This window comes from Nocardioides sp. (assembly GCF_044226765.1).
Taxonomy (GTDB): Bacteria; Actinomycetota; Actinomycetes; order Propionibacteriales; family Nocardioidaceae; genus Nocardioides.
This window is the reverse complement of sequence record NZ_JBGAGJ010000003.1, coordinates 282,606-394,606: the sequence shown is the minus strand read 5'-3', so window position 1 is coordinate 394,606 and position 112,001 is coordinate 282,606. Positions and strand designations below refer to the sequence as shown.

Here is a 112,001-nt window from a genome sequence, read left to right as displayed (position 1 = left end):
GCTGACGTCGAAGGCGACGATCTGCTGGGCGAGCTTGTCCGACGCGGCGCGCGCGGCGGCGCGCACCAGCTCCAGGGCGTGCTCGGTGGCGGTCATGCGGAGGTGTCCTTCGGGTAGAGGTCGTGCTTGGCGATGTACTGGACCACCCCGTCGGGCACGAGGTACCAGACCGGCTCGCCGCGGCGGGAGCGCTCGCGGCAGTCGGTGGAGGAGATCGCCAGGGCCGGGATCTCGACCATGGTGACCCGCTCGGCCGGGATGCTGCCCAGGGTGTCCACGTCCATGGTGTACCCCGGACGGGTGCACCCCACGAACCGGGCGAGCTCGAACAGCTCGGCCGCGTCACGCCAGGTGAAGATCTCCCCCAGCGCGTCGGCCCCGGTGATGAAGTACAGCTCGGCGTCCGGGAGCGCCGTGCGCAGGTCGCGCAGCGTGTCGATCGTGTACGTCGGACCCTGCCGGTCGATGTCGACGCGCGACACCGTGAACCGGGGGTTGGCCGCCGTCGCGATGACGGTCATCAGGTAGCGGTGCTCCGCGGGGGTGACCACCCGGTCGGACTTCTGCCACGGGTCGCCGGTGGGGACGAACACGACCTCGTCGAGGTCGAACCAGGACTGCACCTCGGACGCGGCCACGAGGTGGCCGTGGTGGATGGGGTCGAACGTGCCGCCCATCACCCCGATCCGGCGGGCTCCGGGCACGTGCTCGTCGGTGGCGCTCAGCTGTGCTCGCGTCCCTTGCCGAAGGCCAGCAGCGCTCCGATGAGCGCCAGGAAGATGACGAGCACGATCCCGCCGATCAGGAACGGGTCCGGGGTGTCGATCACGACGTCCTCGGTGGCGAAGGCGACGACGAACGGGGTCAGCATGGGCGACAGCCTAGCGGGCCTACTCGCGGACGTGACCGTCGCCGGTCACCACGTACTTCGTCGAGGTCATCTCGGGCAGCCCCATCGGCCCGCGGGCGTGCAGCTTCTGGGTGCTGATGCCGATCTCGGCACCGAACCCGAGCTCGCCGCCGTCGGTGAACCTGGTCGAGGCGTTGACGAGGACGGCTGCCGAGTCGACGGCCGCCGTGAAGCGGCGCGCGGCGCCGAGGTCCTCGGTCATGATGGCCTCGGTGTGCTGGCTGGACCAGCGGCGGATGTGACGGACGGCCGCGTCCAGGTCGGGTACGACGGCCGCGGCGATGTCGAGCGAGAGGTACTCGGTGCCCCAGTCGTCGTCGGTGGCGGCCACGACGCCGTCGTACCGGCAGAACGCGTCGTCGCCGTGCACGGTCACCCCGGCGTCCTGCAGGGCGAGGACGACCCGGGGCAGGAACTCGTCGGCCACCGCGGCGTGCACCAGCAGCGACTCGGCGGCGTTGCACACGCTGGTGCGCTGGGTCTTGGCGTTGAGCACGATCGCGAGCGCCTTGTCGAGGTCGGCAGCGCGGTCGACGTAGACGTGGCAGTTGCCCACGCCGGTCTCGATGACCGGCACAGTGGACTCCTCGACCACCGAGCGGATCAGGCCGGCCCCACCGCGCGGGATGAGCACGTCGACGTGGCCGCGTGCCCGCATCAGCTCCTTGACGCTGTCATGGGTGTCGCCCGGCACCAGCTGCACGGCGTCGGCGTCCAGCCCGGAGGCGGCCACGGCGTCGCGCAGGGCGGCGACGATCGCCTCGTTGCTCGACCGCGCGCTCGAGCTGCCGCGCAGGAGCACCGCGTTGCCCGACTTCAGGCAGATGCCGGCGGCGTCCGCGGTGACGTTGGGGCGGGCCTCGTAGATCATCCCGACGACCCCGAAGGGCACGCGGACCTGCCGCATCTCCAGGCCGTTGGCGAGCGTCGAGCCCCGCACGACCTCGCCGACCGGGTCGGGCAGCCCGGCGACCTCCCTCAGCCCCTGCGCCATGCCGGCGAGCCGCTCGGGGGTGAGCCGGAGGCGGTCCACGATGTTGGCCGGCGTGCCGCCCTCCTCGGCGCGGGCGACGTCCTCGGCGTTGGCGGCCAGGACCTCGGCCTCGCGGGCCAGCAGCGCGTCGGCCATCGCGTGCAGCGCCGCGTCCTTGGTCGCGCGGGTCGCCAGCGCGAGCTGATGGCTCGCCTCACGCGCCCGCTGGGCGGCGATCACGGGACTGGTCATGGCAACGAGCCTAGAGCGAGGCAACCGATCGCGGGTCGGCCGCGTCGTACCGTGGTCAGGCTCACCACCGGAAGGGTCCCACTGTGCCTCGAACGCTTCGTCTCGCCGCCGGCCTCGCGCTGGCTGCTCCGCTCCTTGCGCTCCCGCCGGCCGGCTCCCCGGCCACGGCGGCGGAGCCGGCCGCACCCGCGGCGCCGGCGTTCCGCCTGTGGGCGCCCGGGACCGTCACCGCCTACGCCTACCGCCAGCGGACCTGGACCGACCTCGGCCTCCGGGTCGTCGCGGGCGCCGCGCCGGTCGAGCTGTGGTCCAACCGTGGGTCCTACGCGGACCCGATCAGCACGGTGTGGCGGTCGCCCGACGGCGACGTGCCGCTGCCGCGCGGGTCGATGACCGACTTCTCCGGGCTCCGCGGCTTCCTCCACCTCACCATCGACCCCGCTCGCGCGGGCGAGAAGACCGTCGAGCTGGTCCGCAAGGGCTGCCTCAACGGCGCCGCCGAGCGGGTGCGCCCGACAGCCTCCGCCCGGTCGCCCTACCCGATGGGGTGCTGGTACAACCCCTACAGCCTCGGCTCGGTCCAGGGCGTGCAGGCCGGCTGGGCGACCCCGGTGCTCGGCCAGGACCGGCCCCTGCGGATCGGTCCGGGCCGCTACACCGTCACCGCGACGGTCCGGCCGGCGTACGCCCGCACGTTCGGCCTCTCCCCCGACCAGGCGACCCGGACGATCCGGCTGCGGGTGGTGAAGCCGGACCAGGGTGAGGTCGACAGCGCGACCACCGCGCGCCGCCCGTCCTCCCTGCGGCCCGCGACCCGGCCGCCGACGGGTCCGGTCGGTCGCACCGACGAGGCGGGGCCCGAGCCGGACCTGCGCTCGCTGCCTGCCTGGGGCCTGTCTCTGTCGAAGAGCGGCGCCTACCTCCGCTTCTCCGCCACCGTCTGGAACGCCGGCGACAGCCCGCTGGTCGTGGACGGCTTCCGGCACCGCGGCCGCGACGAGATGGATGCCTACCAGTACTTCTTCGACGCGCAGGGCGAGCAGACCGGCTACCAGCCGGTGGGCCAGATGGAGTGGGACGCACGCCCGTCCCACCAGCACTGGCACTTCGAGGACTTCGCCCGCTACTCGCTGCTGAACGCCGACAAGTCCGAGGTGACCCGGTCGAAGAAGGAGGCGTTCTGCCTGGCCAACACGGACTCGGTCGACGGCACCGTCCCCGGTGCCGACTGGCGGCCGGAGAACACCGACCTGGCGACGTCCTGCGGCGACCACTCCTCGCTGTCGATCCGCGAGGTGCTGGTGTCGGGCTGGGGCGACACCTACACCCAGTCGCGGGCGGGGCAGTCCTTCCCGGTCGCCGACCTGCCCAACGGCACCTACTACGTCGCGGTCGTCGCGAACCCCGAGCACCGGCTCGTGGAGTCCTCGACGAGCAACAACGTGGCGCTGCGCCGGATCCGCCTCGGCGGCACCCCCGCGCACCGCACCCTCACCGTCCCCCAGGTCGGGCTGGTCTCCGAGGAGGGGTACGGCGGCGTCGGCTGACCGTCCCCCACAGGTCGGCCCCCGTCCGGTTCGGTGCTCACGTCCGTCGCTCACGTCCGTCGCTCACGTCCGTCGCTCACGTCCGTCGCAGTTTCATCAAGGTCTGTGGTCGAACCTGCACATCCCACGGCTTGCCCACCGTGGGAAGTGCAGGTTCACCTGCATACCTTGATGAAGCAGCACCGAGGCCGAGCAGCACAGAGGCCGGTGGGGTGCTCCCCCGCCGGCCTCCGCGTGACCTGCTGGTCAGCCCTTGCGCTTGTTGATCTCCTCGGTGGCCTTCGGGAGGACCGTGGTGAGGTCGCCCACGACGCCGAAGTCGACGAGCTCGAAGATCGGCGCCTCCTCGTCCTTGTTGACCGCGACGATGGTCTTGGAGGTCTGCATGCCGGCGCGGTGCTGGATCGCGCCGGAGATGCCGGAGGCGACGTAGAGCTGCGGCGACACGGTCTTGCCGGTCTGGCCGATCTGGAAGGTGTGCGCGATCCAGCCGGAGTCGACCGCGGCACGCGAGGCGCCCACGGCGCCGCCGAGGGCGTCGGCGAGGCCCTCGATCGGGGCGAAGTCGCCGCCGGTGCCACGACCGCCGGAGACGACGATGGCGGCCTCGGTCAGCTCGGGGCGGCCGGTCGCCTGGCGCGGCTGGGAGGCCACGATCTGCGCGGTCTTGGCGGCGTCGGAGATGGTCGGGGTGACCTGCTCCACCGCCCCGGCGCCCGCACCCTCCTCGGGAGCGGCGGCGTTGGGCTTGACCGTGATGATCGGGGTGCCGTGGGTGACCTTGCCCGTCAGCGTGTAGTTGCCGGCGAACACGGACTGGGTGGCGACCGGGCCGCCGTCGCCGGCCTGCACGTCCACCGCGTCGGTGATCAGGCCCGACTCGATCTTGATCGACAGGCGGGCACCGATCTCCTTGCCCTCCGAGGTCGACGGGATCAGGATCGCAGCGGGGGACGACTTCTCGGCCAGCTGGGCGAGCACCTCGGCCTTGGGAGCCACGAGGTAGCCCTTCACCTGGGAGTCGTCGACGACGTACACCTTCTCCGCGCCGTAGGCCTTCACCTTCTCGGTCGCGGCGGCGGCCTGGTCGGCCGGGCCGATGTAGACCGCGGACGGCTCGCCGAGGCGCTTGGCGATCGCGAGCAGCTCGTAGGTGGGCTTGCGGACCGCGCCGTCGACGTGGTCGATGAGAACCAGAACTTCAGACATCAGCGCAACGCTCCTCAGATGAACTTCTTCGAGGCGAGGAACTCGGTCAGCGCCGTGGCGCCCGAGCCGTCCTCGTCCTTGACGATCTCGCCGGCGGTGCGCGGCGGGCGGGCGGCGGTCTCCTCGACCGCGGTCCACGCGGCGCCCAGGCCGACCTGGCCGGCGTCGACGCCGAGGTCGGCCAGCGACCAGGTCTCCAGCGGCTTCTTCTTCGCGGCCATGATCCCCTTGAACGACGGGTAGCGGGCCTCGCCGGACTGGTCGGTGACCGAGAGCACCAGCGGCATGGTGCCGCCGATGACCTCGGTGGCGGTGTCGCCGTCACGCTTGATGCGCACCTGGTCGCCCTGGGTCTCGATGACCGAGGCGAGCGTGACCTGCGGGAGGCCGAGCCGCTCGGCGACCATGGCCGGCAGCACGCCGCCCACGCCGTCGGTCGAGGCCATGCCGCAGACGACGAGATCGACCTTCTTCTCCGCGCCGGCCTTCTCGACCGCCTTGGCCAGCACCAGCGAGGTGGCGGCGTAGTCGGAGCCCGCGATCGCCTCGTCGGAGACGTGGATGCCCTGGTCGGCGCCCATCTGCAGCGCCTTGCGCACCGCGTCGACGGCCTTCTCCGGGCCCACGCACAGCGCCGTGACGACGGTGTCGTCGCCGGCCTTCTCCTTCAGCTGGAGGGCCTGCTCCACGGCGTACTCGTCGAGCTCGGACAGCAGCCCGTCGACGCCGACGCGGTCCACGGTGTTGTCCGACTCGAAGTGCCGGTCGGCAGTCGCGTCGGGGACGTACTTCACACAGACGACAATGTTCATGGTGGTGTGGCCGGTCGGCCCCTCCTGTGCACTCGGGTTCGAGGCGAGGTTACCGTCGCGTCACGAGGGTCGAAACACGGCCGAGGGTCGGATGCGTCACAGCGACGCTGTCACGGTCACGGCCGGATGATGCGCTCGAGGACCCGCCCCACGACCAGGTAGGCGATCGCCGCGATGCCCCAGTTCGCCAGGGCGTTCTTGGTCGCCGCGTCCGCGCCGTCGAAGGTGAAGACGCCGTTGCTGCGCGAGAAGACGTCGAGGTCGAGGGCGTCGGCGACGTCGAGCACGAACCGCACCAGCGCGTTGTCCCGGTTCGCGTCCAGCGCGATCAGCAGCGCGCCGACCGCGAGGAACAGCGCGCACACCACCGCCGCCAGCCAGACCAGCTGTGCCACCCGGAGCCGCACCGACCCCGCCGGGGTCGTCGTCACCGCTTTGCGGTCCGCCACCTCGTGTCCACCCATCTCGTCGTCCTCCCCGCTGGGAGGATCGCACAACGGCGGCCGGCCCAAACCTCGGGTGACCGGCGCCACGACGGCCGACGCGGTCAGCGACCCTCGAACTGCGCCTTGCCCGGGCCGTTCTCGACGAATGACCGCATGCCGATGCTGCGGTCCTCGGTCGCGAAGAGGGCGGCGAACTGCTGGCGCTCGATTTCCAGGCCGGTCTCGAGATCGACCTCGAGACCGCGGTCGATGCTCTCCTTCGCGGCACGCACGGCGTACGACGCGGCGCCGGCGAACTGACGGGCCCACGCCACCGCCTCGGCGTACACCTGGTCGGCGGGCAGCACCCGGTCGACGAGTCCGATGGCGAGCGCCTCGTCGGCCTTGACGAAACGACCCGTGAAGACCAGGTCCTTGGCCTTGCTCGGCCCGACCAGGCGGGTCAGCCGCTGGGTGCCGCCGGCGCCGGGGATGATGCCGAGGAGGATCTCGGGCTGGCCGAGCACGGCGTCCTCCGCGGCGAACCGCACGTCGGCACACAGGGCGAGCTCGCAGCCGCCGCCCAGGGCGTAGCCGGTCACGGCCGCGACCACCGGCTTCGGGATCCGGGCGACCGCGCCGAGCGAGGACTGGAGGGGGCCCGACCGCTTCACCATGTCGGTGTACGACATGTCGGCCATCTCCTTGATGTCCGCGCCGGCGGCGAAGACCCGCTCACCGCCGTAGAGGACGACCGCCTTCACGTCGTCACGGTCGGTCGCCTCCGTGGCCGCGGCGCGGATCTCCTCCTGGACCTGCACGTTGAGGGCGTTCATCTTCGGCCGGTCCAGCCGGATCGTGCCGACCCCGTCGGCGACCTCCAGCCGCACGAACTCACCCATCGGTCCTGCCTCTCCACGTCGTCGCTCCCTGGCTGGGATTCCTCCCCGCATTGTGCCCGCATCGGGAATGATGGGCCGGTGACCCCCGGACTCTGGCGAACGCGTGGTGAGCGCGCGTCCGTGTGGCCGGGCCGGAACTGGCCGCTGGGCTCCACGTGGTCGGAGGAGTCGACGAACTTCGCGGTGCACGCACCGCGGGCCACGGCGGCGTGGGTGTGCCTGTTCGACGACGAGGGCGGCGAGCAGCGCCACCGGCTCACCGAGCAGGCGCTCGGCATCTGGCACGGCGCCATCCCCGGCGTGCGGCCCGGGACGCGCTACGGCTACCGGGTGGCCGGTCCGTGGGACCCCACCCAGGGGCTGCGGTTCAACCCCAACAAGCTGCTGCTGGACCCCTACGCCCGGGCGGTCTCCGGCGACCTGACCACGGACCCGGCGATCTACGGCTACGACGAGCACGACCACGCCCGGATGAGCGACGCGGACTCCGCGCCGTACGTCCCGCGGAGCGTGGTCGTCGACGAGACCTTCGACTGGGGCGACGATCCTCCGCTGCGGTACCGCTGGCGCGACACGGTCGTCTACGAGCTCCACGTCAAGGGGATGACCGCGCTGCACGACCGGGTGCCCGAGGAGCTGCGCGGGACGTACGCCGGGCTGGCGACGCCGGCGGTCATCGACTACCTCAAGGACCTCGGCGTGACCGCCGTGGAGCTGCTGCCGGTGCACCAGTTCGTCTCCGAGCGGAGCCTGGTGGAGCGGGGGCTCTGCAACTACTGGGGCTACAACTCGATCGGGTTCTTCGCGCCGCACCACGCCTACTCCGCCTCCGGCGACGGTGGGCAGCAGGTGACCGAGTTCAAGCAGATGGTCAAGGCGTTCCACGCGGCCGGCCTCGAGGTCATCCTCGACGTCGTCTACAACCACACCGCCGAGGCCGGCGCCGACGGGCCGACGCTGTCCTTCCGCGGACTCGACGACCGCGGCTTCTACTGCCGCGTCGGGGACGGCGTGCCGTCGGCGCCCTACCAGGACAGCTACTGGGACGTCACCGGCTGCGGCAACACCGTCAACGCCTCCAACCCCGGCGCGCTGCGGCTGATCCTCGACTCGCTGCGCTACTGGGCCACCGAGATGCACGTCGACGGCTTCCGGTTCGACCTGATGTCGGCGCTGACCCGGGTCAACCACCACGTCGACATGAGCAGCCACCTCGTCACGGCGATCGGGCAGGACCCGGTGCTGCGGCACGTCAAGCTGATCGCGGAGCCGTGGGACGCCTCGATGGACGGCTACCGAGTGGGCGAGTTCCCGCCGCCGTGGGTGGAGTGGAACGACCAGTACCGCGACGAGATCCGCGACTTCTGGCGCAACCACACCAGCGGCATCCGCACCGTCGCCACCCGGCTCGCCGGCTCGTCCGACCTCTACCTCGACGACGGGCGGTCGCCGTACGCGTCGATCAACTTCCTCACCGCGCACGACGGGTTCACGCTGCGCGACCTGGTCTCCTACGAGCAGAAGCACAACGAGGCCAACGGGGAGGACAACCGCGACGGCACCGACAACAACCGCTCGTGGAACCACGGCACGGAGGGCGAGTCGGACGACCCGGCACTGCAGGTGGTGCGGCGGCGCCAGGCGGCCAACATGATGGCGACCCTGTGCCTGTCCAACGGGGTCCCGATGATCACCGCCGGCGACGAGCGGGGCCGCACCCAGCGCGGCAACAACAACGCGTACGCGCAGGACAACGAGATCTCCTGGGTCGACTGGCGGCCCGACGACGCCTGGCTCGACGTCTACGAGGTCACCAAGACCGCGCTGCGGCTGCGGCGCGAGCACCCGGCCCTGCGGCAGCGGCACTGGTTCGAGGGCCGGCCGACGATCCGGGGCGGGCCCAAGGACCTGGCCTGGCTGCACCCGACGGGCCGCGAGATGACCGGTGACGACTGGAACGACCCGACGCTGCGCGCGATCGGGATGTTCGTCTCGGGCTCACCGCTGCGCGCCCCCGGGCCGCGCGGCGAGCAGCAGGTCGACCGGTCGTTCATGATCTGGTTCAACTCCGACTGGCTCCCCCAGCGCATCGAGCTGCCCGAGAACGACTGGGTGCAGACCGGGGAGATCGTGCTCTCGACCGACAGCCGCCTTCCCGTCGGCACCCACGTCAAGGCCGGTGACCGGCTCTCGATCGGCCGCCGCACCGTCGTCGTCTTCCGCGAGACGTAACCGCGAGTCGGCGCCACTGCAGGCAAGTAGCGCCGACTCGGCACCTCAGAGGCCGGCAGTAGCGCCGACTCGGCGTTACGGCAGGGCGACGACGCCGAGCTCGGCCGGGGAGACCAGCAGGTCGTTGTGCGGGACGACGCGGACGGTGTAGCCGAAGGCGCCGGCGTGGTCGAGGACGTGCTCGACGTCGAACCGGTGCCGCCCGCCCTCGTAGCTCTCCGCGACCGCGAGCGACTCGATGCCGGTGTCGAGCAGGTCGTCCTCGGCGTTGCTGCGCCCGTAGACCAGCTGGACGTCGACGTCCTCCGGGGAGAGGTCCCCCAGCGCCACGAAGGCGCGCACGTTCATGCGGTCGCCGACCTCGGGAGCGTCACCGACGCCGCTGCTCTCGACGTGCTCGACCCGGACGTGCTCCCACCCGGCCTTGATCCGCTTCTTCCAGGCGGCGAGGCCGGCGGCACCGGCGTAGTCGGTGTTGAGCCGGTGCGCGGTGATCGCGGCAGGGGCGTAGAGCTTGCGCACGTAGTCGCTCACCATCCGGGTGGCGAGCACCTTGGGGCCCAGCGACTTCAGCGTGTGCCGGGTCATCTCCAGCCAGCGGGTCGGCACACCCTCGGCGTCGACGTCGTAGAAGCGGGGCGCGACCTCCTTCTCGATCAGGTCGTAGAGGGCCTCCGCCTCGAGGTCGTCGCGGTGGTCGACGTCCTCGACGCCGTCGGCGGTCGGGATCGCCCAGCCGTTGTCGCCGTCGTACCACTCGTCCCACCAGCCGTCGAGCACCGACAGGTTCAGCCCGCCGTTGAGGGCGGCCTTCATGCCGGACGTCCCGCAGGCCTCGTACGGCCGCAGCGGGTTGTTGAGCCACACGTCGCAGCCGGGGTAGAGCGGCTGGGCCATCGCGATGTCGTAGTTGGGCAGGAAGACGATCCGGTGCCGGATCTGCGGGTCGTCGGAGAGCCGGACGATGTCCTGGATCAGCTTCTTGCCGCCGTCGTCGGCGGGGTGCGCCTTGCCGGCGATCACGAGCTGGATCGGCCGCTCGGGGTGCAGCAGCAGCGACTTGAGGCGCTCGGGGTCGCGCATCATCAGCGTGAGCCGCTTGTACGACGCGGCGCGCCGCGCGAACCCGATCGTCAGGACCTCGGGGTCCAGGGCGTTGTCGATCCACTTCAGCTCGGCGCGGGCCGCCCCGCGCTTCTCCCACGACTTGCGCAGCCGCCGCCGGGCGTCCTGCACCAGCTTCTCGCGCAGCACGCGCTTGGTCGCCCAGACCTCCCCGCCGGGGACCTTGTCGACCGCGGCCCAGAAGGCGTCGGCGTCGTCGGAGTCGCGGTCCGCGCCGTGGCCCGCGGCCATGTCGAACATCTCGCGGGCGACCCAGGTCGGCGCGTGCACGCCGTTGGTGATCGAGCCGATCGGCACGTCGGTGACGTCGAAGGCGGGCCAGAGCCCGCTGAACATGCTGCGGCTGACCTCACCGTGCAGCTGCGAGACGCCGTTGGCGCGCTGCGCCAGCCGGAAGCCCATGACAGCCATGTTGAAGACCGACGGGTCGCCGCCCTCGTAGTCCTCGGTGCCGAGGGCGAGGATCCGCTCCACGGGTACGCCGGGCACCGGCCCCGCCTCGCTGAAGTACTGCTCCACCAGGGTCTGGGGGAAGCGGTCGATGCCCGCCGGCACCGGCGTGTGGGTCGTGAAGACGGTGGACGACCGGCTCACCTCGATCGCGGTGTCGAGGTCGAGCTGGGGCCCGCCGGCGGCCACCGTGAGCTCGCGGATCCGCTCGAGCCCGAGGAAGCCCGCGTGGCCCTCGTTGGTGTGGAAGACCTCGGGCGCGGGGTGGCCGGTGATGCGGCAGTAGGCGCGGATCGCCCGGACCCCGCCGATGCCGAGGAGCAGCTCCTGGCGCAGCCGGTGCTCGCTGTTGCCGCCGTACAACCGGTCCGTGACGTCGCGGTAGTGGTCGGGGTTGGCCTCCACCTCCGTGTCGAGCATGAGCAGCGGGACCCGGCCGACGCTGGCGACCCAGACGCGCGCCAGCAGGTCGGGGCCGTCCGGCAGGGCGATCGAGATGCTCACCCGGGCGCCGTTCTCCTCGTGCAGGAGCGACAGGGGCAGGCCGTCGGGGTCCAGGACCGGGTAGGTCTCCTGCTGCCAGCCCTCGCGGGACAGCGACTGCTTGAAGTAGCCGTGCTTGTAGAGCAGGCCGACGCCGATGATCGGGACGCCGAGGTCGCTGGCCGCCTTGAGGTGGTCGCCGGCGAGGATGCCGAGGCCGCCGGAGTACTGCGGCAGCACGGAGGTGATCCCGAACTCCGGGGAGAAGTAGGCGATCGCCTCCGGGAGCTGCTCCCCCGCCGCGGTCCGCCGCTGGTACCAGCGGTCACCGGTCAGGTAGCGCTCGAGGTCGTCCCGGACACCGTGGAGCTGCTCGAGGAACGCGGCGTCGCCGGCGAGCTCGGCCAGCCGGGGCCGGCCGACGGCGCCGAGCAGCTTGACCGGGTCGCGACCGGTGCGCGCCCACAGCTCGGCATCGACCTGCTCGAAGACGTCCTGGCTCTCGGGGTGCCAGGACCAGCGCAGGTTGCCGGCGAGCTCCCCCAGGCCGGCGAGCTCCGGCGGGAGGACGGGGCGGACGGTGAATCGACGGATAGCACGCACACGCGGACGATACGCCGAGGTCGTTTGAACGATCAAAGGATCGGCCGAAAACGTTTGCGCGAATTCGTCCGGAGCCCGGCCCGCCGGATCGACGCGGGCGCCCACGACGTGGACCTGGCTGGTTTCCCCCGCACCACGGCGGGTACGGCGTGGGACGTCGGCGCAGCACGGCTGGACAGCACTTGCCGACCCCCTCTGCACGCTCGCTAGGTTGGAGATCATGGTCGGACGCATCCCCGTCATGAACGTCACGCCACTGGTCGACCTGGGCCGCCAACCGGCCAAGGCAACGGTCGGCGAGCCGCTCCCGGTCACGGCGACGGTCTTCCGCGAGGGCCACGACCAGCTCGGCGCCGAGGTGGTCCTCATCGGTCCCGACGGCCGCCGCCGGCCACCGGTGCGGATGACGCCCCACGCCGAGGAGCCGGACCGCTACGAGGCGTGGGTCGTGCCCGACGCCACCGGCCCGTGGAGCTTCGAGGTCGTGGCCTGGTCCGACCCGCTCGCGACGTGGCAGCACGACGCCGGCATCAAGGTGCCCGCCGGGGTGGACGTCGAGCTGATGTTCACCGAGGGTGCGCTCCTGCTCGACCGCGTGCTGGCCTCCCTCGACCCCCGGGCGTCCGCGGGCGCCGCGCAGGTCGTCAAGGCGGCGGCCGACGCGGCCCGCGACACCAGCCGACCGGCCGAGGCCCGCCTCGCGGTGCTCGAGGCTCCCGAGCTGGTCGCCCTCCTGCGCGAGCACCCGATCCGCGAGCTGCTCAGCGTCGAGGGTCCCTACCCGGCGTACGCCGACCGCGGCCGCGCGCTGTTCAGCAGCTGGTACGAGTTCTTCCCCCGCTCCGAGGGCGCCACTGTCGACGCCAAGACGGGCAAGATCACCAGCGGCAGCTTCCGGACCGCCGCCAAGCGCCTCGACGCGGTGGCGGCGATGGGGTTCGACATCGTCTACCTGCCGCCGATCCACCCGATCGGCGAGGTCAACCGCAAGGGTCGCAACAACACCCTCGACCCCGGACCCGAGGACACCGGCTCTCCCTGGGCGATCGGCTCCCGCCACGGCGGGCACGACGCCATCCATCCCGACCTCGGCACGTTCGACGACTTCGACGCGTTCGTCGCCCGGGCGCGCGACCTCGGCCTCGAGGTCGCGCTCGACCTCGCCCTGCAGGCCGCGCCGGACCACCCCTGGGTCACCTCGCACCCGGAGTGGTTCACCACCCGCGCCGACGGGTCCATCGCCTACGCGGAGAACCCGCCGAAGAAGTACCAGGACATCTACCCGATCAACTTCGACAACGACCCGTCCGGGATCTGCCAGGAGGTCCTGCGCATCGTGCGGCTGTGGATGTCGCACGGCGTCCGGGTGTTCCGGGTCGACAACCCGCACACGAAGCCGCTGGCGTTCTGGGAGTGGCTGCTGCGGGAGGTCCGCCGCACCGACCCCGACGTCCTGTTCCTCGCCGAGGCCTTCACCCGCCCGGCGATGATGCACGCGCTGGGCGCGGTCGGCTTCCACCAGAGCTACACGTACTTCACCTGGCGCAACGCGAAGTGGGAGCTGGAGGAGTACCTCCGCGAGGTGTCGCACGAGTCGTCGCACCTGATGCGGCCGAACTTCTTCGTCAACACCCCGGACATCCTCCACGCGTTCCTGCAGTACGGCGGCCCGGCGGCGTTCAAGATCCGGGCGGTCGTGGCCGCGTGCGGGTCGCCGAGCTGGGGGGTCTACTCCGGCTTCGAGCTCTTCGAGCACGTCGCGGTCAAGCCCGGGAGCGAGGAGTACCTCGACTCCGAGAAGTTCCAGATCCGCATCCGCGACTGGGACGCCGCCGAGCGCGAGGGACGCACCCTCGCGCCGTACCTGACCCGCCTCAACGAGATCCGCCGGGCCCACCCGGCGCTGCAGCAGCTGCGCGACCTGACCGTGCACTGGAGCGACGACGAGAACATCCTGGTCTTCTCCAAGACCGCCCGCGACGCCGGCGGCGCGCCGGGCGACACGGTGATCGTCGTGGTGAACGTCGACCCGCACGCTGCTCGTGAGACCACGGTCCACCTCGACGTCCGGGCACTGGGGCTGACCGAGCACGACACCTTCGTCGTGCACGACGAGATCACCGGCGAGGACTGGACCTGGTCCGCGCACAACTACGTCCGGCTCGACCCGTTCCGCGAACCCGCTCACGTGCTGAGCGTCAGGAGGACCCGGTGACCCCTGACCCCGTCTCGGACCCCGGTCCCGGGTCGCTCGGCGCGAGCACGCCCGAGTGGTTCAAGACCGCGGTCTTCTACGAGGTGCTGGTCCGGTCCTTCCGCGACTCCAACGCCGACGGCACCGGCGACTTCCGCGGCCTGGTCGAGAAGCTCGACTACCTCGAGTGGCTGGGCGTCGACTGCCTCTGGATCCCGCCGTTCTTCCCGAGCCCGCTGCGCGACGGTGGCTACGACGTCGCCGACTACACCGGCGTGCTGCCCGAGATCGGGACGATCGACGACTTCCGCTACTTCCTCGGCGAGGCCCACCGGCGCGGCATCCGCGTGATCATCGACTTCGTCATGAACCACACCAGCGACCAGCACCCGTGGTTCCAGGCCTCGCGCTCGGACCCCGACGGCCCGTACGGCGACTTCTACGTGTGGAGCGACAGCGACGAGCTCTACCAGGAGGCGCGGATCATCTTCGTCGACACCGAGCCGTCGAACTGGACCTGGGACCCGGTGCGCCAGCAGTACTTCTGGCACCGGTTCTTCTCCCACCAGCCCGACCTCAACTTCGACAACCCCGCCGTGCACGACGCGATCCTGGACGCGCTGCGGTTCTGGCTGGAGATGGGGCTGGACGGGTTCCGGCTGGACGCGGTGCCCTACCTCTACGAGCGGCCCGGCACCAACGGCGAGAACCTCCCCGAGACCCACGACTTCCTCAAGAAGATCCGCAAGGTCGTCGACGACGAGTACCCCGGCCGGGTCCTGCTCTGCGAGGCCAACCAGTGGCCCGAGGACGTGGTCGAGTACTTCGGTGACTTCGACGCCGGCGGCGACGAGTGCCACATGGCGTTCCACTTCCCGGTGATGCCGCGCATCTTCATGGCGGTGCGCCGCGAGTCCCGGTTCCCCGTCTCCGAGATCCTCGAGCAGACCCCGCCGATCCCGGAGAGCTGCCAGTGGGGGATCTTCCTGCGCAACCACGACGAGCTGACGCTCGAGATGGTCACCGACGAGGACCGCGACTACATGTGGGGCGAGTACGCCAAGGACCCCCGCATGAAGGCGAACATCGGCATCCGCCGCCGGCTGGCCCCGCTGCTCGACAACGACATGAACCAGATGGAGCTGTTCAACGCGCTCCTGCTGTCGCTGCCCGGGTCGCCGGTCCTCTACTACGGCGACGAGATCGGGATGGGCGACAACATCTGGCTCGGCGACCGGGACGGGGTGCGCACCCCCATGCAGTGGACCTCGGACCGCAACGCCGGGTTCTCCGCCGCGAACCCGGGCAAGCTCGACCTGCCGCTGATCCAGGACCCGGTGTTCGGCTACCAGTCGGTGAACGTCGAGGCCCAGCTGGAGAACTCGTCGTCCCTGCTGCAGTGGATGCGGCGGATGATCCACGTCCGGCGCGGCCACCCGGCGTTCGGGCTCGGGACCTTCCACGACCTCGGCGGCTCCAACCCGTCGGTGCTGTCCTACGTGCGCGAGCACGTGGCGGAGGACGGCTCCGGGGACCTGATCCTCTGCGTCAACAACCTCTCGCGGTTCCCCCAGCCCGTCGAGCTCGACCTGCGCCGCTACGAGGGCCGCCGCCCGGTGGAGCTGCTCGGCGGCGTGCCGTTCCCGGAGATCGGCGAGCTCCCCTACCTGCTCACCCTGTCCGGCTACGGCTTCTACTGGTTCCGGCTGACCGCCCCCGAGACGAGCGAGGAGGGGCTGCTGCTGTGACCCCCGATCCCGATGTTTTCCTGCGCTACCTCGAGCGGACCCGCTGGTTCGGCGGCAAGGGCCGACCCTTCGAGATCGCCTCCGCGCGCCGGGTCGGCGAGCTGCCCACCGCCCGCGAGGGCAACCCGGTGGTCGTGATCGAGCTCGTCGAGGTGGCGTACGGCGACGAGGTCGGCGGCACGGAGGTCTACCAGGTGCCGATGGCGCTCTACACCGACGCCGAGACCCGCCTCGACCACGCGTTCATCGGGTGGTGGGAGGACCCCGACCACGGTTGGGTGCACGCCTACGACGCCCTGCACGACCGTGAGGCGATGGCCTGCTGGCTGGTCGCGTTCGACAAGGCAGCGCGCGAGCCCGGCGGCAACCTCAACGACCCCAGCGGGCTGCGCTTCCACCGGCTGCCCGGGCACGATCTCGACCTCGACACGCACTCGACGCTCTTCTCGGGCGAGCAGTCGAACTCGTCGGTGGCCTTCGGCGACGACTCGCTGATGAAGGTGTTCCGCAAGATCACGCCGGGCGTCAACCCCGACATCCGGGTCCACGAGGTCCTCACCCGCTGTCAGAACGAGCACGTCGCGTCCCTGTACGGCTGGCTGGACTGGGTCGACGGCGACCCGACCAGCGACACCGGCGAGGGCACCGGCACGACGATGCAGCTGGCGATGCTGCAGCAGTTCCTCCGCACCGCCAGCGACGGCTGGGACCTCGCACTCGCCAGCGCGCGCAACCTGTTCGCCGAGGGCGACCTGCACGCCTACGAGGCCGGCGGCGACTTCGCCTCCGAGAGCGAGCGGCTCGGGGTCGCGCTGCGCGAGGTGCACGACGTGCTCGCCGAGCACTTCCCGGTCGAGCGGCTCGACGCCGCCGCCGTCACCGAGCTGGCCGACGCGATGGACGCCCGGCTCGACGCCGCGCTCGCCGTCGTACCCGAGCTGGCGGACCACGCGGACGCGCTGCGCGAGGCCTACGCCAGGATGCGCGACCTCGGCGGCATCGAGGTCCAGCAGATCCACGGCGACCTCCACCTGGGGCAGACGCTGCGCACCAGCCTGGGCTGGAAGATCGTCGACTTCGAGGGCGAGCCCGCCAAGCCGCTGGCCGAGCGGCTCCGGCCCGACTCCCGGTGGCGCGACGTCGCCGGCATGCTCCGGTCCTTCGACTACGTGCCGCACGTCGTCGAGCGCCAGGTCGCCGAGGACCACCCCGAGGGCGTCGAGCAGCGCGCCTACCGGGCCGGCGAGTGGGCGCACCGCAACCGCAACCACTTCCTCACGGCGTACGCCGGCGGCGAGCTCACCGAGGAGCAGCGCACGCTCCTGGACGCCTACGTCGCCGACAAGGCCGTGTACGAGACCGTCTACGAGACCCGCAACCGTCCGACCTGGGTGGCCATCCCGCTCGAGGCCGTGGCGAGGATCGGAGCAGCATGAGCACCAAGAAGGCCCCCCAGCAGGCCACGGCACCCACGCCGTCGCCGGTCGCACCCGAGGTGCTGTCCCAGCTCGTCCGCGGCGAGCACGGCGACCCGCACGCGATCCTGGGCCCCCACACCCATGACGGCGGGGTGACCGTGCGGACCTTCAAGCCGCTCGCGTCACGCGTGGTGGTGCGCTGGGGCACCGGCTCCGACGCCGGGGAGACCGAGCTGACCCACGAGCACGAGGGCGTCTGGGTCGGCGTGCTCCCGCTCCTCGACGTCCCCGACTACCGGGTCGCGGTCAGCTACGGCCCGGACGAGCACGTCGTCGACGACCCCTACCGGTTCCTGCCGACGCTCGGCGAGATGGACCTCCACCTGATCAACGAGGGCCGCCACGAGCAACTGTGGGACGTCCTCGGCGCCCGCGTGCACCACTACCCCGGTGCCCTCGGGCCGGTGACCGGCACGTCGTTCGCGGTGTGGGCGCCGTCGGCGCGCGCGGTGCGGATCAAGGGCGACTTCAACAGCTGGGACGGACGCGAGCACCCGATGCGTCAGCTCGGCACCTCGGGCGTGTGGGAGCTGTTCGTGCCCGGCGTCGGCACGGGGACCGCCTACAAGTACGTCATCCTCGGCTCCGACGGCCAGTGGCGGGAGAAGGCCGACCCGATGGCCTGCTGGGCCGAGAAGCCGGCCGACACCGCCTCGAAGGTGTTCGAGTCGTCCTACGCCTGGCGCGACGACGAGTGGATGGGCGCCCGCGCCTCGCGGCAGCCGGTCTCGGGCCCCATGAGCATCTACGAGATGCACCTGGGGTCGTGGAAGAAGCACCTCGACGGGCGCTACTGGTCGTGGACCGAGCTCGCGGACGAGCTGCCGTCGTACCTCTCGGGACTGGGGTTCACCCACGTCGAGCTGATGCCGGTCATGCAGCACCCGTTCGGCGGCTCCTGGGGATACCACGTGACGTCGTACTTCGCGCCGGACTCGCGCTTCGGCGACCCGGACGGCTTCCGGCTGCTGGTGGACCGGCTCCACCAGGCCGGGATCGGGGTGATCCTGGACTGGGTGCCCGGGCACTTCGCCACCGACGAGTGGGCGCTGGCCCGCTTCGACGGGACGCCGCTCTACGAGGACCCGAACCCGCAGCGCGGCTGGCACAAGGAGTGGGGCTCCCACATCTTCAACTTCGGCCGGCGCGAGGTGCGCAACTTCCTCTACGCGAACGCGCTCTACTGGCTCGAGGAGTTCCACGCCGACGGGCTCCGCGTCGACGGGGTGGCCTCGATGCTCTACCTCGACTACGCGCGCGACGAGGGCGAGTGGTCCCCCAACGTCCACGGCGGCCGGGAGAACCTGGAGGCGGTGCAGTTCCTCCAGGAGATGAACGCGACGGTCTACAAGCGGGTCCCAGGAGTCACCACCATCGCGGAGGAGTCCACGTCGTGGCCGGGCGTGACGCGGCCGACCTCCTCCGACGGCCTCGGCTTCGGCTTCAAGTGGAACATGGGCTGGATGCACGACTCGCTGGACTACATGGCCCGGCAGCCGGTGCACCGCGCCTACCACCATGGCGAGATGACCTTCGCGCTCGTCTACGCCTGGGCCGAGAACTACGTGCTGCCGCTGAGCCACGACGAGGTCGTGCACGGCAAGGGGTCGCTGCTGCGCAAGATGCCCGGCGACCGCTGGCAGCAGCTGGCGAACCTGCGCGCCTACCTGGCCTTCATGTGGGCACACCCGGGCAAGCAGCTGCTGTTCATGGGCGCCGAGCTCGGCCAGGAGTCGGAGTGGGCGGAGTCCCGCGAGCTGGACTGGTGGCTGCTCGACCACCCGGAGCACCGGGGCGTGTCCGACCTGGTGCGCGACCTCAACGCGGCGTACGTCGCCTCCCCGGCCCTGTGGTCGCGCGACTCCGACCCCGGCGGCTTCTCGTGGATCGACGCCGACGACGCCGGCCGCAACCTCTACTCCTGGATCCGACGCTCGGGTGACGGGTCCCCCGACGTCGTGTGCGTGGCGAACTTCGCCGCGGTCCCGCACGACGACTACCGGCTGGGGCTGCCGTCGGCCGGTGAGTGGGAGGAGGTCCTCAACACCGACGCCGAGGCGTACGCCGGCTCCGGGGTGGGCAACTTCGGCTCCGTCACCGCGGTCGAGGGCGACTGGTCGGGCCAGCCCGCCCACGCCACCATCGTGGTGCCGCCGCTGGCCACGGTCTGGTTCCGTCGACGCGGTTGATGACGGCGGTCTGATCGGTAGGGTCGGAGCGTGACCGAGCAGACCGTCGTGACCACCGTCGCGGAGGGGACCGCCCGGATCTCCTGGGGTCCCGGCCAGCCGGTCGACGTGGTGCGCCACGAGGTCGCGGCTGCCCTGGTCGAGCACGCTCGCGTGGAGGCGCTCGTGGACCCCGGCGACGAGGCGGCCCAGCGGGTCGCGACCTGGTCCGGGCTGCGCCGCGAGGGCGTGATGCGCGGCGTCACCGTGGACGGCACCCAGGTGGACCGGATCGTCTATGCCCGCCTGGCCACCGACGTGCCGGTGCACGAGCCCGAGGGCTTCCGGGCGCTGCTGAACTCCTTCCTCCCCCGCAAGCGGGCGATCAGCCAGATGCTGGTGCGCTCCGACGACGAGCGGGTGCTGCTGTGCCAGCTCACCTACAAGCAGGACTGGGACCTCCCCGGCGGCGTGGTCGAGGTCGGCGAGTCGCCGCAGGTGGCCGTGGTCCGCGAGGTCGAGGAGGAGCTCGGCCTCACCATCGACGCCGGCCGGCTGCTGGTGACCGACTGGCTGCCGCCCTGGGGCGGCTGGGACGACGCGCTGTGCCTGGTCTTCGACGGCGGCGTGCACGGCGCCGAGGTGCTCGACCGGGTGGTCCGGCAGACCCGTGAGATCCGCTCCGCGGAGTTCTGCACGCCCGAGCAGGTGGAGGAGCGGTGCGCCGACTTCACCGCCCGCCGGGTCCGCTCGGCGCTCGAGAACGTCGCCGGCCCGGGCCCGGCGTACACCGAGTCCGGCCGCGGCTGATCCGCGGGCTGCGGGACAGGCTGCTGCTGTGGTGGCTGAGCTTTCTGCAGCCGATGGTGCGCGAGTGGGCGCGGCTGCGCGGGATGGCGACGCTGGGGGCCAGGCCGAGCCGGCACCCGCTGCCAACACTGATTACATGATTACAAATGAACTGCAGGAGCGGGTGTCCGGCTGGTTCGCCGGCCGGCTCCCCGCCGAGTGGCAGCCCGCCACCGTCACGATCGACCGCGAGGAGATCACGGTTGTCCTCACCATCCCCGACGTCGAGGTCGAGGGCACCGACGCAGCCCGGGCCGAGGCGCGCGCCGGCCGGGCGTCGGCGTTCCGCGAGGAGACCCGCGAACGACGCATGGAGATCGCCCAGGAGGCCCAGCACCGGTTCGAGCGCACCGTGTCCTGGGGTGTCGCCGTGGGCGAGCGGCACGAGCTCTGGACCCACGTCGCAGCGCCGGTGATGACCCGGCTGCGCCAGCCGCAGCGGCTGGTGCTCGACACCCTGGTCGACGCCGGGGTCGCGCGCTCGCGCGCGGACGCGGTCGCCTGGTGCGTGCGCCTGGTCGGCCAGCACGAGGGCGACTGGCTCGCCGAGCTGCGCCAGGCCATGGACAGCGTCGCGGAGGTCCGCGCGAAAGGCCCCGCGGCCTGATCCGGCGCCGCTAGGTTGAGGGCCGTGAAGGTCCTCCTGAACATCATCTGGCTGGTGCTCTGCGGGTTCTGGATGGCGATCGGCTACGCGCTCGCGGGCGTCATCTGCTGCATCCTGATCATCACGATCCCCTTCGGGATCGCCTCGTTCCGGATCGCGGCCTACGCGCTGTGGCCGTTCGGGAGGACCACCGTGCGGAAGCCGACCGCCGGGGTGGGCTCGGCCATCGGCAACGTCATCTGGGTGGTCGTGGCCGGCATCTGGCTCGCAATCGGCCACATCACGGCCGGCATCGCGATGTGCCTGACGATCATCGGCATCCCCCTGGGGATCGCGAGCTTCAAGATGGTGCCGATCTCCCTGCTACCGCTGGGCCGCGACATCGTCCCGGTCGAGCAGGTCGGCTACGCCCCCATCGTCTGAGGGCCGCCGCGCGGGCCGCACGGCCACGAGGACGCCCGCCACCAGGACCAGCCCACCGCCGATCTCGGCGGCGTTGGGCCGCTCACCCAGCAGCAGCCACGCCGACGTCATGGCCACGACCGGGGCGAGGAGCACCCAGGGCACCACGGCCGAGGGCGAGTTGCGCGACAGCAGCGTGTTGAACACGGCGTACCCCACCAGCGAGGCGAGCCCCGCGGTGTAGAGCGTCGACACCACCGCCTGCCAGGAGAACGACGCGAGGGCCTCCCCCACCACGGTCGGCCCGTCCAGCACCAGGGACAGCGCGACCAGCGGCACCGGGACGACCAGCGCGGACCACACCGTCAGCGACAGCCCGCCGCGTACGCCGGACGCGCGGCTGACGACGTTGCCGATCCCCCACGAGAGTGCGCCGAGCAGGCACAGGGCCATGGCCGCGAGCGGCACGTGACCGCCCCGGCCGACCGCGACGACCGCCAGGCCGACGCTCCCGAGCACCACGCCGGCGACCTGACCCGCGGTGGGCAGCTCGCGGAGCACGCCCGCAGCGATCAGCACGGTGAACACCACCTGCGCCTGCAGGACCAGGGCCGCCAGGCCCGGCGGCATGCCGGCCGCCATCGAGACGTAGAGGAACCCGAACTGGCCCAGTGACATGAACAGCCCCACCGCCGCCACCACGCGCCACGGGGCATCGGGCCGCCGCACGACGAGGACGGCGGGGAACACCACGACGGTGAACCGGACCGCCGCGAACAGCAACGGCGGAATGGCGTGATCTCCGTGGCGCGCCATCCCCCAGTCGATCACCACGAAGTTGAAGCCCCAGATGGTCGCCACGGCGGCGGCGAGGAGCGAGTCGCGGACGGTCACCCGGCCCAGCCAACCGCAGGTGACTGTGAAACAACAGCAAACAGTCACACATGGATCCATGTAGCATCCCTGCATGATCGAGCTCGGCGCCCTGAGCAGCCTCCGCGCGGTCGACACCTACGGCTCGGTGGTGGCCGCGGCCGACGCCCTCGGCTTCACGCCGAGCGCGGTGTCGCAGCAGGTCAAGCGGCTGGAGCGGCAGACCGGGGTGCCGCTGCTCGAGCGCGTCGGGCGAGGGGTGATCCTCACCGACCACGGCCGGCACCTCGTCGACGCCGGGAGCCGCCTGCTCGCCGAGCTGGAGGAGGTCGAGTCCACGCTGCACCGGCGAGCCGGGACGGTGGGCGGCCACCTCCGCCTGGCCGCGTTCTCCACCGCGGTGCGCGGACTGGTCGCACCGGTCGTCCGCGAGCTCCGCGAGGCGCACCCCGACCTCACGGTCAGCCTCACCGAGCGGGAGCCGTGGGACACCGTCGACCTGGTCGCCCGCGGCCAGGCGGACCTCGGCGTGGTGCACCGCTGGGGCGACCTGCCCATCGAGGTCCCGGACCACCTCGAGGCCGTCGTGGTCGCCCACGACCTCGCCGAGGTCGTGGTGCGCACCGATCACCGGCTGGCCACCCGCGATCACGTCACGCCTGCCGACCTCGTCGACGAGCAGTGGGTCGCCACGCCCGAGGGCACCATCTGCCGACAGTGGCTCACCCGGATGTACGCCGGCACCGGGCAGCTGCCCCGGATCGCCCACACGTCGATGGAGTTCGACTCCCACCTGGCGCTGGTGCGCGCCGGCCTCGGCATCGCACTGGTCCCCCGGCTCGGCCGGCAGCCGCTCGGCGACGAGCTGGTCGGCGTACCGGCGCGCGACCCCGAGCCGACCCGCGACGTGATCGCCGTGCACCGGCGCAGCATGGCGGACTCGCCGGCGGTGCGTGTGGTGCTGGCGGGGCTCACTCGTTAGCGCCCTCCGACCCGGTCTCGATACGCCGGTCGCGAGCTCGTTCCTCGCTCGCGCGGCTACTCGACCTGGCTGCTGGCTCGTTGCCTTCCGAGCTTCGCTCGGAAGGCAACGGCAGCTCAGAACAATGCGGAGGCCAGGTTCTGCCGGCCCCGGAGCACCCGCGAGTCGTCGTTGCCGACGGCACCGAACAGGTCGACCAGGTGCTCGCGAGCGCGATCCCGCTCGTCCCCCGAGGTACGCCGGACCAGGTCGACGAGCCGGTTGAACGCGTCGTCCACGTGGCCGCCGAGCAGGTCGAGGTCGGCGACCAGGGTCTGGGCCTCGACGTCGTCGGGGCTGGCGGCTGCCGCCGCACGGGCGGCAGCGAGGTCCACCCCGGCGGTGCGCTGCAGGATCCTGGCCATCGCGAGGCCGGCCGCCGCCTCGGCGTCCGCGGGGTTGGCGTCGACGAGCTTCTGGTACTCCGCGATCGCCCGGTCGATGTCGCCCTCGCCCAGGGCGTCCTGCGCGGCGGCGTACCGCGGGTCGGCACCCGGTCCGGCGTCCTCGCCCTCGGCACCACCGAGGTGGCGCGGCTGGTGCCGGCCGGCGATGCCGTTGGCGGTCAGCTGTTGGGCGACCTGGGTCAGCTGGGTGCGGAGCTGGTCGATCGGCAGCACGTCCTGCAGCAGGGGCGCCGGCCGGCCGTCGATGACGGCCACGACCAGCGGGACCGACGGGATCTGCATCGCCTGGGCGATCGCAGGCACCGCGTCGATGTCGACGAGGCCGACGAGGAAGCGACCCTCGAACTCCCCGGACAGGGTCTCCATGTCCCGCGCGAGCGCCTCGCTCTCGGGCATCCGGGAGGGCGAGTAGAAGACGAGGAGGACCGGGGCGGTCATCGACGCCTCGATGGTCTCCTGGAAGTTCTGCTCGGTCAGCCGGACGGCGTACGACGACCCGGTCGGTGCTGCCGCGGCACCACCTGCGGCGGGCGTGCCGGCGAGGCCGGAGAGGTCGACGGCGCCGGGGCGGGAGAACGGCTGCTGGCTCATGGCGCCATCCTAGGGAGGCGGGCGCGACCGCCTACAGCAGACCCAGCGCGTGCGCCTCCTCGCGCAGCTCCTCGCGCACGCTGGGGTGGGCCGCGTTCTCGATGAGCTGCCGCGCCTGCTCGCACTGGTCCTGACCGTAGATCTCGGCGATCCCCTGCTCGGTGACGACGAAGCTCATCTGGAACGACGTCACCGGCTCGTCGACGAGCGGCACGATGGTCGAGCAGTCGGCCTTCGGGTGCCACGAGCGCAGCGCGATGAACGCCTGGCCGCCGGCGCTGTGCATCGCGCCGACGATGAAGTCGGTCTGTCCTCCGAAGCCGGAGTGGATGCGGGCGTTGATGCGTGAGGCGTTCGCCTGGCCGAAGAGGTCGACCTGCAGCGCGGTGTTGACCGACACCATCTTGGGGTTGCGGGCGATCCGCGCCGGGCTGTTGGTCGTCTCGGTGCGCACCATCTCCACGCGCTCGTTGTCGCCCACCCAGTCCAGCAGCTCCTCGGAGCCGAAGAGGAACGACGCCGAGATCGGGATGTTGCGGTCCAGCGCGCCGACCCGCTCCAGCGCGAGCACGCTGTCGGAGAACATCTCGGTCCAGATCCGCAGCCCGCTGCGCCCGGTCAGCCCGTGCATCGTGGCGTCGGGCACGGCGCCGATGCCGGCCTGCAGGGTCGACCCGTCGGCAACGTGCTGGGCGACCAGCGCGCCGATCCGCGCGGAGTGCTCGTCGATGGCGCCGGCCGGGGCCGAGGGCAGCGGGGCGTCGGCCTCGACGTACACGTCCACCAGGTCGGCGTAGACCAGGGCGTCACCGTTGGTCCACGGCATCGAGTCGTTGACCTGGGCGATGACGATGCCCCCGGCCCGCTTGGTCGCCTCGATGGCGGCCGGGAGGACGTTGACCTCGACGCCGAGGGACACCTGGCCGTTGCGCGGCCGGGTCGTGTGCAGCAGGACGGCGTCGGGCGGCAGCTGGCGGTTGAAGAGGGTGGGCACCATGGACAGCCGCGACGGCACGTAGCTCAGCCGCGGGCTGCGCCGCTGGCCCGGGCCGACGAACGACGTCTCGAGCGTCACTCCCTCGCGGTCGGGCAGGCCGCGCTGCCCGTTGAGCACCCACAGCCGGTACTCGTCGAGCGCCTCGTCGACCAGCGCCAGCGTGTGCCACGGGGTGGCGTGGTTGCCGGTCGCGACGATGCGCGGGTTGGGTGGGAGGGACGCGAGGGCATGAGCGAGGTCCACGACTCGATTCCACCAGACTGCGGCCGACCGGTCCTGGGTCCGAAGTCCCTGGGGGTGGCACCTAGGTCCCTCCGGCGCACGGCTGCTGCTCGCTCGCGGTCCAAGGCCGCTTCTCGGCTCACCGGGCTCAAGGCCGCTTCTCGGCTCACCGGGCTCAAGGCTGCTTCTCGTCTCGCCGGGTCTCGAGACGCTGGTCGCGACCTCCTTCGTCGGTCGCGCGGCTCCTCGACCTGGCACCGGGATCCGCGGCTTCGCAAGCTCAGCCGCGGCGGTGCTCAGAACCTGGCGGGCTCGCGGTACTCGCCCCACTCGGCGCGCAGGGCGTCGCAGATCTCCCCCAGCGTCGCCTCGGCCCGGCACGCCTCGAGCATCGGGCCGATCATGTTCTCCTCCGACCGGGCCGCCGCGACCATCCGGTCCAGCGCCGAGCGGACGGCCGCGTCGTCGCGCGCCTCCCGCCGCGCTTGCAGGGCACGCACCTGCTCGACCTCGACCTCGTGGGAGACCCGCAGGATCTCCAGGTCGTGGGTGACCGACTCCTCGTGGCAGTTGACGCCGACGATCCGCTTCTCGCCCTTCTCCAGGGCCACCTGGTACTGGAAGGCCGCCTCGGCGATCTCCGACATGAACCAGCCCTCCTCGATCCCGCGCAGGAGGCCGCGGGTCACCAGCCACTCGCCGGACCGGACGGCCTCGGCGAGCTGCTCGGGCTGTGCGGAGGTCAGGGTCGAGCCGCCCATCGCGAGGATCTGGTCGAAGATCGCGGTCGCCTCGGCCTCGATCCGGTCGGTCAGCGCCTCGACGTACCAGGACCCACCGAGCGGGTCGGCGACGTTGACGACGCCGGTCTCCTCCATGATCACCTGCTGGGTCCGCAGCGCGATCTCCGCGGCCTGCTCCGAGGGCAGCGCGAGCGTCTCGTCGAGGGCGTTGGTGTGCAGCGAGTTCGTGCCGCCGAGCACGGCCGCGAGCGCCTCGACGCCGGTGCGCACGACGTTGTTGTAGGGCTGCTGCGCCGTCAGCGAGACACCGGCGGTCTGAGTGTGGAACCGCAGCCACTGCGCCTTCTCCGACGTGGCGCCGTAGACATCGCGCATCCAGCGCGCCCAGATCCGGCGGGCGGCGCGGAACTTCGCGATCTCCTCGAAGAAGTCCACGTGGGCGTCGAAGAAGAAGGACAGGCCGGGGGCGAAGACGTCGACGTCGAGCCCGCGGGAGAGGCCGAGCTCGACGTACCCGAACCCGTCGGCGAGCGTGAACGCCAGCTCCTGCGCGGCCGTCGAGCCGGCCTCGCGGATGTGGTAGCCCGAGACCGAGAGAGGCTTGTACGCCGGGATCTCGGCCGCGCAGTGCTCCATCAGGTCACCGATGAGCCGCAGGTGCGGCTCGGGCGCGAACAGCCACTCCTTCTGGGCGATGTACTCCTTGAAGATGTCGGTCTGCAGCGTGCCGTTGAGGATCCGGGTGTCGACCCCGGCCCGCTCGGCGGCGACCAGCATCATGCAGAAGACCGGGACCGCCGGGCCGCTGATCGTCATCGACGTGGTGACGTCGCCGAGGTCGATGCCGTCGAAGAGGATCTCCATGTCGGCGACCGAGTCGATCGCGACGCCGCAGTGCCCCACCTCGCCGAGCGACTTCGGGTCGTCGGAGTCACGCCCCATCAGGGTCGGCATGTCGAACGCGACGCTCAGACCGCCGCCGCCCCGGCCCAGGATCATCCGGTAGCGCTCGTTGGTCTGCTGGGCGTTGCCGAACCCGGCGAACTGGCGGATCGTCCAGGTGCGGCCGCGGTAGCCGGTCGGGTAGAGCCCGCGGGTGAACGGGAACTCGCCGGGCCACTCGGAGTCGTCGGTGCCGTACGCCGGCTCGACGGTCAGTCCGCTCAACGTGGTGAAGTCCGCGCGCCGGACGCGGGACTGCTCGTAGCGGGCCTGCCAGCGCGAGCGCGCGTTGTCGGTCATGCAGAAGATAGTAGGACGTCCAACTAGTTGCATCAACGTCGGGCACCGGCGCTCGTGGCTGTCCGGTTTCGTTCAATTGAACGACCAGGCGCCGGATACCGGCCGGTAGCCGGTCGTAGCCGAACAATTGAACGAAATCGAACCGCCGCGGGCTACCGCACCCAGCGCCAGATCCGGCCGTCACGGACCGCGACCGACGTCGGCGGTCGCGGCACGGGGTGGGAGCGGAGGTGGGCGAGCAGGGCCGGCCGACCGCGGAGCTCGAGGTCGCCGTCGACGAAGTGCAGGCGGGGATCCAGCAGGTCGACCAGCAGGTCCCGGTCGCCGGAGTCCATCGCGTTCCACGCGGCTGCGACGGGCGGCTCCATCTCGGGCAGCTCGTGCAGCATCGCGGGCGTGCACATCCGCCACGCGTCGGTGACCAGCTCCCGCATCTCCTCGTGGTCCAGCCGGCCGAGGTGGGCGCACACCCACTGGTAGCGCAGGTCCCGCGCCGGCGGGAGGAAGAACGTCCGCGGATCCGACTCGACCAGCCCGTCCCTGGCCTCCCGCGGGTAGCCGAAGCCCATGGCGGTCTCGTCCGCGGAGAACGCGACGTACACGATCTGGCGGACCTTGAGCTTCGCCCGACCGCCGGTGTGGGCCTCGTAGGTCCGCGGCAGGCCGAGACCGACGTCGCGCACCTCGTCCGCCGTGACCATCAGAAGTCGCCCGCCGCCTCGCGCACCGGTCGCAGCAGCTCCGAGAGCCGGCCCAGACCGTCGTCGTCGAGCGCACCGAGCGCGAAGTCGGCGCCGACCAGGTCACGCGTGGCGGCCTCGACCACGTCCCGTCCGGCGTCGGTGATCTCGGCGAGCACCGCACGGCCGTCCTCGGGGTGGGCGCGGCGGGAGACCAGCCCCGCCGCCTCGAGCCGCCGGACGATCGAGGTCACCGACGTGGGGTGCACCTGGAGCCGCTCCCCCATCTTCCCCAGCGGCAGCGACCCGCGCGAGGAGAAGACCAGGAGGACGAGCGCCTCGTAGCGCGCGAACGTCAGACCGTGCGGACGCAGGATCGCGTCGAGGCGGCCGATCACCAGCTGCTGCACGCGCATCAGCGAGGTGACGGCGTGCATCGCGGGCACCCCGTCCCAGCGCTGCCCCCACTGCCGGGCGGCCTCGTCGATCGGGTCGAAGGGAAGGCTCATCGACGGGGAGCCTAGACGCTGGCGCCGGCGGACGGGCAGGTCGGCGCGCACGCCGGCCCGGGGACCACGACCGTGGTCCCGGGCCGGCGTCAGGTGCTACCCGCGCTTCTTGACGATCGTGATGCTCTTCTCCGCCGACGTGCGGGAGAGGTAGTTCACGTCGCCGCCGTAGACCGCCTTGATCGTCAGCACCCGGGGCTTCTTCTTGGTGAAGCTCACCGTCACCGTGCCGTTCCGCAAGGTGCCCGTGCCAAGGACCTTGTTGGTCGGCAACGACCGGATCGTCACCGTGCCCGTGGGCGTCACCCCGGACTTGGTGGCGACGGTCGCCGTCACGGAGATCCGCTGGCGGGCCTTGACCATCGACGGCGCCTGCAGCGAGATGGACGACTGCATCTGCTTGGTCTTGAGCTTCACGACCTGCGCCTTGGCGCCCACGGCGTTGTGGAAGTGCACCATGAGCAGGCCCGTGCCGTGGTCGTCGGCGTAGCTCGAGGCGTCCCGCGTCACGGTCAGGTCGTGGTCGTCGGCGTCCACGGCCAGCACGAACGGGTCGGACTGGTCGACGACGCTCACACCGGGGGTGTAGAGGTCGGCGCTGAGCGCACCGGAGACCCCGAGCTTGCCCCAGCCGGCCTCGTCGACCAGCGCGCCACTGGAGGCCGAGTAGGTCTCGAGCGCGTAGTCGACCCTCGGGTTGTCGGCGTCCACGCCGTAGTCGGCGAGCACCCCCAGCCAGACCGGCATGACCAGCACGTCGCTGTCGTACGTCGCCGTGTCGACGCCCCCGTCCAGGATGTTGGTGTACTCCCCGTCCACGGTCTCGCCGGTCTGGAGGTCGATCAGCCAGGTGACCATCAGGTCCGTGTCCGGCACCCGGCCGTTGTAGGCCACCAGGTCCGGCTCCCCGTCCCGGTCGGTGTCCAGGTAGAGGTCGTACTCCGCCTGGCCGGCCGCCGTGCCGTGCGCTCCTCGCGACGAGACGGCGAAGTACGCCATCGCGTCGTCGGGATCCATGTACGGCGCGTCCGAGGTGTAGCCGACGTACCTCAGGTCCGCGGCCTTGTCGTTGCTGGTCAACACGCACCCCGAGACGCCTCCGCCGGAGCAGGCCGGGAGCTTGGGGCTGGTCAGCTGGAGCTCGAAGCCCGACGCCAACGAGGTGACGTTCTCCTCGTCGACGCCCTGGTCCACCCCGGTGCCGCTGAGGGTCGCCACGGCCGACGTCCGGTCGCCACGGGGCAGGGTCAGGGCCGCGTCCTGCGTCATGTCCGACGCCGGACGCGGGGCCGAGTAGACCGGCACCCGCAGGTCGATCCCGTCATCCTCCGGCGAGAGCACGAGGTTGCCGCTCGCGTCGGCCAGGAACTGCGCCGGCCCGCCTCCGTGGGTCGGGTCGACGGTCTTGGTCAGCGCCGACGGGTCCGGGACGGACATCGTGACGGTCACCGTCGCCGACCCCCGTGGGCTCAGGGTCACGCTGGAGGGCGAGTAGGCGTAGCTCACGCCGGGCACCTCGGTGATCGCGTCGTACGACACGTCGAACGTCCGCTTCGTCAGCCCGGTGTTCTGGACCTTGACGGTCTTGCTCAGCGTCGTCGGCGCCGAGATCGCCCGCGGCCCGAAGGACACGCTCACGGCACCGGGGTCGTTGGTGACGTAGGCGAGCACGTCGTTCTCCAGCGCGGCGGCCGCCTGGATCCGTCCGGCGCCGACCCGGTTCGGGGCGTACCGGTCACCGCTGTGGTCATCGCCGGTGAAGAGGTCCTGACCGGCGGTGTTCATGATGTCGGCCTTGACCTGCTCGGGCGTCCAGTCCGGGTGCTCGGACAGCACCAGGGCCGCGAGGCCGGCGACCATCGGGGCGGCCATCGAGGTGCCGCTCTCGGTCTGGCCCTCGGTGCCGGTCCCCACGGCCGTGGAGAAGACGGTGCCGCCGACGGCCGTGACGTCCGGCTTGAGGTGGCCCGCACCCCGGATGCCGCGCGAGGAGAAGTCCGTCATCTTGTCGTCGTCGGCGGGGAAGGACTGCTCGACCGCGTTGGCCTCGGTGCCGGTGACGGTGACGCCGTCCACGATCGCCGACCGGATCTGCTCACCGGCGCTCTTGTTGACCAGCACGCCCGGGATGACGTCGGAGCCGTTGATGCCGGCCGAGAACGTCTCCTTGTTGCTGGCGAAGATGAACCCGATGCCGCCGGCGTCGGCGACGTTTCCGCTGCGCGTGATCGAGCCGCACTCGAGGTCGTCGTCGGTCCACTTCAAGATCACGACCTTGCCGTCGATCGCGGCGGCCTGGTCCTCGTCGAAGGGCTCGCACCCGGTCACGTCGGGGCCGAGGTCGACCACCTCTCCGCCGAGGTCGGGCATGGTGGACCAGTCGTAGAGGGCCGACCGCTCCGCAGGCAGCGGCCCCGAGGGCGACCCGTCGATGTCCAGGTCCAGCCCGTCGACGACGCTCTGGGCGTCGATCGACGCGGCGACCGTGATCGCCTTCTGCGAGGTCCCGGGCGAGCCGCCGACGTCGTAGAGGTCATACGCGTTGCCCGAGGAGATCGCGAGCGTCACGCCCGCGGCGGCGGCGTCGTCGGCCATCACCGCGTCACCGTCCTGCGGCGAGCCGAAGTCCGAGCCGAGGGACATGTTGATCACGTCGACGTGGTCGGAGGGGTCGCCGTCGCCGTTCGGGTCCAGGGCCATGTCGATCGCGTCACCGACCACGTCGGTGCTGCCGTCGCAGCCGAAGACCCGGAACGCGTAGAGCTTGGCCTGCGGGGCCATGCCGGGGCCGATCCGCATCGAGTCGAACGGCGTGCCGGTGTCGTAGCTGCCGTCGTAGGTCGAGCCGTCGGCGTTCTCGCCGTACCCGGCTGCCGAGCCGGCGACGTGCGAGCCGTGCCCCTCGCAGTCGAGCGGGTTGGGGTCGGGGACCGGCACCGGGTCGTAGGTGTCGCTCTGGGGGTCGGCGTCGTAGGCGTCACCGACCAGGTCGTAGCCGCCGATCACCTTGTCGGTCGGGAAGATGCTGTCATCCCACAGCGTCGGGTCGTCGGCGTGCGCGTGCTCGGCGTCGTAGGCCTCCACCGTCCCGGGCCCGCCGAAGTTCGCGTGGGTGTAGTCGATGCCGGTGTCGAGGACGGCGACCGTCGTGTCCTGACCGAGGTCACCGTTGCCCTCCCAGCCCTGCGGTGCCCCCTGGAGCGGCACCGCGTAGGAGTTGTCGTAGCTCTTCGGGGTGATCGGGTAGACCGCCGCCACTCCGGGGATCCGGGCGAGCTTGCCGTAGTTGGCGGCGTCGGTCGTCACCGCCACGCCGGCCATCGCCGCGTGCGTGCGGTAGAGCACCGGCGTGTGGGCCGGCAGGCGTCCGATCACGGCCCGCTGGGCCGCGGTCACCCTGACCAGCTGCTGGCGGGCGGCCGCCTTCGGACCGGCGCCGGATCCACCACGGCGGTGGAACGCCTGGGTGGTGGAGGCGACCTGCAGCTCCAGGAGGTACGCGTGGCGACCGTGGTCGGCCCCTGCACCGAGCCGCGGTGGGACGTCGACCCCCGCCGTCGCGATGTCGGCGTGTGCGCTCGGCGGGAACCGGTGTGCGCCCTGCGGGGCCGCGGTGGCGGGCGATGTCACGGTGGCCGCGGCGCCGAGGGTCAGCGCCCCCGCGCCGAGGGCGACGAGGAGCTGCAGGCGGCGACGTGCTCCGGGACGAGCGGTGATGGACACGGGCGAGGTACCTCCACGGTCGACGGAGCGCACGCATCGGGAGGGACGCGTGCGCCCGCGCATCAGACCACGAGATCTGCCGGGCAGGACGCGCAACGGCCGGAAAGTCTGCGAGGACACCCCACCTGACCAGACCGGTTCGGGACCGCACCCGTCGGGGGGAGGTCGCGGCCCGGACCGGCCTCACAGGTCTGCGAGCAGCTCGTCCGCGGCGGCGTACGGGTCCGTCGTCCCGGCGACCACCGCGGCCGCGAGACCGTCGAGCTCCGACCGGCCGTGGACGTCTCCCCATCGGGCGCGCAGCGCGGTCACCGCGATCGCCTCGATCTCGTCGCGGGCCCGGCGGGCGCGCCGGCGCTGCAGCTCGCCGCTCTCCTCCAGCCACCGCCGGTGCCGCTCGATCTGGACCACCACCTCGTCGAGGCCCTCGCCGCGCTGGGCGACCGTCAGCACGATCGGCTGGCGCCACGAGCCCTCGGGGCGGTCGCCGAGCTGGAGCATCGACCGCAGGTCCCGGCGCACCTGCTCGGCGCCGTCGCGGTCGGCCTTGTTGACGACGTAGAGGTCACCGATCTCCAGGATGCCGGCCTTGGCGGCCTGGATGCCGTCGCCCATCCCGGGGGCGAGCAGCACCATCGTGGTGTCCGCGAGGCCCGCGATCTCGACCTCGCTCTGCCCGACGCCGACCGTCTCGACCAGGATGACGTCGCAGCCGGCGGCGTCGAGGACCCGCAGCGCCTGCGGCGTGGTCCAGGCCAGGCCACCGAGGTGGCCGCGCGAGGCCATGGAGCGGATGTAGACCTCGCGGTCGAGCGCGTGGTCCTGCATGCGCACCCGGTCGCCGAGCAGCGCGCCGCCGGAGAAGGGCGAGGACGGGTCGACGGCCAGTACGCCGACGCGCTTGTCGTGGCGGCGCAGCTCGGTGACCAGCGCGCTGGTGGAGGTGGACTTGCCGACGCCCGGCGAGCCGGTCACCCCGATGACCTGGGCGTGGCCGGTGTGCGGCGCGAGCGCCGCCATCACCTCGCGCAGGATCGGCGACTCGTCCTCGACGAGCGAGATCAGGCGCGCAACGGCCCGGGCCTCGCCGGCGCGGGCGCGCTCGACGAGGCCCGGGACGTCGGCGACGTCAGCTCTTCGGGACACGCACGATCAGGGCGTCGCCCTGGCCACCGCCGCCGCACAGCGCGGCTGCGCCGACCCCGCCGCCGCGGCGCTGGAGCTCGAGCGCGAGGTGCAGCACGATCCGGGCACCCGACATGCCGACCGGGTGGCCCAGGGCGATCGCCCCGCCGTTGACGTTGACCTTGGCCTCGTCGAGGCCGAGCTCGCGGGCCGAGGAGATGCCCACGGCGGCGAAGGCCTCGTTGAACTCGACCAGGTCGAGGTCGGTCGGCGCGATGCCCTCCTTCTCGCAGGCCTTGGCGGTCGCGGCCGCCGGCTGCAGCTGGAGGGTCGAGTCGGGGCCGGCCACCTGGCCGTGGGCACCGATCTCGGCGAGCCACGAGAGGCCCAGCTCCTCGGCCTTGGCCTTGCTCATCACGACGACCGCGGCCGCGCCGTCGGAGATCTGCGAGGAGGAGCCGGCGGTGATGGTGCCCTCCTTGGAGAAGGCCGGGCGCAGCCGGCCGAGCGACTCGGCGGTCGTGTCACCGCGGACGCCCTCGTCGGTCGCGAACTGCAGCGGGTCGCCCTTGCGCTGGGGGATCTCGACGGGCACCACCTCGTCGTCGAAGACGCCGTTCTTCCAGGCGGCCGCGGCCTTTTGGTGGGACTGCGCGGCGAACTCGTCCTGCTCCGCGCGGGTCAGGTTGGCGGCCGCGGCGTTGCACTCCTCGGTCAGCAGGCCCATCGCCTGCTGGGTGGCCTGGTCGTACAGAGCGTCGTAGGCCATCGAGTCGACGAGCTTGACGTCCCCGAACTTGATGCCCTCGCGGGACTTGGGCAGGAAGTGCGGGGCGTTGGTCATCGACTCCATGCCACCGGCCACGACCACGTCCACCTCGCCGGCCCGGATGAGCTGGTCGGCGAGCGCGATCGCGTTGATGCCGGACAGGCACACCTTGTTGATGGTGATGGAGGGGACGTTCATCGGGATCCCACCGGCGACGGCCGCCGTGCGGGCCGGGTTCTGCCCGGCGCCGGCCAGGATCACCTGGCCCATGATCACGTAGTCGACCTGGTCGCCGGAGACGCCGGCCTTCGCCAGCGCGCCCTGGATCGCCACCCCGCCGAGCTGGGCGGCCGAGAAGTCCTTGAGGCTGCCGGACAGGCGGCCGATCGGGGTGCGCGCCCCCGCGACGATGACGGACGTTCCGGACATGGGGTGCCTCCAGTGCTCGCGTTCGGTGCTCGTGGGTGGAACTCCTCCGACCCTACCGACGCCCCCGCGGCCCGGCGAGGGTGGAACACGTCACACCCCCTCGCGGGGGCTGGGCGCGCCGTACGACGATGTGCCCATGAGCTTCGACGCGACCGGCCCCCTCTTCACCGCCATCGACCACGTCGGGATCGCCGTCCCCGACCTGGACGCCGCGATCGCGTTCTACGAGGAGTCCTACGGGATGCGGCTGGCCCACCAGGAGGTCAACGAGGAGCAGGGCGTCCGCGAGGCGATGATGGCCGTGGGTGACTCGGGGTCCCACATCCAGCTGCTGGCGCCGCTCTCCGAGGCGTCGACGATCGCCAAGTTCCTCGACAGCAAGGGGCCGGGCATCCAGCAGATGGCCTACCGGGTGACCGACATCGACGCCGTGTGCGCGACCCTGCGCGAGCGCGGCCTGCGGCTGCTCTACGACGAGCCCAAGCGGGGCACCTCGGACTCCCGCGTCAACTTCATCCACCCCAAGGACGCCGGTGGCGTGCTGGTCGAGCTCGTCGAGCCGGCCACCGCCCACTGAGGCACTCCTCACACCGGGTGTCCAGCCCGGTTACCGCTGGGTAATCTCCCGCCAACCCGAGCGACTCCCCTCCCGACACCAGCACAGGAGCCGACGTGCAGCACATCCTCGACGCGATCACCGCAGGCACCGCCACCGCGGACGACTTCGCGAACCTGGAGATCCCCGACCACTACCGCGCCGCGACCGTCCACAAGGACGAGGTCGACATGTTCGCGGGCATCCCGACCCGGGAGAAGGACCCGCGCAAGTCGCTGCACGTCGAGGACGTCGCGCTGCCCGAGCTCGGCCCGGGTGAGGCGCTGGTGGCCGTGATGGCCAGCGCCATCAACTACAACACCGTGTGGACCTCGATCTTCGAGCCGGTCTCGACCTTCGGGTTCCTCGAGCGCTACGGGCGCCTCTCGCCGCTCACCAAGCGCCACGACCTGCCCTACCACGTGGTCGGGTCCGACCTGGCCGGCGTCGTGCTGCGCACCGGTCCGGGCGTGACCAAGTGGAAGCCGGGCACCGAGGTCGTCGCCCACTGCCTCTCGGTGGAGCTGGAGGAGCCCGACGGTCACGACGACACGATGCTCGACCCGCAGCAGCGGATCTGGGGCTTCGAGACGAACTTCGGCGGCCTGGCCGACGTCGCGCTGGTCAAGGCCAACCAGCTGATGCCCAAGCCCGCCCACCTGACCTGGGAGGAGGCCGCCTCCCCCGGCCTGGTCAACTGCACGGCGTACCGCCAGCTGGTCTCCAAGAACGGCGGCGACATGAAGCAGGGCGACAACGTGCTGATCTGGGGCGCGTCCGGTGGCCTGGGCGGCTTCGCGACGCAGTACGCCCTCAACGGCGGCGCGACCCCGGTCTGCGTGGTCTCCTCGGAGGACAAGGCCGAGATCTGCCGGTCGATGGGCGCCGAACTCGTCATCAACCGCAACGAGGAGGGCTACCGCTTCTGGAAGGACGAGCGGACCCAGGACCCGAAGGAGTGGAAGCGCTTCGGCGCCAAGATCCGCGAGCTGACCGGCGGTGAGGACATCGACATCGTCTTCGAGCACCCCGGCCGGGAGACCTTCGGGGCCAGCGTCTTCGTCACCCGCAAGGGCGGCACCATCACCACCTGCGCCTCCACCAGCGGCTACATGCACGAGTACGACAACCGCTACCTGTGGATGAACCTCAAGCGGATCATCTCCAGCCACTTCGCCAACTACCGCGAGTCGTGGGAGGCCAACCGCCTCATCGCCAAGGGCAAGATCCACCCGACCCTGTCCAAGTCCTACGGCCTCGACGAGGTCGGCCAGGCCGCGCTGGACGTCCACCAGAACGCCCACCAGGGCAAGGTCGGCGTGCTCTGCCTGGCGCCCGAGGAGGGGCTCGGCGTCCGCGACGAGGAGATGCGCGCGCAGCACCTCGACGCGATCAACCGCTTCCGCGGCGTCTGACCGGCGACGTAGCACCCCGGTCCGGCGAATTGGTCCCGGGCCGGGGTGGGAACGCCGGGAGTGATCGGGGAGACTGGTGGCGACCGATCACCTGCGACGAGGGGAAACGCCGTGACGAGCGACCAGGGACTGTCCATCTTCGACGACGAGCCGGACGAGGACGGGACCGAGGCCGCTGACCACGCCACCCAGGTGATGCCCGCCGTGCCGCCGCGCGGTAGCGCGCCGGCGGCTCCCCCGGCCGCCCAGTCGGGCGCTCCGGCCGCGCCGCCCGCAGACCGGCCCGCGCCGGTCCTCCCGCCCGCCGGGGCTCCGGCCGCGGGTGCGACCGGCTTCCCGGTGGTCCGCCGCGGTGGCTACGACAAGGCCTCGGTCGACGCCCGGGTGCGCCAGCTGACGACGGAGAAGGCCGGCCTCGGGTCGAGCCTGTCGGCCTCGGAGCGCCGGGTGACCGAGCTCGAGCAGCAGCTCGCCGCCGTCCAGGAGCAGCTGCGCGAGAACGAGTCCCCGTCGTACGCCGGGCTCGGCGGGCGCGCCAGCGCCCTGCTGCGGATGGCCGAGGAGGAGGCCGCGGAGGTGCGCAGCACCGCCCAGCGCGACGCCGACGAGATCCGCGAGCAGGCCGCCCGCGACGCGAAGGCGGTCCGCGCCGAGGCTGCCCGCGAGGCCGAGGACATGCGCCTGGTCCAGCTCAAGGAGCTCGACGAGCACCGCAGCCGGCTGATGGCCGACGCCGAGCAGGAGCGGGCCCTGGCCAAGAGCGAGGCCGAGGACCTGGTGGCCTCGGCGACCCGCCAGGCCGACCAGCTGCGCCTGGCCGCCGAGCAGGAGGCCAACGAGCTGCGCACCGCGGCCAAGCGCGAGGCCGAGCAGGCGCGGGCCGCCGCCGACCGCGAGGTGCAGGAGGCGCGGCGCACGCTGGCGGTGGAGAAGGAGCGGTTGGCCCGAGAGGCGACCGACCACCACACCAGCGCCACCGCGGAGACCCGGCGCCTGGTCGAGGAGGCCGAGGAGCGCGCGACGGCCGCGGAGGAGCGGGCCCGCCAGGCCACGGCTGCCGCGACCCAGCAGCGCTCGCAGGCGGCCACCGAGGCCGAGGCCACCCTCAGCCGGGCGCGCCGCGAGGCCGAGCAGATCGTCGCGTCGGCCCGGACCCAGGCCGACGCGATCGCGACCAGCGGTGCGGCGGACGCCGAGCGCGAGCTCGCGGCCATCCGGGCCGAGGTCGACCGCCTCGGCAAGCGTCGCGACGCGATCACCGCCCAGCTCGCCTCGCTGCAGGAGGTCGTCGCGGGCTTCGGCAAGGACGAGGAGTGACCGAGGGCCTCGAGCGGCCCGCGGACGAGGAGTCGTCGCCTCCGGCCGAGGACGACGAGGGCTCGGCCGACGGCGACGACCTGGGGGAACCGGGTCCGCCGCTGGACCACCGTGCCCCCTTCTACGTCGGCTTCGTCGGCGGACTGGGCGCGCTGGCCGCGATCTGGCTCGGGCTCCACGTCCAGGCGGTCGGCTCGACCCTGATGCTCGTGGTGGTCGCGCTCTTCCTGGCCGCGGGCCTCAACCCCGCGGTCGAGTTCTTCGAGCGGCACGGCATGCGCCGGTCGTACGCCGTCCTGACGGTGATCCTCGCCTTCGTGCTCGCCCTGACGCTCTTCGTCGTCGCGATCGCACCGGTGATCGCCGACCAGGTGGCCGCACTGTCGAAGAACGTCCCGCAGTGGCTCGACGAGCTCCAGCACAACCGCGACATCCAGCGGCTCGACGAGCAGTACGACGTCATCAACAAGGTCAAGGACTACGTCGCCAAGGGTGACCTGGTCGGGCGGCTCTTCGGTGGCGCGGTCGGGGTCGGTCTCGCCGTCCTCGGGGCCCTGCTCAACGCCTTCATCATCATCGTCCTGACGCTCTACTTCCTCTCGTCGCTCGACAAGGTCAAGGCGGCGCTTCTCAGCCTGGCCCCTGCCTCGCGCCGCGAGCGGGTCTCGAAGATCAGCGACCGGGTCCTGCACGGCGTGGGCGGCTACGTCTCGGGGGCGTTCATCGTCGCCGTGTGTGCCGGTCTCTCGTCGCTGGTCTTCCTCTTCATCGCGGGCCTGGGGCAGTACGCCGTGGCGCTGGCGTTCGTCGTGGCCCTGCTCGACGTGATCCCGATGATCGGTGCCACGATCGGCGCGGTCATCGTCTCGGCGATCGCGTTCGCCACGGACTGGAAGATCGGCGTCGCCTGCGTGATCTTCTACGTGGTCTACCAGCAGATCGAGAACTACGTGATCTACCCGCGGGTGATGTCGAAGTCCGTCGACGTGCCCGGCGCCGTGACCGTCATCGCCGCCCTGATCGGTGCCGCGCTGTTCGGGGTCGTCGGTGCCCTGATGGCGATCCCGACCGCGGCGGCGATCTTGATGATCGTCCGAGAGGTGTGGATCCGCCGCCAGGACGAACGCTAGGTGCCGACCGGCTCGACGACCGGAGCGGCGGTCGCCGGCGCCGCGGTCCCCCGCTCCCCCAGCTTGACGAAGACCACCCCGGCGAGGATGAGCACGCCGCCCACCAGCTGCACCGACCGGGGCAGCTCGCCGAGGAGCAGCCAGGCGAAGGCGACGCCCGCGACCACCTCGAGGAGCGCGACGAAGGATGCCAGCCGCGACCCGAGGCGCCGCCCGGCGGCGATCCCACTCGTGTAGGCGACCGCTGCGGTCACCACGCCCAGGGCGACCAGCGGGACCCACCAGGCGACGTCAGCGCCGGCGTACGTCACGGTCGCCGTGGTGGCGTGCATCGGCAGCAGCCGCACCAGGCCGAGCACGGCGAGCGCGACTGCCCCGACGAGCAGGCCGCCGGCGGCGAGCGTGATCGGCGGCAGGCCGTTGTCCTCGTCGGCGGAGATGACGAAGTACGTCGCGGCACCGAGCATGGCCACCAGCGCCCAGAGCACGCCCGGCACGCTGAGGTCGGCGCCGGAGACCAGGTCGAGCACGAGCACCAGCCCCAGCGCCGCCAGTCCCGCCCCGAAGACGGTCACCGCGCCCGGCCGCTGGCCGCGACGCAGCCACAGCCAGACCACGACGGCGGCCGGCGCGGTGTACTCGATGAGCAGCGCGGGTCCGACCTGCATGTGCTGCACCGCGGAGAAGTAGCAGAACTGGCAGGCGGCGACCGCCACGACGCCGTACACGACGATCAGGCCCGCGTTGCGGCGCAGCACGTCCCGCCGGCCGCGCAGGGCCAGGAGCCCGAACGGCAGCACGACGGTCGCGGCGATGGCGACCCGGACCAGCACGATCGCGCCGGCGCTCCACCCGGCGTCGAGCAGCTCGCGTGCCAGCGCCCCGGACATCCCGAACGACGTCGCCGAGAGGATCGCGAAGCCCAGGCCGCTCGCGAGCCGGGACCCGCTGGTGGCTCCCACGACTGCGTCATCGGTCAACGTCGTCATGACACATGACGCTAGGCGCTGTTCATGTAACCTGTCAACGTGGTTTTCACCCATGACACCGAGGTGTCGCTGCAGGCGGCCGTCACGCTCGCCAACTCCGCGCTGGAGCCGGACACCCTCCAGACGGTCGCCGAGCTCGACGCGTTCTTCGCCGAGTTCGAGTACACCGGGCGCCATGACCGGAACGACGCCGAGCTCGCCGCCGTGCGCGCCGTCCGGCCCGAGCTGCATCGGCTGCTGACCGCCGAGCGCGACGACGCCGTGGCGATCGTCAATCGGATGCTCGCTGACGCAGGGGCGGTCCCCCAGCTGGTGCGCCACGACGTCTGGGACTGGCACCTGCACGCGGTCGGGCCCGAGCGGGACCTCCCGACCCGGATCGTGGTGGAGACGGCGATGGCGATGATCGACGTGATCCGCGCCGACGAGATGTCGCGCCTGGGCACCTGCGCCGACCCCGATTGCGGCGGCGTCGTGCTGGACCTCTCCCGCAACCGCTCCAAGCGGTTCTGCTCCACCGCCTGCGGCAACCGCACGGCCGTCGCCGCCTACCGCGCTCGACAACGCCGTTGAGTTGAGGGTTGTGACCCGTTGAGTTGAGGGTTGTGACCGCGCCGCGGGTCCGAACCCCCAACTCGAGTGGTCGGAACCCTCAAGTCAACGGGCGACGAGGAAGGTGCGCAGGACCTGGAGGAAGACGTCGGGCTGCTCGGAGTGGACCCAGTGGCCGGCGCCCTTGATGGTCACCTTGCGGTAGCGGGGGAACCAGCGCGCCATCTCGTCGGCGTAGTGGGGCTCGACGTAGGCCGACTCCTCCCCCGCGATCCACAGCGTCCGACCCGGGTACGGCGGGTGGCCGGCCAGGGCGTCCTCCGGCCAGCCGCCCAGGGCCGGGAGGTCTCGGCCGAGCAGGTCGAGGTTCGGCTGCCAGGCCCAGGTCGCGGCGTCGGGCGGGCCGGAGCGGCGCAGGTTCTGCAGCAGGAAGCTGCGCACGGTGGGGCTCGGGACGGCGTCGGCGAGTGCCGCGTCGGCGTCCCGGCGCTGCTGAAGCGTCGTCAGGTCGAGCGCCTGCATGGCGGCGATGTAGCCGCCGAACTCACCGCGCGCCTCGTAGTCGACCGGGGCGATGTCGACGACGCAGAGCCGCTCGACCAGCTCGGGGTGGCGCAGGGCGAGCACCATGGCGGCCTTGCCACCCATCGAGTGGCCGACGAGGGCGACCGGGTCGTCGGCGGAGAACAGCGCCGCGACCCGGTCGGCGACCTCGACGTAGTCGAAGCGGTCGGTCCAGGCCGACCGTCCGTGGTCGGGCATGTCGACCAGCAGCACCCGGTGGTCGGCAGCGAGGCCCTTGGCGATCGTGGTCCAGTTCTTGCCCTGCCCGAAGAGCCCGTGGCAGAAGGCGACGAGCGGGCCGCTCTCCCCCAGGCTGGTGGTGTGCAGCCCGTCGGTGTCGGCGCCGTGGCTCAGCACCACTCGTGCACTCCCTTCGGGGTCAGGTCCCGGTCGCGGAGCACGACGGGGAGGTCGTCACCGTAGTGCCGGCAGGTCCACCGGAAGTCACGGGGCCGGTACTCGATCGCCAGCACCTGGTCGCCGTACGCCCGGGTGTAGGAGCCGCACTCCCGGTAGCGCCCGCACTCCTCGGCGACCGCGAAGTCGTAGCCGATCGCGGTGCCGTCGAACCCGGCGAGGTTCTTCTGGCCGGCGGCCAGGCCATCGCGGTGGGCGCGCGCGACCAGCAGTCGTGCGAAGGCGACGGCATCGGCACGGGTCAGCAGGTGGTGGCTGCGCGTGAACGAGTCGAGGTTGTCATACTCGACCGCCTCGAAACCGTCGTCCGCGCACCCGTCGGTCCACCGCCCGACGATCCGGGCGAGCGCCCGTCGCTTCCCAGGTGTGCCGATGTCGAGCAACCACTCACCCCAGGCCTCGTCGACCACCGGCCGGCCGCCGTCTCGCAGCAGCAGGCCGGGGTGCCGGCGCCAGAACGCGCGCTCGTCGGGCTGGGTCTGGAAGCCGTTGACGTAGCAGACGTCGTACTTCGCCGCGAGCGGCGGATCGGTCCGGTCGCGCACGACGATGCCGACGTGGGCGGGCACGTCGGCCGCGCCGCCGAGCTGGTAGTCGACGTCGGTGCCCGACGGGAGGGCGGCGGGCAGCGCGGACAGCAGGAGCGGCAGGAGCACCAGACGGATCATCCAGCCCATCCTCCCCCACCCGGCCGTGGGCGCGGAACGCCACGTCGACCGGAGGTCCAGCGGCCCGTGCCCGACGGGTCCGAAGTGTTGCCGATTCGTGACCTCGAAATGCTCAGAACCCTGTGGAACAAGGGGTTCTGAGCACTTCGACTGTCGGTGGTCGGTGCTTCGATAGGACCATGACAGCGATGGCCACCCCGACCCACCGGGTGTCGGCCGCGACCGCGCAGATGCGAGCGGTGGCGGACTCGGTGGCCGACGCGTCGGTGTGGTCCATGGGCGCCGACGAGTGCCGGTCGACCTTGGTGGAGCTGACCAGGCTGAAGGCCCAGGTCGCCGCGATCGAGCTGCGGGTCGCCGCGCACGCCGAGGAGGTGGACGCGAACGATCCGGTCGCGGCGTGGGCGCACGCCACCAGGCAGACCACCAAGGCGGCCCGCGGTCAGGTGAAGCTCGCCCGCGCCCTCGACGCGCACGCCCGCACCGCGGACGCGCTGGCCGCCGGCCGAGTGAACGTCGACCAGGCGCGTGCCATCGTGCAGGCGGTCGACGAGCTCCCGGCAGAGGCAGGGCCGGAGCTGGCGGTGCGGGCCGAGGAGCACCTCCTCGGCCTGGCCAAGGACCACCACGCGGTCGCACTGCGGATCCTGGGCCGCCGGCTCCTGGAGGTGGTCGACCCCGACGCCGCCGACGCCCACGAGGCCCGCAAGCTGAAGGACGAGGAGCGCGACGCCCGCGCCGCCTGCCGGTTCAACGCCCGGTTCGATGACCAGGGCCGCCTGGTCGGGTCGTTCGTGCTCCCCCACCTGCACGGCGCGATGCTCATGAAGGCCCTGCAGGCCTTCGCCGCGCCGAAGCACCACACCAACGTCGACGGGGCCGGTGCCGCCGAGCGCTCCCTCGCCCGGCCGACCCCGCAGCGGATGGGCCGCGCGCTGTGCGACCTCCTCGAACGCCTCCCCGCCAACCGGCTCCCGCAGGCCGGCGGCGTCAACGCGACCGTCGTCGTGACCATCTCGCTCGAGTCCCTGCTCGGGCAGCTCGAGCGGGCCGGGGTCGTCCTCGACACCGGCCACAAGATCAGCGCAGCGGAAGCGCGGCGGCTGGCCTGTCAGGCCGGGATCATCCCCGCCGTCCTCGGCGGTGCGTCGCAGGTGCTCGACATGGGACGCAAGCGCCGCTTCCACACCGAGCCCCAGCGCATCGCGATCATGCTCCGCGACGGCCACTGCACCCACGACGGCTGCGACGCGCCCGCCTGGATGTGCCACGTCCACCACGACGGCCCCTGGTCGGCCGGCGGGGGCACCAGCGTCGCCCGCGGTCGCCTCCTCTGCCCCCGACACCACGGGCAACACCACCGCACCACCGAAGCGGACCCCCGCTTCCACCCGCGGACGTGAGCCAACCGGGGAGGAGCGACCTGCCGCCGCCTGTCCGGGGGACTCTGTTGTTACGGCCGATGAGCGGACGGTCGGGCGGCCGCTGGTGCGGTGTCGTGGTCGCTTCCACCGCGGTCTACGTCTGCGAATGCGTCCACAGCACCGCAGGGGTTGGAGAGCGAGCCGGTCGTTCGACCATCGCCCATGCCGGAAGTCGCACGCCACGCCCTGGATGAGACCTATCGGTGTCGACCGCGTCGAACCTCGTCGCTCCACCCGACCTTGTTGGGTCCCGATGTCATCGGGTCATCGGAGAATGCGATCGGGCTCTGGCCGCGGCCCATGCTGGTGGTGACGTCGAACTCCAGCCAGTCCCCTCGCGCCACGCATGCGTGAGGGATCACCACCCGCACGGTATCGGCGCGATAGTTGACCTCACCCTTGGGGATGCAGTCGATCTCACCCGTCCCCATGGTCGTGACATCGAACCAGCCATTGCGGTAGCCGCGATCGAACTCGGCGAAGAGCACGCGCGACCTGGCGTAGTCAGAGCGGAACCAGACGGTGAGCGAGGTCTGGTCGCGGTTGGCCACGAGGTTCACGTACTCGACCCTCAGAACCACCTGGCGAATCCCGTTGCGCACCTCGAACGTGCGGATGTCCACATTGCGCGTCACCTCTGCTCGAGACCAGTGGAACAGGTCGGGGGACTTCCACACGTCGCCGACCTCGTCGTCGATGACACTCGGCTCAGCCGACGCTGGCAGTGCCGGGACGGCGCCGAGCGCCACGACCGCCAGAAGGACGACAAGCGTCAGGCGCATCACGAGCTCACCCTATTGCCGAGCCGGCCGTGGCCGGGCCCTGCTCGTCGCCACGACAACGCACCCGAGGAACAATCTGCACGGCGCTGTCGATTCGCTGCCCTCTCGTCCGTCATCGTGGTGAGGTCGCACGAGCGGCCCACCACACCCAGGGAAGAGAGCCCGATGAGTCGCTACCTCGTACTGCTGCCCGCACCCGAGGCGGAGTGGGCGCAGTTGCCCGCGTCCGAGCACGAGAAGGGGATGCGGTCGCACGGTCAGTTCCAGCAGGACCTGGCGGCAGGCGGTCACCGACTGATCGCGGTCAGTCCGCTCGAGCCGTCGGCGCAGGCGACGTCCATGCGCCCCGACGGGCAGGGCGGCGCCGCGGTCACCGACGGCCCGTTCACCGAGTCGGTCGAGCAGATCGTCGGCTTCTACCTCGTCGAGAGCGACGACGAGGCCGACCTGCGTGCGGCCTGCGAGCGCTTCGCAGCCCGCGGCGAGCACATCGAGCTCCGGCGCCTGGCCCAGTGATGACACAGTGAAGAAGGAGCACAAGATGACCGACTACGTGGTGCTGATCGTCGGCGACGACGACCGCTGGTGGACGACGATGAGCGCGCAGGAGCGCAAGGACGCCTACGCCGAGTACAACCGCTTCGCCGAGGAGCTCGGCCGGCGCGGCCACAAGATCAAGGACGGCGCCGAGCTCCACACCCGCAAGGAGGCCCGGTCGATCCAGCCGCACAGCACCGTGGTGACCGACGGACCGTTCGCGGAGACCGCCGAGCACGTCGGGGGTTTCTTCCTGGTGGAGAGCGACGACCTCGACGACCTCCTGGACTGCTGCAAGATCATCGCCGCCGTCGGCGACGGCATCGAGGTGCGGCGCACGGTCGACCCGGCCGAACGCCCGTCGTGAGGTACGTCGTCCTGGTCGCCTACGAGCCCGGCGAGTGGGAGTCGGCCTCGGAGGAGGTGCGACAGGAGTACTTCGCGGCGCACCACGCCTTCGAGGAGTACGTCGACACGCACGGCCGCCGGATCGGCTCGGCAGCCCTGGCGGGCGCCGACACGGCGACCACGATCCGGCACACCGACGGCGCGGCGACCGTCACCGACGGGCCCTTCGTCGAGTCCGTGGAGCAGGTCGGCGGCTACTACGACGTCGAGCTGCCGAGCCTGGACGCCGCGATCGAGGCGGGTCGGCTGCTGCCGACGTCCTACGCCGTCGAGATCCGGCCGACGGTGACCGTCGATGGGTACGACGGGACGTGACCGAATCCGCCGCGCTCCTCCTGGAGACGGTCGTGCGCGAGGAGTGGGGCCGACTGACGGCCCTACTCCTCGCGCAGTACCGCCGCCTCGACCTGGTCGAGGACGCCCTCGGCGACGCCGTCGAGGCCGCCGCACGCAGGTGGCGCGCGGACGGCGCCCCCGACAACCCGGCGGCGTGGCTGCTCACCACGGCTCGGCGTCGCGTCGTCGACCGGCTCCGGGCGGAGTCGATGGCACACCGGCGGGCACCGCTGCTCGTCACCGAGGCCGAGCGCCGGCAGGACCGGCAGGCAGCCATGGCCGACCCCGGAGGCCTCGTCGAGGACGACCTCCTCCGCCTGGTCCTCCTGTGCACCCATCCCGCGCTCGCACCGGAGGCGGCGAGCGCGCTGGCGCTGCGCCTCGTGCTCGGCGTCAGCACCCACGACATCGGCCGGCTCTTCCTGGTCGGCGAGCCGACCGTGGCGGCGCGGATCACCCGTGCCAAGAAGAAGATCGTCGCCGCCGGCATCCCGTTCGCGATCCCTGCCGCCGACGTGCTCCCCGACCGCCTCGACACGGTCGCCCAAACGGCGTACCTCGCCTTCACGGCCGGCTACGCCCCGGGCAGCGGTCCGGACCTGCTGCGGGCCGACCTCGCCGGCGAGGCGATCCGGCTGGCCCGGGTCGTCGCCCGACTGTGCCCGGACGAGCCTGCTCCCCGGGCGCTGCTCGCCCTGACGCTGCTGCAGCACTCGCGCCGGGACGCGCGCGTCGGCGAGGACGGGCGGCTGGTGCCGCTCGCCGAGCAGGACCGGCGCCGCTGGCGGCACGACGAGATCGACGAGGCGCTCAGCCTGCTCGCCTCCCCCGTCCTCGCGGGGCCACTCACCCCGGCGGCCGCCTCGTACGTGGTCCAGGCACGCATCGCCGCCGAGCACGCGGTCACCGCGACGCCCGACGAGACCCGGTGGGACCGCATCGTGGAGCAGTACGACGTCCTGCTCCGGGTCGCACCCTCCCCCAGCGCCCGCCTGGCGCGGGCGGTGGCCGTCGCCGAGGCGTCCGGGCCGGCGGCCGGGCTCGCGGCCCTGGACGGGGTCGAGGTCCCCGGCAGCCACCGGGTCGCCGCCGTGCGGGCGGAGCTGTTGTCGCGCCGCGGCGAGGCCGGGGCGGCATGGGAGGCCTACGACGAGGCGATCGCGGCGTGCGGCAACGAGGTGGAGCGGTCGTACCTGCTCCAGCGGCGCGAGGCGCTCGGGGTGGCCGGGCAGGGGTCCTAGAGGTCGAACCCGCCGAAGACGTCGCCGATCCCGTCACCGATCGAGCCGATGCCGTCCCCGATGCCGTCGCCCAGGCCCCCGATGCCGTCACCCAGCGCGTCGAAGCCGGACCCGAGGGCGTCGAAGCCGCCGAAGCCGCCGAAGAGCAGCCCGGCGAACATCCAGTCCATCGGGGAGAACGCGCCGAAGTAGCCCGAGGCGTACGGCGCGTACGCGCGCCCGCCCTGCCAGTAGGGCACGCGCTGGGAGCCGACCATGACCATCCGCGCGTCGGGCTCGGCCCCCGCGCGGACCCGCTCCACGTCGAGCGCACAGGCCGGCACGTCGCGGGTCGTGCCGCCCGGCGGGGTCCACGGGACGTCGGCGACCGAGAGGCCGTGACGCGGGTCGAAGAAGCACGGCGGGCGGCGCTGCGGCAGGGGCTCCCCGGCGACCCGGGCACGGACACAGGTGATCGCGTAGCGGCCGTCCTCGAGGATCTCGGTCACGTGCCGCACGTCGTCCGCGCGGGTCATGGCGTCCGCTGCCGTCTTGGCCGCCTCGTAGGCGTCCAGCGCACGCTGGTAGTCGGCCCGGGTCCCGGCGTCCAGCTCCCGCCCGGCGAGGTCGAGGTCGAGGTCCTGCAGCTCCTCGCCCAGAGCGGTGATGTCCTCCTCGGCCAGCCGCTGCACGGGCGCCAGCTCCGCGATCTGGCGGTCGAGCTCGCGCTGCTGCGCACGTCGCCGCGACACGACCACCACGACGACGATCGCCGCGAGCACGAGCAGGAGCACCAGGAGGGTTCCCATGCGGCCAGCCTACGAACGCCCACCAACCGCGACGGGCCGCTCGCGTCAGGCGTGCTGAACGGCGGCCTCGCTGTCGGAGTCCTCGGCGGTCAGCGGCTTGGCCAGGCTCTCCAGGGACTGGCCCTCGGCCTTGACCCCGAGGAACGCCTCGACGATGCCGGCGCCGATCATCAGCGCCGCGCCGATGAAGTAGCCGATCGCGATCCCGGTGATGTCACCGCTGGCCGAGGCCTTGTCGATGAGGTAGCCGAAGAGCAGCGGCCCGCTGATGCCGCCGGCCGCGGTGCCGATCGCGTAGAAGAACGCGATGCAGAGCGCCCGGGTCTCCATCGGGAAGACCTCGCTCGCGGTGAGGTACGCCGCGCTGGCCCCCGCGGAGGCGAAGAAGAAGATGATGACGCCCATCAGGGTCAGCGAGAACGCCGTGACGCTCCCGAGGAACAGGCCCGTGACCCCGAGCAGCACACCGGACAGGACGTAGGTGAAGGTGATCATCCTGACCCGGCCGATCCGGTCGAACAGCGGACCGAGCAGCAGCGCGCCGGCGAAGTTGCTGGCCGCGAAGATCGCGAGGTACCAGCCGGTCTGCTTCACCCCCAGGAACGTGGTCAGGGTGTCGCCGTAGGTGAAGAAGAAGGCGTTGTAGAGGAACGCCTGCCCGACGAAGAGCGAGAAGCACAGCACGGTGCGCTTGGGGTACATCGTGAAGACGGTCTTGGCGATGAGCGTGAGCGGGATCGTCTTGCGCTGCCGGATCGTGATCGTCTCCGACGTCTGCTCCAGGTCCCGCCCGGTCTCGTCGGCGACGGTGTGCTCGATGTCGGTGACGATCTCCTCCGCCTCGGTCTCACGACCGTGGATGAACAGCCACCGCGGGCTCTCCGGCACGTGCCGACGCACGAGCAGCACGCCGAGCGCCAGGATCGCGCCGAGCGCGAAGGCCAGCCGCCAGCCCCACTCGGGGTTGATGACGGTGGGGTCCAGGAGCGGGATGGTGAGCAGCGACCCCAGGGCGGCGCCGACCCAGAACGAGCCGTTGATCGAGACGTCGACCCGGCCCCGGTACTTCGCCGGGATCAGCTCGTCGATGGCCGAGTTGATCGCGGCGTACTCGCCGCCGATGCCCATGCCGGTCACGAAGCGGGCGGCGAAGTACCACAGCGGCGTCATGGAGAACGCCGTCAGCACGGTCGCGAACGCATAGACGCCGAGCGTGATGAGGAAGAGCTTCTTGCGGCCGAACCGGTCGGTCAGCTGCCCGAAGAACAGGGCGCCGAGGCAGGCGCCCGCGACGTAGATGGCTCCGGCCATGCCGATGTCGGAGCTGCTCATGCCCAGACCCGTCGTCGGGTCCTTCAGCGCGTCGGACATCGAGCCGACGATCGTGACCTCGAGCCCGTCGAGGATCCAGACCGTGCCGAGCCCGATGACGACCATCCAGTGCCACCGGGCCCACGGCAGGCGGTCGAGCCGGGCCGGGATGTCGGTGGTGATGCGTCCTGTCTCAACTCCCATGACGGGGCTCGTACCCCGCCGTGACGCTCGCCACTCCTCAACGAGTGGGGGCGATCGGGAGTTCCGTGGGCTGCCCCGCCGTCAGCGCGTCGACCGGGTCAGCGCACCGAGTAGTCGCGGAACCCGCGCTTGGTCTTGCGGCCGAGGTAGCCCGCGGTGACCAGGTGCTCGAGCAGCGGCGCCGGCGCGAAGCCGGGCTCGCGGAACTCCAGGTAGAGCTCGCGCTGGATGGCCAGCGACACGTCGTTGCCGACCACGTCGAGCAGCTCGAAGGGTCCCATCGGGAGCGCACAGCCCTGCTTCATCGCCGTGTCGATGTCGTCGGCCGTGGCGTAGTGCGCCTCGAGCATCTTCACCGCGTCGTTGAGGTAGGGGAACAGCAGCGCGTTGACGATGAAGCCGGCCCGGTCGCCGCAGGAGACCGCGACCTTCCCGACCCGGTCGCACAGCGCGAGCGTGGTCTCCGTGACGTCGTCGGCGGTGACCACGGTGGACACGACCTCGACCAGCTTCATGACCGGCGCCGGGTTGAAGAAGTGCATCCCGATGACGTCCTGCGGCCGGGAGGTCGCCTGCGCACACGAGATGATCGGCAGGCTCGACGTGGTGGTGGCGAGGATGGCTCCGGGCTTGCAGATGTCGTCGAGGTTCTCGAAGAGGGTGGTCTTGATCGCCAGGTCCTCCGCGATCGCCTCGACCACGAGGTCGACGTCCTTGAGGTCGTCGAGCGAGACCGAGCCGGTCATCCGCCCGAGGACCTCGGCCTTGGCCTCCTCGGTGGCGCGGCCCCGCTGGATCTGCTTGTCGAAGTTGCGGGTGACCGCCGCGACCACGCCGTCGACCTTCTCCTGGCTGCGACCGACGAAGAGCACGTCGTACCCGGCCTTGGCGAACACCTCGACGATGCCACTGGCCATGGTGCCGGTGCCCACGACGCCGACCGTGCGGATGTCGTGCTTGAGCTCCGGCTTGTCGTCGGCCGACGGGGTCTGCTCGTCGGGGACGACGACCGGGCTGTCGGGAGCCTCGTAGGTGTAGAAGCCGCGGCCGGTCTTGCGGCCCAGCCACCCCGCGGTGACCATCTGCTTGAGGATCGGTGCGGGTGCGTGGAGCCGGTCGCGGCCCTGGCGGTACATCGTCTCGAGGATCTCGTACGCCGTGTCGAGGCCGATCAGATCGAGCAGCGCGAGCGGACCCATCGGGTAGCCGCAGCCGTAGCGCATCGCGGCGTCGATGTCCTCGCGGCTGGCGTAGCGCGCCTCGTACATCGAGACCGCGTGGTTGAGGTAGCCGAAGAGCAGCGTGTTGGCGATGAAGCCGGCCTTGTCGCCGCAGACCACCGGGTTCTTGCCGATCGCGGCGACCAGCGCCTCGACGTCGGCGAGCACCTGTCCCTCGGTGACGACCGTCCGGACGATCTCGACCAGGTCCTGCACCGGCGCCGGGTTGAAGAAGTGGATGCCGATGACGCGCCCCGGCCGGGAGTTGGCCGTGGAGATCTCGGTGACCGAGAGGCTGGAGGTGTTGGTGGCCAGGACGGTCTCCGGCGAGACGATCCCGTCCAGCTCGCGGAAGATCCCCTTCTTGATGTCCAGGGACTCGACGATCGCCTCGACCACCAGGTCGCACGAGGCGAGGTCCTTCAGCTCGGTGCTGAACGAGATCCGACCGAGCAGCCCGGCCTGCTCCTCCTCGGTCATCTTGCCGCGCTTGACGGCGCGGGCCGTTGAGTGCTCGAGGTGCTGACGGCCGCGGGTGAGGCCGTCCTCGTCCTTCTCCACCCCGACGACGGCGTACCCCTCGCGGGCGAACACCTCGGCGATGCCGGCCCCCATGGTGCCGAGGCCGATGACCCCGATGGTGGAGAAGGTGCGCGCGGCAGGAGCAGGAGACGTCGTCATGGGGCGCATGCTCCCACGCCGACGGGGGGCGTGGCAGTGGCGCAGTTCACTCGCCGGTAACTTCGTGGGCGCCGACGCGAGTCTGCGGGCGCGGGCGTCCGCGCGGAGCGTGGGCCAGGGTAGATTCCTCGCCCGTGAGACTCGTCGTCGCCAGGTGCCAGGTCGACTACGCGGGGCGGCTCACCGCGCACCTGCCGATGGCCACGCGTGTCCTCATGATCAAGGCCGACGGCTCGGTGCTCGTGCACTCCGACGGCGGCTCCTACAAGCCGCTGAACTGGATGTCGCCGCCGTGCACCTTCCGGGAGGGCACGACCGACGACGGCCAGGTGGAGTGGACCGTCACCAACCCCAAGAGCGACGACACCCTGCGCATCCTCATCGAGGAGATCCTCCACGAGTCGAGCCACGACCTCGGCCTGGACCCCGGGCTGCAGAAGGACGGGGTCGAGAAGCACCTGCAGGAGCTGCTCGCCGAGCACCCCGCGACCCTCGCCCCCGGGCTCACCCTGGTGCGCCGCGAGTTCCCGACCGCGATCGGGCCGGTCGACCTCATGTGCCGTGACTCCGACGGGCAGTCCGTCGCCGTCGAGATCAAGCGGCGGGGCGAGATCGACGGCGTGGAGCAGCTCACCCGCTACCTCGAGCTGCTCAACCGCGACCCGCTGCTCTCGCCGGTGCGGGGGATCTTCGCGGCGCAGGAGATCAAGCCCCAGGCGCGCGTCCTGGCCACCGACCGCGGCATCGCCTGCGCGGTCGTCGACTATGACGCCCTGCGCGGGCTCGACGACCCGAGCCACCGGCTCTTCTGATCGGTCCTCCACAGCCCGGACCTCCGTCCTGGGCCGCAGGACCCAGCGGACGTACGGTGGTCGGTGTGAGCGACCAGGGCCTCAACCGGCGGGTGACCCGGCTGGAGAACGACACGGAGTCTCTCTACGACCTCCTCACCGAGGTCAGGAGCACTCAGGACGAGCACACCGGACGCCTCGACCAGGTCGATACCCGCCTCGAGCAGGTCGATGCCCGCCTCGACCGCATCGACACCACCCTCACCGAACACACGGCGACCCTCGGCGAGATCCTCCGCCGACTGCCCGAGCCGTCCTGAAACCAGTCGCGCGGCGGGGGTTCCGGGCAGCACCATGACCCGGGTGCGCGTGAACTACTTCGACACCGACGTCGCGGCGACGTACGACGAGGGCTCGGTCGAGATGTTCGACCCCGCCGTGCTGGGGCCGACCGTCGAGCTGCTGGCCGACCTCGCGGCCGGGCGTCCGGCCCTGGAGCTGGCCGTCGGCACCGGTCGCGTCGCGATCCCGCTGGCCGCCCACGGGGTGTCGGTGCACGGCATCGAGCTGTCGCAGGCGATGGTCGACCGGTTGCGGGCGAAGCCCGGCGGCGACGCGGTGACCGTCACCGTCGGCGACATGGTCGACACGCGGGTGCCGGGCGAGTTCGGTCTCGTCTACCTCGTCTTCAACACGATCGGCAACGTCACCACCCAGGACGACCAGGTGGCCGTGTTCGAGAATGCCGCCGCGCACCTGGTGCCCGGCGGCTGCTTCGTCGTCGAGAAGAGCCTGCCGATCCTGCGCAGGCTGCCCGGCGACGAGCGGTTCGCCGTGTTCGACCACACCGAGGAGCACGTCGGGATCGACGAGTACGACACGGCGACCCAGCTCATGTGGTCGCACCACTACTCCTCCGACGACGGCGGCGCGACGTACCACCGCACCAGCGTGCCGTTCCGCTACGCCTGGCCCGCGGAGCTCGACCTGATGGCGCGGATCGCGGGGCTGCGGCTGCGCGACCGGTGGGCCGACTGGGACCGGTCGGAGTTCACCTCCTCGTCGACCAAGCACGTGTCGGTGTGGGAGAAGATCGGCCCGTGAGGATCTTCCACATCGCCACGGCCGCCGACTGGGCGGCGGCACAGGCCTCCGGTGCCTACACGACCTCGACCCGCGGGGTCAGCCTCGAGCAGGAGGGCTACATCCACGCGAGCCGGGCCGACCAGTGGGAGACCGTCCGCGCTGCGTTCTACGCCGACGTCACCGAGCCGCTCGTGCTGCTCGAGATCGACACCGACCTGCTCGGCGTACCCGTCGTCGAGGAGCCGCCGGGACCGGACGTCACCGAGACCTTCCCGCACGTCTACGGCCCGATCCCACCGCGCGCGGTCGTGGGGGTCGTGGCTCTCTGAGGGTCGGTCCCGCCCGTCGCAGGGTCGCCGCTAGTCGCGCTCCACAAGCGACACCACCTCGTCGGCGACGCCCCAGCTCAACGTGAACCCGGCGCCGCCGTGGCCGTAGCAGTGCACGACGTCCCCGACCCGCTCGAGGCGCACGGCCGGCCGCACGGGGCGGAGCCCGACCTTCTGCCGGAGCACCCGTGCCCCGGCCAGCGCCGGGACCAGCGCGGTCGCCCGGCGCAGGATGTCCTCGGTGTGCTCGGGCGACACCGTCCGGCTCCACTCCCCCTCGACGTCGACACTGCCGAGCAGCACGTCGTGCTCGCGGGGCACCACGTAGGTCGAGCCGGCCTCGTCGAGCCACCACTGCTCGATCCCCGGCTGCTCGACGTGGACCACCTGGCCGCGCACCGGGACCACCGTGCGGTCCGCGCCCAGCAGCCGGGCGCCGAGACCGGAGCAGTTGACGACCAGGCCGTCGGGCGGGAGCCCGCCGAGGTTGAGCCGGGTGATCGTGCCACCGGACTCCTCGACACGGGCGGCGAGCCAGTCGAGGTAGACCGCCGGGTCGGCGACCGGCGTCGAGAAGCGCCACCCCTCGGTCCAGCCCGCGGGCACCTCCTGGGTGCGCTCCAGCGTCGGCGCGGCCGCCACCCACCACGGCTCGGGCGCCGTCCCGGCGAACACCTGCGTGCCGGTCACCATCCGCACCCCGGACTCCGGCGAGCCCCCGAACTCCGGCGGCGAGGCGAGCGCGTCGAGGACGGCGTACGTCGTGGCCGCCCAGGACGTGACCCGCTCCCGCGGCAGCGCGCGGTAGGGGTACCAGAAGCCGGCCGCCACGGCGGACGTCGTCTCCCGGGGCAGGTCGCGGGCCACCACGTCGACGCGGTGCCCGGCCTCGAGCAGCCGGACGGCGCAGGTCAGTCCCACGACCCCTGCGCCGACGACGATCACCCGCTGCGACATGGGTGCAGTCTGCCGGGTGGGGCGACTCCGGCGATGGACGCCGGGCTAGACGCCGGCCTGACGCGGCGCGGTCGGGTCCGCGGTGCCTGCGCCCTGCTCGCGGGCGACGTACTCCTCGATGTCCTCGATGTCGTCGCGGTTGCGGGTGGTGACGGCCAGCAGGTCGGTCATCGTGGCGACCTCCTCGACCTGCTCCTTGATGAACCACTGCATGAACTGCTCGGAGGCGAAGTCGTTCTCCTCCCGCGCGATCCGCAGCAGCCCGTTGATCTGTTCGGTCACCCGCCGCTCGTGCTCGACGGCGAGCTCCACCGGCGCCACCACGTCGGCGAAGGTGGCGACCGGGGCGGCCACCGCGGGGAGCACGACCTCGGCGTCGGTGTCGAGGAGGTACTGCACCATCATCAGCGCGTGCCCGCGCTCCTCGAGCGCCTGCTCGTAGAAGAACGCCGCCATCCGCGGCATCGTCAGCGCGTCGTAGTGGATCGCGCACGCGAGGTACTGGTTGTGCGCGGCGAGCTCGTTGCCGATCTGGACGTTGAGCTGCTGGACGAAGCGGGGTGCAGCCACGGGAGCTCTCCTCGAGGTCGTCGGGTCAGGCGGCCTTGGCGAGCCTCTTCTTGGTGACCTTCTTGCCGTCGACCCGGACCAGCTCGCGCTTCTTGACCGTATACCCCTCGGGCAGTCGCCCGTCCTTGAGCATCCGGATCGGGCACCGGCCGCACCGCGACTTGGACTCGCAGCACTTGCGCTTGGGCAGCACTACTGCCTTCGAGCGCTTGGCCTTCTTCGAGCTGCCCACACCGAGAGGGTACCAGGAAGTTAGGCAAGGCTCACCTGAACCGGTGGGACCAGCGGTCAGTCGAGGTCGTGCGCCTTCCGGATGACGTCGACGATGCCACCCATGATCTCGGTCAGCCCGAAGTCCTTGGGCGTGTAGACGGCGGCGACGCCGAGCTCGGTCAGCCGTCGCGCGTCGGCGCTCGGGATGATCCCGCCGACCACGACCGGCACGTCAGCCAGCCCGGCCTCGCGCAGGCCGTCGAGCACGGCCGGCACCAGCTCCATGTGCGACCCGGAGAGGATCGAGAGCCCGACGCAGTGCACGTCCTCGGCCACCGCGGCCGCGACGATCTGCTCGGGGGTGAGCCGGATGCCCTGGTAGACGACCTCGAAGCCGGCGTCCCGAGCCCGCACCGCGACCTGCTCCGCGCCGTTGCTGTGCCCGTCGAGCCCCGGCTTGCCGACCAGCAGCCGCAGCCGACCGCCCGGCCCGCCCAGCTCCTCCCCGGTCTGCTTCACCCGGGCCCGTACGGCGGCCAGCTCCTCGCCCGCCGGGCCCGCCTCGGTCGCCACGCCCACGGCGCCACTGACGCCGGTGGGCCCGCGGTACTCGCCGAACACCTCGCGCAGCGTGCCGGCCCACTCCCCCGTGGTCGCCCCGGCCCGCGCGGCGGCGAGCGTGGGCAGCATCAGGTTCTGGTCGGTCTTGGCGGCCTCCGCCAGGGCGCTCAGTGCCTCGGCGACCTCCGCGTCGTCGCGCTGCTGCTTCCAGGCGGCCAGGCTCTCCAGCGCCGCCTGCTCCGCCGCGGGGTCGGCGGTCTGGATCGCGGCGTCCAGGTCGGAGGTCAGGGGCGACGGCTCCGTCGTCTCGAACCTGTTGACGCCCACGACCACCTCGGCGCCCGACTCGATCCGGGCCCGGCGGGCGGCGTGGGAGGAGACCAGCTCCTGCTTCATGTACTCGACCGCGGCGATCGCGCCGCCCATCGCCTGGACCCGGTCGATCTCGGCGCGGGCGCCCTCGACCAGCTCCGCCACCTTGGCCGCGATGACGTGCGAGCCGTCGAAGATGTCGTCGTACTCCAGCAGGTCGGACTCGAAGGCGAGCACCTGCTGCAGCCGCAGCGACCACTGCTGGTCCCACGGTCGCGGCAGGCCCAGCGCCTCGTTCCAGGCGGGCAGCTGCACCGCACGGGCCCGGGCGTCCTTCGACAGCGTGACGCCGAGCATCTCCAGCACGATGCGCTGGACGTTGTTCTCCGGCTGTGCCTCGGTCAGGCCGAGCGAGTTGACCTGCACGCCGTAGCGGAAGCGGCGCATCTTCGGGTCCTGCACGCCATAGCGCTCGCGGGTGATCTCGTCCCACAGCTGCACGAAGGCCCGCATCTTGCAGGTCTCCTCGACGAACCGCACGCCGGCGTTGACGAAGAAGGAGATCCGGCCGACGACCCTCTCGAAGTCCTCGGCGTCGACCTGCCCGGCGTCGCGCACCGCGTCGAGCACGGCGATCGCGGTGCACAGCGCGTAGGCGAGCTCCTGGGTGGGCGTCGCCCCGGCCTCCTGCAGGTGGTAGCTGCAGATGTTGATCGGGTTCCACTTCGGGATCTGGTGGACCGTGTAGGAGATGACGTCGGCGATCAGCCGCATCGAGTGCTCGGGCGGGAACGCGTAGGTCCCCCGCGACAGGTACTCCTTGATGATGTCGTTCTGGGTGGTGCCGGCCAGCTGTGCGGCAACCTCCTCGGCCGAGGCGCCGGGGTTCTGCTCCTCGGCCACCACCTGGTAGAGCGCGAGCAGCCACATCGCGGTGGCGTTGATCGTCATCGAGGTGTTCATCTCCACCAGCGGGATGTCCTCGAAGAGCCGCCGCATCTCGCCCAGGTGCGGGACCGGCACGCCGACCTTGCCGACCTCGCCGCGCGCGAGCGGGGAGTCCGGGTCGTAGCCGGTCTGCGTCGGGAGGTCGAACGCCACCGAGAGGCCGGTCTGGCCCTTGGCCAGGTTGGTCCGGTAGAGCGCGTTGGAGGCGGCGGCCGTCGAGTGGCCGGCGTACGTGCGCATCACCCAGGGGCGGTCCTTCACGGGCCGGCCCGTCTCGTGCTCGGTCATGGGCACGAGGGTAGGGCGGCCGCTACCGCTTGGTAACCGGCTGTGGGCTATCCGACACGCCTCACGCCGTGGCGGCGGCGCGCTCCACCTCCACGACCCGGATCAGCCGGGACAGGTGCAGCAGCCGGCGTACGGCGGGGCCGCAGCCGCGCAGCGTGAGGTGGCGACCCTCGTGACTGGCGGTGCGGGTCGCGACCGCGAGCACCTTCAGCGCGGTCACGTCGATGCTGGACACCTCGGTGAGGTCGACCACGACGTGGTCGTAGCGGCCGAGGAGGTCGTAGATGGCGGTGCGGGCCTCGCGCGTGCTGCGCACGTCGAAGTCACCGCTGAGTCGAAGGGTCGGTCCGTCGGTGCTGATCTCCATGGTTGCTGCCCCGTCCCCGGGACCCGAGTCCCGGAAGCTCCCACACGTCGATGGCTGCTGTCACCCACTATGACGCCCGTCACCCCCGATCGGTTGCCTCCCCGCGCCGACCGCGTGTCGCGGGCGGGCGCGGCTACCCTCGCCCCATGGTCAACCTCACCCGGATCTACACCCGCACCGGCGACGGCGGGGAGACCCGGCTCGGCGACATGAGCGTCACCCGCAAGACCGACCTGCGGCTGGCGGCGTACGCCGACGTCGACGAGGCGAACGCCCACATCGGCCTGGCCCTCGCCGCGGGCGGGCTCGAGCAGGACGTCGTCGCGGTGCTGACCACCGTCCAGAACGACCTCTTCGACGTGGGTGCGGACTTCTGCACCCCGGTCGCCGAGGCTCCCGAGCATCCGCCGCTGCGCATCGAGCAGGCGTACGTCGACCGGCTCGAGGCGTGGTGCGACGACTACAACGAGGGGCTGCCCGCGCTGCGCTCCTTCATCCTCAGCGGCGGCACCCCGGGTGCCGCCCACCTCCACGTCGCCCGCACCGTCGTACGCCGCGCGGAGCGGGCGGCCTGGGCGGCGTACGACCTCCACGGCGCCTCGATGAACCTGGTCGCGATCACCTACCTCAACCGGCTCTCCGACCTGCTGTTCATCCTCGCCCGGCACGCCAACCGCGAGGCCGGCGACGTGCTCTGGGTGCCGGGCGGCGAGCGCTAGCGCGGACGGCCGGCTCAGGCCGCGACCCGCTCGCGGCGCTCGCGCGCGGCGAAGACGGTGACCCCGGCAGGCACCATCAGCGCGGCGACGACCAGCAGCATCTCCAGGGTGCCGACGTGGTCGGCGAGCAGGCCGAGGAGCGGCGGGCCGGCGAGGAACGCGGTGTAGCCGATCGTGGCGACGGTGCTGACGCGGCGGGCCGCGCGCAGGGGGTCGTCGGCGGCGGCGCTCATCCCGACGGGGAAGCCCAGCGAGGCCCCCAGACCCCACACCACGATGCCCAGCACGACCGGGACCGCCGACGCACCGAGGACGACCAGGCAGATGCCGACGAAGGTGGCGCCGGCACACCCCCACAGCACGGGCGCCCGCCCGTAGCGGTCGAGGAACACCGGCCCCACCAGGCGGCCGGTCATCATCGAGCAGACGAAGACGGTGAAGCCGGCGACGCCGACCCAGTGGGGCGTGTCGTAGCCGTCGATGAGGGCCAGCGAGAGCCAGTCGTTGGCCGAGCCCTCCGAGAGGGCGAAGGCGAGCACCATGACGCCGATGGCGAGCGTCCGCGGCTCGAGCCAGGGCGACCGGCCCTCCACGCGCTTCTCCTCGTGCGTCGCGACCGGCGGGAGGTACGCCGCGGTCGCCCGCCAGGTCGCCGCCAGGGCGAGGACCGCGAAGAGCGGGATGTGCACGAGCAGCGGGACGTGCAGCGCCGCCATCGGCACCCCGACCAGGGCACCGGCGAACGAGCCGAGGCTCCAGCCGGCGTGGAACCGGGGCATGATCGTGCGCCCGAGCCGCCGTTCCACCTCGGCGGCCTCGACGTTCATCGAGACGTCCCAGACGGCGATGCCGGTGCCGTCGACGAAGAGGCCCAGCGCCGTCAGCGGGACGCTGTCGAGGGTGACCCCGGCGGCGGCGAGGACCAGGCCACACCCCGCGAGGACCCCACCGATCCGGGTCACCGCGACGGCGCCGTACCGGTCGATCAGCCGGCCGCTGAGCGGGAGCGCGAGGATCGAGCCGACCGAGATAGACAGGAGCAGCAGGCCGAGCGCCCCGTTGTCCAGGCCGAGCCCGCTGCGCACGTCGGGGAGCCGCGAGACCAGCGTCGCGAAGAGGAAGCCGTTGAGCGCGAAGCTCACGGCGACCGCGTTGCGGGACTGGAGCAGGGTCGGCACCACCCCACCCTCCCCGATCAGTCGGTCTGCCTCCAAACCGGCTTCTTGACCGGTCCAGGGCGTGGACGCGCAGCGGGAGGACGGCGCGTCAGAACCCGTAGGTCGCCCGCAGGTCGCGCAGCCATGCCGCCACCAGCGGGACGTCCCACGCGTCGGCCAGGGCGAGGGCGTCCTCCGCATGCCGGGCCGCCACCTCCCGCTCCCCCACGGCGGCCGCGGCGAGCGCGAGGTAGGCGTCGACCGGTCCGAGCGCCAGCGAGGAGCCGGCGCACGTGTTGTGGCCGGCGAGCGGGGCGAGCCGCTCGTAGGCACCGGCGGCGACGGTCGGCTCGCCGAGGTAGAGCGCCAGCTCGGCGGCGTGCGCCCACGCGAGCATGGAGATGTCGTTGGCGTGGTCGAGGGGCGCCCCGCGCTCGGCGTACACCGCCCGGGCCCGGTCGGGCTCGCCGGCCCGCCACAGGTAGACCGCGATGCTCGCCGCGAACGGGTACGCCGTCTCGTCGAACATCTCCAGGACCGGCACCATCTCCCCCGACCGGCCCTGCCACAGGCGCATCGCCAGCATCGAGGCGGCGGCGCTCTCCTCGGCGTTGTTGTGGGACAGACGCTCGCCGAACTCGCGCAGCTCGGCCAGCAGGCGATCGCACTCGTCGAAGCGGCCGGCCATCGCGTGCCACGGGATCTCCAGGCCGCACAGCACGACCTCGCCGAAGGGGATCCGCAGCTCGCGAGCGGCCGCCCGCGCCTCGGCGATCGCCGGCCACATCTCCTCGGTGCGGCCCAGCTCGCTGAGGACGACGGCGTGCAGCGTGGCGGAGACGACGTGGCTGCGGCCGCTGCCGGTCGACCGCGCGAGGTCGAGCGCCTCGCGCACCAGCTCGAGACGGTCGAGCACGGTCTCCGCGGTCCACAGCGCCACGAAGCCGACCAGGCAGGCCTGCAGGAGCAGCAGCGGGTCGCCGAGCCGCCGGGCCATCGCCAGCCCCTCGTCGCACAGCGCGCGCCGCTCCTCCCACGAGACCGTGTCGTAGAGCTCGTTGGCCAGGGCCAGCATGGTCCGGCAGCGCAGGTCGCTGTCCGCGGGCGGGAGCCGGTCCAGGCTCGTGCGAAGGGCGCCCACCACCTCCTCGTTCACCGACCCGGGCGGACCCGAGCGCCAGAGGACCTGCTCGGTGGTGGCGATGGCGGCCCGGGCGACGGCCTCGGGGTCACCGAGCTGCTGACCGACCCCGATCGCCTGCTCCACGGTCGCGACGAGGTCGGGCAGCTGGGCCGCCCACCGGTACGCCTCGACCAGCGACATCAGCACGTCGTAGCGGTCGCGGCCGGTCGACCGGCCGTCGCTCTCCAGCGCCACCAGGGCAGCCTCGAGCAGCTGCGCCGCCTCGTCGTAGGCGTAGAGATGGCGGGCTACGGCCGCCGCCTCGACCGCGGCGCGCCACGCCCGGTCGGCGTACGACGGGCCGGCGCCCTGCCAGTGCCAGGCGACCTCGGTCTCGCGGCCGGCGACACCGGTCAGCGCCTCCGCGACCCGCGCGTGCGCCCGGGCCCGACGGCTGGCGCTCATCCCCACCCGCAGGGTGTCCCGCACGAGGGCGTGGGAGAACAGGAAGCGGTCGATGCCGTCCTCGCGCACGAGCCCGGCCGCCTGGGCGGGCTCCACGACGTCCAGCAGGTCGTCCTCGTCGATCCCGGTCACCATCGCCAGGGTCGGCATGTCGAACTCGCGGCCGATGACCGCGGCGGTGCGCAGCGCGGCGATCGTCGGCTCGGGCATCCGGAGCAGCCGCTGGTTGACGACCTCGGTGACCGCGGTCGGCAGCTCCTCACCCTGCGCGCCCGGCGTGCCGCGCTCCCCGGCCAGCCGGGCGAGCTCGACCAGGAAGAACGGGTTGCCCTCCGTGCGGTCGTGCAGGGCGGCCGCCTGGTCGGCCTCGAGGTGACGGTGGGTGACCCCCTCGAACACCGCCGCCACCTCGGCCGCCGGCAGGCCGGCGAGCTCCAGGCGGAGCGCGTGCCGGCGGGCCAGGGTGCCGGCGAGGTCGGCGAGCGCCCCGCTGGGCTCGGGGTGCGAGCGCCAGGTCAGCACGACCAGCAGCCGGGCGTGGTCGGTGGTCTCGGCGAGCAGGCGCAGCACCCGCAGCGTCGACGGGTCGGCCCAGTGCAGGTCGTCGACCACGAGGACGGTCGGCTGCTCGAGCGTGGCCCCGCGCACCGCGTCGGCGATGCGCTCCCAGGCGCGGAACTGGCCGCCCTCGCCGTCGGTCACCGGCGCGGCGTCCCCGTGGTCCTCGACCACCGTGACGCCCAGCTCGTCGAGCACCGTGCGCCAGGGCCACAGCGGCGGTGCGCCCTCGTCCTGGGAGCACCGTCCGACCAGCACCCGCAGGCCGCGCCGGCGGGCCCGCAGGACGAGCTCGGCGACCAGGCGGGACTTGCCGATCCCGGGGTCGCCGGTGAGGACGGCGTACGACGGCTGGCCCGCCTCCGCCGCGCCCACGACCTCCAGGAGGGCCTCGAGCTCGGCGTCGCGGCCGACCATCGGCCACGGGGCGACCTGCTCGCGCCCCGCCCGGTCCGGCGGGGTGTCCGGCGGGGCGTCCGGCGGGGCCGCCGGGGCGGGCGCCGACGCAGCGCGCCCCGGGGCGGCCGCCTGGGGCGGCACCCACTCCAGGGCGGGGTCCTGGCGCAGCACGGCGGTCTGCAGGTCACGCAGCTCGGCCGACGGCTCGAGGCCGAGCTCCTCGTCGAGCACCTCCCGGACCTGGCGGAGCACGTCGAGCGCGTCGGCCTGCCGTCCCGAGCGAGTCAGGGCCAGCGCCCGGAGCGCCCAGAGCCGCTCGCGCAGCGGGTGCGCCGAGGTGAGCGCCTCGAGCTCGGCGGCGACCGTCCCGTGGTGGCCGAGCGCCAGCCCGGCCACGGCCCGGTCCTCCAGCGCCACCACCCGCAGCTCCTCCAGCCGGGCCCGCTCGGCGACCGCGGCGTCGGCGTCACCGAGCTCGGCATACGGCATGCCCCGCCAGAGCCCGAGCGCGGCGTCGAGCGCGCCCAGCACCTCGCCGAGCTCGCCCGCATCGAGCGGCACGGGCCCCAGGCCGACCGACTGCAGGCGCCGGTGCACCGAGGTCACCGCGCTCTCGAACCGGTGCACGTCGACGCCCTCGTCGGGCACCCGCAGCGCGTAGCCCGGCGCGACGGTGACGAGCACCGTGGCCGGCGCCCGGCGCTGGCGGTCCGGCTCCAGCACCCGCCGCAGCTGCGAGACATACGCCTGGAGGGTCGCCGTCACACCGGGCGGCGGCGCGTCGCCCCAGAGCAGGTCCACGATCGCGTCGACGGACACCGGCCAGCCCCGCGACAGGGCGAGGGCGGCGACGAGCGCCCGCTGCTTGGGCGTGCCCAGGTCGGCGGTCACCCCGCCCAGCTCCACCTCGACCGGGCCGAGGACCGAGACCTCCACGCGCACAGCGTAGGGATCGCGCGGCGTCCCCGCGCGCCCATTGCCACCGAACCGCCGCTCCAAGTCGGCCCGAAGTGGGCTCCAAGTGGGTCGCGCCACCCTCGACCCACCGAACACCGATCAAGGAGTCACCACCATGACCATCGAGCTCGACACCCCGAGCATCCCGGCCGCGCACGCCCTCCAGGGCCTCCTCGGCGGCCGCGTCCACCTCCCCGGCGACGCCGGCTACGACGCCGCCCGCGTCCCGTGGAACGTCGCCGTCGACCAGCGGCCGGCCGCCGTCGCCTTCCCCCGCACCGCCGCGGAGGTCTCCACCGTGGTCCGGGTCGCCGCCGAGTCCGGCCTGCGCGTCGCCGCCCAGAGCACCGGGCACAACGCCGGCCCGCTGGCCGCGCAGGGCCTCGACGACGTCGTCGTCGTCCGCACCTCCGAGATGGGCACTGCGATCGCCGACCCGGTCCGCGGCATCGTCCGCGTCGAGGGCGGCGCCATCTGGGAGCCGGCCGTCGACGCGGCCGCGGCCCACGGCAAGGCCGTCCTGCACGGCTCCTCCCCCGACGTCGGCATCGCCGGCTACTCCCTGGGCGGCGGCATCGGCTGGTACGCCCGCAAGCTCGGCCTCGCGACCAACAGCCTCACCGCGGTCGAGCTGGTCGTCGCCGACGGCAGCCTGGTCCGCTGCGACGCCACCACCAACGCGGAGCTCTTCTGGGCCGTGCGCGGCGGCGGCGGCAACTTCGGCGTGGTCACCGCACTGGAGTTCCGGATGTTCGACATCCCCACGGCGTACGCCGGGATGCTCGTGTGGCAGCTCGCCGAGATCGAGCCGGTGCTGCGCGAGTGGGCGGCCTGGGCCCCGGGGGCTCCGGACGAGGTCACCACCGCGTTCCGCGCCATGCGGCTGCCCGACATGCCGGATCTGCCCGACTTCCTGCGCGGTCAGCAGCTGGTCGTCATCGACGGCGCCGTGCTCGGCTCCGACGAGCGCGGCGAGGAGCTGCTGGCGGGCCTGCGTGCGCACCGTCCCTTCCTGGACACCTTCGCCCGGGTGCCGGCGGCCTCGCTGGTCCGGCTGCACATGGACCCCGAGGGCGGGGTGCCGTTCGCCTCCGACTCGTCGATGCTCTCGTCGTTCCCGGACGCCGCGGTCGACGCGTTCATCGCCGAGGCCGGACCGGACGCCACGACCTCGCTGCTGATGGCCGAGATCCGCCAGCTCGGCGGGGCCCTGGCCCGGCCGCACGAGGGCGGCGGGGTCCTGGCCAAGCTCGACGCTCAGTTCCTCACCTTCGGTGGCGGCATGGCCATGACCCCGGAGGTGGGCGCGCAGGCGCACGCCGACGCCGTGCGGCTGACCGGGGCGCTGGCACCGTTCGCCACCGGCCGCCAGTACGGCAACTTCGCCGAGAACCCGGTCGACACCCGGTCGATCTACGACGCGGACGTGTGGACCCAGCTCACCGGCATCCGCAGCGCCGTCGACCCGCACGGCCTGTTCGTGGCCAACCACCGGGTCCCGCGTCTCTACGAGGACGGAGCACCCACCGCCTGACGCGAGCAGCGGCGTGCGAGCGGAGCGAGCGCGCGTCGAAACCCGGTGAGACGACGCAGGGCGGTGACCGATCACGGTCACCGCCCTGCCTCCGTTCCGGGGGTCTCGACCAGCTCGACCACCGGAGTGCTCGACCACCGGTGGTCGAGCAGCGAGGAGCGCCAGCGACGAGCGCCCGTCGAGACCCCCGCCGGCTTCCGGCCCGACCTCCCGGCTCAGCGCGGCCCGCGGGTCCAGTCCGTGCCGGGCGGCCCCGCCTCGAGCCAGGACTGGAAGCCCATGAGGGACGCGGCCGACATGGCCAGCTCGACCGGGCCGTCGGGCGTGGAGCAGGAGAGGACGACGTGGTCGGGGTAGAGCGACATCTGCTCGACGCCCTCCGGCTCGCGGCGTCCGACGAAGGTCAGCCGCGAGCGCTGCAGCACGCGCTTGGGGCGCGGCCACAGCGAGAAGTAGCGGAACCACTCCAGGGTCTCCCCGGAGTAGCGGCCGAGCCCGAGAAGCCAACCGCGCCCGGCCTTGGTGGACCGGACGCGGTAGCTGAGCTCGAAGGTGCCTCCGTGGCGCGAGAGCAGCCGGCGACGGAGGACGAGGCCTACTCCGAGGCAGACGACGACGGCGAGCAGGATCCCGGCCGCGTCGAGCAGCCACTGCCACACCGGCATCCAACGCCCTCCCGAATCGCACCCCCGGAGATCGTCACCCTAGCGGGCGGACCCTGGGGTGCGATCCCGGGGTGTGCGTTGGGGGCAGGTGCGGGTGCTCAGGAGGCGTGCTCGGCCGCGCGCAGGCGCGCCTCGGCCCGGCGGACCCGGTCGGCGGAGTCCTCGGCGTCCGAGTCGGCCTGGGCCGACTCGAGCTCGGCGCGGACGGCGTCGACGTCGATCTCGTCGGCCAGCTGCGCGAACTGCGACAGGATCGAGACCCGGTTGTTGGCCACCGAGAGGAACCCGCCGTCGACGGCGCCGAACACCTTCTCGCCGTCGACCGGCGTGATCTCCACGACCCCGTCGACCAGCAGCGACAGCACCGGCATGTGGTTGCGCAGGATGCCGATGTCGCCGTCCGCGGTCTTGGCGACGACCATGGAGGCCTGACCGGACCACACGGTCCGGTCGGCCGCCACGAGCTCGACCTGGAGCTGGTCGTCAGCCATCAGAGGTTCTTCTGGATGTCGGCCCACTTCCGCTCGACGTCGTCCAGACCGCCGCACATGAAGAAGGCCTGCTCGGCCACGTGGTCGTACTCGCCGTCCGCGATCTTGTTGAACGCCTCGACGGTCTCCCCGACCGGGACGGTCGAGCCCTCGATGCCCGTGAACTGCTTGGCCACGTAGGTGTTCTGGGACAGGAACCGCTGGATCCGGCGAGCCCGGGAGACGATGATCTTGTCCTCCTCGGAGAGCTCGTCGACGCCGAGGATCGCGATGATGTCCTGGAGCTCCTTGTTGCGCTGCAGGATCTGCTTGATGCGGATCGCGCAGTCGTAGTGGTCCTGACCGATGTACTGCGGGTCGAGGATCCGGGAGGTCGAGGTCAGCGGGTCCACGGCCGGGTAGATGCCGAGCGACGCGATCTCGCGCGACAGCTCGGTGGTCGCGTCCAGGTGGGCGAAGGTGGTCGCCGGCGCCGGGTCGGTGTAGTCGTCCGCCGGCACGTAGATCGCCTGCATCGAGGTGATCGAGTGACCACGCGTCGAGGTGATCCGCTCCTGGAGCGTGCCCATCTCGTCGGCGAGGTTCGGCTGGTAGCCCACCGCGGACGGCATCCGGCCGAGCAGGGTCGAGACCTCCGAGCCGGCCTGGGTGAACCGGAAGATGTTGTCGATGAAGAGCAGCACGTCCTGGCTCTGCACGTCGCGGAAGTACTCCGCCATCGTCAGCGCGGACAACGCCACGCGCAGGCGGGTGCCCGGCGGCTCGTCCATCTGGCCGAAGACAAGGGCGGTCTGGCCGATGACGCCGGCCTCCTCCATCTCCACGATCAGGTCGTTGCCCTCACGGGTGCGCTCACCGACACCGGCGAACACCGACACACCACCGTGGTCCTTCGCGACGCGCGCGATCATCTCCTGGATGAGCACGGTCTTGCCCACGCCGGCACCGCCGAACAGGCCGATCTTGCCGCCCTGGACGTACGGCGTCAGCAGGTCGATGACCTTGATGCCGGTCTCGAACATCTGGGTCTTGGACTCCAGCTGGTCGAAGGCGGGAGCCTTGCGGTGGATGCCCCACCGCTCCTTGACGTCGAGGGTCTCGCCCTCGGCCAGGTTGAGGCACTCGCCGAGGGTGTTGAACACCCGGCCGAGGGTCGCGTCGCCGACCGGCACGGTGATCGGGCCACCGGTGTCGGTCACCTGGGCGCCGCGGACCAGGCCGTCGGTCGGCTTCAGCGAGATCGCGCGGACCATGCCGTCACCGATGTGCTGGGCCACCTCGAGCGACAGCGTCGAGGTCTCGCCGCTGAGCTCGAGCTCGGTCTCGAGCCTGTTGTAGATCTCCGGCATCGAGTCCACGGGGAACTCGACGTCGACGACCGGGCCGATCACCCGGGCGATGCGGCCGACAGCGGCCGACCCGGTCTCCTGGGTCTCTTCGATCGTTGCAGTCATGTCCTTCACTCACTCCCCGCTCTGGGCGTCGGCCAGCGCGTTGACGCCTCCGACGATCTCGCTGATTTCCTGGGTGATGCCGGCCTGGCGGGCCTGGTTGGCGATCCGTGTGTACTTCTTGATGAGCTCGTCGGCGTTGTCCGTCGCGGACTTCATCGCCTTCTGCCGAGCCGCGAGCTCCGACGCGGCCGCCTGCAGCAGCGCGAAGAAGATCCGGCTCTGCACGTACTGCGGCAGCAGCCCGTCGAGCACGGCCTCCGGGGAGGGCTCGAACTCGTAGAGCGGCAGCACGTCGCCGTTCTCGGGCTTCTCCTCGCCCTCGACGACCTCCAGCGGCAGCAGCCGCACGTCGGTCGGCTCCTGCAGGAGCATCGACCGGAACCGCGTGAAGACCACGTGGACCTCGTCGACCGCCTGGTCGCCGTCCTCGGCGAGGAAGGCGTCGATGAGGGTCGCGCCGATCTCGTGCGCGGCCTCGTAGGAGGGCTGGTCGGAGAACCCGGTCCACGAGTCGACCACGGGCCGGTTGCGGAACTTGTAGTACGCCTCGCCCTTGCGCCCGCAGATGTAGGTCTCGATCTCCTTGCCCTCCGAGCGCAACCGCTCGGCGAGCCGCTCGGCCTCCTTGAGCACGCTCGAGGAGTACGCACCGGCCAGGCCGCGGTCGCTGGTCACGATGAGCACGGCGGCCCGCTTGGGGTCCTCCGGCTCGCGGGTCAGCGGGTGGTCGACGTTGGAGTACGTCGCCACGGCCGAGACGGCGCGGGTCAGCTCACGGGCGTACGGCGCGGCCGACTGGGCCCGCTGCTGCGCCTTGATGATGCGGGACGCAGCGATGAGCTCCATGGCACGCGTGATCTTCTTCATCGACTCCGTCGACTTGATCCGCGCGCGGTACTCACGCAGCGATACAGCCATGAGCTACCTCAGCCTCGCTTCTGCTTGACGATCTGCTCCTGCTCGACCTCGTCGTCCTCCAGCGCCTCGGCCTCGGGCTCGTGCCCGACCTTGATCGAGCCGCCCTCGGAGGTCTCGAACTGGTCGAGGAAGGAGTCGTAGGCCTCAGCCAGGGAGGCTTCAGTCTCGTCCTCGAACTTCTGCGTCTCCCGGATCGTGGCGAGCAGCGCGTCCTTGGACCTTCGCAGGTAGTCCAGGAACTCGCGCTCGAAGCGGAGCACGTCCTCGGTCGGCACGCGGTCGAGGCGACCGGTGGTGCCCAGCCACAGCGAGACCGTCATCTCCTCCAGCGGGTACGGCGAGTACGCCGGCTGCTTGAGCAGCGCCATCAGGCGCTGGCCGCGGTCCAGCTGCTGCCGCGAGGCCGCGTCGAGGTCGGAGGCGAACATCGCGAACGCCTCCATCGCGCGGAACTGCGCCAGGTCCACCTTGAGCGAGCCGGTGACCGACTTCATCGCCTTGGTCATCGCCGCACCGCCCACACGGGACACCGACACACCGACGTCGATGGCCGGGCGCTGGTTGGACGCGAAGAGGTCGGACTGCAAGAAGATCTGGCCGTCGGTGATCGAGATGACGTTGGTCGGGATGTAGGCCGACACGTCGTTGGCCTTGGTCTCGATGATCGGCAGGCCGGTCATCGACCCCGCGCCCATGTCGTCGGAGAGCTTCGCGCAGCGCTCGAGCAGCCGGCTGTGCAGGTAGAACACGTCGCCGGGGTAGGCCTCACGGCCCGGCGGGCGGCGCAGCAGCAGCGACACGGCGCGGTAGGCCTCGGCCTGCTTGGTCAGGTCGTCGAAGATGATCAGCACGTGCTTGCCGTCGTACATCCAGTGCTGGCCGATGGCCGAGCCGGTGTACGGCGCGAGGTACTTGAAGCCCGCGCTGTCCGACGCCGGGGACGCCACGATCGTGGTGTACTCCAGGGCGCCGGCCTCCTCGAGGGCGCCCCGCACCGAGGCGATGGTCGAGCCCTTCTGGCCGATGGCGACGTAGATGCAGCGCACCTGCTTGGTGGGGTCGCCCGACTCCCAGTTCTGCTTCTGGTTGATGATCGTGTCGATCGCGATCGTGGTCTTGCCGGTGGAGCGGTCGCCGATGATCAGCTGGCGCTGGCCGCGGCCGATCGGCGTCATCGAGTCGATCGCCTTGATGCCCGTCGCGAGCGGCTCGTGGACCGACTTGCGCTGCATCACCGTGGGAGCCTGCAGCTCCAGGGGCCGGCGGACGTCGGACTCGATCTCGCCGAGGCCGTCGATCGGGGTGCCGAGCGGGTCCACGACGCGGCCCAGGAAGTTGTCGCCGACCGGGACCGAGAGGATCTCGCCGGTGCGGCGCACCGTCTGGCCCTCCTCGATGCCCTCGAAGTCACCGAGGATGACGACGCCGATCTCACGGGTGTCGAGGTTCAGGGCGAGGCCGAGCGTGCCGTCCTCGAACTCGAGGAGCTCGTTGGCCATCGCCGAGGGCAGTCCGCTGACGCGGGCGATGCCGTCACCGGCCTGCGCGACGGTGCCGACCTCCTCCTTGCTCGCCGCCTCGGGCTGGTAGTCGGCGACGTACTTCTGCAGTGCGTCGCGGATCTCCTCCGGACGGATCGAAAGCTCCGTCATCGTTTCCCTACTCTCTTGGTGTCTTCGAAAAACTAGGTGGTGTCGGGCTGGGTGTCAGGCGCTGGCGGCGTCAGCCGACCAGCTTGCGCCGGGCGTCGTCGAGGCGGCTGGAGACGGTGCCGTCGATCACGTCGTCACCGATCTCGACGCGGATCCCGCCGAGGACGGTGGGGTCGACGATCTCGTTGACGTGGATCTGGCGGCCGTACTGCTGGTGCAGGGCTGCGGTGAGCCGGCGCCGCTCGTCGTCCCCGAGCGGGGCGACGACCCGGACCGTCGCGACGTACTCACCGCGGGCCTCGGTCGCCACCGTGCGGTAGTGCTCCAGCGCGGCCGTGACGGTGCGGTAGGTGCCGGCCAGCGCCTGCTTGGCCAGGGCGAGGGTCGCGGGGAGCACCTTGCCACCGAGCAGGTCGTCGAGCAGGCGCTCCTTGTCGGCCCGGGACCGGGCCGGGTTCGAGAGCGCATCGCGCAGCTCGGGCGCCGTGGTGACCGTGCGACTGAGCGCGAACACCTCGTCGGCGAGCCGGTCGGCCTGGTCACCGACCGACGCGACGACCGCGAGCTCGCCGAGGCGCTCGAGCGCGTCGGGCAGGTCGCGGCTCGCGGTCCACCGCAGGCCGGCCGCCTTGACGACCAGGCCCAGCGTGGCGCCGTCGATCTTGCCCTCGAGCACCTGGGTGACCAGGCCCTGCTTCGGCTCGGGCGCCAGCGAGGCGTCCGTGGCGACCCGGCGCAGTGACGGCTCGTCGCGGAGCAGCTGGGCGACGGTGAACAGCTCACCGGCCACCTGCTCGGCGTGCGTCCCGGTGCCGAGGCCACCGAGCTCGCTGGCCAGCTCCCGCAGGGAGTCGGCCGAGGCTCCTCGCAGGTCCATCAGCTGGCGCCTTCCAGCTCCGTGAGGAACCGGTCGACGACCCGGCTCTGCCGCACGTCGTCGTCGAGCGACTCGCCGACGATCCGACCGGCGAGCGTGGTCGCGAGCGTGCCGACCTCGCCGCGCAGCTGGGCCATCGCCGCCTTGCGGTCGGCGTCGATCTGCGCGTGCGCGTGCTCGACGATCCGGGCCGCCTCGGCCTGCGCCTGAGCCCGCATCTCCGCGACGATCTGCGCACCCTGCTCGCGCGCCTCCTCGCGGATCCGCGCGGCCTCGTGACGGGCGTCGGCGATCTGCGACTTGAACTCCTCCTCGGCGGCGTGCGCCTCGGACTTGGCCTCGTCGAGCTCGGCGAACTCGGCGCGGATCGCGTCCTGCCGGGCGGTCATCGCGCGGTTGATCGGCGGGATGACGTACTTGGCCAGGACGAACAGGAGCAGCAGGAACGCCGCGAGCTCGACGAAGTACGTGGCGTTCGGTACGAGGAAGTTGCTCTCCATGGGAGTGATCGCAACGCTTGCCATCGTGGTTCCTTTGCTTGGGTCTGACGTGAGGGCGGGACCCTCGGTCAGCCGAGGACGAAGACGAACAGCGCCATGAACGCGAGGTTGATGAAGAACATCGCCTCGACCAGACCCACCGTCAGGAAGAAGATGGTCTGCAGGCGACCCTGGGCCTCGGGCTGGCGCGCGACGCCCTCGATGTAGGACGAACCGGCCAGACCGTCACCGATGCCGGCACCGATGGCGCCACCGGCCAGGGCCATGCCGCCACCGATGAAGGCGCCGGCGGTGGTGATGGCGGAGTCAGTTACTGCCATTGTGATCTTCTCTCCTTGTTGTCGCGCCGGGGAGTGGCGCTGGTGTCTACCTCTGTCGACGCCCGACCCGGGTGGGTCAGTGCGCTGGTACGGGTGTCGGCTCCGCCGACGCGGCCTCGTCGGCCTGCTTCTTGCGCCGCTCCTCCTCGAGGTACTCCTCGTGGCTCTCGTGCTCCTCGTGCCCGGCGCCGGCGATCGCGAAGTAGAGCACCGTCAGCAGCGCGAAGATGAAGGCCTGGATGACGCCGATGATCGCGTCGAACGCCTTCCACAAGATGTTCGGGGCCCAGAACGCGTAGATCGGGATGAGCCCGATCAGCGCGAGCATGATGCCGCCGGCGAAGATGTTGCCGAAGAGTCGCAGCGCGAGGGTGATCGGCTTGATCAGCTCCTCGAGGATGTTCAGCGGCAGCAGCACCGGGAACGGCTCCGCGAAGTGCTTGAAGTAGCCGCGGGCACCCTTCTGGCGGATGCCGTAGGTCCAGACGCTCACCATCGTGACCGTGGCCAGCGCGTAGGTGAGGTTGGTGTCGGCCGTCGGTGCCTTCAGCAGGTGGGTGCCGTGGTTGAGCTCGGTCGGGACCAGCTCGAGCCAGTTCGCGATCAGGATGAAGAAGAACAGCGCGATCGCCAGCGGTGCGACGAAGGGGTGCAGCTTGCCGAGGTTGTCCTCGACCTGCTTGTTCACCTCGCCGACGATCGACTCCCACAGGATCTGGAGCTTCGTCGGCACGTGGTCCTCGGTCGTCTTGTGCATCTGGCGGACCACCAGGAAGCCGAGGAGCAGCACGATCGCCCCGGCCACGATCGTCGAGACGATCGTGTCGACGTTGAAGGTCAACCCGTGCCACGTGACCGTGTTGTGGGTGCCGATCTCGATCTTCGAGTCCCCCTCCTCGCCGTCAGAGGCCATGGGGAGGAGACCGCTGAGGGTCAGCAGGCCGGTCATGGGTTCTTCAGCTCCTTCAGCAGCGGGATCGTGGTCATCACCAGGGCGATGAGCCGGAAGATGGCCAGGCCGAGCAGCAGCCCGATGCCCTCGGGCCAGAAGACGACGCAGACGCCCACGGCGACCACGGTCAGGACGGTCAGCCGGACGACGGTCGCGGTGATCATCTGGTTGCGGGTGGGCTGCTCGCCCGACGAGATCGTCTTGAGCAGCCAATACTCGGTGGCCAGGTGGTTGAGCAGGCCGAGCAGCACGCCGCCGGCGATGCAGCCGGCGAGCGTCCACTCGCCGAGCTGGCCGATGATCCAGAAGCTCGCGACGATCATCCCGAGGCCGACCAGCTCGGTCTTGCGCTGGTCGCGCACCACGCGCCACAGCGACGGCTTCTCCGCCGGGGTCGTGGGTTCGGTCATCGCGTCACTCATCTTCGTGGTGGTCACCGCTCACCCCCGCAGGGCGGCGCGAACCTTGGCGACGAAGCCGACGCAGCCGGCGAGGATGCCCAGGCCGATGCCGACCAGGACGCCGACCGGCTCGCTGCCGAGCGCATCGTCGACGAGGTAGCCGATGACGAGGCCGGCGATGACGCAGCCGGCCAGGAGGCCGCCGAGACCGATGAGGTCGCGACCACGCAGGCCCGCGTCGGAGCGCTCATCGACCATCCACCCATGTCCCATTCGTCGCCGTCGTCGGCAGGCAGGAAGCCGCCGGGCCAGCGGGCACGGGAGGGGACCCAGCCATCGGCGCCCGACGACTGCGCGAAACTACCACAGGCCCACGGACCACTCGCCAGCGGCGTTCTCGTGGTCCGGATGGTCGCGGTCGTCATGCGTGGCGGCCGTTCTCTCGAGGGCTTCTCAGGTGCTTGTGAAAGTTAGCACAAGCGCTCGCTCACGCTGAAACCGGGCCGGTCAGGCGGCTGCGGGCGGCCCCCCGCCGTCGGCCAGGGCCGGCGGGACGGGGCGGTGCCGGTGGATCTTGGGCAGCAGGAAGGTGAGGGCCGTGGCGAGCAGCGCCCAGACCCCCAGCGAGACCCACATCCACTCCTCGTCGCTGTAGAGGCTGATCAGCACCGTCCCGAACGCGACCAGTCCGGCCCACATCCACATGATCAGCACCGCGCGGCGCTGGGAGTGGCCGATCTCGAGCAACCGGTGGTGCAGGTGCTGCTTGTCGGGGGCGAACGGCGAGCGCCCGGCCCGGGTGCGGCGCACGACCGCGAGCAGCAGGTCGAGCATGGGGATGACCAGGATCGAGATCGGCAGCAGCAGCGGCAGCAGGGCCGGGAGGAAGTTGGCCTGCGTGCCGGCGCCGCCCTCGCTGAGCTGGTCGGGGGTGAACTGCCCGGTCAGGGTGATGGTGCTCGCGGAGAGCACCAGCCCGATGAGCATCGAGCCGCTGTCGCCCATGAACAGGCGGGCGGGGTGGAAGTTGTGGACGAGGAATCCGGCGCACGCACCGGCGAGGGACACGCTGAGCAGCGCACCGGTGGTCGCCAGCGTGACCTTGTTGATGTTGGCGAGCTGGTAGCAGAAGACGAAGAACGCGATCGCGCCGATCCCGACGACACCGGCGGCGAGCCCGTCGAGCCCGTCGACGAAGTTGACCGCGTTCACCGTCGCCACCACCACCAGGCCGGTGAGGAGGGCGCCCTGGGCCGGCTGCAGCACGAACTGCGTCCCGTCCCGGCCCGGGAAGAAGACGTACTGGATCCCGAAGGCGATGAGGAAGCCGGCGGCCAGCACCTGGCCCCCGAGCTTGGTGAGGGCGTCGAGCTCGAAGAGGTCGTCGAGCACGCCCACGGCGCAGATGAGGGCGCCAGCGATGAGCACGATCCCGGCGTCGCGGAAGACGACCGGGCCGCCCAGGGCCTTCAGGAACGGGAGCTGCCGGGCGACCACGAAGGCCGTCACCAGCCCGCCGAGCATGGCCAGCCCGCCCAGGTACGGGATCGGCACGGCGTGCACGTCCCGGTCGCGGACCTTGGCCACCGCCCCGGTGCGCAGGGCGATCTCCCGCGCGATGACCGTCAGCAGGTAGGTCGCCGCCGCGGCGACGAGGAAGACCAGGAGGTACTCGCGCATGACCGGCGGCGGCTAGCCCTCGTCGACGATCGCGGCGTCGAGGGGCTCCAGCACCTCGTTGAGCCGCTCGAGGGAGAGCGCACCGCGGCGCAGGATGCGGCCACGGTCACCCGTGCAGTCGACGATCGTGGAGGCCTCCCCGCCCGGCGCCGGTCCGGCGTCCACGAGCACCGCGACCGCGTCGCCGAGCATCTCCTCCGCCTGGTCGGCGTCGACGGCGGCCGGCATGCCGGTCCTGTTGGCCGAGCTCACCGCGAGCGGGCCGGTGCGCTCGAGGACCTCGAGCGCGACCTCGTGGTCGGGCATCCGCACCGCGACGGTGCCGCGGGTGTCGCCCAGGTCCCACTGCAGGGAGGTCTGCTGGTGGCACACCACGGTCAGGGGTCCCGGCCAGAACTCCTCGACCAGGGCCCGGGCGTACTCCGGCACCCGCGACGCGAGGGCGTCCAGGGTGGTGACGGCGCTGACCAGCACCGGCGGCGGCATGTCACGGCCGCGACCCTTGGCCGACAGCAGCTCGCGGACGGCGACGGGGTCGAAGGCGTCCGCCCCGACGCCGTACACGGTGTCGGTGGGGAGCACGACCAGCTCGCCGCGCTGCACCGCGAGGCTCGCCGCCTCGACGGCCTCCTCGCGCTCCTCGGGGGTGCTCGTCGGGTACCGGTCGCTCACAGGCTCATCGTGCCAGCCGCGCGGTCGTGTAGCGCGGCCGACCTGCCAGGTCGGCGTGGTCGCGCACGTCGGCCCAGCGTCCGGTCGCGGCGAACACCGCGGGGGCCGACTCCCCCTGCGCGTCGGCGTGCTCGAAGCCGACCACCCCTCCGGGCCGCAGGAGGACCGCCGCCCGGGCCTCGAGCACCCGGATCGCGTCCAGGCCGTCCGCGCCCGAGAAGAGCGCCAGGTGCGGGTCGTGGTCACGGGCCTCCGCGGCCACCGACTCCCAGGCCTCGAGCGGCACGTACGGCGGGTTGCAGGTCACCACGTCGACGCCGCCGGCGAGGTCGTCGAAGGCGGTCGCCATGTCGCCGTGGCGCAGGTCGACGCCGGTCCCCGCCAGGTTGCGCTCGGCCCAGCGGAAGGCGCCGTCGTCCAGCTCGACGGCGTGCACCTGCGCCCCGGGCGCCTCGTCCTTGATGGCCTTGGCCACGGCACCCGACCCCGTGCAGAGGTCGACCACCACGCTGCCGTCGCCGGCCTGCTCGACCGCCCAGCCGGCCAGCAGCTCGGTCTCCGGACGCGGCACGAAGACCCCCGGGCCGACCGCCAGCTCGACGTGCCGGAACCACGCCACGCCGGTCAGGTGCTGCAGCGGCTCCCGCGCGGCGCGGCGCGCCACCAGGCCGTCGTACTCCTCCACCGCGGAGGGCGCGACGAGCTCGACCAGGGCCAGCCGGGAGCGGGTCGTGCCGAGGACGTGCGCGAGCAGCTCGGCCGCGTCGTGCTCGGGGCTCGCCACCCCGGCCGCGCGCAACCGGACGGTCGCGTCGCGCAGCACGGCTCGCCGGTCGGTCACGCCCATCTCACTGCTCGAGCGCCTCGAGCCGCGCGGCGAGGTCGGCCTCGACGCACGAGTCGAGGACCGGTTGGAGGTCGCCGTCGAGGACCTGGTCGAGGTTGTAGGACTTGTAGCCGGTGCGGTGGTCGGAGATCCGGTTCTCGGGGTAGTTGTAGGTGCGGATCCGCTCGGAGCGGTCGACCGTGCGCACCTGGCTGCGGCGGGCCTCCCCCGCCTCCGCCTCGGCGGCCTCCTGCGCGGCCTGGAGCAACCGGGAGCGCAGGATCCGCAGCGCCTGCTCCTTGTTCTGCAGCTGGCTCTTCTCGTTCTGGCAGCTCACGACGATGCCGGTCGGCAGGTGCGTGATGCGCACGGCCGAGTCGGTCGTGTTGACGCTCTGCCCGCCGGGCCCGCTGGACCGGAAGACGTCGATGCGCAGGTCGTTGTCGTCGACCTGGACGTCGACCTGCTCGGCCTCCGGGAGCACCAGCACCCCCGCCGCGCTGGTGTGGACGCGGCCCTGGGACTCGGTCACCGGCACGCGCTGCACGCGGTGGACGCCGCCCTCGAACTTCAGCAGGGCGTACGGCGCATCGCCGGGGCCCTGCCCGACTCCCTGGGAGGACCCCTTCGCCTTGACCGCGACGGTGACCGACTTGTAGCCGCCGAGGTCGGACTCGGCGGCGTCGAGCACCTCGACCTTCCACCCCCGGCGCTCGGCGTAACGGGTGTACATCCGCAGCAGGTCGCCGGCGAACAGGGCGGACTCCTCGCCGCCCTCGCCGGACTTCACCTCGAGGATCGCGTCCTTGTCGTCCGCGGGGTCGCGGGGCACCAGCAGCCGGCGCAGCCGCTCCTCGGCGTCGTGCTGACGCTGGACCAGCGACTCGGCCTCGTCCGCGAACGCCGGGTCCTCGGCCGCGAGCTCCCGGGCGGCCCCGACGTCGTCACCGAGCTGCTGCCAGTCGCGCCAGGCGCCGATGATCGACGACAGGGCGGCGTACCGCTGGTTGAGCTGCTTGGCGAGGCGGGCGTCCGCGTGGGTCTCGGGCGCGGCGAGGCGCTGCTCGAGCTCGGCGTGCTCGGCGAGCATGCCCTCCACCGCTTCGAACATCTGCCCTGCCCTTCGGATCGCCAGGTTTCGAGACGAGCCACGCAGCCCGTCGGTTCGCTCCGGCCGACGCCGGCCTCCTCAACCTCCCGGTCTGACCCGTGCCGCGCAAGCGCGGCACCGGGCCGTGACACACGACGAGCGCCGGCCCCGCCTCGGGGGCAGGAGCCGGCGCTCGGTCGCAGCTACTTCTTGGCCTCGGCAGCCTTCTTGGCGTAGCGGGCCTCGAACCGGGCGACGCGGCCGCCGGTGTCGAGGATCTTCTGCTTGCCGGTGTAGAACGGGTGGCACTGCGAGCAGACGTCGGCGTGGATGACGCCGGAGGTCGCGGTGCTGCGGGTCGTGAACGAGTTGCCACAGGTGCAGGTCACCTGGGTCTCGACGTAGTCCGGGTGGATGTCCTTCTTCATGGCTGTCCTTTCAGGGGGCCGCCGGGTCGCCTCGCCCCTGATGGGCGGACGTGAACCGGAGCCAGCGCACGATTGTGTCACGGGTCAGAACGTCGCGGTAATCGAGGTTGTTCCCATCTCAGGACCGGCGTGGGAACGCCGGGACGATCCGCGGCAGGCCCGGATCGAGCTCCGCCGGGTCCTCGATGACCAGGCCGTTCGCAGCCTCCACCGCCAGGGAGTCCTCGGCGTCGACGAGCTCGTGCAGCGGCGGGGTCGGCACGCGGTCGGGGTGCAGGGTCAGGCGGACCGTCACGGTCGTGCCCTCGCCCTCCTGGGACTCGATCACCACGTCACCGTCGTGCTTGTCGATGATCGTCTGCATGATCCGCAGACCGAGCCCGGTGCCCGCGATCTCGTTGTGCACGGCGTTCGACGCGCGGAAGAAGCGGGTGCCGAGGCGGTCGATCTCGGCAGCGGGGATGCCGATCCCGTGGTCGGCCACCATCACCTCGGCGGTCGCGCCGGTGGTGCGCAGCCCCACCTCGACGCTGCCGCCCTCGTGGCTGAACTTGACGGCGTTGACCAGCACGTTCAGCAGGGCTCGGTGGAGCATCGCCCGGTCGGCGAGGACCGGCACGACCTCCTCCGGGGCGTCCACGTGCACGTGGATGCCCCGCCGGGCCGCCGTGATGCGCACGTCGGTGGCGGCCTCGCGCAGCAGCAGGGCCAGGTCGACCGGCTCCCTGTCCGTGCCGCGGCCCTCCGCGCGGGAGAGCGCCAGCAGGTCGTCGATGAGTGCCTTCAGGCGCGTCACGTTGCGGCGGGTGGCCTCGAGCATCTTCTCGTGGCGAGGCTGCATCCGGCCGTCGAACTCCTCGGCGACCAGCTCGAGGTAGCCCGCGATCGTCGTCAGCGGGGTGCGCAGCTCGTGCGAGACGTTGGAGACGAAGTCGTCCTTGGCCGTGTCCAGGGTGCGCAGCTCGTTCTGGATCCGACCCTCGACGGCACGCGCACGCGCCTGCCCGTCGGCGAACTCGTTGAGGGCGGAGGCGACGGCCCGGACCTCCTTCGGACCCGTGGGCTGCGCCCGTACGTCGTGGTCGCCGCGGGCCATCTGCTGCACGACCGCCTCCAGGGCGAGCAGCGGCTGCGTCAGCTCGGTGGTGAGCCGGCGGCGGGACCGGGACACGAGCCACCACGAGACGAGCGCGAGGGCGACCACGGCGAGGATGGTGCCCTTGAGGCGGAACGACGCGTCGGTGCTGGCCTGCCGGACCCGGCTGTCGAAGGCCGCCGTCGTCTCCTGGTGGGCGCTGCGGATCGCGTCGAAGAGCTGGGAGCCGGCGCGGGCCTGCTGGGTCGTCATCGGCGTGCCGCCCTTGGCCTGCATCCGCGGCGCGGCGTACGTCGTGATCCACTCCTGCGCCGCCCGCTCCTGGCGCACGACCAGCAGCTCGAGCTCGTTGTCGCCCTGGGCGAACTGCCGGACCCGCTGCTCGTCGGCCGGCAGCCGCACCAGGGCCTGCTGGTAGTCGTCCTTGGCCGCAGGGAGGCCCGAGCTCGACCAGGCCTGGACCGCGGCCGACATGTCGGTGAGGTCCTGGTAGACGTTCTGGTTCGCCGCGGCCGCAGGCTGGAGGTCGTGGGTGAGGTAGTTGACCGCCGAGGTGGACAGCACGACTCCGAGCACGGCGATGGCGGCCATCAGCGCCGTCATCACCCCCAGCCGGACGATGACGGGCGAGACCAGCCGCGCGACAGGTCGCCCTGAGCTCATGCCTCTCCCCCCGGAGTGCCCCCACACCCTTGGCAGGAGGGTACCGCGCCACCCGGAGGACGGGCCGCTATCGACCAGAGCCGGAGCGTTCCTTGAGGATCGGGGAGGATCGGGGAGGATCGGGGAGGATCGGGCCGGGTCGGGCCGGGCCTCAGCCGGACCGGGTGAGGAGCGCCTGCACCCGCGAGGCGAGCTCGCGGGGGCTGAACGGCTTGGTGATGTAGTCGTCCGCCCCGGAGTCGAAGCCGGTCTCGACGTCGGACTCCTGGGCCCGCGCCGTCAGCAGGATGACGGGGAGGTCGGCGAGCGCCGGGTCGGCCCGGATCGCACGGATCGCGTCCAGCCCGGACACGCCGGGCATCATGACGTCGAGCACGGCGAGGTCGGGGCGCTCGGCCTGGCAGGCGTCGATGGCGGCCGCTCCGTCGGACACCGCGACCACGTCGTGCCCGAGCGTGGAGAGCTTGAACTCCACGAGCTCGCGGATGTCGACGTCATCGTCCGCGACGAGGATCCGAGCCACTCACGTCCCCTTCCATCGGTGTGGGTCCGCAGCCTAGTCCCCCCGCGACCCGGACGGGCCGGATACCCGCAGACCGGACCGGCCGGGCCGCCCGCGTCACGCGCGGCCGGTCAGGGCCGACGGGGAGCGCTGCACCTGCATGAGCAGCTCGATGTTGGTCGAGGTCGACCGCAGCCGCTCGAGCAGGACCTCCAGCGCCCGCGGGCGCTCGAGGTCGGCGAGCGCGCGGCGCAGCTTCCAGACGATCGCGAGCTCCTCCTCGCTCATCAGCAGCTCCTCGCGGCGGGTGCCGGAGCCGGCGACGTCGACGGCGGGGAAGAGGCCTCGGGACGCCAGGTCGCCCGCGAGCCGGAGCTCGAGGTTCTCCGCGCCGGTCAGCTCCTCCAGGATCGCCTCGTCCACCGTCGATCCGCTCTCGACCAGGGCCGTCGCGAGGATGGTCAGCGAGCCGCCGTTCTCCAGGTTGCGCGCCGCACCGAAGATCTTCTTCGGCGGGTGCAGTGCCGACGCGTCCACGCCACCCGAGAGGATGCGGCCGCCGGAGGGCGCCGAGAAGTTGTACGCCCGGCCGAGCCGGGTGATGCCGTCGAGCAGGACCACGACGTCGTGGCCGAGCTCGACCAGCCGCTTGGCGCGCTCGACGGCCAGCTCGGCCACCATCAGGTGGTCGCTCGCGGGACGGTCGAAGGTCGAGGCGATGACCTCGCCCTTGACCGAGCGCTGGAACTCGGTCACCTCCTCGGGGCGCTCGTCGACGAGCACCACCATGAGGTGCACCTCGGGGTTGTTGGTCGTGATCGAGGTCGCGACCGACTGCAGCACCGCCGTCTTGCCGGCCTTCGCGGGCGAGAGGACGAGCCCGCGCTGGCCCTTGCCGACCGGGGCGGCGAGGTCGATGATCCGGCCGGTCAGGTTGTCGGGCGTGGTCTCCAGGCGCAGCCGCTCCGTCGGCGAGATCGCCACGAGATCGGAGAACTCGCCACGGGTCCGGGCAGCATCGGGATCGGCCCCGTTGACGCTGTCGATGCGGACCATCGGGTTGAACTTCTCCTTGCGCTCGCCCTCGCGGGGCTGGCGCACCTGCCCGACGACCGCGTCGCCGCGGCGCAGGCCGTACTTGCGGACCATCGACAGCGACACGTAGACGTCCTCGGCACCGGGCAGGTAGCCGCTGGTGCGCACGAACGCGTAGTTGTCGAGGACGTCGAGGATGCCGGCGGCCGGCACGAGCACGTCGTCCTCGAGGATGGTGGTGTCGGGCTCGCGACCCCCGCCCCCGGGGCGGGGCACGTCGCGGTCGCGGCCCCGGCGGCGGCGGTTGCGCCGGCTGCCCTCGCGCTGACCGTCGTCGTCGCCCTGGTCGTGCTGGTCCTGCTGCCCCTGGCTCTGCTGGCCCTGCTGGTTCTGGTTCTGGTTCTGGTTCTGGTTCTGCTGCTTGCCCTGCGACTGCTGCCGGTTCTGCTGCTGGTTCTGCTGCTGGTTCTGCTGCTGGTTCTGCTGCTGGTTCTGCTGGTTCTGCTGCTGGCCCTGCTTGCTCTGCTTGCCCTGCTTGTCCTGCTGCTTGTCCTGCCTGTCCTGCTGCTGGCCCTGCTTGCTCTGCGTGTCCTGCTGCTGGTTCTGCTGGTTCTGCTGGTCCTTCTTGTCCTGGCCCTGCCGGTCCGGCTGGGCCTGCGCGCGCTCGCGCTTCGGCGCGGGCTCCTGTGTCGGAGCGCCCTCGGACCGGGGGGTCGCCGAGCGACCGCCGCCGGACTGGTGGGCCTTGATCGCCTCGACGAGCTGGGCCTTCTTCATCGAGCCCGCGCCTGGGATCCCCAGGCCCGCGGCCATCGACTTCAGGTCGGCCAGCAGCATGGTGGAGAGCCCACCGCCGCGCTTCTTCGCGGGCTTGTCGGCCGCGGGCGCGGTGGGTTCGAAGTTGTCGGTCACGTGAGTCCTTCCCACGTATCAGTGCCGGACCGGCCAGGGCCGGCGGCATCGGGTGCTGAGCCCCCGCGCCCGCCGGGCTCCACGAAGAGGGGCGCCGCGGTGCGCGACGAGATCGCGCGTGGACGAGGGAGAGACGCGCCGAGAGCTCGGCGCGCGGCCCAAGATACACCGACGGGGACGGCGCGCGGCTCCGGGACACGGGTGAGGCCTCGCGACCGCCAGTGCGGGGCGGATGACGCCAGGGTTGTCGGCGTAAACCATCGCTTGTCGGCCGAAGTTCTCGCCGACAAGCGATGGTTTACCCGGTCGACCGGGTAAACCAGCAGCGCCTCAGGGCCCCGAACGGAGTCAGCCCGGCTCGACCCGGGCGCCCTCCTGCTCGACGGTGAGGTGGTGGGCGGTCCAGCCGTCCGGGCACCGGGCCAGCAGGTCGGGCGCGCCACCGCGGTCGGTGAAGGCGAGCACGGTCGGGCCGGCGCCGGAGACGACCGCCGGAACTCCGTCCGCGCGGAGCAGGTCGACGAGCGCGAGCGACTCGGGCATCGCCGGCCGGCGGTACTCCTGGTGCAGGAAGTCGCGGGTGGCGCGGAGCAGGTGCTCGGGCTGACCCGCCAGGGCGGCGACGAGCAGGGCGGTGCGGCCGGCATCGGCGGCGGCGTCGGCGTGCGGGACCTCCGCGGGCAGCAGCCCACGCGCGGCCTCCGTCGACACCGGGGTCGGCGGCACCAGCACCACCACCTCGATCCGCGGGTCGACGCTCGCCCGGACCGCGTAGAAGCCCCGACCGTCGCGCCCGGAGATGACGAAGCCGCCGTGGAACGCCGGCGCCACGTTGTCGGGGTGACCCTCGATCCGGGCGGCGAGGCCGAAGAGCGCGTCGTCGTCGACCAGCAGCCCGCCACCGGCCACCAGCGCGCGGGCCAGCACCACGCCACCCACGATCGCCGCCGAGGACGAGCCGAGGCCGCGGGCGTGCGGGACGACGTTCGCGCAGGTGAGCCGCAGCCCGTCCGGCTGACGCCCGACCAGGTCGAAGGCGGCGCGCATCGCGCGCACGACGAGGTGCGACTCGTCGAGGGCGAGGGTGCCCTCCCCCGGCCCACGCACCGCGACCTCGAGTCCCGAGCCGCCGACCTCGGCGGTGAGCGAGTCCCGCATCGCCAGTGCGAGCCCCAGCGAGTCGAACCCGGGACCCAGGTTGGCCGAGGTCGCAGGCACCGAGACCCGGACCGGGCCGTCGACGAAGGTGACCACGGCGGTCAGGCGAGCCCGGCCGCGGCGGCGGCGGCCGCCACGTCGGCGTCGATGACGGTGTCGACGACGGTCCCGCCGCTCTCGGCGAAGCCCTCGAGGGCGGTGGCCGTGTCCTTGAGCCCGTGGCCGGTCACCGTGAGCACGACGGTGCTGCCGCGGTAGGACTCGCCGCCGGCCAGCTCCTGGAGGAGTCCGGCCACACCGGCCGCGGACGCCGGCTCGACGAAGACCCCGTCGCGACAGGCCAGCTCCCGCTGGGCGGCGAGGATCTGGTCGTCGCTGACCGCGGCGAAGCGTCCGCCGGACTCGTCGCGCGCGGCCTCGGCCAGCTTCCACGACGCCGGGTTGCCGATCCGGATCGCGGTGGCGCGGGTCTCGGGGTCGGGGAACGGCTCGCCGGTCACCAGGGGCGCCGCCCCGGCGGCCTGGAACCCGCGCATGACCGGCTTCTTCGTCGCCATCCCCCAGTCGCAGTACTGGGTGTAGCCCAACCAGTACGCCGAGATGTTGCCGGCGTTGCCGACCGGCAGCAGGTGGTAGTCGGGCGCATCGCCGAGGAAGTCGACGATCTCGAACGCCGCGGTCTTCTGTCCCTCCAGCCGCACCGGGTTGACCGAGTTGACCAGGGCGACCGGGTAGTCCCAGGCCAGGCCCTTGGCCATGCCGAGGCAGTCGTCGAAGTTGCCGCGGACCATGATCACCTGGGCGCCGTGGAGGATCGCCTGGGCCATCTTGCCGGCGGCGATCTTGCCCTCGGGCACCAGCACCAGCGGCTTGAGGCCGGCCTTCGCGGCGTACGCAGCCATCGATGCGGACGTGTTGCCGGTCGAGGCGCACACGACCGCCTCGGCCCCGTCGTGCTTGGCGACCGAGATCGCCGCGGTCATGCCGCGGTCCTTGAACGAGCCGGTCGGGTTGCCGCCCTCGACCTTGAGCCACACCTCGGCGCCGGTCAGGCCGGAGAGCCACTCGGAGGACACCAGCGGCGTGCCGCCCTCCCGCAGCGTGACGGCGACGGTGCCCTCGGGGATCGCGAGGAGGTCCCGGTACTCCTCGATGACGCCCCGCCACTGGTGCGTGCGGGTGATGCTCGGCACGAGCTCGGGGCTCACTCTCCTGCTCCTTCGACCCTCATGACGGAGGTGACCTCACGCACGATCTCCATGTCGCGCAGGTGCTCGACGGTCGCGCGGAGCTGGGCGTCGGTCGACTCGTGGGAGACGACGACGAGCTGGGCGTCGGCGCCGCGGCCCTCCTGGCGGACGGTCTGGATCGAGACGCCGTTCTCGGCGAACGCGGTCGCCACGGCGGCGAGCACGCCGGCGCGGTCGTCGACGTCGATCGCCACGTGGTAGCGGGTGACCGTCTCCCCCATCGGCAGCACGGCGCGGTCGGCGTACGCCGACTCGCCGGCGCCCCGCGTCCGTGCGAGCCGGTTGCGCGCGACCGTCACCAGGTCGCCGAGGACAGCGGAGGCGGTCGGCGACCCGCCCGCACCCGGCCCGTAGAACATCAGCTGTCCGGCGGCCTCGGACTCGACGAACACCGCGTTGTAGGCCTCGCGCACCGACGCCAGCGGGTGCGACCTGGGGATCATCGCCGGGTGGACGCGCACGGAGACCGCCTCCTCCCCGCCCGGGCCGGACCGCAGCTCGCAGATCGCGAGGAGCTTGACCACGCTGCCCATGTCACGGGCCGACTGCACGTCGGCGGCGGTGACGTCGGAGATCCCCTCGCGGTGGACGTCGGCGGCGGTCACCCGGGAGTGGAAGGCGAGCGAGGCCAGGATCGCCGCCTTCGCCGCCGCGTCGAAGCCCTCGACGTCGGCGGTGGGGTCGGCCTCGGCGTACCCGAGCTCCTGGGCCTCCTCGAGCGCCTCCTCGAACCCGGCGCCGGAGGTGTCCATCTTGTCGAGGATGAAGTTGGTGGTGCCGTTGACGATGCCGAGCACCCGGGTGACCTTGTCACCGGCGAGCGACTCGCGCAGCGGCCGCAGGATCGGGATCGCGCCGGCGACGGCGGCCTCGTAGTAGAGGTCCCGGCCGGCCTTCTCGGCAGCCTCGAACAGGGTCGGGCCGTCCTCGGCGAGCAGCGCCTTGTTGGCGGTCACCACGGACGCCCCGCTCTCCAGGGCGGCGAGGATCAGCGAGCGCGCCGGCTCGATCCCGCCGATCACCTCGACGACGAGGTCGACGTCGGGGCGCGAGACCAGCCCGACCGCGTCCGTGGTGAGGAGCCCCGCGGGCACCTCGACGTCCCGGGCCGCGTCGATCCTCCGCACGGCCACCCCCACGAGCTCGACCGGCGCTCCGATGCGCGCCGCGAGGTCGCTCGCCTGCTCGTCGAGCAGCCGCACCACCTGGGAGCCGACCGAGCCGCAGCCGAGCACCGCGACCCGGAGCCGGTCCGGGCTGGCCTTGTCGCCCTCCATCACTGATCACCCATGTCCGTCGCCAACAGGTCGTCGACAGTCTCGCGGCGTACGACGACGCGCGCGACCCCGTCCCGCACAGCGACCACCGGCGGCCGCAGCGCGTGGTTGTAGTTCGAGGCCATCGAGCGGCAGTAGGCGCCGGTCCCCGGCACCGCCAGCAGGTCGCCGGGCGCGATGTCGCCGGGGAGGAACTCGTCCTTGACCACGACGTCGCCGGCCTCGCAGTGCTTCCCCACGACGCGCGAGAGCACCGGCGGTGCCTCGGAGGAGCGCGAGGCCAGCGTGCACGAGTAGTCGGCGTCGTACAGGGCGGTGCGGATGTTGTCGCTCATCCCGCCGTCGACCGAGAGGTAGGTGCGCACCGCGCCGCCGTCGAGCTCGACCGCCTTGACCGTGCCGACGGTGTAGACGGTGCACACGGCCGGACCGACGATCGCTCGGCCGGGCTCGATGGACAGGCGCGGCTCGGGGATGCCGAGCGCGCGGCACTCGTGCTCGACGATCTTGGTCATCTCGGTGGCCAGCTGCGCCGGGTCGGCGGGGTCGTCCTGGGTGGTGTAGGCGATGCCGAAGCCGCCGCCGAGGTCCATCTCGGGGAGCGTGACGCCGAGCTCGTCGGAGATCCGGGCCTGCAGGGCCAGCACCCGGCGGGCCGCGACCTCGAAGCCGGAGGAGTCGAAGATCTGGCTGCCGATGTGGGAGTGCAGCCCGAGCAGCTCGACGCCGGGCGCCGCGAGCACCCGCCGCACCGCCTCCATCGCGTCGCCGGAGGTGATCGAGAACCCGAACTTCTGGTCCTCGTGGGCCGTGGCGATGTACTCGTGGGTGTGCGCCTCCACGCCCGCGGTGACCCGCACCATCACCCGGGCACCGAGCCCGGACTCGGCGGTGATCGTCTCGAGGCGACGGATCTCGTCGAAGGAGTCGACCACGATGCGCCCGACGCCCTCGGCGACGGCGCGGCGCAGCTCGACCATCGTCTTGTTGTTGCCGTGGTAGCCGATCCGCGCCGGGTCGAAGCCGGCCCGCAGCGCCACCGTCAGCTCGCCGTCGGAGCACACGTCGAGGCTGAGGCCCTCCTCGGCGACCCACCGGGCGACCGTCGTGCAGAGGAACGCCTTGCCGGCGTAGAAGACGTCGTACGCCGCGAACGCGTCGCGGAACGCCCCCGCCCGCGCCCGGAAGTCCTCCTCGTCCAGCACGTACGCCGGCGTGTTCACGTCCGCGACCAGCTCGGCCACCGACAGGCCACCGACGTGCAGCTCGCCGTCGCGCTTGTGGGCGGTCTGGGACCACAGGTGCGGGACCAGCGCGTTCGGGTCGCGCGGCGGCTGCAGCCAGGCGGGACCGCGCAGCGCGCCGGACGCGTGCGCCCAGCCGGCCTCGTGGGTGGTGCTCATCCGGGGCCCCGTCGGCTCACATGCGCTCGGGGGCGGACACCCCGAGCAGACGCAGCCCGTTGGCGAACACGGTGCGGGCCGCCGCGACGAGCACCAGGCGCGCCTCGTTGACCGCGGTCACGGGCTCGTCGCCCTGGGGCAGCATCCGGCACTCGCGGGTGTCGTACCACCGGTTGAAGACCGCGGCCAGGTCCTCGAGGTAGCGGGCGACGCGGTGCGGGTGCCGCAGCTCGGCGGCGGAGGCCACCACGCGCGGGAACTCGGCGAGCGACCGCAGCAGGTCGCCCTCCCGCTCGTGGGAGAGCAGGGTCGGGTCGAACCCCGTGGCCAGGTCGGTGGGCAGCGACATCCCGAGCGAGATGGCGTTCTCCATCATCCGGCAGGTCCGGGCGTGGGCGTACTGCACGTAGTAGACCGGGTTGTCGTTGGAGGCCTTGGTGATCTCCGCGACGTCGAGCACGAGCGGAGAGTCGGCCGGGTAGCGCGCGAGCGAGTAGCGGAGCGCGTCGGTGCCGATCTCGTCGATCAGCTCCTCCAGCGAGACGATGTCGCCGGCCCGCTTGGACAGCCGGACCTCCTCGCCGTCCTTGACGATCTTGACCAGCTGGCCGATGAGCACCTCGATGTTGCGCTCGGGGTCGTCGCCCGCGCACGCCGCCATCGCCTTGAGCCGGCCGACGTAGCCGTGGTGGTCGGCACCGAGCAGGTAGATGCACCGGTCGAAGCCCCGCTCGCGCTTGTTGACGTAGTACGCCGTGTCGCTGGCGAAGTAGGTGAGCTCGCCGTTCGAGCGGATCAGCACCCGGTCCTTGTCGTCGCCGAAGTCGGTGGTGCGCATCCACAGTGCGCCGTCGGCGTCGAAGAGGTGGCCCTGCGCCCGCAGCTTCTCCAGCCCGGTCGCGACGTCGTCGCTGTCGTGGAGGGTCCGCTCGGAGAACCACACGTCGAACACGGTGTTGAACCGTGCGAGCTGCTCGCGCTGGTCGGCGAGCTGCAGTTCGTAGCCCTTCTCCCGGAAGGCGACCCGCCGCTCGGGCTCGGGCAGGTCGAGGATCGCGGGGTCGGCGGCGACGATCTGCTCGGCGAGGTCGCCGATGTAGTCGCCGTGGTAGCCGTCCTCGGGCGTCGGCAGGCCCAGGGCGGCGGCCTCGATGGAGGCGCCGAACAGGTCCATCTGGTTGCCGCGGTCGTTGATGTAGAACTCCCGCGTCACCGACGCACCTGCGGCCTCGAGCACCCGAGCGATGGCGTCGCCCACGACGGCCCAGCGGGTGTGCCCCAGGTGCAGCGGGCCGGTGGGGTTCGCCGAGATGAACTCGACGTCGATCCGCTCACCCGCGAGCGTGGCGGTGACGCCGTACGCGTCCCCCTCCTCGACGACCTGCCCGGCGATCGAGCCCTGGGCACCCGCGGCGACGGTGATGTTGAGGAACCCGGGCCCGGCGACCTCCACGGCGGCCACCCCGTCGACCGCGGCGAGGCGCTGCTGGACGAGTGCGGCCAGCTCCCGCGGGTTGGTCCCGGCCTTCTTGGCCAGCTGCATGGCGACGTTGGTCGCGTAGTCGCCGTGCCCCTTCTGGCGCGGCCGCTCCACCGTCACCGTCGTCGGGACGCCGTCGGGCAGGGTGATCGCACCCTCGGCCGACAGCGTCGTCAGCACGTCGACGATCGCGGTGGAGAGCTGCTCAGGAGTCACCGGCCCAGGGTATCGGCGCCGGAGCGGCGACCTCGCATCGATATCGACGGCGAGACCGCCGGGCGGCCCGGCCGATTGCACGTCCGTGAGATCCCGGTTGTAGGGTGACGCGCAGCCCCGCCGGCGATCCCAGCGGGGTCGTTGCCTCCGTAGCTCAGGGGATAGAGCACTGGTTTCCGGTACCAGGTGTCGCAGGTTCGAATCCTGCCGGAGGCGCCCACCACCGACGAGCCCCACCCTCGACGAGCCCCCTCGACGAGCCCCCTCGACGAGCAGAGGCGTCAGCGCCCGAGGCTCCCGACCACGCCGACCCGGAAGCCGAGCCACGGGTAGGTCCGGGCGAAGAACGCGTTGTCCTGCGGCTGCAGGCCGACCGCGGACGGCCACATCTGGTACGCCGGCGCGTTCGCCACGCCACCGTGCAGTCGGCGCCACGTGCGCCCGCCGTCGCGCCCGGACGGCGGCGGCGTGATCGTGTCGGTCCACTCGACCGCGTTGCCGCCCTGGTCGAGGGTGCCCCACGGCGAGCGGGTGCGGGCCTGTCCGACGGTCGCGAGGCTCCCGACGAAGGCCTTGGCGTACGCCGACGCGCCCATCCCGAACGGGTTCACCGTCGAGCAGCCGCCGCCGGAGAGCTGGGCCGCGGGCGGGCACCACGTCGGCGCCGGCTGACCGCTCGCGCGGAAGCCCGCCAGCGGCTGGTCCCGACGGTTGACGACGTCCCCGGTGGAGTAGTCGAGCGCGGTCGGGTGGGGCGCGGTCGCACTGCCGTCACCGAACACGCCCGGGTTGGTGGGGTACTTCCAGTAGGACAGGGTGCCTCCCCCGTCCGGGTCGTAGTAGGCCGCCTTCACCCACTCGTCCTGGCTCGGCACGACGAACCCGCTCTGGCGCGATCGGGTGGCGGCGGGGTCGCGCAGGTCGTACATGCCCCGCTCGGTCCGCGGCGAGAGACGCACGCGGTAGGTGACGTAGCGGACACCGTGCCGGTGTGCGCGCGACCTGGACAGCACCGTCCCGTTGTCCAGGGAGTTCACGAACCGGGCGGCGGACAGGAAGGTCGCGAAGCCGTACGGCTTGTCCGCCCACGCCTTCGCGGCCACCCGGTAGTGGGTGCCCGGCCGGGCGTGCCGGACGCGGTCGACCTGGCCGTAGCCGGGCCAGGCCGTCGAGCCCTGCGACCGCGTCCAGAGCCGGTGTGCGTCGCGCCCCCGAGGGTCGACTGTGTTGAGGAAGGTCACCCACTGGCCGACCGTGGTCTCGAGCTCGGCGATGCCGTACCGGTGGTCGACCCCTCCGATGGACACGCAGTCCGGGCCCGTGGTCGGGGCGTCGGCGCAGGAGGCGTAGATCGCGTCGGTGAACGGGACGACGCCGACCGCGGGGTTGCCCGGCTTGCCGACCTGGACCGTCCGCACGGTGACGACGCCGGGGCGGGCATCCGCGGCCAGGCTGGGTGCCGCAGGGAGCGCGACGAGGAGGCCGGCGCCGGCCAGTGCCGCGAGAGCGCGAGGGGCACGGGGAGACCGCGCGGGAGAAGCCATGGTGGAGTGAAGCATCACCGGCGACGCGGTGTCGGGTGAACGCGGAATTCGTCACCCCGCCTCGCCCGGGCACTGCCAGCGGCGACGTCAGCAGTGCTCGAGGGTCGCGTCCTTGCGGGCCTCGTCGCCCAGTGCCCGGGCCTGGTCGACGTAGGGCAGGACGACGCTCGCACCGCCGATGTCGCCGATGCTGCCCTGGACCACGCAGGTGGTGACCTTCTTCGGGTCGACCTGCGCGACGGCCTGGGCCAGCCGGAACAGCTCGGCCGGGGACAGGTCGGTGTCGAGGTTGTCCATCACCGACAGCACCCCCTTCTCCAGGAAGCCGGGCACGTGGGCGCGCGCGGCCACCTTGGCCTGGATGCCGCGCAGCACCCGCTGCTGGTTGGCCGAGCGGTCGAAGTCTCCCCGCAGCAGGTTGTGGCGGATCCGGGAGAACGCCATGGCGTCGTACCCACCGAGGTGGATCTTGCCCTTCGGGAAGCCGGCCGGCTTGAGGTAGGTGTCGTCGAAGGCGACGGGGTTGTCGACCTCGATGCCGCCGATCCCCTTGACCATCGCCTGGAAGAACTTGAACCGCGTCACGAAGACGTAGTCGGGCTGGATGCCGACCAGGTCGCCGACGGTCTTCCCCAGCAGCTGGGGGCCGCCGTAGTAGAGGGAGGCGTTGATCTTGTCGTTGCCGTGCCCGGCGATGTCGACCCAGGAGTCGCGGGGCACGCCGATGGCCGCGGCCGCACCGGTGCGGGTGTTCATCCCGACCAGCTGCAGCGCGTCGCCGCGGGTGTGCGTCATGTCCTCCCCCGGCCGGGCGTCGGACCCGACGGCGAGGATCCAGATCACGTCGGGATCGACGTCGACGCCCTCGGCGCGGTCGACCTTGACCAGGGCGACCTCGGTCGGCTTGACCGCCGAGTCGGGGACGACCAGTGCGGCGACGGCGAGGACCAGTCCGACGGCGAGGACGCGGAGCGCCCGGCGCGCCGGCGTCCGGTGGGACATCCCCCTGCCGGCCATCACACGACCCCCTTGGTGACGTCGTAGGCGAACACCTTCCAGCCGTGGTCGGTCGGCGTGAGGTAGAGCCGGCCGCGGACCCGGACGTCGCGGGCCAGGTCACCGGTCGTGCGGAAGGTGAGCGCCACGTGCGCGGTCACGCCCACCGGGCGCTGCTTGACGGCGAGGGCGTCGATGCGGACCGTGCTGCGGCGCAGGTCCACCCCGTCGATGCGGGCCCCGATGTCGGCGTTGCTCATCAGGTCCCGGTCGCGGCGGGCCTGCTGCTGCGCGCCCGGGGTGAAGCCCGGCCAGGCGTCGGTGAAGGCGCTGCGCGGGTAGTCGCCGCCGAGGTACGCCGCGGTGGTCCAGCCGTCCACCAGGTCGGTGACCGTGGCTGCGACCCGCTCCCGGGCCGGCTGCGGCAGGCGGCCGGTCACCTTCCCCCACGACACCTGGGTCTGCTCGGCCGGGGCGGTCGGGGACGTCGAGGGTGCACCCGACGGCTCGTCGCTGTCCCCGCTGCAGCCGGCCGCCACGAGTGCGACGGCGACCGTCACCGCGCCCGCCAGGCCTGCCGCCCGGACGGCGCTGCGCGCTGGTCCCCTCATGCTCCGACCACGTCCTCTCGGCGTCTCGTCGGCGTCTGGTCGATCCGATCCTGCCCGGCAGTGTCGGTGACCGGCGTGTGGCTCGGGGCACACCACGCCGAAACTCCACCCGGGCAGTCTGCATTTGCTGGGCCGTAGGTCTAGCCTTGACGTCTGGAGCACACCCCCGCGCACGTACCGGAAGAGGCGAATCAACCCGTGCCGCAGTCCCCAGGCAGTCCGACCGAGACCTCCGGCGCCGACTTCGGCGCCAACGAGTGGCTCGTCGAGGAGATGTACGACCAGTACCAGCGGGACCCGGGCAGCGTGGACCCGACCTGGGTGCAGTACTTCCAGGCCAACGGCAAGGCCGCCGCCCGGACCAACGGCGCGGCCGGCAACGGCGCGGCCGGCAACGGCGCGACCGGCAACGGCGCGACCGGCGCCCCGGCCGCAGCGAAGCCCGCGCCCGCCCGCGAGCAGGCCGCCGCGCCGGCACCGCACGTGGACCCGACGCCGACCCCGGCTCCCAAGGCCCGACCCCGCCCGGTCACCAAGGCCGCCGAGCCGGCCAAGGGCACCAGCAACCCCGTGCCCAAGGAGTCGCGTCCGGCCGCCCCGCCCGCGGCGAGCGACGAGCCGACGTACACCGTGCTGCGCGGCGCCCCGGCCCGCACGGTCGCCAACATGGACGCCTCGCTATCGGTGCCCACGGCGACGTCCGTGCGGTCGGTCCCGGTCAAGCTGCTGTGGGACAACCGCACGGTCATCAACAACCACCTCGCACGCGCCCGCGGCGGCAAGGTGAGCTTCACCCACGTCATCGGCTACGCGATGGTGAAGGCGCTGCGCGCCATGCCGGAGATGAACGTCGGGTTCGACGTCGTCGACGGCAAGCCCACCCTCATCCAGCCCGCCCACATCAACCTCGGCCTCGCGATCGACGTCAAGAAGCCCGACGGCTCGCGCCAGCTGCTGGTCCCCAGCATCAAGGCCGCCGAGACCATGGACTTCGCGGCGTTCTGGACCGCCTACGAGGAGATCGTCCGCAAGACCCGCGACAACAAGCTCACGATCGAGGACTTCCAGGGCACCACGATCTCGCTGACCAACCCCGGCGGCATCGGCACCGTGCACTCGGTCCCGCGCCTGATGAAGGGCCAGGGCGCGATCATCGGTGTCGGTGCGATGGAGTACCCGCCGGAGTGGCAGGGCGCCTCGGAGGAGGCGATCGCCCGCAACGCGATCAGCAAGGTCATGACCCTGACGTCGACGTACGACCACCGGGTCATCCAGGGCGCCCAGTCCGGCGAGTACCTCAAGCGCATCCACCAGCTGCTGCTCGGCCAGGACGAGTTCTACGACGAGATCTTCCGGTCGCTGCGGATCCCCTACGAGCCGATCCGCTGGGCCAACGACATCTCCGCGACCCACGACGACGAGATCAGCAAGCAGGCACGCATCCTCGAGCTGATCCACGCCTACCGGGTGCGCGGCCACATGATGGCCGACACCGACCCGCTGGAGTACCGCCAGCGCAGCCACCCCGACCTCGAGGTGGAGTCGCACGGCCTGACCCTGTGGGACCTCGACCGGGAGTTCGCGACCGGCTCGTTCGGCGGCGAGGGCCGGCGCTTCATGAAGCTGCGCCAGATCCTAGGGATCCTGCGCGACTCCTACTGCCGCACGACCGGCATCGAGTACATGCACATCATGGATCCCGAGCAGCGGCACTGGATCCAGGAGCGGGTCGAGCAGCCGCACACGAAGCCGCCGCGCGAGGAGCAGCTGCGGATCCTGCTCAAGCTCAACCAGGCCGAGGCCTTCGAGACCTTCCTGCAGACCAAGTTCGTCGGCCAGAAGAGGTTCTCCCTCGAGGGCGGCGAGACCACGATCCCGGTCATCGACGAGATCTGCGAGGCCGCCGCGGAGGCCGACCTCGACGAGGTCACCATCGGCATGGCCCACCGCGGCCGGCTCAACGTGCTCGCCAACATCGTCGGCAAGAAGTACAGCCAGATCTTCCGTGAGTTCGAGGGCAACATCGACCCGCGGACCGTGCAGGGCTCCGGCGACGTCAAGTACCACCTCGGCGCCGAGGGTGCCTTCACCGCGGGGTCGGGCGCCGAGATCAAGGTCTCCGTCGCCGCGAACCCCTCGCACCTCGAGGCGGTCGACCCGGTGCTGGAGGGCATCGCGCGGGCCAAGCAGGACGTGCTGAACCGCGGCGCGGCGTACCCCGTGCTGCCGCTGCTGGTCCACGGCGACGCAGCGTTCGCCGGCCAGGGCGTCGTCGCCGAGACGCTCAACCTCTCCCAGCTGCGCGGCTACCGCACCGGCGGCACCATCCACCTGGTCGTCAACAACCAGGTGGGCTTCACGACCTCGCCGGGGTCCTCGCGCTCCTCGCTCTACTGCACCGACGTCGCCCGGATGGTGCAGGCGCCGATCTTCCACGTCAACGGCGACGACCCCGAGGCCTGCATCCGCGTCGCGCGGCTGGCGTTCGAGTACCGCCAGGCGTTCAACAAGGACGTCGTCATCGACCTGGTCTGCTACCGCCGGCGCGGTCACAACGAGGGCGACGACCCGTCGTACACCCAGCCGCTGATGTACGACCTGATCGAGCAGAAGCGCTCGGTCCGCAAGCTCTACACCGAGTCCCTCATCGGCCGTGGCGACATCACGATCGAGGAGGCCGAGCAGGTCCTGCGCGACTACCAGCAGCAGCTCGAGCGGGTGTTCACCGAGGTGCGCGAGGCGAGCAGCCAGCCCTCGGAGTGGACCACGGTCCCCGACTACCCCGACAAGCCGGCCGGCAAGACCCGCACCGCGGTGTCGGGCGAGGTGCTCAAGCGGATCGCGGACGCGTACGTCACGCCGCCGCAGGGCTTCACCGTCCACCCCAAGGTGATGCCGCAGCTCCAGCGCCGGGCCGCCGCGATCGCCGACGGTCCGATCGACTGGGGCACCGGCGAGATCCTGGCGTTCGGCTCCCTGCTGATGGACGGCCGCCCGGTGCGGCTGGCCGGGCAGGACTCGCGGCGCGGCACCTTCGTGTCCCGGTTCGCGACGATCATCGACCGCGTCAACGCCGACGAGTGGACGCCGCTGGCCAACCTCACCGAGGACCAGGCCAAGTTCTACGTCTACGACTCGCTGCTCTCGGAGTACGCCGCGCTCGGGTTCGAGTACGGCTACTCGGTCGCCCGTCCCGAGGCGCTCGTGCTCTGGGAGGCGCAGTTCGGTGACTTCGTCAACGGCGCCCAGACCGTCATCGACGAGTTCATCACCTCCGGCGAGACCAAGTGGCGCCAGCAGTCCGGCGTCGTGCTCCTGCTGCCGCACGGCTACGAGGGCCAGGGTCCCGACCACTCCTCGGCGCGCATCGAGCGCTTCATGACGATGGCCGCCGACGAGGCGTTCACCGTGGCGCAGCCGTCGACGCCTGCGTCGTACTTCCACCTGCTGCGCCAGCACTCGCTCGGCGAGGAGCACAAGCCGCTCATCGTGTTCACGCCCAAGTCGATGCTCAAGCGCAAGGAGGCGGCCTCGGGCCCCGACGAGTTCACCTCCGGCACGTTCGAGCCGTTCATCAGCGACGCCGCGGCCGACCCCGAGCAGGTGGACACGCTGCTGCTCTGCTCGGGCCGCGTGACCTGGGACCTGATGGTCGAGCGGGCCAAGCGCGAGGACGCCGGCCGCTTCGCGATCGCGCGGGTCGAGCAGCTCTACCCGCGGCCCGAGGACGAGATCCGCGCCGAGATCGCTCGGTTCCCCAAGCTCCGCGCGGTGCGCTGGGTGCAGGACGAGCCCGCGAACAACGGCCCGTGGCCGCACTACGCGCTCAACGTGTGGCCGCACGTCGACGCCCAGGTCGAGCTGGTCGGGCGCACCGAGTCCTCCTCCCCCTCGGTCGGCACCGTCAAGCGCCACACCGAGGAGCAGAAGGACCTGGTCGCCCGGGCGTTCTCCTGAGCCGGAGGACCGCGGTGGTCTCGAGGCTCGTCGCTGGCGCTCCGCGCACCTCGACGCCGGTCACGGTGGCTGAGGTGCGAGCGCAGCGGGCCTCGAAACCACCCCGGCGGAAGGACTGACCGTGTACTTCACCGACCGCGGGATCGAGGAGCTCGAGCGGCGCCGGGGGGACGAGGAGGTCACCCTCGCCTGGCTGGCCGACCGGCTCCAGGAGTTCACCGACACCCACCCGGAGTTCGAGACCGCCGTCGAGCGGTTCGCCACCTGGCTGGCCCGTCTCGACGACCCGGAGGACTAGCGAGGACGCGTCAGCGGACTCGCTGATGGTGGTCGAGCGAGCCGCGCGACCGAGGGACGAGGTCGCGACCGGCGTGTCGAGACCCAGGGGCCGTCGCGGCGGGTCGACCTCACCCCAGCGCCGCGAAGCCGGCGCGCACCCGCGCCGGCAGGTCGCCGCCGTCGCGCACCCAGGCGGCCACGGAGGTCCGGAAGACCGCGATGCCGACGGCGGCCAGGACCTCGGCACCGTCCTCGTCACGTGCCGCGAGCGCGGTGGCGAGGGCGTGCTCCCACGAGGCGAAGGTGTCGAGCAGCCCGCCCCGCAGCACCGGCGAGGTCGCGACCGCGCGCTGGCGCAGCGCCACCCGCTCCCGGTCGTCGGCGAAGCCACGGGCGAGCACCCCGACCGCGACGGCGACCACGGGGAGCCCCGAGCCCGGCGTCGTGGCCACCGCCTCCCGCAGCGCGGCCTGCCGCTCGGCGCGGCCCATGTCGAGCACCTCGTCCTTGGTCGCGAAGTAGCGGAAGAAGGTGCGCGCCGACACCCCGGCGTCGGCCGCGACAGCCTCGACCGAGGTGGCGTCGTACCCGTCGCGCGCGAAGCGGCGCAGGGCGGCGTCCTCCAGCGCGCGCCGGGTGTCGGCCTTGCGCCGCTCGCGCCGCCCGACCGGGGCGTCAGTCACCGGCCACGGCCGCCTGCACCTGGGTGGCCCGGTCGGGCCGGGCCGCCGGGTCGCCGCTGCGGACCTCGACCCGGTCGAGGGTGCCGGTGAAGGCGAACGGCGGGCGGTAGTCCGGGCTCACGGCGATGCCACGGTCGCGACCGACCAGCAGACCCGCCCCGGCGGTGGTCAGGTTCGGGAAGAACACCAGTCCCGGGAGCGGTGCGGCTGCGACGTCGGACCCGTCCACGCTGAGCACCACCCGCGCGCCGGCACCGGGCTCGTAGCGCAGCCCCAGGACGTGCTCCCCCGCCGGCACCGGGTCCACCGCCGCGACCCGCACGGGACCGTCGAGCAGCGCGAACGTCGCGACCGGCCGGCCCTCGAGCAGGTAGCAGGCCCACCCGCCGTGCCGGTCGCCCAGCGCCGCCACCACTCCCTCGGCGCCGCCCTCGGGCACGTCGAGGTACGCCGTCAGCTCGAAGCCCCCCAGGGACGTCGGTTGCTGCGGGACGGGGACGGGCGCTCCGCCGGGCCGGTAGGTCGCCCCCTCGGGCGGGGGGTGCTCGCCGGGGTGCATGTGCGCCATCGACCCCGGGAACTCGAAGAGCGGCAGCACCTGGTTGCGGCCCGCCTCGGCCCACCAGAGCCCCTCGAGGCGTCGGACCAGGTCCGGGTGCTCGTCGGCGAGGTCGGTCGACTCCGAGAAGTCCTCGTCGAGGTGGAACAGCGACCAGCGGTCGGTGTCGAAGTCGTGGCTGCCGACCACGTGCTCGCGCTCGCCGAACTGGTTGGCGACGTGGTCGGTCACGGCCTTCCAGCCGTCGTGGTAGATGCCCCGCGAGCCCATCATCTCGAAGTACTGCAGCGTCCGGTGCTCGGGCGCGTCCGGGTCGTCGAAGGTCGAGATCATCGAGGCCCCGTCCACCGGCTGCTGCGAGACGCCGTCGACGGTCTCGGGCAGGTCGACGCCCGCCGCGTCGAGGATGGTCGCGTAGACGTCGACCGCGTGGCAGAACTGCGAGCGGACGGCGCCCGGGGTGGCGATCCGGTCACCCCAGCGCACGACGAGCGGGGTGCGCACCCCGCCGAGCCAGGCGTAGCGCTTCCAGAGCCGCAGCGGGGCGTTGCCGGCCCAGGCCCAGCCCCACGGGTAGTGGTTGTTGGCGTCGGGCCCACCGATGTCGTCGATGTGCTCCAGCGCGGTGCCCACGTCCTCCCCGAGACCGAGCCAGGCAGCCGCCTCGTTGAGCGTGCCGGTCGGCCCGCCCTCCGCGCTCGCCCCGTTGTCGGACAGCACCATCACCAGCGTGTCGTCCGCGATCCCCAGGGAGTCGAGGCTGTCGAAGAGCCGGCCGAGGTGGTGGTCGGTGTGGGTCACGAAGCCGGCGAACACCTCCATGTAGCGGGCGAAGAGACGTCGCTCGTCGGTGGAGAGGGTCTCCCAGGCCGGCACCCAGGACGGCCGCCCGGTGAGCACCGTCCCCGGTGGGACCACGCCCTCGGCGACCTGCCGGTCGAACGCCCGCTGCCGCCAGGCCTCCCAGCCGTCGTCGAACTGCCCCCGGTACGGCGCCACCCACTCCTCGGCGACCTGGTGCGGAGCGTGGGCGGCGCCGGTGCCGAGGTAGCAGAAGAACGGCTTGCGGGCGTCGGCCTGCTGCTGGTCGGTGATCATGCGGATCGCCTGGTCGACCAGGTCCTCGGTGAGGTGGTAGCCCTCCTCGTGCGTGCGCGGTGGCTCGACCTGGGTGTTGTCGCGGACGAGCTCGGGTGCCCACTGGTTGGTCTCGGCGCCCAGGAAGCCGTAGTAGCGCTCGAACCCGAGGCCCAGCGGCCAGCGCTCGAACGGGCCGGCCGCGGAGTACTCGCCCTGCGGGGTCAGGTGCCACTTGCCGACCGCCATCGTGTTGTAGCCGTGGTCGCGCAGCACCCGGGCCACCGACGCCGCGCTGCGCGGGATCCGGCCGTGGTAGCCCGGAAAGCCGAGCGCGGCCTCCTGGGTGACGCCCATCCCGACCGCGTGGTGGTTGCGGCCGGTCAGCAGCGCGGCCCGGGTGGCCGAGCAGACCGCCGTCACGTGGAAGCGGTTGTACCGCAGCCCCTGCGCCGCGAGCCGGTCGATGTTCGGGGTGTCGAAACCGGCGCCGAAGCAGCCGAGCTGGGCGAACCCGACGTCGTCGAGGACGACGACCAGGACGTTCGGGGCGTCCGGGCCGGGGCTCGGGTAGGGCACGAACCGGGGTTCGGAGGTGGCGACGCGGGTGGTGAGGCGCTGGGTCTGCACGGCGGCCATTCTGTCAGTCCACTGACAGTTTGTCCCCGGCTCGCGGTGCGGCAGGATGCGACCCATGACGGAGCCCACCACCCACACCCCGCCCGAGGCCGGGCCCGCCAGGACCGACTACCCGCCCGCCCCCTGGCAGATGGTCGGGCAGCTCTGGCTCTCCCTCTTCAAGCTCGGCCACGCGGTCGACGACCTGCGACCGGCCGGGATCTACGGTGCCGCGTTCGTCAGCTACGAGCCCGGATCGCCGCTCACCTACTCCGAGCTGCTGGTCGCTCGGCCGGTCCCGGTCCCCGGTGGCCGCGGCCGGCGGGTGAGCATCACCGACATCTGGGTCGACTCCCCCGCCTCCGTCGCCGGCGGCCGCGAGCTCTGGGCGATCCCGAAGGGACTGTGCGACTTCGAGCTCGACACCGCGCACCGGGGTCCGCTCTCCACGACCGACTGGACGGCCTCGCTCGGACGCCGGCCGATCGCCTCGGCGAGCTTCACCGACGTCTCCCGCGCGATGCTGCGGATCCCCTTCACGGGCAGCACCTGGCAGCCCGGCATCGACGACACCGGTGGCGAGGAGCGCACCGCCGTCCTCCGGGGCTCCTCAAAGGCGCTGCCGTGCCGCGGCCGGTGGGACTTCGCCGCCGACGGCCCCCTGGGGTGGCTGCGCGGGGCCCGGCAGCTGGCGTCCTTCCGCCAGGCCGACTTCCGGATGTCCTTCGGCTGACCGGGACCCCGGTGCCGACGCGCATCGAGCCGGACGCCGACGTCGTACGCCGTCTCGGCGCGATCGCCCTCGGCCTGCCCGAGACCCGGGAGGAGGACGCGTGGACCGGCGTCCGCTGGCGGGTGCGCCAGCAGACCTTCGCCCACGTGATGGTGGCCCAGCCCGGCTACGAGTCGTCCTACCGCGACCTCACCGGCGACGCGGCCGTCCGCACGGTCCTCACCTTCCACGCGGCCGGTGACGAGCTGCTCGCCCTGACCCACGCCGGCGCCCCGTTCTACAAGCCACCCTGGTCACCGAGCGTGGTCGGGATGGTGCTCGACGAGACGACCGACTGGACCGAGGTCACCGAGCTGGTGACCGAGTCCTACCGCCTGCGGGCCCCGCTGAAGCTCGTGCGAGCCCTGGACGGGCGCGGGTGACCCGCGACTGCAGGAAGCTGCAGCGTCGCCCCGCGGGTGACCCCACGCGATAAGGTCGCCCTTCAGGCCACTCGGGAGGCACCATGATCGTCTGGATCGTCGTCGGGATCGCCGTGGTGGCTGTCGGCCTGTGGGCGTTCTGGCCGCGCCGGCGCGGGATCGTGGACGGCCAGGTCCAGTCAGTGCGCAGCCGGACCCAGGGCGACGTCGAGAACTACGACAACCCGTTCGGTCCCGCCGGTCCGCTCTGATCCGGCTGCTCAGTCCCCGTCGATCGCGTGCTCGGCGGCCGCCTTCCGGGCGGAGTCGCGGATCTCGAAGATCTCGGTGGCGAAGCCGCCGACGGCGCCGGCGACGTCCCGGACGGCGCCGGTGACGATCGTGGCCACCTGACCGACCATCCCGGCCGCGGCCTGCACGGCGTCCTGCACGGCGTCCTTGCGGATCTCGGCACGACTGAGGTGGTCCTTCATGGCGTCCATCCTCAGGCCGCGACCGGCTCCGCCACAACGTGCCCCTCGCCACGCGGGCGCGGCGGGAGCGCGAGCCGCACGATCTTGCGGGCCACGCTGCCCAGCTGACGGCGAAGCGGACCGGTGTTGTACTCCAGGCCGTAGCGCGCGCAGATCTCACGGACCTTGTCCGCGATCTCGGGGTAGCGCCGCGCCGGGAGGTCGGGGAAGAGGTGATGCTCGATCTGGTGCGAGAGGTTGCCGGTCATCACGTGGAAGAGGCGCCCACCGGTGATGTTCGCCGAGCCGAGGAGCTGGCGCAGGTACCACTGGCCGCGCGTCTCGTCCTCGCACTCCTCCTGGCTGAACGTCGCGACGCCGGCCGGGAAGTGGCCGCAGAAGATGATGTTGAACGCCCAGACGTTGCGGACCAGGTTGGCGGTCGCGTTGCCGGCCAGGGTGAGCGGGAACAGCGGCCCGGTGAGCGCCGGGAAGAGCACGTAGTCCTTGAGCGCCTGCCGCCTGACCTTGCGCATGATCCCGGCGTGGAGCGCCCTGTTGTCCGACATCTTCCGGCGGCCGGCGACGATGTTCTCGACCTCGAGGTCGTGCATCGCCACCCCCCACTCGAAGAAGACCATCAACAAGAACGCATAGAGCGGGTTGCCGAGGTAGTAGGGATGCCACGGCTGGTCCTCGTCCATCCGCAGGATCCCGTAGCCGATGTCCCGGTCCTTCCCGAGGATGTTCGTGTACGTGTGGTGGAGGTAGTTGTGGCTGTGCTTCCACTGCTCGGACGGGCAGACGTTGTCCCACTCGTACATCCGCGAGCTGAGGGCGGGGTCGCCCATCCAGTCGTACTGCCCGTGCATGACGTTGTGGCCGATCTCCATGTTGTCGAGGATCTTGGCGACCGAGAGCGTCGCGACCGCGAGCGGCCAGGCGGGCGGCAGGTAGAAGAGCAGGCGGCCCGCGACCTCGAGGCCGTTCTTCGCCCGCACGACCGTGCGGATGTACGCCGCGTCGTCCTCGCCGAGGTCGTCGAGGATGCGGCGGCGGACGGCGTCGAGCTCCTCGCCGAACGCCTCGAGCTGTTCTGGGGTGAGCTTCATGGTGTCCTCCTCAGAGGTCGACGACGCAGTCGCCGACGGGGGCGTTGACACAGATCTGGATGTCCTCGTCGGGCAGCGCGGACTCGACGCCCGTGACGACGTTGCGGACGGTGCCCTCGGACTTGCGGCTGGTGCAGGACCTGCAGATGCCCATCCGGCAGCCGGACGCGGGCCGCAGGCCGAGCGCCTCGGCCTGCTCGAGCAGCGTGGTGCCGGCGTTGGCCGAGGTCAGCCCGGACCGCCCGAACGTCACCTCGCCGCCGGCGGTGCCCGACGCGGGCCGCGGCGGGCGGAAGTACTCGACGCGCAGCGACTCCGCCCCGGCGTACGCCGCCTGCACGGCCTCGACCAGCGGCGCCGGCCCGCACGCGTAGGTGAGCACGTCGCGGTGGCCGGGCACGAGCCGCTCGAGGTACGCCGGCGACAGGTTCGGGTCGCCGAGCTCGGGGTGCAGCAGGTGCACGTCGGTGCCGTGGCCGGACCGGCGGATCTCGTCGAGCTCCGCCGCGAAGATCTGGTGGTCCGGGCTCTGCGCGTAGTGCAGGAACGTGATCCGGCCGCGGTGCGTGCGGCGGTGCAACGAGCGCAGCATCGACATCACCGGGGTGATGCCGGACCCGCCGCTGATCAGCAGCAGGCGCTCGGGCACGAGGTCCGGGAGGACGAAGTCGCCCGCGGCCTGCGACAGATGCACCACCGTGCCGGGCTGCGCCCGCTCGACGAGGAACCGGCTGACGACTCCTTCGGGGTTGGCGCGCAGGGTGACCGCGAACCGGTCACCGGGTCCCGATTCGGGGCTGGCGACCGAGAACACCCGCGTCGTGCGGCGGGCGCCGTCGACCTCGACGCCGAGTTGGACGTGCTGGCCGGCGCGGTGTCCCCGCCAGGTCGCCGTGGGCTGGAGGGTGATCGTCGCGACCGACGGATGGCCGGGGACGTCGACCTCGCGGTGGACCGAGACGATGCGGGCGCGCACCTCGTGGGCGGCCCACATCGGGTTCAGCTGCTCGAGGTAGCGGTCCACGCCGTGGGGCGAGGTGAGGGCCGCCAGGGCGCGGGACCGCAGCACCCGCTGCATCGTCGGCATGTCCGGCTCCTTCCCGTGGGGTGGGTGGACGGAGTTTCGGTGTACATACGTTCACTGAAAGTGTGCGGGGATACCGGCGGTACGGTCAAGGTCGCGCCGCGGTGACGCGCACCACGCCTCGTGCGCCGTCTAGCCTGGAGCGCATGGCCGAGACGACCGGAGCACCGCTGCGCCGGGCGGAGCGCAAGGAGCGCACCCGGCGGGCCATCCTCGACGCCGCGCTCGAGCTCTCCGACGAGTCGACCCTCGCAGCGGTGTCGCTGCGCCAGGTGGCCAAGCAGGTCGGCATCGTGCCGACGGCCTTCTACCGCCACTTCGACTCCATCGACGCCCTCGGCCTGGCGCTGGTCGACGAGTCGTTCGCCTCGCTGCGCACGATGATCCGCGACATCCGTCGCGGGGAGCCGACGCTGGCCGAGATCGTGGACCGGTCGGTCACGGTGCTCGTCGACCACGTCCACCAGCAGCGAGCGCACTTCCTCTTCATCGCGCGCGAGCGCGCCGCCGGCCCGCCTCGCGTGCGCGAGGCCGTCGGTCAGCAGATCGAGCTGATCGAGCGCGACCTCGCCGCCGACCTGTCCCGCCTGCCCGGCACGGACGTCTGGTCGGCCGAGGACCTGCGGGTGCTCGCCAACCTGATGGTCACCGCGATGGTCGCGACCGCCGAGTCGATCCTCGGGGCCGCCGACCGCCCCGACGTCGAGAAGCAGCTGGTCGAGCAGGCCCGGACCCAGCTGCGGATGGTGCTCGTCGGGGCGCTCAACTGGCGCTCGAAGCCATGACATCGGGATAGTCCCTGACGATCGAGTGGTCGACGGGCCGTCCTGACCACTCGATCGTCAGGGACTATCCCCCCGGACGCACGGTCAGGTCGCTGATCGTGGCGTCGCGCGGCAGGTCGAGCACGTGCAGGATCGCGTCGGCGACGGTCTCCGGGCGGATCCACTGGCCGGGGTCGTACTCCTTGCCCTCCTGGCGGTGCACCTCCTCCTGCATCGGCGTCGCCGTGCGGCCGGGGTAGACCGAGGTGACCCGCAGGTCCGGCTCCTCGGCACGCAGGGCGTCGGCGAGCGCGCGGAGACCGTGCTTGGAGGCGGCGTACGCCGACCAGCCCGGGTGCGCGAAGAGGCCCGCACCCGAGTTGACGAGCACGACCGTGCCCCGGGCTGCGCGGAGGGCGGGCAGCGCGACCCGGGTCAGGGCGGCCGGGGCGACCAGGTTCACGCGCAGCTGGCCGGCCCAGTCGTCGACGGTCAGGTCCGCCACCGGCCCCAGCCGGACGACACCGGCGGCGTGCACGACCGAGTCGAGCCGGTCGGGCAGGGCGAGGGACTCCATCGACTCCGGCCCGGCCAGGTCGGCGACCAGCACCGTCGCACCGTCGTACGTCGTGCGCAGCTCGGCGGCACGCTCCGCCGACCGCGCCAGCAGCACCACCTCGTCGCCGCGGTCCAGCAGCCGGCGGGCGAGGACGGCGCCGATGCCCGAGCCGGCGCCGGTGACCAGGTGGGTCGCGCGGTGCGTCACCGGGTGAACACGATCTTGCCGAACTGCTCGCCCTCCAGCATGGCGGCGAAGCCGTCGCGTGCCTCGGTCATCGGCAGCACCCGGTCGATCAGCGGCCGGACGCCGGTCGCGTCGAGCATGGTCACCAGCGACGCGAGCTCGGACCGGGTGCCCATCGTCGAGCCGACGACGCTGAGCTGGAGGAAGAAGATCCGGGTGAGCTCCGCGTCGTCCAGGTTCGGACCGGACGTGGTGCCGGAGGTGACGAGGCGGCCGCCCGGCCGCAGCGAGCGGACCGAGTGGGACCAGGTGGCGCGACCGACGGTCTCCATGACGGCGTCGACCTTGACCGGCAGCCGGGCGCCGGACTCGAAGACCTCGTGCGCGCCGATCTCGAGCGCCCGCTGCCGCTTCGCCTCGTCCCGGCTGGTCGCCAGCACCCGCAGGCCGGCCGCCCGGGCCAGCATGATGGCGGCGGTGGCGACACCACCCCCGGCGCCCTGGACCAGCACGGTCTCGCCGGCTCTCAGCTCACCTCGGGTGAAGAGCATCCGGTACGCCGTGAGCCAGGCCGTCGGCAGGCACGCGGCCTCCTCGAAGGACAGCGAGGAGGGCTTGGGCACGACGTTCGCGCGCGGGACGGCGACCCGGTCGGCGAAGGTGCCCTGGTGCCGCTCGGAGAGCAGCGAGCGCCGCGGGTCGAAGGTCTCGTCGCCGCTCCAGGCCGGGTCGCTGATCACCGCGTGCACGACGACCTCGTTGCCGTCCTCGTCGAGGCCCGCGGCGTCGCAGCCGAGGATCATCGGCAGCGCCTCCTCACGCAGTCCGACCCCGCGCAACGAGAAGAGGTCGTGGTGGTTGAGCGACGCGGCCTTGACCGTGACGGTCGTCCACCCGTCCGGCACCTCCGGCTCGGGCCGCTCCCCCACCTGCAGGGCGGCGAGCGGGTCGTCCTTCGAGAAGCGGTCGGCGTAGACGGCGAGCATTCCCCGAACGTACCCGGCGACTACCGGCGCGCTACACCGTCACGGCGTGCGGCGTCCGCCACAGCGGCCGCGACCGCGGGCCCCACACGGGGGTCGAACGGCGAGGGGATGACCAGGTCCTCGGCGAGGTCGTCGCCGACCAGGCCGGCGATCGCCTGCGCGGCGGCGAGCTTCATGCCCTCGGTGATCGCACGGGCATGGGCGTCGAACGCGCCCCGGAAGATCCCCGGGAAGGCGAGCACGTTGTTGATCTGGTTGGGGAAGTCCGACCGCCCGGTCGCCACGACCCGAGCGTGCCGGTGGGCGACCTCGGGGTGCACCTCGGGGTTCGGGTTGGCCATCGCGAAGATGATCGCGTCCGCCGCCATCCGCGCGACGTCCTCCTCTGGGACGGTGCCGCCGGAGACGCCGAGGTAGACGTCGGCGCCGTCGAGCGCGTCGGCGAGGCTCCCGGTGCGCCCGGTCTTGTCGGCCGTCATCTCGGCCAGCTCTCGCTTGACCGGGGTGAGGTCGTGGCGCCCGGAGTGCACGACGCCCTTGCGGTCGGTGACCGCGAGGTCCTTGATGCCGGCCTCGAGCAGGATCTTGGCGATCGCGACACCGGCCGCGCCCGCGCCCGAGATCACCACCCGGGTGGTGGCCGCGTCCCGACCGGTGAGCGTGAGCGCGTTCCAGAGAGCCGCGAGCGCGACGACCGCGGTGCCGTGCTGGTCGTCGTGGAAGACCGGGATGTCGAGGCGCTCCTTGAGCCGGTCCTCGATCTCGAAGCACCGCGGCGCCGAGATGTCCTCGAGGTTGATGCCACCGAAGCTCGGCGCCAGCCGGGCGACGGTCTCGATGATCTCCTCGACGTCGGTGGTGTCCAGGCAGACCGGCACGGCGTCCACACCCCCGAACTGCTTGAACAACACCGCCTTGCCCTCCATCACCGGCATCGCGGCGGCGGGCCCGATGTCACCGAGCCCGAGCACCGCGGTGCCGTCGGAGACGACCGCGACGGTGTTGGGCACCCAGGTGTAGTGCTGGGTGAGCGACGGGTCCGCCGCGATCGCCTCGCAGACGCGGGCGACGCCCGGGGTGTAGGCGAGCGAGAGGTCGTCGCGGCCGGCGAGCGGCACGGTCGAGGCGACGGCCATCTTGCCGCCGACGTGGAGGTCGAAGACGGGGTCTCCGGCGTGCGGGTGGGGAGCAGACATCGGCGGGCTTTCCAACGCGGGCGTGACTCGAGACGGGTGAGTGGGTGAGGCTCACGGGGCTCGACGCGCGAGGGGTGGTGCGCGGAACCGTCGTACCTCGGGGTTCTCCCTGCCGTCAGTCTGGCACATCCGCCGCCCGGAGCAGGCGCGGTCGCGGCCAGACGCGACCCACGGTGACCGCGATCACGTCCGCGTCGGCCACGGGGCCGCGGTGCCGGGAGTCGACGCCGGCCGCCGGGTCGTCGCTGGTCAGCCACCAGGCAGGCGCACCGGTGCGCGTCGTACGCCGACCGGCGGCCCGCTTGACCGCGACCGTCCCGTCGGCGAACCGGGCGACCACGACCACCCCGAGCCGCACCGGACGCCGGTAGGACACCAGCAGCCGGTCACCCTCGCGCAGCGTCGGCTCCATGGACCGTCCGCGGACCACCGCGAACCCCCACCGCGGGCCGCGGGGCCGGGTGTCTCCAGGGGTGGAACGGGTACCTCGTCCGGGGTGCGGCACGCGGAGTAGTGTCGCAGCCGACGCCCTCCGGGGCAGACCACAGCCCGAAGACGAGAGGACCCGCATGTCCGCGCGACTGTTCGCACCCACCCTCGAGGTGTCCGCCCACTGCGACCTTCCCTGCGGTGTCTACGACCCCGCCCAGGCCCGGATCGAGGCCGAGTCGATCAAGGCGATCATCGCCAAGGTCGCCGACAACGACGACCCCGACTTCCGCACCCGCGCGATCCTGATCAAGGAGCAGCGCTCCGAGCTGGTCAAGCACCACCTGTGGGTGCTGTGGACCGACTACTTCAAGCCGCCGCACTTCGAGAAGTACCCCCAGCTCCACACGCTGGTCAACGAGGCCACCAAGCTCGCCGGCGCCTCGGGCACCAAGGGCGAGCTCGACGCCGCGAAGGCCGACGAGCTGCTCGCCAAGATCGACGAGATCGCCGAGATCTTCTGGGAGACCAAGAAGGCCTGAGCACGGTCAGTCCCCGCTGACCTGCGCACCAGCGCATCGGACGCCGCCTCGGTCCGCACGGAGCCCCGAACGGGCTCCGCGGAGCGGGGCGGCGTCCGGCACGTCGGGGTCCGGCCCTCGCCACCCTCGCCACCCAAGGGCGCCCTGAGGAGAGGTGGTCGCCCGGCCCCACGACGCGAACGACGAAGAGCGGGTCCCGAGGCCGGGCGCACGCAGCCACCACTGATCGGAGGTCGAGGAATGGTCGCGCGCACTGACAGCGGTCCTCGCCCCCACGCTCGGACCTCGGTCAGCTCGCCCACGGTAGGGACGGCGGGCTGGTGACTGACCGGTAAGTGATCCACCCCACACGCTGCTCGACCAGGGAGACCCACCACACCCGGCCCGCGGCTGGGAGACCACGGGCCGGGCAGCTTGCTGTCCCGCGTCAGGGAGCACCACAGCGGGTGCGGGACATGGTGGCGCCCCGGAGTCGAGGGTTGTGGGTGACTGCCGAGGCGACAGCGAGACGCTAGCCAGGCAGCGCCGGTGACCGGTGGGTAAGCGACTCGGATCACGTTGTTCGACCACGAGCGGAGGCCGCAGACCGCGGGGGCTGGTTGCTAGAGCCGAAGAACGACGGGCGGCGGGGCCGCGACCCCTGGTGCACCCAGCGGAGGTCGAAGGTGAGGCCGAGCTCGCGACGGCTCTCCGCCCCCGGTGTCCCGGGGGTCGAGCTGGGGTCGAGCACTCCCACCGCCGGCCGAGCGCCGTTTAGCGGGGACCGACCGCCGGGTACGACACCCGGAGGCCGGTCCCCGCTACTGTTCGAGGCCCGGGGGCTGTGCCCGACCAGGACAGCAGCCCCGACCACGGCGAGGACGGCGACATGGCATCGATCGGCGCAGGCACGGACGTGACCCCGGGACGGCCCACGAGGAGGGCGGACGTCGAGCTGCGGCTCCCCGCCGACAGCGCGTTCGCCTCGGTGCTGCGGACCACGACGGCCGGCCTGGCGGCGCGGCTGGACTTCCCGATCGACGACATCGAGGACCTGCGGATCGCCGTCGGCGAGGCCAGCGCGATGGTGCTGCCCGAGGCCGCCCCGGGCTCCGACCTGACCTGCCACTTCTTCATGACCCACGCGGCCCTCACGGTCAGCGTCGGCGTCGACGTCGACCACGCGGTCACCCCCGACCTCGACAGCTTCGCCTGGCAGGTGCTGACCACGCTGGCGACCCACGCGACCGCCGAGAACATCGACGGCACGTTCGTCATCACCCTCACCATGGAGTCGGGGCCATCCTGAGATCGGGAGCTGACGTGGCCGCCGAGACCGGCTGGGAGGACCCGGACGACGCCCCGTCCGGCGTCGACGTCACCCGCCGCCGCAGCGCGGAGCTCTTCGTCGTGCTGCGCGACGAGGACTCCTCGGCCGCCGAGCGCGACGAGGCACGCGACGCCCTGGTGCACCTGCACCTGCCCCTGGTGGAGCACTGCGCCCGGCGGTTCCGCAACCGCGGTGAGCCCCTCGAGGACCTCGTCCAGGTCGGCACCATCGGCCTGATCAAGTCCGTCGACCGGTTCGACGCCGAGCGTGGCGTCGAGTTCTCCACCTACGCCACCCCGACGATCATCGGCGAGATCAAGCGCTACTTCCGCGACAAGGGCTGGGCCATCCGCGTCCCGCGCCGGCTGCAGGAGCTGCGCATGCAGATCGGCTCCGCGACCGCCGAGCTCACCCAGTCCCTGGGCAGGTCACCGACCCCGCGCGAGCTCGCCGAGGCCATCGGCGTCTCGGTCGAGGAGATCGTCGAGGGCATCGAGTCCAGCAACGCCTACTCGACGCTCTCGCTCGACGCCAGCGACGACCACGACGACGGCGCGGCCACGATGCTCGACGCGATCGGCGTCGACGACGAGGGGCTCGAGCACGTCGAGATCCGCGAGTCGATCAAGCCGCTGCTCGACCGGCTCGCGCCGCGGGAGAAGAAGATCCTGCTGCTGCGGTTCTTCAAGAACATGACCCAGTCGCAGATCGCCGAGGAGATCGGCGTCTCCCAGATGCACGTCTCCCGCCTGCTCAACCGCACCCTCGAGCAGCTGCGCACCTCGCTGGAGGAGGAGTCGCAGTAGGGCGCTCCTACGAGGCGTCCGGGCCCCGGTCCTGGTCGTGCTCGGCCAGCGCCGCGACGCTGACCGGGGCCAGCAGGCCGACGAGCACCACCGCCGCGACCAGCGCCAGCACCACGGCGACGACGGTCGTGTCCCCGCCGCGGAAGCCCCAGGCGACGCCGAGCTGGATCAGCTGGGCGAGCACGATCGGGCTGCGGGCCCAGGAGCGGCCGTGGCTGACCGCCCAGGCGGCGGCGAGCAGCAGGACGCCGTACGCCGCGAAGAACAGCGCGGTGGTCACGCCCAGCGCGACCCGGTCCCCGGAGGTGCTGACCAGCTCGAGCACCGCGTACCCGACCAGGACCAGGCCCTCGACGGCCACCAGCGAGGCGGCCACCACCAGGGGTGGCGGGACGGTCGGCCGGTGGGTGCTCACGGGTCCGAGCCTAGGGCGCGTGCGTGGGGGGCCGATGGGTACCCCGGGGACGAATGTGACGCCGGTGACGGTGCAAAACCGGCCGAAGGGGTTGTTTAACGGTCCAAGAGTTGCCACCCTGGTGCGGTGCGCTCGTGAACGCGTTCACGTCGTCGTGCCCCAGGCACCGAGCGGCACCGCAGGTCTTGTCGTCCCTGACCTGCACGCGAGCTTTGAGGAAAGAGGGTTCCCCCAGCCATGGATTGGCGCCACCGCTCCGCCTGCCTCGACGAGGACCCGGAGCTGTTCTTCCCGATCGGCAACACCGGTCCGGCCATCCTCCAGATCGAGGAGGCCAAGCAGGTGTGCCGGCGCTGCGAGGTGCGCGAGCAGTGCCTCGCGTGGGCGCTCGAGGCGGGGCAGGACCACGGCGTGTGGGGCGGCCTGAGCGAGGACGAGCGCCGCGCCCTGAAGCGCCGCAGCGCCCGGTCCCGCGTCCGCAGCGCTTGAGACTGGCTGCCGAGGCAGGCGCTCACTCCACCGGCACGTCGATCTCCGCCCGCGTGCCCGGCCCGTGCGGCCGCGGTCCGAGCGTGAGCTGACCGCCGAGCTCGGACTCCACGAGCGTCCGCACGATCGACAGCCCGAGGTTGGTCGACCCGTCGAGGTCGAAGCCCGCGGGCAGGCCCCGACCGTCGTCGTCGACGGTCAGGTGGAGTCGGCCGACGAGCCGGCGCGCGGTGATGACGATCTCACCGGCACCCTCCGCGAGCTCGGCGTCGTAGCCGTGCTCGACGGCGTTCTGCAGCACCTCGGTGAGCACCATGGCCAGCGCCGTGGCCGACTCCGAGGGGAGCACGCCGACGCTCCCCTCGCGCCGGACCCGCACCCGGGCTCCGACCGCACTCACCTCGGTGACCATCCGGGCGAGCGGGTCGAGGATCTCGTCGAAGTCCACCCGCTCGCCCACGGCCTGGCTCAGCGTCTCGTGGACGATGGCGATCGAGCCCACCCGTCGCACCGCCTCCTCGAGCGCGAGCCGGGCGGCCTCGGAGTCCATCCGGCGCGCTTGCAGGCGCAGCAGCGCCGCGACCGTCTGCAGGTTGTTCTTCACCCGGTGGTGGATCTCGCGGATCGTCGCGTCCTTGGTCACCAGCTCCCGGTCGCGGCGGCGCAGGTCGGTGACGTCGCGCACCAGCACCAGCGCCCCGATGTGGTCCCCGCGCGGCCGCAGCGGGATCGACCGCACGATCAGCGACACCCCGTCGGTGCCGATCTCGGTGTCCCGGTGCGCGCGGCCGCCCAGCACGGCGCTGAGGGTCTCCTCGTCGGGACGGCGCCGCGGCGGCACCAGCCGGCGCGTGGTGTCGGCCAGCGGCAGGCCGGTCAGGTCCCCGGAGAGGCCCAGCCGGCGGAAGACCGACAGGGCATTCGGGCTGGCGTAGACGACGCGGCCGGCGGCGTCGACCCGCAGGAACCCGTCGCCCACCCGTGGGGTGTCGGCGTGGTCGCTGCGCTGGCCCGGGGCGGGGAAGAACCCGTGCGCGATCATCTGGGTCAGGTCCGCGGCGGCCTGCAGGTAGGACAGCTCCAGCCTGCTCGGGGTGCGCACCCCGAGCAGGTTCGTGTTCCGCGCGACCACCGCGATGACCCGGCCGCCCCGGCGCACCGGGATCGTCTCCACCCGGACCGGCACGTCGTCGCGCCACTCGGGATCGCCCTCGCGCACGAGCCGGCCCTGCAGGTAGGCCGCGTCGATCAGCGGGCGGCGCCCGGCCGGCACGAAGGTGCCGATCACGTCGTCGACGTACGCCGTCGGCCCGGTCGTCGGCCGCATCTGCCCGGCCGCCCAGAAGCCCTTGCCCTCCCGGTCCGGGAGCCAGAGGACCAGGTCGGCGAAGGACAGGTCGGCGATGATCTGCCAGTCCGCCTGGAGCAGCTGCAGCCACGCGACGTCCTCGTCGTCGAGGTCGGTGTGGCTGCGCACCAGCTCGGTGAGTGACGGCACGTGTCCAGGCTAGGGCGTGTCCGAACGGCCGGACCGTGCGCCCGTCGGTGTGGGACCCGCCACGGCTCCACCGCGGACCGGGCGGACGACTTGCGGATGTCTGGACCACCTCTGCCAAGATGGCTGCCATGTCCGGGTCGTACTGGCAACAGGTGCACGCAACC

At 72.0% G+C, this 112,001-nt stretch carries 107 protein-coding genes and 1 tRNA gene (2 of these 108 cut by a window edge); 38 read left to right on the top strand and 70 right to left on the bottom strand.

What is annotated here, in order from left to right:
* The 4 genes in view from rsfS to ACILRH_RS09495 are tightly spaced (at most 19 nt apart) and all read right to left on the bottom strand, a layout consistent with a single transcriptional unit that may run on beyond the window.
* Positions 1-96, bottom strand: the beginning of a protein-coding gene (rsfS, locus tag ACILRH_RS09510; RefSeq protein WP_395692722.1) for a ribosome silencing factor. The gene continues 282 nt to the left of window position 1, outside the view; the window shows 96 of its 378 coding nt (coding positions 1-96); it begins with the start codon at positions 94-96; the stop codon falls past the left edge of the window.
* Complete coding sequence (gene nadD, locus ACILRH_RS09505) at positions 93-704, bottom strand: nicotinate-nucleotide adenylyltransferase (protein ID WP_395692720.1); 612 nt, start codon at positions 702-704, stop codon at positions 93-95. The genes rsfS and nadD overlap by 4 nt, the downstream gene beginning before the upstream one ends.
* A gap of 17 nt (positions 705-721) precedes the next feature.
* Positions 722-871 (bottom strand): hypothetical protein, encoded by a 150-nt coding sequence (locus tag ACILRH_RS09500; protein ID WP_395692718.1) that lies wholly within the window; start codon positions 869-871, stop codon positions 722-724.
* Between the two features lie 19 nt (positions 872-890).
* On the bottom strand, positions 891-2,135 hold the full coding sequence (locus tag ACILRH_RS09495) for a glutamate-5-semialdehyde dehydrogenase (RefSeq protein WP_395692716.1): 1,245 nt from the start codon (positions 2,133-2,135) through the stop codon (positions 891-893).
* A gap of 83 nt (positions 2,136-2,218) precedes the next feature.
* Between ACILRH_RS09495 and ACILRH_RS09490 the strand changes: the two genes are divergently transcribed.
* Positions 2,219-3,682 carry a lysyl oxidase family protein gene (locus ACILRH_RS09490; RefSeq protein ID WP_395692714.1) on the top strand — a complete coding sequence of 488 codons (1,464 nt, stop codon included), beginning with the start codon at positions 2,219-2,221 and terminating at the stop codon, positions 3,680-3,682.
* Between the two features lie 246 nt (positions 3,683-3,928).
* Here the strand turns inward: ACILRH_RS09490 and ACILRH_RS09485 are convergent, their stop codons facing one another.
* From ACILRH_RS09485 to ACILRH_RS09470, 4 genes are all read right to left on the bottom strand, one after another.
* The gene (locus tag ACILRH_RS09485) at positions 3,929-4,891 is read right to left on the bottom strand and encodes an electron transfer flavoprotein subunit alpha/FixB family protein (RefSeq protein WP_395692712.1); all 963 of its coding nucleotides are present in this window, start codon (positions 4,889-4,891) and stop codon (positions 3,929-3,931) included.
* A 14-nt stretch (positions 4,892-4,905) separates the two neighbouring features.
* Entirely contained in the window at positions 4,906-5,703 is a 798-nt protein-coding gene (locus ACILRH_RS09480; RefSeq protein ID WP_395692710.1) for an electron transfer flavoprotein subunit beta/FixA family protein, read from the bottom strand.
* Positions 5,704-5,819: 116 nt separating this feature from the next.
* On the bottom strand, positions 5,820-6,167 hold the full coding sequence (locus ACILRH_RS09475; protein WP_395692708.1) for a hypothetical protein: 348 nt from the start codon (positions 6,165-6,167) through the stop codon (positions 5,820-5,822).
* Positions 6,168-6,250: 83 nt separating this feature from the next.
* Positions 6,251-7,030 carry an enoyl-CoA hydratase/isomerase family protein gene (locus tag ACILRH_RS09470; protein WP_395692706.1) on the bottom strand — a complete coding sequence of 260 codons (780 nt, stop codon included), beginning with the start codon at positions 7,028-7,030 and terminating at the stop codon, positions 6,251-6,253.
* 78 nt (positions 7,031-7,108) lie between these two features.
* On the opposite strand from ACILRH_RS09470, the gene glgX reads away from it, so the two are divergent.
* Complete coding sequence (glgX, locus tag ACILRH_RS09465; protein ID WP_395692704.1) at positions 7,109-9,262, top strand: glycogen debranching protein GlgX; 2,154 nt, start codon at positions 7,109-7,111, stop codon at positions 9,260-9,262.
* Between the two features lie 75 nt (positions 9,263-9,337).
* On the opposite strand, the gene glgP is transcribed toward glgX, so the two are convergent.
* Positions 9,338-11,923 carry an alpha-glucan family phosphorylase gene (gene glgP / locus ACILRH_RS09460; protein WP_395692702.1) on the bottom strand — a complete coding sequence of 862 codons (2,586 nt, stop codon included), beginning with the start codon at positions 11,921-11,923 and terminating at the stop codon, positions 9,338-9,340.
* A 220-nt stretch (positions 11,924-12,143) separates the two neighbouring features.
* On the opposite strand from glgP, the gene ACILRH_RS09455 reads away from it, so the two are divergent.
* The 7 genes from ACILRH_RS09455 to ACILRH_RS09425 all read left to right on the top strand — a co-directional run bounded on the left by ACILRH_RS09455 (position 12,144) and on the right by ACILRH_RS09425 (position 21,390).
* The gene (locus ACILRH_RS09455; RefSeq protein WP_395692700.1) at positions 12,144-14,138 is read left to right on the top strand and encodes a maltotransferase domain-containing protein; all 1,995 of its coding nucleotides are present in this window, start codon (positions 12,144-12,146) and stop codon (positions 14,136-14,138) included.
* The gene (gene treS, locus ACILRH_RS09450) at positions 14,135-15,865 is read left to right on the top strand and encodes a maltose alpha-D-glucosyltransferase (RefSeq protein ID WP_395692699.1); all 1,731 of its coding nucleotides are present in this window, start codon (positions 14,135-14,137) and stop codon (positions 15,863-15,865) included. The genes ACILRH_RS09455 and treS overlap by 4 nt, the downstream gene beginning before the upstream one ends.
* Positions 15,862-17,301 (top strand): maltokinase N-terminal cap-like domain-containing protein, encoded by a 1,440-nt coding sequence (locus tag ACILRH_RS09445; protein WP_395692697.1) that lies wholly within the window; start codon positions 15,862-15,864, stop codon positions 17,299-17,301. Before treS ends, ACILRH_RS09445 begins: the two co-directional genes overlap by 4 nt.
* Positions 17,298-19,532, top strand: coding sequence for a 1,4-alpha-glucan branching protein GlgB (gene glgB, locus ACILRH_RS09440; RefSeq protein ID WP_395692695.1), 2,235 nt, complete (start codon positions 17,298-17,300; stop codon positions 19,530-19,532). The genes ACILRH_RS09445 and glgB overlap by 4 nt, the downstream gene beginning before the upstream one ends.
* A gap of 30 nt (positions 19,533-19,562) precedes the next feature.
* Positions 19,563-20,321, top strand: coding sequence for an NUDIX hydrolase (locus tag ACILRH_RS09435; RefSeq protein ID WP_395692693.1), 759 nt, complete (start codon positions 19,563-19,565; stop codon positions 20,319-20,321).
* A 136-nt stretch (positions 20,322-20,457) separates the two neighbouring features.
* Positions 20,458-20,967, top strand: coding sequence for a hypothetical protein (locus ACILRH_RS09430; protein WP_395692691.1), 510 nt, complete (start codon positions 20,458-20,460; stop codon positions 20,965-20,967).
* Positions 20,968-20,991: 24 nt separating this feature from the next.
* Positions 20,992-21,390 (top strand): YccF domain-containing protein, encoded by a 399-nt coding sequence (locus ACILRH_RS09425; protein WP_395692690.1) that lies wholly within the window; start codon positions 20,992-20,994, stop codon positions 21,388-21,390.
* Here ACILRH_RS09425 and ACILRH_RS09420 read toward each other — a convergent pair.
* The gene (locus ACILRH_RS09420) at positions 21,331-22,263 is read right to left on the bottom strand and encodes an EamA family transporter (protein WP_395692688.1); all 933 of its coding nucleotides are present in this window, start codon (positions 22,261-22,263) and stop codon (positions 21,331-21,333) included. The two genes, ACILRH_RS09425 and ACILRH_RS09420, sit on opposite strands and share 60 nt — an antisense overlap.
* A 73-nt stretch (positions 22,264-22,336) precedes the next feature.
* On the opposite strand from ACILRH_RS09420, the gene ACILRH_RS09415 reads away from it, so the two are divergent.
* Positions 22,337-23,224 (top strand): LysR family transcriptional regulator, encoded by an 888-nt coding sequence (locus ACILRH_RS09415; protein WP_395692686.1) that lies wholly within the window; start codon positions 22,337-22,339, stop codon positions 23,222-23,224.
* 116 nt (positions 23,225-23,340) lie between these two features.
* Here the strand turns inward: ACILRH_RS09415 and ACILRH_RS09410 are convergent, their stop codons facing one another.
* The 8 genes from ACILRH_RS09410 to ACILRH_RS09375 form a co-directional block, all read right to left on the bottom strand.
* Entirely contained in the window at positions 23,341-24,261 is a 921-nt protein-coding gene (locus ACILRH_RS09410; protein WP_395692684.1) for a co-chaperone YbbN, read from the bottom strand.
* Between the two features lie 31 nt (positions 24,262-24,292).
* Complete coding sequence (locus ACILRH_RS09405) at positions 24,293-25,501, bottom strand: acetyl-CoA hydrolase/transferase family protein (protein ID WP_395692682.1); 1,209 nt, start codon at positions 25,499-25,501, stop codon at positions 24,293-24,295.
* Between the two features lie 275 nt (positions 25,502-25,776).
* Positions 25,777-27,465, bottom strand: a complete 1,689-nt coding sequence (locus tag ACILRH_RS09400; RefSeq protein ID WP_395692680.1) for a methylmalonyl-CoA mutase — start codon at positions 27,463-27,465, stop codon at positions 25,777-25,779.
* Positions 27,466-27,617: 152 nt separating this feature from the next.
* Complete coding sequence (locus tag ACILRH_RS09395; RefSeq protein WP_395692678.1) at positions 27,618-28,166, bottom strand: MmcQ/YjbR family DNA-binding protein; 549 nt, start codon at positions 28,164-28,166, stop codon at positions 27,618-27,620.
* Positions 28,166-28,654, bottom strand: coding sequence for a MarR family winged helix-turn-helix transcriptional regulator (locus ACILRH_RS09390; protein WP_395692676.1), 489 nt, complete (start codon positions 28,652-28,654; stop codon positions 28,166-28,168). Before ACILRH_RS09390 ends, ACILRH_RS09395 begins: the two co-directional genes overlap by 1 nt.
* A gap of 96 nt (positions 28,655-28,750) precedes the next feature.
* On the bottom strand, positions 28,751-32,377 hold the full coding sequence (locus ACILRH_RS09385; RefSeq protein ID WP_395692674.1) for a S8 family serine peptidase: 3,627 nt from the start codon (positions 32,375-32,377) through the stop codon (positions 28,751-28,753).
* 183 nt (positions 32,378-32,560) lie between these two features.
* The gene (gene meaB / locus ACILRH_RS09380) at positions 32,561-33,523 is read right to left on the bottom strand and encodes a methylmalonyl Co-A mutase-associated GTPase MeaB (RefSeq protein WP_395692672.1); all 963 of its coding nucleotides are present in this window, start codon (positions 33,521-33,523) and stop codon (positions 32,561-32,563) included.
* Positions 33,507-34,700 (bottom strand): acetyl-CoA C-acetyltransferase, encoded by a 1,194-nt coding sequence (locus tag ACILRH_RS09375; RefSeq protein ID WP_395692670.1) that lies wholly within the window; start codon positions 34,698-34,700, stop codon positions 33,507-33,509. Before ACILRH_RS09375 ends, meaB begins: the two co-directional genes overlap by 17 nt.
* A 136-nt stretch (positions 34,701-34,836) precedes the next feature.
* Between ACILRH_RS09375 and mce the strand changes: the two genes are divergently transcribed.
* From mce to ACILRH_RS09355, 4 genes are all read left to right on the top strand, one after another.
* On the top strand, positions 34,837-35,277 hold the full coding sequence (gene mce / locus ACILRH_RS09370) for a methylmalonyl-CoA epimerase (RefSeq protein WP_395692668.1): 441 nt from the start codon (positions 34,837-34,839) through the stop codon (positions 35,275-35,277).
* A 95-nt stretch (positions 35,278-35,372) separates the two neighbouring features.
* On the top strand, positions 35,373-36,710 hold the full coding sequence (gene ccrA / locus ACILRH_RS09365; RefSeq protein WP_395692666.1) for a crotonyl-CoA carboxylase/reductase: 1,338 nt from the start codon (positions 35,373-35,375) through the stop codon (positions 36,708-36,710).
* A 111-nt stretch (positions 36,711-36,821) separates the two neighbouring features.
* Entirely contained in the window at positions 36,822-38,027 is a 1,206-nt protein-coding gene (locus ACILRH_RS09360) for a hypothetical protein (protein WP_395692664.1), read from the top strand.
* Positions 38,024-39,157, top strand: a complete 1,134-nt coding sequence (locus ACILRH_RS09355; protein WP_395692662.1) for an AI-2E family transporter — start codon at positions 38,024-38,026, stop codon at positions 39,155-39,157. The genes ACILRH_RS09360 and ACILRH_RS09355 overlap by 4 nt, the downstream gene beginning before the upstream one ends.
* Here ACILRH_RS09355 and ACILRH_RS09350 read toward each other — a convergent pair.
* A complete protein-coding gene (locus ACILRH_RS09350) occupies positions 39,154-40,146 on the bottom strand; it encodes an EamA family transporter (RefSeq protein WP_395692661.1) in 993 nt (330 codons plus the stop codon). The genes ACILRH_RS09355 and ACILRH_RS09350 overlap by 4 nt on opposite strands.
* Before the next feature lie 39 nt (positions 40,147-40,185).
* Here ACILRH_RS09350 and ACILRH_RS09345 point away from each other — a divergent pair, with 39 nt between their 5' ends.
* Positions 40,186-40,719 carry a CGNR zinc finger domain-containing protein gene (locus ACILRH_RS09345; RefSeq protein ID WP_395692659.1) on the top strand — a complete coding sequence of 178 codons (534 nt, stop codon included), beginning with the start codon at positions 40,186-40,188 and terminating at the stop codon, positions 40,717-40,719.
* An 84-nt stretch (positions 40,720-40,803) separates the two neighbouring features.
* Here ACILRH_RS09345 and ACILRH_RS09340 read toward each other — a convergent pair whose 3' ends face one another.
* Together ACILRH_RS09340 and ACILRH_RS09335 are read right to left on the bottom strand one after the other, a co-directional pair.
* Complete coding sequence (locus tag ACILRH_RS09340; protein WP_395692658.1) at positions 40,804-41,622, bottom strand: alpha/beta fold hydrolase; 819 nt, start codon at positions 41,620-41,622, stop codon at positions 40,804-40,806.
* Entirely contained in the window at positions 41,613-42,347 is a 735-nt protein-coding gene (locus ACILRH_RS09335; RefSeq protein WP_395692656.1) for an endo alpha-1,4 polygalactosaminidase, read from the bottom strand. The genes ACILRH_RS09340 and ACILRH_RS09335 overlap by 10 nt, the downstream gene beginning before the upstream one ends.
* Before the next feature lie 188 nt (positions 42,348-42,535).
* On the opposite strand from ACILRH_RS09335, the gene ACILRH_RS09330 reads away from it, so the two are divergent.
* Positions 42,536-43,750: a DUF222 domain-containing protein gene (locus tag ACILRH_RS09330; RefSeq protein ID WP_395692654.1), complete on the top strand. Its 1,215-nt coding sequence runs from the start codon at positions 42,536-42,538 to the stop codon at positions 43,748-43,750.
* A gap of 218 nt (positions 43,751-43,968) precedes the next feature.
* On the opposite strand, the gene ACILRH_RS09325 is transcribed toward ACILRH_RS09330, so the two are convergent.
* Entirely contained in the window at positions 43,969-44,556 is a 588-nt protein-coding gene (locus tag ACILRH_RS09325; RefSeq protein ID WP_395692652.1) for a hypothetical protein, read from the bottom strand.
* Positions 44,557-44,718: 162 nt separating this feature from the next.
* On the opposite strand from ACILRH_RS09325, the gene ACILRH_RS09320 reads away from it, so the two are divergent.
* From ACILRH_RS09320 to ACILRH_RS09305, 4 genes are read left to right on the top strand one after another with little or no spacing between them, the layout of a single operon-like run.
* Entirely contained in the window at positions 44,719-45,069 is a 351-nt protein-coding gene (locus ACILRH_RS09320; RefSeq protein ID WP_395692650.1) for a YciI family protein, read from the top strand.
* 25 nt (positions 45,070-45,094) lie between these two features.
* Positions 45,095-45,457, top strand: coding sequence for a YciI family protein (locus tag ACILRH_RS09315; RefSeq protein ID WP_395692648.1), 363 nt, complete (start codon positions 45,095-45,097; stop codon positions 45,455-45,457).
* Positions 45,454-45,813 carry a YciI family protein gene (locus ACILRH_RS09310; RefSeq protein ID WP_395692647.1) on the top strand — a complete coding sequence of 120 codons (360 nt, stop codon included), beginning with the start codon at positions 45,454-45,456 and terminating at the stop codon, positions 45,811-45,813. Before ACILRH_RS09315 ends, ACILRH_RS09310 begins: the two co-directional genes overlap by 4 nt.
* Entirely contained in the window at positions 45,810-47,075 is a 1,266-nt protein-coding gene (locus ACILRH_RS09305) for an RNA polymerase sigma factor (RefSeq protein WP_395692645.1), read from the top strand. The genes ACILRH_RS09310 and ACILRH_RS09305 overlap by 4 nt, the downstream gene beginning before the upstream one ends.
* Here the strand turns inward: ACILRH_RS09305 and ACILRH_RS09300 are convergent.
* The 3 genes from ACILRH_RS09300 to ACILRH_RS09290 all read right to left on the bottom strand — a co-directional run bounded on the left by ACILRH_RS09300 (position 47,072) and on the right by ACILRH_RS09290 (position 51,279).
* A complete protein-coding gene (locus ACILRH_RS09300; RefSeq protein ID WP_395692643.1) occupies positions 47,072-47,863 on the bottom strand; it encodes a hypothetical protein in 792 nt (263 codons plus the stop codon). The two genes, ACILRH_RS09305 and ACILRH_RS09300, sit on opposite strands and share 4 nt — an antisense overlap.
* 45 nt (positions 47,864-47,908) lie before the next feature.
* Positions 47,909-49,378 (bottom strand): MFS transporter, encoded by a 1,470-nt coding sequence (locus ACILRH_RS09295; RefSeq protein ID WP_395692641.1) that lies wholly within the window; start codon positions 49,376-49,378, stop codon positions 47,909-47,911.
* A gap of 98 nt (positions 49,379-49,476) precedes the next feature.
* Positions 49,477-51,279: a 3-hydroxyacyl-CoA dehydrogenase family protein gene (locus ACILRH_RS09290; protein ID WP_395692639.1), complete on the bottom strand. Its 1,803-nt coding sequence runs from the start codon at positions 51,277-51,279 to the stop codon at positions 49,477-49,479.
* A 134-nt stretch (positions 51,280-51,413) separates the two neighbouring features.
* Between ACILRH_RS09290 and nucS the strand changes: the two genes are divergently transcribed.
* The 4 genes from nucS to ACILRH_RS09270 all read left to right on the top strand — a co-directional run bounded on the left by nucS (position 51,414) and on the right by ACILRH_RS09270 (position 53,485).
* Positions 51,414-52,091, top strand: a complete 678-nt coding sequence (gene nucS, locus ACILRH_RS09285; RefSeq protein ID WP_395692638.1) for an endonuclease NucS — start codon at positions 51,414-51,416, stop codon at positions 52,089-52,091.
* Positions 52,092-52,156: 65 nt separating this feature from the next.
* Entirely contained in the window at positions 52,157-52,390 is a 234-nt protein-coding gene (locus ACILRH_RS09280; protein WP_395692637.1) for a hypothetical protein, read from the top strand.
* 34 nt (positions 52,391-52,424) lie between these two features.
* Complete coding sequence (locus ACILRH_RS09275) at positions 52,425-53,174, top strand: class I SAM-dependent DNA methyltransferase (RefSeq protein WP_395692635.1); 750 nt, start codon at positions 52,425-52,427, stop codon at positions 53,172-53,174.
* Positions 53,171-53,485, top strand: a complete 315-nt coding sequence (locus ACILRH_RS09270) for a DUF952 domain-containing protein (RefSeq protein ID WP_395692633.1) — start codon at positions 53,171-53,173, stop codon at positions 53,483-53,485. Before ACILRH_RS09275 ends, ACILRH_RS09270 begins: the two co-directional genes overlap by 4 nt.
* Before the next feature lie 30 nt (positions 53,486-53,515).
* Here ACILRH_RS09270 and ACILRH_RS09265 read toward each other — a convergent pair whose 3' ends face one another.
* From ACILRH_RS09265 to ACILRH_RS09245, 5 genes are all read right to left on the bottom strand, one after another.
* The gene (locus ACILRH_RS09265; RefSeq protein ID WP_395692631.1) at positions 53,516-54,442 is read right to left on the bottom strand and encodes an FAD-dependent oxidoreductase; all 927 of its coding nucleotides are present in this window, start codon (positions 54,440-54,442) and stop codon (positions 53,516-53,518) included.
* 45 nt (positions 54,443-54,487) lie between these two features.
* Positions 54,488-55,012 (bottom strand): ferritin, encoded by a 525-nt coding sequence (locus ACILRH_RS09260; RefSeq protein ID WP_395692630.1) that lies wholly within the window; start codon positions 55,010-55,012, stop codon positions 54,488-54,490.
* Between the two features lie 25 nt (positions 55,013-55,037).
* Complete coding sequence (locus tag ACILRH_RS09255) at positions 55,038-55,244, bottom strand: hypothetical protein (protein ID WP_395692628.1); 207 nt, start codon at positions 55,242-55,244, stop codon at positions 55,038-55,040.
* A 56-nt stretch (positions 55,245-55,300) separates the two neighbouring features.
* A complete protein-coding gene (locus ACILRH_RS09250) occupies positions 55,301-57,334 on the bottom strand; it encodes a protein meaA (protein ID WP_395692626.1) in 2,034 nt (677 codons plus the stop codon).
* A gap of 61 nt (positions 57,335-57,395) precedes the next feature.
* Complete coding sequence (locus ACILRH_RS09245) at positions 57,396-57,701, bottom strand: STAS domain-containing protein (RefSeq protein ID WP_395692624.1); 306 nt, start codon at positions 57,699-57,701, stop codon at positions 57,396-57,398.
* Between the two features lie 146 nt (positions 57,702-57,847).
* Between ACILRH_RS09245 and ACILRH_RS09240 the strand changes: the two genes are divergently transcribed.
* Complete coding sequence (locus ACILRH_RS09240) at positions 57,848-58,420, top strand: cob(I)yrinic acid a,c-diamide adenosyltransferase (RefSeq protein ID WP_395692623.1); 573 nt, start codon at positions 57,848-57,850, stop codon at positions 58,418-58,420.
* 14 nt (positions 58,421-58,434) lie between these two features.
* On the opposite strand, the gene ACILRH_RS09235 is transcribed toward ACILRH_RS09240, so the two are convergent.
* Together ACILRH_RS09235 and ACILRH_RS09230 are read right to left on the bottom strand one after the other, a co-directional pair.
* The gene (locus ACILRH_RS09235) at positions 58,435-59,598 is read right to left on the bottom strand and encodes an MFS transporter (protein WP_395692621.1); all 1,164 of its coding nucleotides are present in this window, start codon (positions 59,596-59,598) and stop codon (positions 58,435-58,437) included.
* Between the two features lie 88 nt (positions 59,599-59,686).
* Complete coding sequence (locus ACILRH_RS09230; protein ID WP_395692619.1) at positions 59,687-63,058, bottom strand: BTAD domain-containing putative transcriptional regulator; 3,372 nt, start codon at positions 63,056-63,058, stop codon at positions 59,687-59,689.
* A gap of 136 nt (positions 63,059-63,194) precedes the next feature.
* Between ACILRH_RS09230 and ACILRH_RS09225 the strand changes: the two genes are divergently transcribed.
* Complete coding sequence (locus ACILRH_RS09225) at positions 63,195-64,613, top strand: FAD-binding oxidoreductase (protein ID WP_395692617.1); 1,419 nt, start codon at positions 63,195-63,197, stop codon at positions 64,611-64,613.
* A gap of 215 nt (positions 64,614-64,828) precedes the next feature.
* Here ACILRH_RS09225 and ACILRH_RS09220 read toward each other — a convergent pair whose 3' ends face one another.
* The 24 genes from ACILRH_RS09220 to argS all read right to left on the bottom strand — a co-directional run bounded on the left by ACILRH_RS09220 (position 64,829) and on the right by argS (position 88,531).
* Complete coding sequence (locus tag ACILRH_RS09220; RefSeq protein WP_395692616.1) at positions 64,829-65,278, bottom strand: DUF2550 domain-containing protein; 450 nt, start codon at positions 65,276-65,278, stop codon at positions 64,829-64,831.
* A gap of 98 nt (positions 65,279-65,376) precedes the next feature.
* Positions 65,377-65,769 carry a F0F1 ATP synthase subunit epsilon gene (locus ACILRH_RS09215; protein ID WP_395692614.1) on the bottom strand — a complete coding sequence of 131 codons (393 nt, stop codon included), beginning with the start codon at positions 65,767-65,769 and terminating at the stop codon, positions 65,377-65,379.
* Positions 65,769-67,223, bottom strand: a complete 1,455-nt coding sequence (atpD, locus tag ACILRH_RS09210; RefSeq protein WP_395692612.1) for a F0F1 ATP synthase subunit beta — start codon at positions 67,221-67,223, stop codon at positions 65,769-65,771. The genes ACILRH_RS09215 and atpD overlap by 1 nt, the downstream gene beginning before the upstream one ends.
* Before the next feature lie 9 nt (positions 67,224-67,232).
* Positions 67,233-68,141 carry a F0F1 ATP synthase subunit gamma gene (locus tag ACILRH_RS09205; protein WP_395692611.1) on the bottom strand — a complete coding sequence of 303 codons (909 nt, stop codon included), beginning with the start codon at positions 68,139-68,141 and terminating at the stop codon, positions 67,233-67,235.
* An 8-nt stretch (positions 68,142-68,149) separates the two neighbouring features.
* Positions 68,150-69,793, bottom strand: a complete 1,644-nt coding sequence (gene atpA / locus ACILRH_RS09200; RefSeq protein WP_395692609.1) for a F0F1 ATP synthase subunit alpha — start codon at positions 69,791-69,793, stop codon at positions 68,150-68,152.
* Positions 69,794-69,863: 70 nt separating this feature from the next.
* Positions 69,864-70,670, bottom strand: a complete 807-nt coding sequence (locus ACILRH_RS09195) for a F0F1 ATP synthase subunit delta (RefSeq protein WP_395692607.1) — start codon at positions 70,668-70,670, stop codon at positions 69,864-69,866.
* Positions 70,670-71,194 carry a F0F1 ATP synthase subunit B gene (locus tag ACILRH_RS09190; RefSeq protein WP_395692606.1) on the bottom strand — a complete coding sequence of 175 codons (525 nt, stop codon included), beginning with the start codon at positions 71,192-71,194 and terminating at the stop codon, positions 70,670-70,672. Before ACILRH_RS09190 ends, ACILRH_RS09195 begins: the two co-directional genes overlap by 1 nt.
* A gap of 44 nt (positions 71,195-71,238) precedes the next feature.
* Positions 71,239-71,490: a F0F1 ATP synthase subunit C gene (locus ACILRH_RS09185; protein ID WP_395692604.1), complete on the bottom strand. Its 252-nt coding sequence runs from the start codon at positions 71,488-71,490 to the stop codon at positions 71,239-71,241.
* Between the two features lie 76 nt (positions 71,491-71,566).
* Positions 71,567-72,439, bottom strand: a complete 873-nt coding sequence (gene atpB / locus ACILRH_RS09180) for a F0F1 ATP synthase subunit A (RefSeq protein ID WP_395692602.1) — start codon at positions 72,437-72,439, stop codon at positions 71,567-71,569.
* A complete protein-coding gene (locus ACILRH_RS09175; RefSeq protein ID WP_395692600.1) occupies positions 72,436-72,852 on the bottom strand; it encodes a hypothetical protein in 417 nt (138 codons plus the stop codon). The genes atpB and ACILRH_RS09175 overlap by 4 nt, the downstream gene beginning before the upstream one ends.
* Before the next feature lie 30 nt (positions 72,853-72,882).
* Positions 72,883-73,101, bottom strand: a complete 219-nt coding sequence (locus ACILRH_RS09170; protein WP_395692598.1) for an AtpZ/AtpI family protein — start codon at positions 73,099-73,101, stop codon at positions 72,883-72,885.
* A gap of 249 nt (positions 73,102-73,350) precedes the next feature.
* Positions 73,351-74,523 carry an MraY family glycosyltransferase gene (locus ACILRH_RS09165; protein WP_395692597.1) on the bottom strand — a complete coding sequence of 391 codons (1,173 nt, stop codon included), beginning with the start codon at positions 74,521-74,523 and terminating at the stop codon, positions 73,351-73,353.
* A gap of 12 nt (positions 74,524-74,535) precedes the next feature.
* A complete protein-coding gene (locus tag ACILRH_RS09160; protein ID WP_395692595.1) occupies positions 74,536-75,195 on the bottom strand; it encodes an L-threonylcarbamoyladenylate synthase in 660 nt (219 codons plus the stop codon).
* 4 nt (positions 75,196-75,199) lie between these two features.
* Positions 75,200-76,042, bottom strand: coding sequence for a peptide chain release factor N(5)-glutamine methyltransferase (prmC, locus tag ACILRH_RS09155; RefSeq protein ID WP_395692594.1), 843 nt, complete (start codon positions 76,040-76,042; stop codon positions 75,200-75,202).
* A gap of 1 nt (position 76,043) precedes the next feature.
* Entirely contained in the window at positions 76,044-77,132 is a 1,089-nt protein-coding gene (gene prfA, locus ACILRH_RS09150) for a peptide chain release factor 1 (RefSeq protein ID WP_395692592.1), read from the bottom strand.
* A gap of 182 nt (positions 77,133-77,314) precedes the next feature.
* Positions 77,315-77,539 carry a 50S ribosomal protein L31 gene (gene rpmE, locus ACILRH_RS09145; RefSeq protein WP_395692590.1) on the bottom strand — a complete coding sequence of 75 codons (225 nt, stop codon included), beginning with the start codon at positions 77,537-77,539 and terminating at the stop codon, positions 77,315-77,317.
* Positions 77,540-77,657: 118 nt separating this feature from the next.
* Positions 77,658-79,298, bottom strand: coding sequence for a sensor histidine kinase (locus tag ACILRH_RS09140; RefSeq protein ID WP_395692588.1), 1,641 nt, complete (start codon positions 79,296-79,298; stop codon positions 77,658-77,660).
* Positions 79,299-79,449: 151 nt separating this feature from the next.
* A complete protein-coding gene (locus ACILRH_RS09135) occupies positions 79,450-79,821 on the bottom strand; it encodes a response regulator transcription factor (protein WP_028637545.1) in 372 nt (123 codons plus the stop codon).
* A gap of 96 nt (positions 79,822-79,917) precedes the next feature.
* Positions 79,918-81,672, bottom strand: a complete 1,755-nt coding sequence (rho, locus tag ACILRH_RS09130; protein ID WP_395692899.1) for a transcription termination factor Rho — start codon at positions 81,670-81,672, stop codon at positions 79,918-79,920.
* Positions 81,673-82,095: 423 nt separating this feature from the next.
* Positions 82,096-83,001 carry a homoserine kinase gene (gene thrB / locus ACILRH_RS09125; RefSeq protein ID WP_395692586.1) on the bottom strand — a complete coding sequence of 302 codons (906 nt, stop codon included), beginning with the start codon at positions 82,999-83,001 and terminating at the stop codon, positions 82,096-82,098.
* A 5-nt stretch (positions 83,002-83,006) separates the two neighbouring features.
* Positions 83,007-84,113, bottom strand: a complete 1,107-nt coding sequence (gene thrC, locus ACILRH_RS09120; protein ID WP_395692585.1) for a threonine synthase — start codon at positions 84,111-84,113, stop codon at positions 83,007-83,009.
* A complete protein-coding gene (locus ACILRH_RS09115; RefSeq protein WP_395692583.1) occupies positions 84,110-85,432 on the bottom strand; it encodes a homoserine dehydrogenase in 1,323 nt (440 codons plus the stop codon). The genes thrC and ACILRH_RS09115 overlap by 4 nt, the downstream gene beginning before the upstream one ends.
* Positions 85,432-86,835, bottom strand: coding sequence for a diaminopimelate decarboxylase (gene lysA, locus ACILRH_RS09110; protein ID WP_395692581.1), 1,404 nt, complete (start codon positions 86,833-86,835; stop codon positions 85,432-85,434). Before lysA ends, ACILRH_RS09115 begins: the two co-directional genes overlap by 1 nt.
* A 16-nt stretch (positions 86,836-86,851) precedes the next feature.
* Positions 86,852-88,531: an arginine--tRNA ligase gene (argS, locus tag ACILRH_RS09105; protein WP_395692579.1), complete on the bottom strand. Its 1,680-nt coding sequence runs from the start codon at positions 88,529-88,531 to the stop codon at positions 86,852-86,854.
* A gap of 143 nt (positions 88,532-88,674) precedes the next feature.
* Between argS and ACILRH_RS09100 the strand changes: the two genes are divergently transcribed.
* A tRNA-Arg gene (locus ACILRH_RS09100) sits at positions 88,675-88,747 on the top strand.
* Between the two features lie 65 nt (positions 88,748-88,812).
* Here ACILRH_RS09100 and ACILRH_RS09095 read toward each other — a convergent pair.
* From ACILRH_RS09095 to ACILRH_RS09085, 3 genes are all read right to left on the bottom strand, one after another.
* On the bottom strand, positions 88,813-90,075 hold the full coding sequence (locus ACILRH_RS09095) for a hypothetical protein (RefSeq protein ID WP_395692577.1): 1,263 nt from the start codon (positions 90,073-90,075) through the stop codon (positions 88,813-88,815).
* A gap of 87 nt (positions 90,076-90,162) precedes the next feature.
* A complete protein-coding gene (locus tag ACILRH_RS09090; protein WP_395692576.1) occupies positions 90,163-91,092 on the bottom strand; it encodes an LCP family protein in 930 nt (309 codons plus the stop codon).
* On the bottom strand, positions 91,092-91,682 hold the full coding sequence (locus ACILRH_RS09085; protein ID WP_395692574.1) for a hypothetical protein: 591 nt from the start codon (positions 91,680-91,682) through the stop codon (positions 91,092-91,094). Before ACILRH_RS09085 ends, ACILRH_RS09090 begins: the two co-directional genes overlap by 1 nt.
* A gap of 273 nt (positions 91,683-91,955) precedes the next feature.
* Here ACILRH_RS09085 and ACILRH_RS09080 point away from each other — a divergent pair, with 273 nt between their 5' ends.
* Positions 91,956-95,639 (top strand): multifunctional oxoglutarate decarboxylase/oxoglutarate dehydrogenase thiamine pyrophosphate-binding subunit/dihydrolipoyllysine-residue succinyltransferase subunit, encoded by a 3,684-nt coding sequence (locus ACILRH_RS09080; protein ID WP_395692897.1) that lies wholly within the window; start codon positions 91,956-91,958, stop codon positions 95,637-95,639.
* Between the two features lie 121 nt (positions 95,640-95,760).
* Complete coding sequence (locus ACILRH_RS09075; protein ID WP_395692572.1) at positions 95,761-95,937, top strand: DUF6104 family protein; 177 nt, start codon at positions 95,761-95,763, stop codon at positions 95,935-95,937.
* Positions 95,938-96,046: 109 nt separating this feature from the next.
* Here the strand turns inward: ACILRH_RS09075 and ACILRH_RS09070 are convergent, their stop codons facing one another.
* Both ACILRH_RS09070 and ACILRH_RS09065 read right to left on the bottom strand, forming a co-directional pair.
* Positions 96,047-96,601 carry a TetR family transcriptional regulator gene (locus ACILRH_RS09070; protein ID WP_395692570.1) on the bottom strand — a complete coding sequence of 185 codons (555 nt, stop codon included), beginning with the start codon at positions 96,599-96,601 and terminating at the stop codon, positions 96,047-96,049.
* Complete coding sequence (locus tag ACILRH_RS09065; RefSeq protein ID WP_395692569.1) at positions 96,594-98,867, bottom strand: sulfatase-like hydrolase/transferase; 2,274 nt, start codon at positions 98,865-98,867, stop codon at positions 96,594-96,596. The genes ACILRH_RS09070 and ACILRH_RS09065 overlap by 8 nt, the downstream gene beginning before the upstream one ends.
* A gap of 64 nt (positions 98,868-98,931) precedes the next feature.
* On the opposite strand from ACILRH_RS09065, the gene ACILRH_RS09060 reads away from it, so the two are divergent.
* The 3 genes from ACILRH_RS09060 (at position 98,932) to ACILRH_RS09050 (ending at position 100,261) form a co-directional block, all read left to right on the top strand.
* The gene (locus ACILRH_RS09060; RefSeq protein ID WP_395692567.1) at positions 98,932-99,588 is read left to right on the top strand and encodes an acetoacetate decarboxylase family protein; all 657 of its coding nucleotides are present in this window, start codon (positions 98,932-98,934) and stop codon (positions 99,586-99,588) included.
* 11 nt (positions 99,589-99,599) lie between these two features.
* Positions 99,600-100,010 carry an MmcQ/YjbR family DNA-binding protein gene (locus tag ACILRH_RS09055; protein ID WP_395692565.1) on the top strand — a complete coding sequence of 137 codons (411 nt, stop codon included), beginning with the start codon at positions 99,600-99,602 and terminating at the stop codon, positions 100,008-100,010.
* 83 nt (positions 100,011-100,093) lie between these two features.
* Complete coding sequence (locus tag ACILRH_RS09050) at positions 100,094-100,261, top strand: hypothetical protein (protein ID WP_395692564.1); 168 nt, start codon at positions 100,094-100,096, stop codon at positions 100,259-100,261.
* Positions 100,262-100,270: 9 nt separating this feature from the next.
* On the opposite strand, the gene ACILRH_RS09045 is transcribed toward ACILRH_RS09050, so the two are convergent.
* From ACILRH_RS09045 to ACILRH_RS09035, 3 genes are read right to left on the bottom strand one after another with little or no spacing between them, the layout of a single operon-like run.
* Entirely contained in the window at positions 100,271-100,483 is a 213-nt protein-coding gene (locus ACILRH_RS09045; protein WP_395692562.1) for a hypothetical protein, read from the bottom strand.
* Positions 100,484-100,494: 11 nt separating this feature from the next.
* Entirely contained in the window at positions 100,495-101,574 is a 1,080-nt protein-coding gene (locus ACILRH_RS09040; RefSeq protein ID WP_395692560.1) for a fatty acid desaturase family protein, read from the bottom strand.
* 10 nt (positions 101,575-101,584) lie between these two features.
* Entirely contained in the window at positions 101,585-102,661 is a 1,077-nt protein-coding gene (locus ACILRH_RS09035) for a ferredoxin reductase (protein ID WP_395692558.1), read from the bottom strand.
* Positions 102,662-102,804: 143 nt separating this feature from the next.
* Between ACILRH_RS09035 and ACILRH_RS09030 the strand changes: the two genes are divergently transcribed.
* Complete coding sequence (locus tag ACILRH_RS09030; RefSeq protein ID WP_395692556.1) at positions 102,805-103,443, top strand: TetR family transcriptional regulator; 639 nt, start codon at positions 102,805-102,807, stop codon at positions 103,441-103,443.
* Between the two features lie 64 nt (positions 103,444-103,507).
* Here the strand turns inward: ACILRH_RS09030 and ACILRH_RS09025 are convergent, their stop codons facing one another.
* The 4 genes from ACILRH_RS09025 to ACILRH_RS09010 all read right to left on the bottom strand — a co-directional run bounded on the left by ACILRH_RS09025 (position 103,508) and on the right by ACILRH_RS09010 (position 106,779).
* Positions 103,508-104,188 carry an SDR family oxidoreductase gene (locus tag ACILRH_RS09025; protein ID WP_395692554.1) on the bottom strand — a complete coding sequence of 227 codons (681 nt, stop codon included), beginning with the start codon at positions 104,186-104,188 and terminating at the stop codon, positions 103,508-103,510.
* Entirely contained in the window at positions 104,185-105,153 is a 969-nt protein-coding gene (locus ACILRH_RS09020; protein WP_395692553.1) for a zinc-binding dehydrogenase, read from the bottom strand. Before ACILRH_RS09020 ends, ACILRH_RS09025 begins: the two co-directional genes overlap by 4 nt.
* Before the next feature lie 20 nt (positions 105,154-105,173).
* Positions 105,174-106,349: an NADP-dependent malic enzyme gene (locus tag ACILRH_RS09015; protein WP_395692551.1), complete on the bottom strand. Its 1,176-nt coding sequence runs from the start codon at positions 106,347-106,349 to the stop codon at positions 105,174-105,176.
* A gap of 115 nt (positions 106,350-106,464) precedes the next feature.
* On the bottom strand, positions 106,465-106,779 hold the full coding sequence (locus ACILRH_RS09010; RefSeq protein WP_395692549.1) for a S24/S26 family peptidase: 315 nt from the start codon (positions 106,777-106,779) through the stop codon (positions 106,465-106,467).
* Between the two features lie 139 nt (positions 106,780-106,918).
* Here ACILRH_RS09010 and sodN point away from each other — a divergent pair, with 139 nt between their 5' ends.
* The 3 genes from sodN to ACILRH_RS08995 all read left to right on the top strand — a co-directional run bounded on the left by sodN (position 106,919) and on the right by ACILRH_RS08995 (position 109,435).
* Positions 106,919-107,320 carry a superoxide dismutase, Ni gene (gene sodN, locus ACILRH_RS09005; protein WP_395692547.1) on the top strand — a complete coding sequence of 134 codons (402 nt, stop codon included), beginning with the start codon at positions 106,919-106,921 and terminating at the stop codon, positions 107,318-107,320.
* Positions 107,321-108,143: 823 nt separating this feature from the next.
* Complete coding sequence (locus ACILRH_RS09000; RefSeq protein WP_395692545.1) at positions 108,144-108,608, top strand: anti-sigma factor; 465 nt, start codon at positions 108,144-108,146, stop codon at positions 108,606-108,608.
* A gap of 14 nt (positions 108,609-108,622) precedes the next feature.
* Positions 108,623-109,435, top strand: a complete 813-nt coding sequence (locus ACILRH_RS08995) for an RNA polymerase sigma factor SigF (RefSeq protein WP_395692544.1) — start codon at positions 108,623-108,625, stop codon at positions 109,433-109,435.
* Positions 109,436-109,442: 7 nt separating this feature from the next.
* Here the strand turns inward: ACILRH_RS08995 and ACILRH_RS08990 are convergent, their stop codons facing one another.
* The gene (locus tag ACILRH_RS08990) at positions 109,443-109,850 is read right to left on the bottom strand and encodes a hypothetical protein (RefSeq protein WP_395692542.1); all 408 of its coding nucleotides are present in this window, start codon (positions 109,848-109,850) and stop codon (positions 109,443-109,445) included.
* A 237-nt stretch (positions 109,851-110,087) separates the two neighbouring features.
* Between ACILRH_RS08990 and ACILRH_RS08985 the strand changes: the two genes are divergently transcribed.
* Entirely contained in the window at positions 110,088-110,339 is a 252-nt protein-coding gene (locus tag ACILRH_RS08985) for a WhiB family transcriptional regulator (RefSeq protein WP_395692541.1), read from the top strand.
* A 22-nt stretch (positions 110,340-110,361) separates the two neighbouring features.
* Here the strand turns inward: ACILRH_RS08985 and ACILRH_RS08980 are convergent, their stop codons facing one another.
* Entirely contained in the window at positions 110,362-111,837 is a 1,476-nt protein-coding gene (locus ACILRH_RS08980; protein ID WP_395692539.1) for a sensor histidine kinase, read from the bottom strand.
* A gap of 128 nt (positions 111,838-111,965) precedes the next feature.
* On the opposite strand from ACILRH_RS08980, the gene ACILRH_RS08975 reads away from it, so the two are divergent.
* Positions 111,966-112,001 carry the 5' portion of a DUF2785 domain-containing protein gene (locus ACILRH_RS08975; RefSeq protein ID WP_395692538.1) on the top strand. The gene runs 816 nt beyond the window's last position, so only the first 36 of its 852 coding nucleotides appear in the window; the start codon lies at positions 111,966-111,968; its stop codon lies beyond the right edge, outside the window.

What these genes read in the sequence shown, in the direction of transcription:
- ACILRH_RS09500 (WP_395692718.1), bottom strand. Translation starts at nt 871, where the DNA reads ATGCTGACCCCGTTCGTCGTCGCCTTCGCCACCGAGGACGTCGTGATC.
- ACILRH_RS09495 (WP_395692716.1), bottom strand. Translation starts at nt 2,135, where the DNA reads ATGACCAGTCCCGTGATCGCCGCCCAGCGGGCGCGTGAGGCGAGCCAT.
- ACILRH_RS09485 (WP_395692712.1), bottom strand. Translation starts at nt 4,891, where the DNA reads ATGTCTGAAGTTCTGGTTCTCATCGACCACGTCGACGGCGCGGTCCGC.
- ACILRH_RS09480 (WP_395692710.1), bottom strand. Translation starts at nt 5,703, where the DNA reads ATGAACATTGTCGTCTGTGTGAAGTACGTCCCCGACGCGACTGCCGAC.
- ACILRH_RS09475 (WP_395692708.1), bottom strand. Translation starts at nt 6,167, where the DNA reads ATGGGTGGACACGAGGTGGCGGACCGCAAAGCGGTGACGACGACCCCG.
- ACILRH_RS09470 (WP_395692706.1), bottom strand. Translation starts at nt 7,030, where the DNA reads ATGGGTGAGTTCGTGCGGCTGGAGGTCGCCGACGGGGTCGGCACGATC.
- ACILRH_RS09455 (WP_395692700.1), top strand. Translation starts at nt 12,144, where the DNA reads ATGGTCGGACGCATCCCCGTCATGAACGTCACGCCACTGGTCGACCTG.
- glgB (WP_395692695.1), top strand. Translation starts at nt 17,298, where the DNA reads ATGAGCACCAAGAAGGCCCCCCAGCAGGCCACGGCACCCACGCCGTCG.
- ACILRH_RS09430 (WP_395692691.1), top strand. Translation starts at nt 20,458, where the DNA reads ATGATTACAAATGAACTGCAGGAGCGGGTGTCCGGCTGGTTCGCCGGC.
- ACILRH_RS09415 (WP_395692686.1), top strand. Translation starts at nt 22,337, where the DNA reads ATGATCGAGCTCGGCGCCCTGAGCAGCCTCCGCGCGGTCGACACCTAC.
- ACILRH_RS09410 (WP_395692684.1), bottom strand. Translation starts at nt 24,261, where the DNA reads ATGAGCCAGCAGCCGTTCTCCCGCCCCGGCGCCGTCGACCTCTCCGGC.
- ACILRH_RS09400 (WP_395692680.1), bottom strand. Translation starts at nt 27,465, where the DNA reads ATGACCGACAACGCGCGCTCGCGCTGGCAGGCCCGCTACGAGCAGTCC.
- ACILRH_RS09395 (WP_395692678.1), bottom strand. Translation starts at nt 28,166, where the DNA reads ATGGTCACGGCGGACGAGGTGCGCGACGTCGGTCTCGGCCTGCCGCGG.
- ACILRH_RS09390 (WP_395692676.1), bottom strand. Translation starts at nt 28,654, where the DNA reads ATGAGCCTTCCCTTCGACCCGATCGACGAGGCCGCCCGGCAGTGGGGG.
- ACILRH_RS09375 (WP_395692670.1), bottom strand. Translation starts at nt 34,700, where the DNA reads ATGTCCGGAACGTCCGTCATCGTCGCGGGGGCGCGCACCCCGATCGGC.
- mce (WP_395692668.1), top strand. Translation starts at nt 34,837, where the DNA reads ATGAGCTTCGACGCGACCGGCCCCCTCTTCACCGCCATCGACCACGTC.
- ACILRH_RS09350 (WP_395692661.1), bottom strand. Translation starts at nt 40,146, where the DNA reads ATGACGACGTTGACCGATGACGCAGTCGTGGGAGCCACCAGCGGGTCC.
- ACILRH_RS09335 (WP_395692656.1), bottom strand. Translation starts at nt 42,347, where the DNA reads ATGATCCGTCTGGTGCTCCTGCCGCTCCTGCTGTCCGCGCTGCCCGCC.
- ACILRH_RS09330 (WP_395692654.1), top strand. Translation starts at nt 42,536, where the DNA reads ATGGCCACCCCGACCCACCGGGTGTCGGCCGCGACCGCGCAGATGCGA.
- ACILRH_RS09320 (WP_395692650.1), top strand. Translation starts at nt 44,719, where the DNA reads ATGAGTCGCTACCTCGTACTGCTGCCCGCACCCGAGGCGGAGTGGGCG.
- ACILRH_RS09315 (WP_395692648.1), top strand. Translation starts at nt 45,095, where the DNA reads ATGACCGACTACGTGGTGCTGATCGTCGGCGACGACGACCGCTGGTGG.
- ACILRH_RS09300 (WP_395692643.1), bottom strand. Translation starts at nt 47,863, where the DNA reads ATGGGAACCCTCCTGGTGCTCCTGCTCGTGCTCGCGGCGATCGTCGTC.
- ACILRH_RS09295 (WP_395692641.1), bottom strand. Translation starts at nt 49,378, where the DNA reads ATGGGAGTTGAGACAGGACGCATCACCACCGACATCCCGGCCCGGCTC.
- ACILRH_RS09290 (WP_395692639.1), bottom strand. Translation starts at nt 51,279, where the DNA reads ATGACGACGTCTCCTGCTCCTGCCGCGCGCACCTTCTCCACCATCGGG.
- ACILRH_RS09275 (WP_395692635.1), top strand. Translation starts at nt 52,425, where the DNA reads ATGACCCGGGTGCGCGTGAACTACTTCGACACCGACGTCGCGGCGACG.
- ACILRH_RS09265 (WP_395692631.1), bottom strand. Translation starts at nt 54,442, where the DNA reads ATGTCGCAGCGGGTGATCGTCGTCGGCGCAGGGGTCGTGGGACTGACC.
- ACILRH_RS09250 (WP_395692626.1), bottom strand. Translation starts at nt 57,334, where the DNA reads ATGACCGAGCACGAGACGGGCCGGCCCGTGAAGGACCGCCCCTGGGTG.
- ACILRH_RS09245 (WP_395692624.1), bottom strand. Translation starts at nt 57,701, where the DNA reads ATGGAGATCAGCACCGACGGACCGACCCTTCGACTCAGCGGTGACTTC.
- ACILRH_RS09240 (WP_395692623.1), top strand. Translation starts at nt 57,848, where the DNA reads ATGGTCAACCTCACCCGGATCTACACCCGCACCGGCGACGGCGGGGAG.
- ACILRH_RS09225 (WP_395692617.1), top strand. Translation starts at nt 63,195, where the DNA reads ATGACCATCGAGCTCGACACCCCGAGCATCCCGGCCGCGCACGCCCTC.
- ACILRH_RS09220 (WP_395692616.1), bottom strand. Translation starts at nt 65,278, where the DNA reads ATGCCGGTGTGGCAGTGGCTGCTCGACGCGGCCGGGATCCTGCTCGCC.
- ACILRH_RS09215 (WP_395692614.1), bottom strand. Translation starts at nt 65,769, where the DNA reads ATGGCTGACGACCAGCTCCAGGTCGAGCTCGTGGCGGCCGACCGGACC.
- atpD (WP_395692612.1), bottom strand. Translation starts at nt 67,223, where the DNA reads ATGACTGCAACGATCGAAGAGACCCAGGAGACCGGGTCGGCCGCTGTC.
- ACILRH_RS09205 (WP_395692611.1), bottom strand. Translation starts at nt 68,141, where the DNA reads ATGGCTGTATCGCTGCGTGAGTACCGCGCGCGGATCAAGTCGACGGAG.
- atpA (WP_395692609.1), bottom strand. Translation starts at nt 69,793, where the DNA reads ATGACGGAGCTTTCGATCCGTCCGGAGGAGATCCGCGACGCACTGCAG.
- ACILRH_RS09195 (WP_395692607.1), bottom strand. Translation starts at nt 70,670, where the DNA reads ATGGACCTGCGAGGAGCCTCGGCCGACTCCCTGCGGGAGCTGGCCAGC.
- ACILRH_RS09190 (WP_395692606.1), bottom strand. Translation starts at nt 71,194, where the DNA reads ATGGCAAGCGTTGCGATCACTCCCATGGAGAGCAACTTCCTCGTACCG.
- ACILRH_RS09185 (WP_395692604.1), bottom strand. Translation starts at nt 71,490, where the DNA reads ATGGCAGTAACTGACTCCGCCATCACCACCGCCGGCGCCTTCATCGGT.
- atpB (WP_395692602.1), bottom strand. Translation starts at nt 72,439, where the DNA reads ATGACCGGCCTGCTGACCCTCAGCGGTCTCCTCCCCATGGCCTCTGAC.
- ACILRH_RS09175 (WP_395692600.1), bottom strand. Translation starts at nt 72,852, where the DNA reads ATGACCGAACCCACGACCCCGGCGGAGAAGCCGTCGCTGTGGCGCGTG.
- ACILRH_RS09170 (WP_395692598.1), bottom strand. Translation starts at nt 73,101, where the DNA reads ATGGTCGATGAGCGCTCCGACGCGGGCCTGCGTGGTCGCGACCTCATC.
- ACILRH_RS09165 (WP_395692597.1), bottom strand. Translation starts at nt 74,523, where the DNA reads ATGCGCGAGTACCTCCTGGTCTTCCTCGTCGCCGCGGCGGCGACCTAC.
- prmC (WP_395692594.1), bottom strand. Translation starts at nt 76,042, where the DNA reads ATGGGCGTGACCGACCGGCGAGCCGTGCTGCGCGACGCGACCGTCCGG.
- prfA (WP_395692592.1), bottom strand. Translation starts at nt 77,132, where the DNA reads ATGTTCGAAGCGGTGGAGGGCATGCTCGCCGAGCACGCCGAGCTCGAG.
- rpmE (WP_395692590.1), bottom strand. Translation starts at nt 77,539, where the DNA reads ATGAAGAAGGACATCCACCCGGACTACGTCGAGACCCAGGTGACCTGC.
- ACILRH_RS09140 (WP_395692588.1), bottom strand. Translation starts at nt 79,298, where the DNA reads ATGAGCTCAGGGCGACCTGTCGCGCGGCTGGTCTCGCCCGTCATCGTC.
- rho (WP_395692899.1), bottom strand. Translation starts at nt 81,672, where the DNA reads ATGCTGCTGGCCGACCTGAAGTCGATGGCCGCGGGCCTGGGGATCCCA.
- ACILRH_RS09115 (WP_395692583.1), bottom strand. Translation starts at nt 85,432, where the DNA reads ATGGAGGGCGACAAGGCCAGCCCGGACCGGCTCCGGGTCGCGGTGCTC.
- lysA (WP_395692581.1), bottom strand. Translation starts at nt 86,835, where the DNA reads ATGAGCACCACCCACGAGGCCGGCTGGGCGCACGCGTCCGGCGCGCTG.
- ACILRH_RS09095 (WP_395692577.1), bottom strand. Translation starts at nt 90,075, where the DNA reads ATGGCTTCTCCCGCGCGGTCTCCCCGTGCCCCTCGCGCTCTCGCGGCA.
- ACILRH_RS09090 (WP_395692576.1), bottom strand. Translation starts at nt 91,092, where the DNA reads ATGGCCGGCAGGGGGATGTCCCACCGGACGCCGGCGCGCCGGGCGCTC.
- ACILRH_RS09085 (WP_395692574.1), bottom strand. Translation starts at nt 91,682, where the DNA reads ATGAGGGGACCAGCGCGCAGCGCCGTCCGGGCGGCAGGCCTGGCGGGC.
- ACILRH_RS09080 (WP_395692897.1), top strand. Translation starts at nt 91,956, where the DNA reads ATGTACGACCAGTACCAGCGGGACCCGGGCAGCGTGGACCCGACCTGG.
- ACILRH_RS09060 (WP_395692567.1), top strand. Translation starts at nt 98,932, where the DNA reads ATGACGGAGCCCACCACCCACACCCCGCCCGAGGCCGGGCCCGCCAGG.
- ACILRH_RS09050 (WP_395692564.1), top strand. Translation starts at nt 100,094, where the DNA reads ATGATCGTCTGGATCGTCGTCGGGATCGCCGTGGTGGCTGTCGGCCTG.
- ACILRH_RS09045 (WP_395692562.1), bottom strand. Translation starts at nt 100,483, where the DNA reads ATGAAGGACCACCTCAGTCGTGCCGAGATCCGCAAGGACGCCGTGCAG.
- ACILRH_RS09040 (WP_395692560.1), bottom strand. Translation starts at nt 101,574, where the DNA reads ATGAAGCTCACCCCAGAACAGCTCGAGGCGTTCGGCGAGGAGCTCGAC.
- ACILRH_RS09035 (WP_395692558.1), bottom strand. Translation starts at nt 102,661, where the DNA reads ATGCCGACGATGCAGCGGGTGCTGCGGTCCCGCGCCCTGGCGGCCCTC.
- ACILRH_RS09030 (WP_395692556.1), top strand. Translation starts at nt 102,805, where the DNA reads ATGGCCGAGACGACCGGAGCACCGCTGCGCCGGGCGGAGCGCAAGGAG.
- ACILRH_RS09020 (WP_395692553.1), bottom strand. Translation starts at nt 105,153, where the DNA reads ATGCTCGCCGTCTACGCCGACCGCTTCTCGAAGGACGACCCGCTCGCC.
- ACILRH_RS09015 (WP_395692551.1), bottom strand. Translation starts at nt 106,349, where the DNA reads ATGTCTGCTCCCCACCCGCACGCCGGAGACCCCGTCTTCGACCTCCAC.
- sodN (WP_395692547.1), top strand. Translation starts at nt 106,919, where the DNA reads ATGTCCGCGCGACTGTTCGCACCCACCCTCGAGGTGTCCGCCCACTGC.
- ACILRH_RS08985 (WP_395692541.1), top strand. Translation starts at nt 110,088, where the DNA reads ATGGATTGGCGCCACCGCTCCGCCTGCCTCGACGAGGACCCGGAGCTG.